This is a genomic window from Tychonema sp. LEGE 07196, assembly GCF_963890365.1.
In the GTDB taxonomy this organism is placed as follows: Bacteria; Cyanobacteriota; Cyanobacteriia; order Cyanobacteriales; family Microcoleaceae; genus Microcoleus.
Genome location: NZ_CAWPRX010000070.1, coordinates 1 through 105,133, shown reverse-complemented (window position 1 = coordinate 105,133; position 105,133 = coordinate 1). Strand labels below are relative to the sequence as shown.

General features: G+C 45.0%; 98 protein-coding genes and 10 pseudogenes. 60 read left to right on the top strand and 48 right to left on the bottom strand.

The annotated features are described in order from the left end of the window. The first annotated feature begins 126 nt into the window (after positions 1-126). Positions 127-1,665 (top strand): PAS domain S-box protein, encoded by a 1,539-nt coding sequence (locus tag AACV78_RS09300; RefSeq protein ID WP_194011336.1) that lies wholly within the window; start codon positions 127-129, stop codon positions 1,663-1,665. A gap of 375 nt (positions 1,666-2,040) precedes the next feature. On the opposite strand, the gene AACV78_RS09295 is transcribed toward AACV78_RS09300, so the two are convergent. After that, a complete protein-coding gene (locus AACV78_RS09295) occupies positions 2,041-2,853 on the bottom strand; it encodes a GAF domain-containing sensor histidine kinase (RefSeq protein WP_194011335.1) in 813 nt (270 codons plus the stop codon). Between the two features lie 212 nt (positions 2,854-3,065). On the opposite strand from AACV78_RS09295, the pseudogene AACV78_RS09290 reads away from it, so the two are divergent. Beyond that, a pseudogene (locus AACV78_RS09290) lies at positions 3,066-4,326 on the top strand (RNA-guided endonuclease InsQ/TnpB family protein). Between the two features lie 850 nt (positions 4,327-5,176). Here the strand turns inward: AACV78_RS09290 and AACV78_RS09285 are convergent. Continuing rightward, the gene (locus AACV78_RS09285; RefSeq protein WP_194011334.1) at positions 5,177-7,072 is read right to left on the bottom strand and encodes an ATP-binding protein; all 1,896 of its coding nucleotides are present in this window, start codon (positions 7,070-7,072) and stop codon (positions 5,177-5,179) included. Between the two features lie 109 nt (positions 7,073-7,181). On the opposite strand from AACV78_RS09285, the gene AACV78_RS09280 reads away from it, so the two are divergent. Beyond that, positions 7,182-7,448 (top strand): hypothetical protein, encoded by a 267-nt coding sequence (locus AACV78_RS09280; protein ID WP_194011333.1) that lies wholly within the window; start codon positions 7,182-7,184, stop codon positions 7,446-7,448. 573 nt (positions 7,449-8,021) lie between these two features. Here the strand turns inward: AACV78_RS09280 and AACV78_RS09275 are convergent. Both AACV78_RS09275 and AACV78_RS09270 read right to left on the bottom strand, forming a co-directional pair. Then, on the bottom strand, positions 8,022-8,249 hold the full coding sequence (locus tag AACV78_RS09275) for a hypothetical protein (RefSeq protein ID WP_194011332.1): 228 nt from the start codon (positions 8,247-8,249) through the stop codon (positions 8,022-8,024). A gap of 25 nt (positions 8,250-8,274) precedes the next feature. After that, entirely contained in the window at positions 8,275-8,592 is a 318-nt protein-coding gene (locus AACV78_RS09270) for a hypothetical protein (RefSeq protein ID WP_228042142.1), read from the bottom strand. A 19-nt stretch (positions 8,593-8,611) separates the two neighbouring features. Here AACV78_RS09270 and lepA point away from each other — a divergent pair, with 19 nt between their 5' ends. The 3 genes from lepA (at position 8,612) to AACV78_RS09260 (ending at position 11,315) form a co-directional block, all read left to right on the top strand. Further along, positions 8,612-10,426 (top strand): translation elongation factor 4, encoded by a 1,815-nt coding sequence (gene lepA / locus AACV78_RS09265; protein WP_194011330.1) that lies wholly within the window; start codon positions 8,612-8,614, stop codon positions 10,424-10,426. Between the two features lie 375 nt (positions 10,427-10,801). After that, positions 10,802-10,927, top strand: coding sequence for a type II toxin-antitoxin system HigB family toxin (locus tag AACV78_RS28705; RefSeq protein ID WP_368666964.1), 126 nt, complete (start codon positions 10,802-10,804; stop codon positions 10,925-10,927). After that, the gene (locus AACV78_RS09260; protein ID WP_194011329.1) at positions 10,911-11,315 is read left to right on the top strand and encodes a helix-turn-helix domain-containing protein; all 405 of its coding nucleotides are present in this window, start codon (positions 10,911-10,913) and stop codon (positions 11,313-11,315) included. The genes AACV78_RS28705 and AACV78_RS09260 overlap by 17 nt, the downstream gene beginning before the upstream one ends. 155 nt (positions 11,316-11,470) lie before the next feature. Here the strand turns inward: AACV78_RS09260 and AACV78_RS09255 are convergent, their stop codons facing one another. The 6 genes from AACV78_RS09255 to AACV78_RS09230 form a co-directional block, all read right to left on the bottom strand. Next, positions 11,471-12,052 carry an Imm30 family immunity protein gene (locus AACV78_RS09255; protein ID WP_194011328.1) on the bottom strand — a complete coding sequence of 194 codons (582 nt, stop codon included), beginning with the start codon at positions 12,050-12,052 and terminating at the stop codon, positions 11,471-11,473. Beyond that, entirely contained in the window at positions 12,049-12,465 is a 417-nt protein-coding gene (locus tag AACV78_RS09250) for a hypothetical protein (RefSeq protein ID WP_228042141.1), read from the bottom strand. Before AACV78_RS09250 ends, AACV78_RS09255 begins: the two co-directional genes overlap by 4 nt. Positions 12,466-12,592: 127 nt before the next feature. Beyond that, positions 12,593-14,905 (bottom strand): protein kinase family protein, encoded by a 2,313-nt coding sequence (locus AACV78_RS09245; RefSeq protein WP_194011327.1) that lies wholly within the window; start codon positions 14,903-14,905, stop codon positions 12,593-12,595. Beyond that, positions 14,889-15,938, bottom strand: a complete 1,050-nt coding sequence (locus AACV78_RS09240; protein WP_194011326.1) for a protein phosphatase 2C domain-containing protein — start codon at positions 15,936-15,938, stop codon at positions 14,889-14,891. The genes AACV78_RS09245 and AACV78_RS09240 overlap by 17 nt, the downstream gene beginning before the upstream one ends. 23 nt (positions 15,939-15,961) lie before the next feature. Continuing rightward, positions 15,962-16,819: a vWA domain-containing protein gene (locus AACV78_RS09235; RefSeq protein WP_194011325.1), complete on the bottom strand. Its 858-nt coding sequence runs from the start codon at positions 16,817-16,819 to the stop codon at positions 15,962-15,964. 75 nt (positions 16,820-16,894) lie between these two features. Further along, on the bottom strand, positions 16,895-17,122 hold the full coding sequence (locus AACV78_RS09230; protein WP_194011324.1) for a hypothetical protein: 228 nt from the start codon (positions 17,120-17,122) through the stop codon (positions 16,895-16,897). A gap of 202 nt (positions 17,123-17,324) precedes the next feature. Here AACV78_RS09230 and AACV78_RS09225 point away from each other — a divergent pair, with 202 nt between their 5' ends. The 5 genes and pseudogenes from AACV78_RS09225 to AACV78_RS09205 form a co-directional block, all read left to right on the top strand. Next, the gene (locus tag AACV78_RS09225) at positions 17,325-17,744 is read left to right on the top strand and encodes a helix-turn-helix domain-containing protein (RefSeq protein ID WP_228042140.1); all 420 of its coding nucleotides are present in this window, start codon (positions 17,325-17,327) and stop codon (positions 17,742-17,744) included. Between the two features lie 30 nt (positions 17,745-17,774). Further along, the gene (locus AACV78_RS09220) at positions 17,775-18,083 is read left to right on the top strand and encodes a hypothetical protein (RefSeq protein WP_194011338.1); all 309 of its coding nucleotides are present in this window, start codon (positions 17,775-17,777) and stop codon (positions 18,081-18,083) included. Between the two features lie 403 nt (positions 18,084-18,486). Beyond that, positions 18,487-18,933: pseudogene (locus tag AACV78_RS09215) on the top strand (GDP-mannose 4,6-dehydratase); the annotation flags it as partial. Positions 18,934-19,116: 183 nt separating this feature from the next. Further along, positions 19,117-19,779, top strand: a pseudogene (locus tag AACV78_RS09210) (LAGLIDADG family homing endonuclease); the annotation flags it as partial. 42 nt (positions 19,780-19,821) lie between these two features. Next, positions 19,822-20,421, top strand: a pseudogene (locus tag AACV78_RS09205) (NAD-dependent epimerase/dehydratase family protein); the annotation flags it as partial. 99 nt (positions 20,422-20,520) lie between these two features. Here AACV78_RS09205 and AACV78_RS09200 read toward each other — a convergent pair. Further along, positions 20,521-20,715 (bottom strand): hypothetical protein, encoded by a 195-nt coding sequence (locus AACV78_RS09200; RefSeq protein ID WP_194011322.1) that lies wholly within the window; start codon positions 20,713-20,715, stop codon positions 20,521-20,523. A gap of 32 nt (positions 20,716-20,747) precedes the next feature. Between AACV78_RS09200 and AACV78_RS09195 the strand changes: the two genes are divergently transcribed. After that, entirely contained in the window at positions 20,748-22,136 is a 1,389-nt protein-coding gene (locus AACV78_RS09195) for a UDP-glucose dehydrogenase family protein (RefSeq protein ID WP_194011321.1), read from the top strand. Between the two features lie 160 nt (positions 22,137-22,296). Here AACV78_RS09195 and AACV78_RS09190 read toward each other — a convergent pair whose 3' ends face one another. Continuing rightward, positions 22,297-22,767: a hypothetical protein gene (locus AACV78_RS09190; protein ID WP_194011320.1), complete on the bottom strand. Its 471-nt coding sequence runs from the start codon at positions 22,765-22,767 to the stop codon at positions 22,297-22,299. Positions 22,768-23,048: 281 nt separating this feature from the next. Here AACV78_RS09190 and AACV78_RS09185 point away from each other — a divergent pair, with 281 nt between their 5' ends. The 4 genes from AACV78_RS09185 to AACV78_RS09170 all read left to right on the top strand — a co-directional run bounded on the left by AACV78_RS09185 (position 23,049) and on the right by AACV78_RS09170 (position 28,341). Continuing rightward, entirely contained in the window at positions 23,049-23,267 is a 219-nt protein-coding gene (locus AACV78_RS09185) for a helix-turn-helix domain-containing protein (protein WP_194011319.1), read from the top strand. Positions 23,268-23,849: 582 nt separating this feature from the next. After that, complete coding sequence (locus AACV78_RS09180) at positions 23,850-26,054, top strand: NACHT domain-containing protein (protein WP_194074281.1); 2,205 nt, start codon at positions 23,850-23,852, stop codon at positions 26,052-26,054. Between the two features lie 82 nt (positions 26,055-26,136). Continuing rightward, on the top strand, positions 26,137-26,622 hold the full coding sequence (locus AACV78_RS09175; protein WP_194074280.1) for a HEAT repeat domain-containing protein: 486 nt from the start codon (positions 26,137-26,139) through the stop codon (positions 26,620-26,622). A gap of 15 nt (positions 26,623-26,637) precedes the next feature. Next, positions 26,638-28,341, top strand: a complete 1,704-nt coding sequence (locus tag AACV78_RS09170) for a HEAT repeat domain-containing protein (protein WP_194011538.1) — start codon at positions 26,638-26,640, stop codon at positions 28,339-28,341. 419 nt (positions 28,342-28,760) lie between these two features. Here AACV78_RS09170 and AACV78_RS09165 read toward each other — a convergent pair whose 3' ends face one another. After that, positions 28,761-28,925 carry a hypothetical protein gene (locus tag AACV78_RS09165; RefSeq protein WP_194011537.1) on the bottom strand — a complete coding sequence of 55 codons (165 nt, stop codon included), beginning with the start codon at positions 28,923-28,925 and terminating at the stop codon, positions 28,761-28,763. 259 nt (positions 28,926-29,184) lie between these two features. Beyond that, on the bottom strand, positions 29,185-31,953 hold the full coding sequence (locus AACV78_RS09160; RefSeq protein ID WP_228042147.1) for a diguanylate cyclase: 2,769 nt from the start codon (positions 31,951-31,953) through the stop codon (positions 29,185-29,187). A 503-nt stretch (positions 31,954-32,456) separates the two neighbouring features. Here AACV78_RS09160 and AACV78_RS09155 point away from each other — a divergent pair. The 4 genes from AACV78_RS09155 to AACV78_RS09140 all read left to right on the top strand — a co-directional run bounded on the left by AACV78_RS09155 (position 32,457) and on the right by AACV78_RS09140 (position 37,984). Continuing rightward, positions 32,457-33,140, top strand: coding sequence for a methyltransferase domain-containing protein (locus AACV78_RS09155; RefSeq protein WP_194011536.1), 684 nt, complete (start codon positions 32,457-32,459; stop codon positions 33,138-33,140). Between the two features lie 339 nt (positions 33,141-33,479). After that, positions 33,480-34,688 (top strand): AAA family ATPase, encoded by a 1,209-nt coding sequence (locus AACV78_RS09150; RefSeq protein ID WP_339383540.1) that lies wholly within the window; start codon positions 33,480-33,482, stop codon positions 34,686-34,688. Between the two features lie 396 nt (positions 34,689-35,084). Further along, complete coding sequence (locus AACV78_RS09145) at positions 35,085-37,295, top strand: PAS domain-containing sensor histidine kinase (protein ID WP_339383539.1); 2,211 nt, start codon at positions 35,085-35,087, stop codon at positions 37,293-37,295. 395 nt (positions 37,296-37,690) lie between these two features. Continuing rightward, positions 37,691-37,984 (top strand): TIGR03792 family protein, encoded by a 294-nt coding sequence (locus AACV78_RS09140; protein WP_194011535.1) that lies wholly within the window; start codon positions 37,691-37,693, stop codon positions 37,982-37,984. Positions 37,985-38,334: 350 nt separating this feature from the next. Here the strand turns inward: AACV78_RS09140 and AACV78_RS09135 are convergent, their stop codons facing one another. From AACV78_RS09135 to AACV78_RS09125, 3 genes are all read right to left on the bottom strand, one after another. Then, complete coding sequence (locus tag AACV78_RS09135) at positions 38,335-38,547, bottom strand: hypothetical protein (RefSeq protein ID WP_106147613.1); 213 nt, start codon at positions 38,545-38,547, stop codon at positions 38,335-38,337. Beyond that, positions 38,531-38,806, bottom strand: coding sequence for a BrnT family toxin (locus AACV78_RS09130; protein ID WP_194011534.1), 276 nt, complete (start codon positions 38,804-38,806; stop codon positions 38,531-38,533). Before AACV78_RS09130 ends, AACV78_RS09135 begins: the two co-directional genes overlap by 17 nt. A gap of 122 nt (positions 38,807-38,928) precedes the next feature. After that, entirely contained in the window at positions 38,929-39,195 is a 267-nt protein-coding gene (locus AACV78_RS09125) for a prevent-host-death family protein (RefSeq protein WP_194011533.1), read from the bottom strand. A gap of 47 nt (positions 39,196-39,242) precedes the next feature. Between AACV78_RS09125 and AACV78_RS09120 the strand changes: the two genes are divergently transcribed. Then, positions 39,243-39,812 (top strand): papain fold toxin domain-containing protein, encoded by a 570-nt coding sequence (locus AACV78_RS09120; RefSeq protein ID WP_194011532.1) that lies wholly within the window; start codon positions 39,243-39,245, stop codon positions 39,810-39,812. Between the two features lie 42 nt (positions 39,813-39,854). Next, positions 39,855-40,223 carry a hypothetical protein gene (locus tag AACV78_RS09115; protein ID WP_194011531.1) on the top strand — a complete coding sequence of 123 codons (369 nt, stop codon included), beginning with the start codon at positions 39,855-39,857 and terminating at the stop codon, positions 40,221-40,223. Positions 40,224-40,369: 146 nt separating this feature from the next. On the opposite strand, the gene AACV78_RS09110 is transcribed toward AACV78_RS09115, so the two are convergent. The 4 genes from AACV78_RS09110 to AACV78_RS09095 form a co-directional block, all read right to left on the bottom strand. Next, on the bottom strand, positions 40,370-40,828 hold the full coding sequence (locus AACV78_RS09110; protein WP_194011530.1) for a type II toxin-antitoxin system VapC family toxin: 459 nt from the start codon (positions 40,826-40,828) through the stop codon (positions 40,370-40,372). Next, positions 40,828-41,115: a hypothetical protein gene (locus AACV78_RS09105; RefSeq protein ID WP_228042137.1), complete on the bottom strand. Its 288-nt coding sequence runs from the start codon at positions 41,113-41,115 to the stop codon at positions 40,828-40,830. Before AACV78_RS09105 ends, AACV78_RS09110 begins: the two co-directional genes overlap by 1 nt. A 79-nt stretch (positions 41,116-41,194) precedes the next feature. Continuing rightward, positions 41,195-41,881 carry a restriction endonuclease subunit S gene (locus AACV78_RS09100; protein WP_194011529.1) on the bottom strand — a complete coding sequence of 229 codons (687 nt, stop codon included), beginning with the start codon at positions 41,879-41,881 and terminating at the stop codon, positions 41,195-41,197. Then, positions 41,878-43,536 carry an HsdM family class I SAM-dependent methyltransferase gene (locus AACV78_RS09095; protein WP_194011528.1) on the bottom strand — a complete coding sequence of 553 codons (1,659 nt, stop codon included), beginning with the start codon at positions 43,534-43,536 and terminating at the stop codon, positions 41,878-41,880. The genes AACV78_RS09100 and AACV78_RS09095 overlap by 4 nt, the downstream gene beginning before the upstream one ends. A gap of 277 nt (positions 43,537-43,813) precedes the next feature. On the opposite strand from AACV78_RS09095, the gene AACV78_RS09090 reads away from it, so the two are divergent. The 3 genes from AACV78_RS09090 to AACV78_RS09080 all read left to right on the top strand — a co-directional run bounded on the left by AACV78_RS09090 (position 43,814) and on the right by AACV78_RS09080 (position 46,241). Next, positions 43,814-45,193, top strand: a complete 1,380-nt coding sequence (locus AACV78_RS09090) for a helix-turn-helix domain-containing protein (RefSeq protein ID WP_194011527.1) — start codon at positions 43,814-43,816, stop codon at positions 45,191-45,193. A gap of 147 nt (positions 45,194-45,340) precedes the next feature. Then, positions 45,341-45,817 (top strand): Panacea domain-containing protein, encoded by a 477-nt coding sequence (locus AACV78_RS09085; RefSeq protein WP_194011526.1) that lies wholly within the window; start codon positions 45,341-45,343, stop codon positions 45,815-45,817. Further along, positions 45,798-46,241 (top strand): hypothetical protein, encoded by a 444-nt coding sequence (locus tag AACV78_RS09080; protein WP_194011525.1) that lies wholly within the window; start codon positions 45,798-45,800, stop codon positions 46,239-46,241. The genes AACV78_RS09085 and AACV78_RS09080 overlap by 20 nt, the downstream gene beginning before the upstream one ends. A gap of 202 nt (positions 46,242-46,443) precedes the next feature. Here the strand turns inward: AACV78_RS09080 and AACV78_RS09075 are convergent, their stop codons facing one another. Then, the gene (locus AACV78_RS09075; RefSeq protein WP_255512998.1) at positions 46,444-46,578 is read right to left on the bottom strand and encodes a hypothetical protein; all 135 of its coding nucleotides are present in this window, start codon (positions 46,576-46,578) and stop codon (positions 46,444-46,446) included. A 376-nt stretch (positions 46,579-46,954) separates the two neighbouring features. On the opposite strand from AACV78_RS09075, the gene AACV78_RS09070 reads away from it, so the two are divergent. From AACV78_RS09070 to gmk, 4 genes are all read left to right on the top strand, one after another. Next, positions 46,955-47,830: a hypothetical protein gene (locus AACV78_RS09070; RefSeq protein ID WP_194011524.1), complete on the top strand. Its 876-nt coding sequence runs from the start codon at positions 46,955-46,957 to the stop codon at positions 47,828-47,830. Between the two features lie 289 nt (positions 47,831-48,119). Beyond that, positions 48,120-50,222 carry a M3 family metallopeptidase gene (locus tag AACV78_RS09065; RefSeq protein ID WP_194011292.1) on the top strand — a complete coding sequence of 701 codons (2,103 nt, stop codon included), beginning with the start codon at positions 48,120-48,122 and terminating at the stop codon, positions 50,220-50,222. Between the two features lie 880 nt (positions 50,223-51,102). Beyond that, entirely contained in the window at positions 51,103-51,369 is a 267-nt protein-coding gene (gene remA, locus AACV78_RS09060) for an extracellular matrix/biofilm regulator RemA (protein ID WP_194011293.1), read from the top strand. A 78-nt stretch (positions 51,370-51,447) separates the two neighbouring features. After that, complete coding sequence (gene gmk / locus AACV78_RS09055; protein WP_194011294.1) at positions 51,448-52,011, top strand: guanylate kinase; 564 nt, start codon at positions 51,448-51,450, stop codon at positions 52,009-52,011. 103 nt (positions 52,012-52,114) lie between these two features. Here the strand turns inward: gmk and AACV78_RS09050 are convergent, their stop codons facing one another. Next, positions 52,115-52,849 (bottom strand): PIN domain-containing protein, encoded by a 735-nt coding sequence (locus tag AACV78_RS09050; protein ID WP_228042135.1) that lies wholly within the window; start codon positions 52,847-52,849, stop codon positions 52,115-52,117. Positions 52,850-52,955: 106 nt separating this feature from the next. On the opposite strand from AACV78_RS09050, the gene xseA reads away from it, so the two are divergent. Both xseA and xseB read left to right on the top strand, forming a co-directional pair. Then, positions 52,956-54,116 carry an exodeoxyribonuclease VII large subunit gene (xseA, locus tag AACV78_RS09045; RefSeq protein ID WP_194011295.1) on the top strand — a complete coding sequence of 387 codons (1,161 nt, stop codon included), beginning with the start codon at positions 52,956-52,958 and terminating at the stop codon, positions 54,114-54,116. Positions 54,117-54,121: 5 nt separating this feature from the next. Continuing rightward, on the top strand, positions 54,122-54,349 hold the full coding sequence (gene xseB / locus AACV78_RS09040) for an exodeoxyribonuclease VII small subunit (RefSeq protein ID WP_106149016.1): 228 nt from the start codon (positions 54,122-54,124) through the stop codon (positions 54,347-54,349). 427 nt (positions 54,350-54,776) lie between these two features. On the opposite strand, the gene AACV78_RS09035 is transcribed toward xseB, so the two are convergent. From AACV78_RS09035 to AACV78_RS09020, 4 genes are all read right to left on the bottom strand, one after another. Further along, positions 54,777-54,986, bottom strand: a complete 210-nt coding sequence (locus tag AACV78_RS09035) for a CsbD family protein (protein ID WP_194011296.1) — start codon at positions 54,984-54,986, stop codon at positions 54,777-54,779. A gap of 263 nt (positions 54,987-55,249) precedes the next feature. After that, on the bottom strand, positions 55,250-56,086 hold the full coding sequence (locus AACV78_RS09030) for a PHP domain-containing protein (RefSeq protein WP_194011297.1): 837 nt from the start codon (positions 56,084-56,086) through the stop codon (positions 55,250-55,252). Positions 56,087-56,393: 307 nt separating this feature from the next. Next, a complete protein-coding gene (locus AACV78_RS09025) occupies positions 56,394-56,675 on the bottom strand; it encodes a hypothetical protein (protein ID WP_194011298.1) in 282 nt (93 codons plus the stop codon). A gap of 77 nt (positions 56,676-56,752) precedes the next feature. After that, positions 56,753-57,004, bottom strand: coding sequence for a hypothetical protein (locus tag AACV78_RS09020; RefSeq protein WP_194011299.1), 252 nt, complete (start codon positions 57,002-57,004; stop codon positions 56,753-56,755). A gap of 154 nt (positions 57,005-57,158) precedes the next feature. On the opposite strand from AACV78_RS09020, the gene AACV78_RS09015 reads away from it, so the two are divergent. Continuing rightward, complete coding sequence (locus tag AACV78_RS09015; RefSeq protein WP_194011300.1) at positions 57,159-57,485, top strand: hypothetical protein; 327 nt, start codon at positions 57,159-57,161, stop codon at positions 57,483-57,485. A 319-nt stretch (positions 57,486-57,804) separates the two neighbouring features. On the opposite strand, the gene AACV78_RS09010 is transcribed toward AACV78_RS09015, so the two are convergent. After that, entirely contained in the window at positions 57,805-58,269 is a 465-nt protein-coding gene (locus AACV78_RS09010) for a tetratricopeptide repeat protein (protein WP_194011301.1), read from the bottom strand. Positions 58,270-58,324: 55 nt separating this feature from the next. On the opposite strand from AACV78_RS09010, the gene AACV78_RS09005 reads away from it, so the two are divergent. Together AACV78_RS09005 and AACV78_RS09000 are read left to right on the top strand one after the other, a co-directional pair. Further along, positions 58,325-58,945: a histidine phosphatase family protein gene (locus tag AACV78_RS09005; RefSeq protein WP_194011302.1), complete on the top strand. Its 621-nt coding sequence runs from the start codon at positions 58,325-58,327 to the stop codon at positions 58,943-58,945. Positions 58,946-58,998: 53 nt separating this feature from the next. Then, a complete protein-coding gene (locus AACV78_RS09000) occupies positions 58,999-59,370 on the top strand; it encodes a VOC family protein (RefSeq protein ID WP_194011303.1) in 372 nt (123 codons plus the stop codon). A gap of 107 nt (positions 59,371-59,477) precedes the next feature. Here AACV78_RS09000 and AACV78_RS08995 read toward each other — a convergent pair whose 3' ends face one another. Together AACV78_RS08995 and AACV78_RS08990 are read right to left on the bottom strand one after the other, a co-directional pair. Next, a complete protein-coding gene (locus tag AACV78_RS08995; protein WP_333117539.1) occupies positions 59,478-59,738 on the bottom strand; it encodes a hypothetical protein in 261 nt (86 codons plus the stop codon). 76 nt (positions 59,739-59,814) lie between these two features. After that, a complete protein-coding gene (locus AACV78_RS08990; protein WP_194011305.1) occupies positions 59,815-60,486 on the bottom strand; it encodes a phosphoribosyltransferase in 672 nt (223 codons plus the stop codon). Between the two features lie 260 nt (positions 60,487-60,746). Between AACV78_RS08990 and AACV78_RS08985 the strand changes: the two genes are divergently transcribed. Then, positions 60,747-61,424 (top strand): uracil-DNA glycosylase, encoded by a 678-nt coding sequence (locus tag AACV78_RS08985; protein ID WP_194011306.1) that lies wholly within the window; start codon positions 60,747-60,749, stop codon positions 61,422-61,424. 107 nt (positions 61,425-61,531) lie between these two features. On the opposite strand, the gene AACV78_RS08980 is transcribed toward AACV78_RS08985, so the two are convergent. The 3 genes from AACV78_RS08980 to tyrS form a co-directional block, all read right to left on the bottom strand. After that, positions 61,532-62,116 (bottom strand): hypothetical protein, encoded by a 585-nt coding sequence (locus AACV78_RS08980; protein ID WP_194011307.1) that lies wholly within the window; start codon positions 62,114-62,116, stop codon positions 61,532-61,534. A gap of 6 nt (positions 62,117-62,122) precedes the next feature. Next, a complete protein-coding gene (pyrF, locus tag AACV78_RS08975) occupies positions 62,123-62,830 on the bottom strand; it encodes an orotidine-5'-phosphate decarboxylase (RefSeq protein ID WP_194011308.1) in 708 nt (235 codons plus the stop codon). Between the two features lie 246 nt (positions 62,831-63,076). Then, positions 63,077-64,288: a tyrosine--tRNA ligase gene (gene tyrS, locus AACV78_RS08970; protein WP_228042134.1), complete on the bottom strand. Its 1,212-nt coding sequence runs from the start codon at positions 64,286-64,288 to the stop codon at positions 63,077-63,079. Between the two features lie 333 nt (positions 64,289-64,621). Between tyrS and AACV78_RS08965 the strand changes: the two genes are divergently transcribed. Then, the gene (locus AACV78_RS08965) at positions 64,622-66,541 is read left to right on the top strand and encodes a PBP1A family penicillin-binding protein (RefSeq protein ID WP_194011310.1); all 1,920 of its coding nucleotides are present in this window, start codon (positions 64,622-64,624) and stop codon (positions 66,539-66,541) included. A 98-nt stretch (positions 66,542-66,639) separates the two neighbouring features. Here the strand turns inward: AACV78_RS08965 and AACV78_RS08960 are convergent, their stop codons facing one another. Next, positions 66,640-66,963, bottom strand: a complete 324-nt coding sequence (locus tag AACV78_RS08960; RefSeq protein ID WP_006632589.1) for a DUF1825 family protein — start codon at positions 66,961-66,963, stop codon at positions 66,640-66,642. A 397-nt stretch (positions 66,964-67,360) separates the two neighbouring features. Then, positions 67,361-67,666: pseudogene (locus AACV78_RS28700) on the bottom strand (transposase); the annotation flags it as partial. An 889-nt stretch (positions 67,667-68,555) separates the two neighbouring features. Between AACV78_RS28700 and AACV78_RS08950 the strand changes: the two are divergent. Beyond that, complete coding sequence (locus AACV78_RS08950) at positions 68,556-69,035, top strand: DnaJ domain-containing protein (protein WP_194011311.1); 480 nt, start codon at positions 68,556-68,558, stop codon at positions 69,033-69,035. Between the two features lie 41 nt (positions 69,036-69,076). Next, entirely contained in the window at positions 69,077-69,349 is a 273-nt protein-coding gene (locus AACV78_RS08945; RefSeq protein WP_194011312.1) for a DUF3143 domain-containing protein, read from the top strand. Positions 69,350-69,363: 14 nt separating this feature from the next. Here AACV78_RS08945 and AACV78_RS08940 read toward each other — a convergent pair whose 3' ends face one another. The 3 genes from AACV78_RS08940 to lysA all read right to left on the bottom strand — a co-directional run bounded on the left by AACV78_RS08940 (position 69,364) and on the right by lysA (position 72,619). Continuing rightward, the gene (locus tag AACV78_RS08940) at positions 69,364-70,110 is read right to left on the bottom strand and encodes an undecaprenyl pyrophosphate synthase (protein WP_194011313.1); all 747 of its coding nucleotides are present in this window, start codon (positions 70,108-70,110) and stop codon (positions 69,364-69,366) included. Positions 70,111-70,130: 20 nt separating this feature from the next. Beyond that, complete coding sequence (gene cdaA, locus AACV78_RS08935; protein WP_194011314.1) at positions 70,131-71,024, bottom strand: diadenylate cyclase CdaA; 894 nt, start codon at positions 71,022-71,024, stop codon at positions 70,131-70,133. 176 nt (positions 71,025-71,200) lie between these two features. Next, the gene (gene lysA, locus AACV78_RS08930; RefSeq protein ID WP_194011317.1) at positions 71,201-72,619 is read right to left on the bottom strand and encodes a diaminopimelate decarboxylase; all 1,419 of its coding nucleotides are present in this window, start codon (positions 72,617-72,619) and stop codon (positions 71,201-71,203) included. A gap of 179 nt (positions 72,620-72,798) precedes the next feature. Here lysA and rimI point away from each other — a divergent pair, with 179 nt between their 5' ends. The 10 genes and pseudogenes from rimI to AACV78_RS08880 all read left to right on the top strand — a co-directional run bounded on the left by rimI (position 72,799) and on the right by AACV78_RS08880 (position 84,866). Further along, positions 72,799-73,410, top strand: a complete 612-nt coding sequence (rimI, locus tag AACV78_RS08925; RefSeq protein WP_194011315.1) for a ribosomal protein S18-alanine N-acetyltransferase — start codon at positions 72,799-72,801, stop codon at positions 73,408-73,410. A 535-nt stretch (positions 73,411-73,945) separates the two neighbouring features. Then, on the top strand, positions 73,946-74,497 hold the full coding sequence (locus tag AACV78_RS08920) for a hypothetical protein (RefSeq protein WP_194010833.1): 552 nt from the start codon (positions 73,946-73,948) through the stop codon (positions 74,495-74,497). 291 nt (positions 74,498-74,788) lie between these two features. Beyond that, positions 74,789-75,349, top strand: coding sequence for a hypothetical protein (locus tag AACV78_RS08915; protein ID WP_194010834.1), 561 nt, complete (start codon positions 74,789-74,791; stop codon positions 75,347-75,349). A 291-nt stretch (positions 75,350-75,640) separates the two neighbouring features. Continuing rightward, positions 75,641-76,186, top strand: a complete 546-nt coding sequence (locus AACV78_RS08910) for a hypothetical protein (protein WP_194010835.1) — start codon at positions 75,641-75,643, stop codon at positions 76,184-76,186. A 35-nt stretch (positions 76,187-76,221) separates the two neighbouring features. Continuing rightward, positions 76,222-77,973 carry an alpha/beta hydrolase family protein gene (locus AACV78_RS08905; protein WP_194010836.1) on the top strand — a complete coding sequence of 584 codons (1,752 nt, stop codon included), beginning with the start codon at positions 76,222-76,224 and terminating at the stop codon, positions 77,971-77,973. Between the two features lie 731 nt (positions 77,974-78,704). Next, positions 78,705-81,182 (top strand): ATP-dependent Clp protease ATP-binding subunit, encoded by a 2,478-nt coding sequence (locus AACV78_RS08900; protein WP_194010837.1) that lies wholly within the window; start codon positions 78,705-78,707, stop codon positions 81,180-81,182. 813 nt (positions 81,183-81,995) lie between these two features. Then, positions 81,996-82,589 carry a signal peptidase I gene (lepB, locus tag AACV78_RS08895; RefSeq protein WP_194010838.1) on the top strand — a complete coding sequence of 198 codons (594 nt, stop codon included), beginning with the start codon at positions 81,996-81,998 and terminating at the stop codon, positions 82,587-82,589. 395 nt (positions 82,590-82,984) lie between these two features. Continuing rightward, a pseudogene (locus tag AACV78_RS08890) lies at positions 82,985-83,339 on the top strand (transposase); the annotation flags it as partial. A 656-nt stretch (positions 83,340-83,995) separates the two neighbouring features. Beyond that, positions 83,996-84,223, top strand: coding sequence for a transposase (locus AACV78_RS08885; protein WP_194010839.1), 228 nt, complete (start codon positions 83,996-83,998; stop codon positions 84,221-84,223). Between the two features lie 397 nt (positions 84,224-84,620). Next, positions 84,621-84,866 carry a transposase gene (locus AACV78_RS08880; RefSeq protein WP_194010853.1) on the top strand — a complete coding sequence of 82 codons (246 nt, stop codon included), beginning with the start codon at positions 84,621-84,623 and terminating at the stop codon, positions 84,864-84,866. Between the two features lie 681 nt (positions 84,867-85,547). Here AACV78_RS08880 and AACV78_RS08875 read toward each other — a convergent pair. The 5 genes from AACV78_RS08875 to AACV78_RS08855 all read right to left on the bottom strand — a co-directional run bounded on the left by AACV78_RS08875 (position 85,548) and on the right by AACV78_RS08855 (position 89,203). Beyond that, positions 85,548-85,853, bottom strand: coding sequence for a (2Fe-2S) ferredoxin domain-containing protein (locus AACV78_RS08875; protein WP_194010840.1), 306 nt, complete (start codon positions 85,851-85,853; stop codon positions 85,548-85,550). Positions 85,854-86,076: 223 nt separating this feature from the next. Next, entirely contained in the window at positions 86,077-87,051 is a 975-nt protein-coding gene (locus AACV78_RS08870) for a cysteine synthase A (protein ID WP_194010841.1), read from the bottom strand. 60 nt (positions 87,052-87,111) lie between these two features. Further along, the gene (locus AACV78_RS08865; RefSeq protein ID WP_194010842.1) at positions 87,112-87,696 is read right to left on the bottom strand and encodes a Uma2 family endonuclease; all 585 of its coding nucleotides are present in this window, start codon (positions 87,694-87,696) and stop codon (positions 87,112-87,114) included. A 36-nt stretch (positions 87,697-87,732) separates the two neighbouring features. After that, entirely contained in the window at positions 87,733-88,317 is a 585-nt protein-coding gene (locus tag AACV78_RS08860; protein WP_194010843.1) for a Uma2 family endonuclease, read from the bottom strand. Between the two features lie 247 nt (positions 88,318-88,564). After that, the gene (locus AACV78_RS08855) at positions 88,565-89,203 is read right to left on the bottom strand and encodes a peroxiredoxin (protein WP_194010844.1); all 639 of its coding nucleotides are present in this window, start codon (positions 89,201-89,203) and stop codon (positions 88,565-88,567) included. Between the two features lie 161 nt (positions 89,204-89,364). Between AACV78_RS08855 and AACV78_RS08850 the strand changes: the two genes are divergently transcribed. The 4 genes from AACV78_RS08850 (at position 89,365) to AACV78_RS08835 (ending at position 92,169) form a co-directional block, all read left to right on the top strand. Further along, complete coding sequence (locus AACV78_RS08850) at positions 89,365-89,640, top strand: hypothetical protein (RefSeq protein WP_194010845.1); 276 nt, start codon at positions 89,365-89,367, stop codon at positions 89,638-89,640. A gap of 95 nt (positions 89,641-89,735) precedes the next feature. Then, positions 89,736-90,098 (top strand): cupin domain-containing protein, encoded by a 363-nt coding sequence (locus AACV78_RS08845; RefSeq protein ID WP_194010846.1) that lies wholly within the window; start codon positions 89,736-89,738, stop codon positions 90,096-90,098. A 567-nt stretch (positions 90,099-90,665) separates the two neighbouring features. After that, positions 90,666-91,550, top strand: a complete 885-nt coding sequence (locus AACV78_RS08840; RefSeq protein WP_194010847.1) for a ChaN family lipoprotein — start codon at positions 90,666-90,668, stop codon at positions 91,548-91,550. 37 nt (positions 91,551-91,587) lie between these two features. After that, a complete protein-coding gene (locus AACV78_RS08835; protein WP_194010848.1) occupies positions 91,588-92,169 on the top strand; it encodes an NADPH-dependent FMN reductase in 582 nt (193 codons plus the stop codon). A gap of 656 nt (positions 92,170-92,825) precedes the next feature. Here AACV78_RS08835 and AACV78_RS08830 read toward each other — a convergent pair. After that, a complete protein-coding gene (locus tag AACV78_RS08830; RefSeq protein ID WP_194010849.1) occupies positions 92,826-93,659 on the bottom strand; it encodes an inositol monophosphatase family protein in 834 nt (277 codons plus the stop codon). 72 nt (positions 93,660-93,731) lie between these two features. Further along, complete coding sequence (locus AACV78_RS08825; protein ID WP_194010854.1) at positions 93,732-95,165, bottom strand: BCD family MFS transporter; 1,434 nt, start codon at positions 95,163-95,165, stop codon at positions 93,732-93,734. A 144-nt stretch (positions 95,166-95,309) separates the two neighbouring features. On the opposite strand from AACV78_RS08825, the gene AACV78_RS08820 reads away from it, so the two are divergent. The 5 genes from AACV78_RS08820 (at position 95,310) to AACV78_RS08800 (ending at position 100,684) form a co-directional block, all read left to right on the top strand. Continuing rightward, the gene (locus AACV78_RS08820) at positions 95,310-96,254 is read left to right on the top strand and encodes an aldo/keto reductase (protein ID WP_194010855.1); all 945 of its coding nucleotides are present in this window, start codon (positions 95,310-95,312) and stop codon (positions 96,252-96,254) included. A 433-nt stretch (positions 96,255-96,687) separates the two neighbouring features. Next, positions 96,688-97,203 (top strand): methyltransferase family protein, encoded by a 516-nt coding sequence (locus tag AACV78_RS08815; RefSeq protein ID WP_194010850.1) that lies wholly within the window; start codon positions 96,688-96,690, stop codon positions 97,201-97,203. Between the two features lie 61 nt (positions 97,204-97,264). Further along, positions 97,265-98,710, top strand: coding sequence for a hypothetical protein (locus tag AACV78_RS08810; protein WP_228042132.1), 1,446 nt, complete (start codon positions 97,265-97,267; stop codon positions 98,708-98,710). 159 nt (positions 98,711-98,869) lie between these two features. Next, positions 98,870-98,995, top strand: coding sequence for a hypothetical protein (locus tag AACV78_RS08805; protein ID WP_255512977.1), 126 nt, complete (start codon positions 98,870-98,872; stop codon positions 98,993-98,995). Positions 98,996-99,100: 105 nt separating this feature from the next. Then, positions 99,101-100,684 (top strand): chloride channel protein, encoded by a 1,584-nt coding sequence (locus AACV78_RS08800; protein WP_194010851.1) that lies wholly within the window; start codon positions 99,101-99,103, stop codon positions 100,682-100,684. Positions 100,685-100,886: 202 nt separating this feature from the next. Here the strand turns inward: AACV78_RS08800 and AACV78_RS08795 are convergent. Next, positions 100,887-101,427: pseudogene (locus AACV78_RS08795) on the bottom strand (transposase); the annotation flags it as partial. A gap of 143 nt (positions 101,428-101,570) precedes the next feature. On the opposite strand from AACV78_RS08795, the pseudogene AACV78_RS08790 reads away from it, so the two are divergent. From AACV78_RS08790 to AACV78_RS08780, 3 pseudogenes are all read left to right on the top strand, one after another. Further along, positions 101,571-103,170, top strand: a pseudogene (locus AACV78_RS08790) (transposase). A gap of 47 nt (positions 103,171-103,217) precedes the next feature. After that, positions 103,218-103,340: pseudogene (locus AACV78_RS08785) on the top strand (IS1 family transposase); the annotation flags it as partial. A gap of 1 nt (position 103,341) precedes the next feature. Then, a pseudogene (locus tag AACV78_RS08780) lies at positions 103,342-103,674 on the top strand (transposase); the annotation flags it as partial. 91 nt (positions 103,675-103,765) lie between these two features. On the opposite strand, the gene AACV78_RS08775 reads toward AACV78_RS08780, so the two are convergent. Together AACV78_RS08775 and AACV78_RS08770 are read right to left on the bottom strand one after the other, a co-directional pair. Further along, entirely contained in the window at positions 103,766-104,059 is a 294-nt protein-coding gene (locus AACV78_RS08775) for an HNH endonuclease (RefSeq protein WP_194010852.1), read from the bottom strand. A 199-nt stretch (positions 104,060-104,258) separates the two neighbouring features. Further along, on the bottom strand, positions 104,259-104,831 hold the full coding sequence (locus tag AACV78_RS08770) for an ISAs1 family transposase (protein ID WP_339383543.1): 573 nt from the start codon (positions 104,829-104,831) through the stop codon (positions 104,259-104,261). Positions 104,832-105,133: the final 302 nt, after the last annotated feature.

The following is a 105,133-nucleotide window of genomic DNA, read 5'->3' as shown; positions in this document are numbered from 1 at the left end:
GACTAAGACTTCATCTATACCACATCTTTAGAAAAATGGTATTAGTTATAGATCGTATTAAAAAAAAATGTCTTTTTTTGAGACAATTTGCGCCTGTGGAAACTATTAGATTACCCCATTAATAAAATGTTAGAAACAGTTTACAAATACTTAAAAAAGTTGCAGGAACAAGCTAGCGAATTGCCGCCCCCACAACAGGCTATTTTCACAAAAACCGTAGAAAATTTATCCAATTGTTTGCAGGAAGTGGCAGCCAGCAGCCAGTTAGAAAACGCGAGCGATAACGAGGCAAAGCTGATTGAACTAGAAAAAAACAATCGCCTCTTGGAACGCACAGTCGCGCAGCAAGCAACGCAAATCAGACAGCTAAAGGAGGAGTTAGAAAAAGAAATTAGACAGCACCGCAGGGACAATCAAGCATTAACTAAAAGCGAAGCCAAAGTGCAAGCTATTCTGCGGAATTCTCCCGATATCATTAGTATTATCGGCTCCGACGGGGGAGTGCGATACCACAGCGGAGCTCTGCAGCGGGTTTTGGGTTACAACTCAGAAGAAAGAATTGGTAAGTTTCACGGCGAGTTAATCCATCCAGACGATTTACTGGCTTGGCAGACCTATTTTGGCAAATTGCTACAAGAGCCGGGAATTGCCGGGGCGATCGAATATCGGAAACGCCACGCTGACGGTTCTTGGATCTGCATGGAGGCGACAGGTAATAGTTTGGTTCACGATTCTAGCGTGCAGGGAATTATAATTAACTCGCGGGAAATCCGAGAGCGCAAGCAAGCAGAAATCGCACTCCGAGAGTCGGAAGCGCACTACATAGTTATGTCGAAAATCACTTCGGATTTTGCCTATTCTTTTAAGGCACTCCCAGACGGCAAGTTTGTGGGCGAGTGGGCTACAGAAGCTTTTGAACGCTTCACGGGCGTGCTTCCTGAAGAATTAGAATCGTTTGGTTGGTGGAATTCCCAACTCGTTCATCCCGATGACAAGGAAAGGTTAATTAAACAGTTAGAAGGTTGTAGTTTCAGCCGCACGGGAGCAAACGAGTACCGAATTGTTAATAAAAAAGGGGAGGTACACTGGGTGCGCGATTGCTGGCAAGCGGTTTGGGACAAAGCTGAAGGGCGGGTTGTTCGTTTGTGGGGCGCTTGTCAGGAAATTACCGATCGCAAGCAAGTAGAATTGAAACTGCAACTCGCGAACGAATTAATGATAGCACAGGTAGCGTCAGCACCGCTAGCGATTAATTGTACCGGCAATGATGGCCGTACTATTATCTGGAACCGTGCCGCCGAAAAACTTTTTGGCTGGACTGCAGCGGAGGCTTTGGGGCAACCTTTACCGAATATTCTTCAAGCACAAAAGCAGAATTTTTCCGCGCTACTGACATCGGCGCGTAATGGCTTACTGCAAAAGGGTTTGGAAGTGTGTTTGTTGAAAAAGGACGGTAGTTCGATCGATGTTTGGCTTTGGGCGGCACCGGTGCGAGGTGCGGTTGGCGAAACCATTGGCATTATCAACATATTTTCTGACTTTTCAGAACGCAACCACATAAAGGAGGAACGCCAAAAACTAGCAGCGATCAAAAATATGAAAGAACCTTTTTGGGCACGCTATGTCAGCCCTCCCGAAACTACAAAGAAAAAGGGCGATTCTTAGTTCCATCAAGCAGAGTTTAAAGATATTAAAGGTGCGAAATTACCATCTTCGCCTAGCAATATCATTGGGATAAAATAATGCTTACAAGTTTGTAGTGAGGACTTTATTCCTCTGGGCTTTGTGAACACTAAAATCCTCACTACAAACTTATTTTATGGATTAATTCGACCGCACATACTATGATAAATAAATCGGGATGTTATGTTTAGTAGCTGCTGCTATCCTATTTTTATAAAACCCTAATTACCTACAAATAATTGAGTCGCCAGAAACCGATTTTATTGAAGGAATCTATAGATGCCAGTGTCATTCTTTTGAGACCGAATACTTGTAGGCACGGTAAATAGTCTACTTTTTTAATGTGCGGTCGAATTTTTACTGGTGTTGAGATTCCTCCTTGTTTCTGAAAGCGGCTAACTCTGAGGGAGTCTGGGAAACTTCACTTAACTGAATGTAATCTAAGATATTTGAAATTACCTTAGAAAGGTGGATCGCCGAACGGTGAGCTTCTTGGATAAAATCTCTCTCCTCTATCGGATCTTCAGCTTGATCGTCTAGGGTTAGTTGAAGATAGCCGATGATGTGATTTAGGGGAGTTCGCAGCTCGTGGGAGGCGCTAAACAAAAATTGCTTTTTGAGCTGGGATATTCCTTGTGCTCGCTGGTTGCTCTCTTGGTAGAGGGTGGCGAGGGCGATCGCGCTTCCTACTTGATCGGCAAGTTCTTGCACGAATTCGATCTGACCACTCGTCCAAGGTCGATCGGCCTTACCACCCTTCTTCGACGATCCGCCCTCGCACCGGTGCAAGCTAATTATGCCATTAGGTTGCTCTTGATAAGCCGTAACTACCACTAGCAACGACTGTCTCTGAAAAATATCGTCGGCTTTAAAGGACTCTATTACCACCGGTTCGAGGGTGGCTAGAGCTTGAATGAAATGAGGTGCTGACGTCAGCGAGATTTCCATTCCCAGCATGGGTAGAAATGGTTCTTGACAGTATTCAGCAGCTACTTTGACTTGCAGGCTAGAATTTGGATAGGGACACATGATGCAACGGCTGACGCCTAGTGTTTGTCCCAGACTGTTAACTGTTTGCTGCCAAATAGTATCGAGATCCAAGCTTCGACGAATCTTTCTGCCAATTTGGAGTAAAAGTTTTTGCGATTGAGCTGATATTTGCTGATTCATAGCAACCCTTTTTGTACCAGACTAGCAACCAGTTTACCACTGCACCAATAGAGCAGGAATTTACTGAATTTGCCCGACTCCGGCTGTCCGACTTGGGACTTACCTTCAACCGGAAGAAGGCTCCCGCCATAACGGTACGACCTTTGGCGGTGAGATGAATTGCGGGCAGGATCTATGCTAGAATACATTACGTCAGATGTAACGACGTAACTATGTTGGTGTTTGAGGCAAAACTTCAGGGACAAAACGAGCAGTACGAAAAGCTGGATGAGGCAATTCGTACTGCCCGTTTTGTCCGTAATTCTTGCCTGAGATACTGGATGGATAACCGATCCATCGGACGATATCATTTGAGTGCATATTGTGCTGTCGTGGCGAAAGAATTTGCTTGGGCAAGCCAACTCAATTCTTTCGCCCGACAAGCATCGGCCGAAAGAGCTTGGTCGGCAATTGCTCGATTTCTTGAGAACTGCAAGAAAAATCAACCCGGTAAAAAAGGATATCCACGGTTCAAGAAAGAACAAACTCATGGTTCTGTCGAGTACAAAACTACGGGTTGGAAACTTTCTGAATGTCGCAGATACATCAGTTTCACTGATGGTTTTGGTGCAGGTATTTTTAAGTTGTGGGGGATTCGCGATTTGCATTTCTATCAATTGAAGCAAATCAAACGAGTCAGGGTAGTTCGTCGTGCCGATGGCTATTACGCACAGTTTTGCATCGACCAAGAAAGACTTGAGAAAAAAGAACCCACATTTAAAACTATTGGTCTTGATGTTGGTCTGACTCATTTTTATACTGATAGCGACGGGCTCGCCTGTTGAAAACCCAAGACATCTGAGAAAGAGTGAAAAGTCTTTAAAACGTCTTTCTCGTCGTCTGTCTAAGACCCAAAAAGGGTCGAAAAATCGAGCTAAGTTGAGAAACAAACTGGCAAGAAAGCACCTCAAAGTAAGTAGGCAACGTAAAGATTTCGCCGTGAAGTTGGCGAGATGCGTAGTCCGCTCTAACGACCTGGTAGCTTATGAGGATTTGAGGGTGCGGAACATGATAAGAAATAGATATCTCGCCAAATCGATTAGTGATGCAGCTTGGACAACTTTTCGTACATGGGTTGAGTATTTTGGCAAGGTTTTTGGTGTGGTCACAATTGCTGTGCCACCGCACTACACCAGTCAAAATTGCTCTAACTGCGGCAAAGTTGTCAAAAAAGCTCTGAGTGTCAGGACTCACATTTGTCATCATTGTGGGCATACGCAAGATAGAGACTGGAATGCGGCGAGAAATATATTAGAGAAAGGTTTGCGTACTGTAGGGCATACAGGAACGTCTAGTCTAGAACTAGAAAACGCTTCTGGAGACATCGACCACTGCTTGGGTGAGGAAACTCCTTCAAGTAAGTCGGGTCGTAGAAAGAGGAAGTCCAAAGAGCAATCTTGGGAATCCCCCGCTATATTCGGTACTCCGAATTAGCGGTGGGAGGATGTCAAATGGTCTTTATGATTCTCAGATACAATTTGGAGTGCCAAGTTTTCTCGATCGTCGTTTGCATTAGAGGATTGGCAACCTTAGTCAGTCCTATAGGTTGACATTAAGTTTTTGTAAGGTGGGCTATTTGAGGGGTATATTCGGGTGTGTAAATCCTCATGGAGACCGACACAGAGGAGCTTTGAGCCGTACCCATCGGATTCGACCGATGCGAATTCTGGGTGAGACCCCTCATCGACGGGGGCGATCGATCTGAGTCCAAAACACCAAATGATATCAATTCCGGTTGCACTCATACATGATGTTAACTGTTAACAGTTAATTTACTATTCCGATGAAAAGAGGATTTGATATGAGGGAGTTTGACTGCGGATAAAGTAAAAATTAATACTGCTGTCGGTCATATAATTTGTGTGCAATAAAATAGCCCAATATCGATAAATTTTATTGACGAAACGGAAGAAATATTAATTCCGGTTGCACTCATACATGATGTGAACAGTCAACAGTTAACAGTTAACAGTTAACAGTTAACAGTTAACAGTTAATTTACTATTCCGATGAAGAGATGATTTGATATAAGTCATGCACGGATCGCTATATTTTGCTTGTTGCCTATTCCTGATTCCTGATTCCTAATTGCCTTAAGATCCATCCTTAAAATTTGTTAAATAGCAGTAAGGTTGGCATTGCTTACACTACAGATAAAGGTTTTGTATCCCAGACTATAAATCCTTCTTGCTTATTCCTGATTTTTCCTATCGATTACCTCAGTTAAATCTTGTATACTTCGAGTACGCTGAACTTCCTTCTTCAATGTGCCGATTGCCGATCGTTAATTTTTCAAGAGTGGTTCTTGATAAAGCGGCACAGTAAAAGTAACAGTCGAACCTAGTCCTTCCCCCATACTGTAAAAATTTACTGTACCCCCCATTGCTTCTATTAGTCTTTGAGAAATAGCTAATCCTAAACCAGTGCCGCCGTATTGCCTGGTGCGAGCGCCGTCCACTTGAAAAAACGACTCAAATAATTTATCTTGTTTGTCGAGAGAAACCCCAATGCCAGTATCAGCAACTCGGATTTTCACCATTCCGGGAAACTGCTGGTTGTAAAAAGTTACCTTTTTTTTGATAACTTCGACACTGATGCGAATTCCTCCTTCTCGGGTAAATTTAATTGCGTTGCCGCTGAGGTTCAATATTACCTGAAGCAGGCGTTGGTAGTTGCCGTATACCACAATTTCGTCCTCGGCTGCGGGGATTTGAATTTGAAATTGCAATCGCTTTTGCTGCACTTGAACTTGTGTAAAATTCTCAACTTGCTGCAACAGTTCGCCGAGTTTGACGGGAGCGAAGTCTAACTCCATTTTGCCGGCTTCGATTTTAGCGATATCCAAAATATCGTTAATCACATTGAATAAGTGTAAGGCCGATCGATAAGCTTCTTCGATAAATTGGTGCGCTTCTTCGGGGTCATCGGCCATGCCGTCTAGAAGCAGTTTCAGGAAGCCGAGGATGCCGTTGAGGGGGGTGCGGAGTTCGTGGGAAGTATTGGCAAGAAATTGACTTTTAAGTTGAGAAAGAGCGACGGCTTCGGCGCGGGCTTGTTCTAATTCTTGGTAAAGTGTAGCGTGGGCGATCGCGCTGCCGACTTGAGCGACTAACTCGCGGGCGAATTCGAGCTCGATTGGACTCCAGGAAGGGGAACTGCCACAGCGGTGCAAACATATCAGGGCATTGGGTTGTTCTTCATAGGAAGTAGCTGCTACGAGCGCGGAATGGCGATCGAACGGATCGGCGACGGGGGAGGCGTAATCGACTGCTACGGGTTTTAAAGTGGCTAAAGTTTGAATCCATCCAGGCTGTTCGGCGGCGCGGAGTTCTAATCCGAGCATCGAAGAGTAAGGTTCTTGCCGGTACTCAGCTACTACTTTAAAAGTTTTCGATTGGAGACTGTCGATTTGATTTCTCGAAAGCGGGGGCGAGCAATCGCTGGCAATTAATTCTTGTAATTCGGGGGTACAGACTGGAAAATTGTGTTGATTTTCTGAGGCTATGTATGGCGAAAATTCGATTATTTCACTTTGTTTGTGGGAGGAACAGATGATGCAGCGACTTGCATTTAAAATTTGACCAAAACTGTTAGCTATTTGCTGCAAAATTGTATCTAGATCGAGGGTTTTATGCAGATTTTTAGCGATTTCGGAGATGATTTTGCGGTCGATTTCCGAGTAGGAAGGGAGGCTGATACCGATGCGATTCGCTGAATACAGCATTTGTTCGCGATCGTCCGGGGTAGATGGCAATGCTGGATCTGGGATGAATTCTGGGGCATCTGCCGACGATTCTGCGGGTTTGTCAGACAGCAGCCTTCCCATAACTAAGACTTTTGCAGCTTTACCGTTTGAGTCGATCGCCGGAGTGACTGTCAAATCGAACATAAAATATTGTCCGGCGTGACAAAATGGATAGCTGAACCGTTGCGGTACGAGGGTTTCGATCGCCCGCTGCAGCAGATCGAGATAAGGTGCGGGGGTGATTGGTTGCAGGGTTTCGCTGAGGGGGCGATCGACAATTTGTTCTGCACTGAGGTTGTACTGTTCGGCTTTTTGCCAGTAAAAAGATAGATATCGACCCGTTGCGTCTTGGGTAAATACTAATTCTGCCCCTAACTCTTCAAAAAAGGCTGTAGAGGCGAGGCTCGATCGCCGGAAATCCGTGTTAGAGTCCATCAGATTAGGGATAAAAGTAATTCGGATTTTTGAGTGTTGAGTTTTTATAGCAAGAAGCAGAAGGCAGAAGTCAGACTTCTGTTGCAATCGATCGCATGGGGAAAGTGCAATGCGAGAATGTCCTAACCGTCAGGGCGGTGGCGATCGTTTAAAACTCAAGACTCAAAATTGTTTTGGGCTTCGATCGTTAAGTTGTGAGTTATGGAAGAAGGAAGAAGGAAGATGGAAGATGAATTCGCTTGTTTTGGATTTAACGGATGTAACGGATAGGAAGAATGAAAAAGCAATCTTCCTATCGTGTTTTAGTAATGGCAGAACCTCCTATTTTTCGAGCGCGTTTGCTATATCGAGCCAATACAAAAATGTTGGTTGTTAAATTAATGATTCATAGCTGGCAACTCACAATTTACAAATATTTTAGGCTGATTCCATTGCGTTTTGAGTTATATCGTGTCCTGTCGATTGACCGAGCTAAAATGGGTTCATAGTGCGGACGACCGTCCCTTTTTTGGTTGCGGAGTCCCAGACGTACTACGAACCATTTTTGTTGCGATCGTAGACCTGACATGATATTATTAATGAGTTTACCAATAATATTTTTTTATTCCTAACTCAACTCAAAACTCAAAATTATTTGCGATCGGCAGTTTTGGGTAATTCAACTATAAAAATTAAGATTTAGGAATTAGTAGCGCGCACGGATTAACGATATAGTTGGAAAATTACGCCAAAATTTGAGGGTACGAACAAATCAAGCCGGGGAATGGAGCGCGCATTTTTTGCTTCATAAAAAAGAAAAGTTCCGAGGTTGTGAGTTGACCGGCGCGAGTTCGGAAAAACCTCTAGCTTTCGCGGCAAAATCTGCCGGTTCTCGAAGCCTTATTTTGGGCGGGCGAGATCTAATTTCACAGCCAGCAGATTTGCGGGCGCTGTCTGGGGCGAGAGAAACTCAGTCGTTCCACTCACCGCGGGGTGGGATTGGGGGGTTGCGGCGCAAGCTCATAGCGCGATCGTCTTCGCGGCGTTCGCCTCTGAGCCACTGCTTGATTGCTGTTTCAATTACTTTGTTGGGGTCATTGGTCAAGTGCTTAATTTGGTCTAGCAGTTCAGGATCGATATGGATGGACAGTTCCACTTTTTCTGATGAACTGTGGGAGGATATACTTGACTCGCTCATAGTTAAAAAATCCTAGTTTTAATTCTTAAGTTTCAATTCCTTCTAGGAATTTACGCTTTTTTGTTGTGAAGGAAGTGTTTTGAAGGAAGTGATGCGTTACTCCTAGTAGAGATTCGCAGCGGATCAAAACCTGTATTTTGTACACCCTGACCGTCCCGCTTCCATAATTTGACCAAATTATCTGGTTGTTGTCAACCGCCAGCTTGTTCTCACCAATATTTTTGAGGTGGCGAAGGCCCGGGAGTAGAGCAACCTGACTGGATTGGAGGTTTGAGAGGGGATGTTGGCGTTCGGCTTTTCCCCAACCGTTCAACAGCTTTCTGTACAATACAACAAAAGTCAATATTTTGCCGATAGGTTTTATGACTAACGTTCCTGTATCTCGCATTCGTAATTTTTCGATTATTGCTCACATCGACCACGGAAAATCCACTTTGGCCGATCGCCTGTTGCAGCAAACTGGGACTGTGCAAGCACGGCAGATGAAAGAGCAGTTTTTAGACAATATGGATCTCGAACGCGAACGCGGCATTACGATCAAGCTGCAAGCGGCTCGGATGAATTATACTGCCAAGGACGGTCAGGAGTACGTGCTCAATCTGATCGACACTCCCGGACACGTAGACTTCTCTTACGAGGTTTCGCGATCGCTCGCTGCTTGCGAAGGGGCGCTGCTGGTGGTAGACGCATCTCAAGGCGTAGAAGCACAAACCTTGGCAAATGTCTACCTTGCCTTGGGAAATAATTTGGAAATTATTCCGGTTTTAAATAAAATTGACCTGCCGGGGGCGGAACCGGAACGGGTGAAAGGAGAAATTGAAGAAATTATCGGTCTGGACTGTAGCGAGGCGATTGAGGCTTCTGCTAAGGAAGGAATTGGTATTGATGAGATTTTGGAGGCGATCGTCGAAAAAGTGCCGCCGCCGCAGGATACTGTTGACAAACCGCTGAGGGCGCTAATTTTTGACAGTTATTACGATGCTTATCGCGGGGTAATTGTGTATTTCCGGGTAATGGACGGAAGTGTCAAAAAGGGCGATCGGGTTTTGTTGATGGTTTCGGGTAAGGAATATGTCATCGATGAATTGGGCGTGCTTTCACCGACTCAAGTTCAAGTAGACGAACTGCACGCGGGGGAAGTTGGTTATCTCGGCGCGGCAATTAAGGCCGTAGCTGATGCTCGCGTCGGGGATACGATTACTTTGGTCAAGAAGCCTGCACCGGAGCCTTGGCCCGGTTATACGGAGGCTAAGCCGATGGTTTTTTGCGGCTTGTTCCCGATCGATGCTGACCAATTTCCCGACTTGCGGGAAGCTTTGGAAAAATTGGAACTCAACGATGCGGCGCTTTCCTACGAACCGGAAACTTCAAGTGCGATGGGATTTGGTTTTCGCTGCGGTTTCTTGGGTTTGCTGCACATGGAAATTGTGCAGGAAAGACTGGAGAGAGAATACAATTTGGATTTGATTGTTACGGCTCCTTCTGTGGTTTATCAAGTCACAACAATTAAAGGAGAAGTGTTAACAATTGACAATCCGAGTCACTTGCCAGATCCTCAGTATCGGGAGAAGATTGAGGAACCTTATGTGCGGGTAGAAATGCTGTCGCCGGAAAACTATGTGGGGACGCTGATGGAGTTGTCTCAAAATCGGCGGGGCATTTTTATGGATATGAAGTATCTGAGTCAGGGGCGGACTACGCTGGTTTATGAGTTGCCTTTGGCGGAGGTGGTGACTGACTTTTTCGATCAGATGAAATCGCGATCGCGCGGTTATGCGAGTATGGAGTATCACCTGATCGGTTATCGCGAAAATCCGTTGGTGAAATTGGACATTTTAATTAATGGCGATCCGGTTGATGCTTTGGCGATGATTGTGCACCGAGATAAGGCTTACAATGTGGGCCGCGGTTTGACGGAAAAACTCAAGGAGTTGATTCCGCGCCATCAGTTTAAGGTGCCGATTCAAGCGACTATTGGTGCGAAGGTGATTGCTTCGGAACATATTCCGGCTTTGCGGAAGGATGTGTTGGCGAAGTGTTACGGCGGTGATATTTCGCGGAAGAAGAAGTTGCTGCAAAAGCAGGCGAAGGGTAAGAAGCGGATGAAGTCTGTTGGTACTGTGGATGTGCCGCAGGAGGCTTTTATGGCTGTGCTGAAGCTCGATCGCGATTCGTAGTTTGTGTGGCTTTTTGTCAGGAACAGGCTTTCGGGCCTGTTCCCAACAAAGAGTCTGTTTTCTTTCTAGGAACAGGCCCGACGGCCTATTCTACCTTTTGCAGATTAAGGGCGATTCCCTACGGGATAGCTGGGCACGCGCGTACTTGACGAAAGAAATTGGTTGAACTAAACTGAATTTTAGTTTAAATTGCTTATAGTAAATGCACATAATCAGCTACCGACGGGTGCGTGAATACAGCGAAACTCATGCTGATTGCGGGGAAGCTTTGGATAACTAATTTAAAATTGCTAGCAAGGCTAAATGGTCTAACTTAATTGAGGTACAATCTGTTTTTCCTAAAGCCGAAGCTGTTGGGGGGTTACAGTTTTTAATATCAAAGGTAATAATTATCGATTAATAGTTAGCATTGATTATGAAACCCAATTAATTTATATCAAATACATTCTCACCCATGCTGAGTATGATAAGGAGAAATGGAAAAATGACCCTTACTTTTAATGCAGATAAATACAAAGAGTTATTGTCTCAGTATCAGCCGAAAATAATTAGAAATGAAGCGGATAATGAGCAGGCTCTGGCTGTGGTGGAAGAGTTGATGCACCAGTGCGATCGCACTCCTGAAGAAAATGAGTTATATGAATTGCTGATTGCATTGATTGAAAAATTTGAGCAAGAATACTATGCACCAGCAGCCACAGCAACGCCTCGTTCAATACTGGTGTTTTTGATGGAACAAAGAGAGTTACAACCTGCGGATTTGGTGGAAGTTATGGGATCTGAAACAAGAGTGTCTGAAGTCGTTAATGGCGATCGAGATATTGGTAAGGAGTTGGCATTGATTCTGGGGAGTTTTTTTCATGTAGAGCCGAGTTTGTTTTTTAATTGAGGGAATTGAAATCATTTCGATTTAATTCAAAATTGTATGTGATGAAGTTCTGTAGGGGCGGGTTTACCAACAATATATAACAAGTACCAACAATCTTAATAAACCCGCCTCCACCCAACAGTAAATGGCAATCTACTGTACTTGCGCCACACGCTTTATTTGATTGGTTTAATTTCGGCTATTGGCCGATCGTCTTGCAAGAGTACCAAGATATTGCCATCTTGGATGAGTTTAATAAAGCTCGACAAATCCCTCTGAATTTCATCAATATTAATGTCGATCGCAGTTGCGCCGGAAATAACTGACTCAGCATGGGAAGATAAAGGAGGGGATTGATTTGCAACTATTTCGCGCAGCAAATGCGTACATAAATCCTGATTTTGAGAATGGTTAGAATGTAACATCTGGCTATATAAATTCCGGGCTAAATCCTGATTGAGAATTCCATAAAGTAGTATCATTGTCCATTCTTTAGCATTCACAATCATTCTGTCTATGCTATCAATAAACGCTTGCAACTGGTCTTTTAGCTCAAAAGACTCCAGAAAATGAATGAGACCATACATGACTTCATGTTGTTCGCATCTGTCATCGAAAACCAGATAAAGTGCTGGCAAATATTCGCTATTAGGATGTAGGGCAAGTTCGGCTAAAGTGTATTCAAAACTCATTACTTCCTCATCTGATCGCATAAATTTATTAGTATTTAATGTTTCTATTAATTGAGTAACGTTCATCTTATCTCTCCCACTTTATCAAAAGTACCCGACCATGCCAGCTTGTTTTGTTTGATGACTTGTTGTAAATTCCGCCTAATTTGTGGTGTATACAGTCTATCTTGGCGATAAATCGATCGCACATCCCACACCGCACTAGCTAGAGCTTGCCGGGGTGATAGACTAAAGTCTGGTCTTTGTCCATAGGATTGTGTGCGCCGATGACGACCACCCGTTCCTGGATATGGCTGTTCCATCAAGATAGCAATACCCTTGTTTCTAGTGTAACCAGAGATTCCTATTTGTTTCATATAAGCATCGGATGGAATATGGTGGGGTGTAAGGTTGTCCCCGGTGCGGCGGATTTTGTTCAAGTCGCCAAATTGTCCGACTGTGCTTTCGCCTGGAAGTAATCTAGGTATGTTATTTGCCACTTTTGTTTTTGAGGATGCCTTTTATTTTATAGTGAAAAATGGTTCGCTATTTTAATTAAATCCTGGAAGATTACTTTTGGTGAATGGGAGGCGATCGCGTTATCATTAATAAAATTAATTTGGCTTTTTATTGTGTCCCAACTTTTCCACTTCCTACTTTTGTTTTCATAAAATTAGCAAATTCTTGAGCAGTTGAGCGGTTGAGAAACGAAGCAACTAAAATTGAAGTCGTACCTTGATAGTTTCTATACACAGGTATAGCATCTCTGCAATAATTAGCACGAATTATTGCTAAATTTCTCTCGCTGTAATTGATATATACAGGATACCAATTAGTGACGTAGCCAGGGTCGCTATCACCACATGAACTCATGGGAAAGTTGTATAAACGAGTAGAATTTGATGTATTTGTATCCGGCAATTTTGTCTCTTGAGAAGTGGCTCTATTGTCATTGTATAATGAATTTTTTGGAGGATCTAGTTTCTGGTTTTTTTCTGGTTTGAGCCGATTGTCTGGTGGTCGATAATTCATCATAAATGCTATACCGATCGAAATTAGTATGAGTATGAGTGAAATGACTGCACAACCCCCATTAGACTGATTCTCTGGGGGAGTTTGGGATGTAGTTAGTTTTGTAGTTGGCGGTGTAGTTAGCGGTGGAGTTTGCAATGATGTTTGGGAACTGGTTTGTGCTGAAGGTAGCGGTACAGGTCGGGAGGGAACTGACCCAGATGAGCTCGAAGAAGACCCAGTTGTTGGTGCTATTGATGTCGGTGTTGGGGAGGGAGAAGATGCCGATGGCGGTGCAGGTCTGGAGGGAACTGACCCAGATGAGCCCGAAGAAGACCCAGTTGGTGGTGCTATTGATGTCGGTGTTGGGGAGGGAGAAGATGCCGATGGCGGTACAGGTTTGGGTGGAATTGACCCAGATGAGCCCGAAGAAGGCCCAGTTGATGTTGCTATCGGTGTCGGTGTTAGCGAGGGAGAGGATGCCGATGGCGGTACAGGTCTGGGTGGAATTGACCCAGATGAGGCAGAAAAAGACCCAGTTGATATTGTTGGAGTGGGGCTGACTGGTGTTTGAGGGGGTGGAACCAGCAATTTGTCAGCCTCAGCCTTGCTAATTATTCTTACTTGATAAGGGTCTTCCCAAATGATTTGAGGAACTTTGTAGTCTTGTCTAAATCTTTTTTGGTAAATAGCAAGTAGTCCCGTAATTTCAACATATTGTCCTGTCAGGCTTTCTAGTTTTGTCGAATCCCATCCTTTGACCTTTCTAATTTTTGCTAATCCTTGAGAAAAAACTACAATGGTAAATGGCTTATACGAGCCTTGTGAAGAACGAAAGTCTCCAAAATTTATAAAAGTAATAGAGCCAAAGTCATCAGTCCCAACCCTTACGACCCTACCCACTATCGTTATGGTTTCTCCCTCTTGGCGAACCAGTTTTAGGATATCATTAGCAGCAAAAATTTTAAAGGGCGTTTGTATGATTGCTGGGCTGCTCGTAGAACCTGTAATATTAGCTGAAGACGCAGGATTCCGCTGCTGTGGCAGAGTAATACTGGGGTTTAAAAAATCCTCAAGAGTAGGAATATCCTCAACAGCGCAATGGCATAAATTCTTAATGCCGCTAACCAGTGAGTCAATTTGAGATATATTTTTTAAATCGGAAAATAGTGATGAATTATTAGGGTCTTGATAATCCTTGCGGCTAAAGATTAGATTTGTACCTGTATGATACTTTTGCCATAGTTTAGAATCTGATGCTAAAGCTTGAAGACTCACATACAAAATAATCAGGGAAAAGCGATCAACTTGAGCATTAAAAAAAGAGCCGGTTCGACTAGGATGTTGAAAATTGATGTGCCCTATCTCATTACTATTTTTATAGGGCATCGTTGGTACATACATCCCGTCATAATCAATTAAAATAGGATGACCATTACTGCCAACCAGTATGTTTCCATGTTGAAGATCACCATGACCCATATTTAGTTCATGGAGTCGCTGGCTAATTAACTTAAATTTCTCGGCAAGATTGCGAAGGTGTTGCGGGTTATTGAGGTTATCTTCGATGTATTCATTTAAGGAATCCCCGTCAACCCAAGCCATTTTTACAATGGGATACCAAGTTCCTCGAACAAGAATACTCTCTGGTTCATATTGGAACTTAACAAAAAAATTATCAGTTTGTTTTTGGAGAAAATCGCTGATATGCTGATATCGTTCCTGAAGGTCTGGCGCTTCTTTATGAAAGCAGCGAATAGCCCATTTATTGCTATGACCAGTTGTTTGTGTCGCACAAGCTGTCAGAGCAAAGCCACCAGAAACTAAACGAGGAAGCCCCAGTGGTGTTTGCTCAATATTCGCACTTTGAAGTTCAGGACTTTTAAAAGCTACTTTGGGGTTTTGAAGAACCTCATTGTAGTCGGTCATTGAGGGGTATGGCATCGATCAGCACCAAAGTTACATCATCATTTCGGATCTCTTTGCGCTCCCGTAGGGTCGCGATAAAGTCTGTAAAATAGATAGCATCAGGAATATGAAATAGTTGTTCCCATGTAGCAAAATCATTACCTAACTCTTTCACGAGCCAGCAAGCTAAAGCATCTGTACAAAGAACTATCTGAAAGGCATCTTTTAGGTGAACTTCTTTTCTAATTATTTTTTGATTGAGGGTTTGCCAGGTTCTAGGTAGGTGACAGATAGATGTAGGGAAAGCACCAAAATCTTCGGGGGATAGTTCTGGCAGCATCCCTACCTCTTCATTCTCTCCATTGCGCCAGAAAATACAACTATCTCCGACGGCTAAAGCTTGTATTTTCTCTGGACTGAAAAACTCAACAGCAGCAAAAGTTACATGACTTCCCCGCTCTAGCTTTTCATACATGAACCAATGTTGTGTATCGGGCATCTGTAATATTTGCTGGCTACTTTTCTGCACAAATTCTTGATGTGGAGACTCTAAACCAGAGGCAGTGAGGAGTTCATCACCTTTTTCGACATAGCTATTCACTACAAGATCCGCCCAGATACCGCTGAATAGGCTCTCGGTTGCACCGTCGGCGACTGCTACGCGGAGAGCCGAAGCTGTAGAAGAACTCAAAGCACTTTTATCTTCACATTCGGCTTTGCTCAATCCCTGCTTTTGAATTTGAAATCTGCGAACTCTGAAGACGCGATCGCCTAAATTTCTAAATTCTTCCTCCGTTGATGTTTCCTCTTTTGCTATGGTGTCTTGAATCTCTCCGGGTGAATAGTTTTCTACAGGAAAGTTAGGCTCAGGAGTGCTATCATCTCTAACGGAAGATGCCGAGTGATCTGATGTACCATCTGGTTGAGGGTCTTGATTATCTTTATTCACGTTTTTTTTCTGCTGATTTTGACAAATATTTGCCATAATAAACAGCAGGAAGCCTACTAAGAGCATGAGTGCTACCCATTCGAGCGAGATGTTTTGTCTTGCCATGACTATATTTTAATAATGTACACCTAGCGATCCATTCCCACAGCATCCGTTGCCGCCCTTGTACCGATATCCAAGAGTTCAACCAGTTGAGTTATTTCCTGAACATTGTAGGCAAAACATCGTGATTCTGATGAAACATTCTTTATTCCTGCTTGCTGAGCAAAAGCTACCATTTTTTCTGGCATATAGCTTGACATCCGAAATAGTTTTTCTGCGTAATTATCAGGTAAACCGTACACTGAGGATGGCAGCATTGCCGTCTCACTCCCTTGGCTAGAAAGGTGAATGTTGAATACTAAGACATTTCCATCATTCGTAGATAGCTGTTGGATCTTCTTAGCAAGTTCTTCGGGATCGCCGTCTGTACTCTGCCCATCTGTAATATGAATAAAGAGAGGAGGGTAGGCATTTGGATGAGTTGCACACCAGTGATTAAGAATATCATAAGCTGTTTGCAAAGCAGCGCACATCGGCGTTCCTCCCTTGGCAATTGGGTCAAACCAAACTTGAAACTTAACATTAGTTTCAATAACGCCGCCAGCCCCATCAGGTATTTTTTTCTGTCGAACTTCAACTCGCAGCGGATTCGTTGCAAAAAGGCTGATGGAATTTACCCATTCTTTAGCTAAATCGCCTGTAAGGGGATTAGCAACTCCTAGTGTAGTATCATAGCCAATCACCCCCAGGTCAAAGTATTGACGAATTCCCTCTGACCCAGTGCATTTAAGAATCAATTCAGTAAAGATTCGGTTCATCACGTCGCTCACACATTGAGCTTTAGACTGACCGTGAGGCATTAACTCACCCATTGAGCCAGAGCGATCAATAGCAAATAGGAATGCAGTAGGGTTTACTCGGTTAATTTCTTCACTGTAAGGCATGGTTTCCTCTCAAAATTTTCTGAACTGTACTAAAATTAATTGAGCTTTACTTTCTCATTTCTAGGGCTTTAGCGACTATGGAAGACGACGCAGCAATTTATCCAACCATTCATCTGTTTCTGGTTTGGACAATGTATCGAAGTCGGTATTGTTTAGCTCTTGCCACCAATGCTCAACATCATCCACAAGCTGTTGCTGCTCTCCATACTGTGTGGCAACGCTTTGTAACTTTATCATTGAGTCAGCAGAAAGCCTTTGAGCGATTGCCTCACGAGCAACTTGTATTACTATTTCACGGTTCATAACTACCTGATTATAACAGCGCTGTATTTTTTGATAATATTACTTTATAATAACCTAACCAATCACAGCATTTATCTGACATACATCAGGAATTATGTTAGACTTCCATCAGGAAATTTACACACACCTATTTATGGCATCCACAAACGATCGCTTCGTCGAAGCAGAAAGCCGCTGGGACTGAAAAACTCTGTACTCCGACTTGGCCGCCGTTAAGGGAAAGCCTCTCACCCCCGTTGAAAAGCTGCACCTGCGGGGGTTGCTTTGTGGCAACAGTCCCGCTGAAATCGCCGAAAAGCTGCAAAAGAATCCCAAGGGTGTGGAAACTGACCTGTGTGCCACTATTTATAAATACGTTAAAGTCTTTGTGGGTAAAGGCATTGAAAAGATAGAAAACTGGAGAAATATTGCTGAATGGCTTGAGGATGCTGGATATAAAACTCAGTCGTCTGCTAAATTCCCGGTCAAAGATTTATTACCAGAAAATTGTATTGTTAATGTAACGAATATAAATATCGATAACAATCAAATAGTATTTTTTCTAAACCTGCGAATACCGACCTCACAAGATTCAGAATTGTCAATAGAAAATCTAGACATCAACGATAACAACGCTAACTAAAATTTTGCCACAACTCAACTAATTGGTAGGGTGAAGCGACTACAATCAGGAAGCGCGATCGCCCTTACCCACTCAAGCAACAACCTCAGCAATAAAATTGATATTACTATTCTACCAAACATTTACATTATTGGCGGCCCTAACGGTTCAGGTAAAACGACAGTTTCCCTGAGATTATTGCCCGATCGCATTGACGCAGGTGTCAAAGCAGCCATCGCTCAAGCAATTGAAAAACATCCCAGACTAGGACAATCAATTAGAATCTGGCGTGACGGTAAAATCGTTACTTTAACTGCTGCTGAGATTCCACCAAGAGCCGACAGCGACACTGCTTTTTAGTCTTGAGAAAGCGGGTTGTTTACGGAAATACTTCATTTGACCCTTTAACAGTCGTCAAAAAGCAGGTTTTTTAGGTATTTATGCGTAACTCCTTAGATAACTACACACAGAAGCGATCGCATAACAAACAACCAATAATCCATAACTTAAAACTGAATTATTGTCAACAGTATTTTCCCGGAAATATTGAAGCTTTAATAAAAATTGCTAGCTGACATTTGCGAATTATAGCACTTTGTTCAATATATTTGAAAATGCTAAGTTAATTAAAGATTTGATGAAAGAGACGCATAAGTGTTTACACAGGCGATCGCAATTTTGTTATTCTATTATTTAAGTTTCATTCGATCGACTGAATTTTTGTACCACAGTCCTACCCCTAAACAGAACGGCAGTTTCCCCCATGAGAATTTTAGTCACAGGCGGTGCGGGTTTCCTCGGTTCCCACCTAATCGATCGCTTAATGGCCCAAGGACACGAAGTAGTCTGCCTGGATAACTTTTACACCGGGACTAAACGCAATATCCTCAAATGGCTGGACAACCCCTACTTTGAGCTGATCCGCCACGACATCACCGAACCGATTCGGTTAGAGGTAGATCAGATTTACCATCTTGCCTGTCCAGCTTCCCCCATACACTATCAGTACAATCCTGTCAAGACAATTAAAACAAACGTCATCGGCACGATGAATATGTTGGGATTGGCCAAACGGGTAAAAGCAAGATTCTTTCTCGCTTCCACATCCGAAGTGTACGGAGATCCTGACGTACATCCCCAAACAGAAGATTATCGCGGCAACGTTAATTGTATCGGAATTCGCAGTTGTTACGACCAAAATACTGAAATTTTGACAGAAAACGGCTGGATACCTTTTCCCAAATTACAGCCGGGAGTCCCCGTAGCAACCCTCAATCCAGAGAATCAGATTGAATATCACGTTCCCGATGAGTTAATCGTACAACCCTATGTGGGTAACTTGCTCCGGTTTGCCAACACTAAATTTGATTTTTGCGTGACTCCCAATCACTCGATGTATGTCAAAAACAGAACAGGAAAATTGAAATTTATTCGAGCCGATACAGATTTATATTGGCATCATCAAAGAGCCATCACAGGAGCAGAGTTTTTAGGATCAGAAAAAGAATGGTTTGAATTAGGAGAACCCCCGCGCAATGCTAAAGTAAACGTCGAACGGGTGCGGATGGATGATTGGCTAGAATTCCTGGGCTACTACATTTCTGAAGGTTGCGTCCATGTCCGTAGACGAGCGCGAGTAGTGAATGGCTCCAATTATGATGTTGCTGATTACAACATATTGATTGCTCAACAAAATCCAGAAGGACGGACAGCTATAGCAGAGTGTCTAAAGCGGACTCCCTTTAAGTTTTTCGACTCGGACGACCACCAATTTCGGATTTGTAGCAAACAGTTAGCAGAAATTCTGCTGCCACTGGGCAAGTCGGGCGACAAATACATACCGCGAGAATATCTGAATCTTTCTCAGCGACAGTCATTAATTTTGTTGAAAGCTTTGATTTTGGGAGATGGCTCTGAAAGAGGAAATGCCTGCGCTTATTACACTAAGTCAAAACAATTAGCTGACGATGTACAAGAGTTGGCTATGCGCTGTGGCTATGCCGCAACGGTGGTAAATCATGCAGTTGGTCGCGACCTTTATCGAGTTAATATTCGGCCTGCAAAAGATGCAAATCTGGTGAATCCCGAACCAGTTCGCTATGCTGGCAATGTTTACTGCGTCAATGTTCGCAATCACGTTATCTGCGTCCGCCGGAACGGCCGGGCTGCTTTTTGTGGCAATTGTTACGACGAAGGCAAGCGAGTAGCTGAAACCTTATCTTTTGATTACCACCGTCAAAATGGGGTAGACATTCGAGTTGTGCGAATCTTCAATACCTACGGCCCCCGGATGTTGGAAAATGACGGCAGAGTTGTCAGCAATTTTATTGCTCAAGCTTTACGAAATCAGCCGCTGACTGTTTATGGCGACGGTTCCCAAACCCGGAGTTTTTGCTACGTTTCTGATTTGGTAGAAGGATTCATTCGCTTGATGAATAGCGACAAAATTGGGCCGATGAATTTGGGGAATCCAGGCGAATACACTATCTTGGAGTTGGCACAAAAAATTCAAAACATGATTAATCCAGGGGCAGAAATTATCTTCAAACCTCTGCCGGAAGACGATCCAAAACAGCGACAACCGGATATTACTCGTGCTAAAACTTGGTTGGGATGGGAGCCAACCGTGCCGCTGGATCGAGGTTTAGAATTGACTGTGAAAGATTTTCGCGATCGCATCGAGGGAAACCAACAGTAGAGATAGGGAGAGGGGAAGAGGGGAAGATAGGGAGAGGGGAAGATAGGGAGAGGGGGAGATAGGGAGAGGGGGAGATGAAAAATAGGGTACAAGAATTTTCTACTTATCTCTTCCTTCTTCCTTCGTCCTTCTTCCTTCTTCCTTCGTCCTTCTTCCTTCGTCCTTCTTCCTTCTTCCGACGGACTTACATCCGTTACATCCCGTACATTGCTCGTTGCCGAACTTCCATCTTCCTTCTTCCATCTTCCATCTTCCATCTTCCATCTTCCTTCTTCCTTCTTCCTTCATTTCCATCTGATTAATTCACCAACTTTGAGGACATTTATATGCGTGTTTGCGTCATCGGTACAGGATACGTCGGCTTAGTTACCGGCACTTGCTTAGCACACATCGGACATCACGTTATTTGCGTAGACAACAACGAAGAAAAAGTCAAATTAATGAAGTCGGGACAGTCGCCAATTTTTGAACCCGGACTGTCTGAATTAATGTCCTCTGCTTCTCAATGGGGAAATCTAGAATTTACTTCAGATTTAGCAGCAGGAGTCGCTCACGGGGACATTTTATTCATTGCCGTGGGAACCCCTCCTTTGCCTACGGGGGAAAGCGATACTCGCTACGTAGAAGCTGTTGCGCGCGGCATTGGAGCTCACCTCGACGGCGATTACAAAGTGCTTGTCAACAAATCCACGGTGCCCATCGGTTCGGGGGATTGGGTGCGGAGGATTGTATTAGATGGTTTGGCTGAACGTCAAAAACCTCAAAGCGGTGATGGGGCTACTGGTGAGGAAGTAGCAGCAAAAACTGGCGTGCAATTTGATGTGGTTAGCAATCCAGAGTTTTTGCGGGAGGGCTGCGCTGTTTTCGATACGTTTAATCCCGATCGCATTGTTCTCGGCAGCAACTCTCAGCGAGCTATTGATATGATGCTAGAGTTGTACAAGCCGATTGTCGATCGCAAGTTTGCCGAAAATCAGTCATTGGCGGCAGTACCTGTCGTGACGACAGATATCAGTTCGGCGGAGATGATTAAGTATGCAGCTAATGCTTTTTTGGCGACGAAGATTAGCTTTATTAATGAAGTAGCTAATATTTGCGATCGCGTTGGTGCAGATGTTACCCAAGTAGCCAAAGGTATCGGTTTAGATTCGCGGATTGGCGGCAAATTTCTGCAAGCCGGCATCGGTTGGGGCGGTTCTTGTTTCCCCAAAGATGTTTCAGCTTTAGTTCACACTGCTGAGGATTACGGCTATGAGGCGCATTTGCTCAGGGCGGCGGTGGAAGTTAACGAACGCCAGCGCTTGATTGCTATTGAGAAATTGCAGCAAGTTTTGAAGATTCTTAAAGGTAAAACAGTCGGACTTTTGGGTTTGACTTTTAAGCCGGATACTGACGATTTGCGGGATGCTCCTTCGCTGAATTTAATCGACAATTTGAACCGATTGGGAGCGAAAGTTAAAGCTTACGATCCGATTGTTTCTCAAACTGGGATGCGTCACGGTTTGTCGGGAGTTTTGGTAGAAACAGATCCTGAAAGATTGGCTGACGGTTGCGATGCTTTGGTGTTGGTGACTGATTGGGAACAGTTTCGCAGTTTAGATTATGAAAAAATGGCGAAGTTGATGGATCATGCGGTGATGATTGACGGCCGCAATTTCTTAGATAAGAAGGTTTTAGAAGCGGCTGGTTTCCAATATGTGGGAATTGGAAGATAAGAAAGAGTTTTGAGGATAATCTCTATCCTGTAGGGTGCGCCGCAGCGCACCTTACATTTACTCGAAGATCCGAAAGAGAACAATAGGGCGGGCACTGGAACACCGCCCCTACAGAAATCAAAGGTGGCGAACAATCGCGGGTTTACTCGACGCGCCTGCTTTAGAAACTTTCCATTAATGTTTTTTCTTGAGCGTAAACATCGCGTAGTTGTTGCAGTGCTGAGGCTGAAATTACCGATTTAACTGTAGCGACTAATTTACCCCATTCCAGCAAGCTGTCAACTGAAACAGCGGCTTTGAAGTTGTACGTATAAAATTTAGTCCAAAATTCTGGTGCTTGGGTGCGTTTCCAGCGTTTGTACCATCCGAGAAAATCTTGAGCGCAGGCTGGTTTTACTTCTAAGATTGGGGGGAAATCGGCGTAGCTGACGAATCTACTGAGGCCTTTGGCGTGTACGTACACCATGTTGTGACAGCATTCGATTCGGTAAATTTGGTCTGGTGTGATGTTGAATAAAAGCGCTACTGTTTCTTCGGTGACAAATCTCGATCGCGGATTGACGACTGACGATTTGTGAATAATTTTTGATGTGCCGATCGCTAACGATCTTAACTGATTGTCTGATATCATTGTAGCTGCATATCCTAGTGGTAGGTAAATCTATCTGTTAGGTGCGAGTGACAGAAATTATCTGTCGGAATTAATTTTAACTGGCGATCGACTTTAGTTTCGCTGACTCAGCCACAAAACGGATACAAGCCCCGACTCCCGCAGCTAACAGCCCCAAATTTTAGATGCTTGTTCCCGATCGTAGATTCCTGTGTGAAATCAATCTAAAATCTAAAATCGACTGACTGACCGATCGCCTTTTGATACAATATACTAAATCCAAAATTTTGTAAATACTGAATATGAGCAAAGGCTTAGTCAGGTTGCGGGTTAGAGAGTTGGCGGCCCAGAAGGGATGGACGCTCAAGGAGGTTGCCGAGCGATCGGGCGTGGGCTACAGTACGATTAGCAATTATGCCCGATCTCAGGGCATGGCGATGGTTGATTTTGCGGCAGTGTACAAGTTGGCTCGCACCTTTGATGTGATGATTGAAGATTTTGTGGAAATCATGGAAAAATAGGTGCTGTTGGGCGATCGAGCATTTGGTAGAGATTGTAGCAGTTTTAAATCGGATAAACAACAGTCCCCAAATTAAGAATCTACAGTGCCGTTTCCCTATCATAAAAACATCCCAAAAACTTGTCGGGGCTGGCTCGGCGACATCTCACAAATCCACGTAAAATACCAAAAAGTTGCCCCCACCACACGATCAATTCATAAGTAGTAAGACACAATTAATTACACAAAACTCTGGGCTGCAAGCCTTGTCTAGTAAAGAATCAGCAAAAAATCAGTGTGTAATTAATTGTGTCCAATTACTTATCAACATCTTACCCAATTAATTAATCGTACATTTTAATTACTTGTGGTTGGTGCGGGTTTTTGAGATGATTCATTTTCACCATAAATTGTTGGTTAGGGAAACTCCTAAAAACCGTGAATTTCTATGAATATTTAGTCCTAGGGTGCGTCGGCGAGCGAAAATCCCTAACCAAACATGGAAAATCTCAAATATCCGCACCTGTGGCATCAATCGATCGCAACCAAAGTCGCCTACAATCAAACTAACCCGCTCCAAACCGGAAATTAGGAGAACCGTCAAATGATAGATGCAGCGGTACTACTGGGAGGGCTTTTCACAGTTGTTTGGCAAGCCATCCTGGGGACTCAAGCCAACGATGCAGCAAAGCACCTCTGTTTGACCGGGATAAAAAAGATATCACGAAACGGTAAAATTGTCAATCACGATTTAGAAAAATCCCTAAAAACATCTTTCCTGAAAGCTCAGCAACAAATCGCCTCAGAATGCAAACAGGAAATCGATCCGAAAAATAGCGTTAACCGAGAAAGTTTTAGCTATTCGCTGCAAGAGAGGCGTAGGGATTGTGATTGGTTGAAACGAAAGCTAGAACAGCTAAAATTAGATTTAGCCAATGTTGAGAAAGAAACAGTCCCGTCTGGGATTCCCATCGCAAGTTTAGATGAAATAGAATTGCTGCTGACTGCGACAGACGAGTTAAAGCAGAATCGGGTAGCAGAAGTCAAGCAAAAACTGCTGGAAGTTGCCCTAGAACATTGCGATGTCGCACCATACAAAATTAAGTTAGAGCAAGATTTATTTGCCTTGGTTTCAGCATACTTTGCTCAGGAAATCAAGGAAAATGAAAAGGTTTTTCAGATTTTTACAGGGCAAACTTTGACGCGGATTGATCGCACAACCCAAGAGATGTATGCTTGGCTTGAGGAGATTGTGGAAAAAAGCCGGATTGTTTACCAGCCGATTGACTGGCGGGCTATTTGCCAGGAGATTTTAGACGAGAAAGAACAGCAGCGACTCAGCAGCAATCGGCTAACTTTTGGAAACCATCAAATAGATGATGTTTACCTGCCGCTGGGATTGGTGGAACGGCACAAAGTGACTCAGCGAAGCGAGGATTTGGCGGCTGAGGAAAATTTAAATTTTTACAGGATAAAACAAATTACTCAAGGGTTTGAACACAGGGAGTTTCTTGAGCAAGTAATCCAGCAAGGAAGCAGCCCGAAAAGCAATGGGAAGCGATTAGGAATTATCGGGGAAGCGGGGGCGGGTAAAACTACGCTGTTGCGGCGGATTGCGAATTGGGTTGCTGCTGAAATTTCCGAGGCGATTGTGATTTGGGTGTCTTTAGCAGATTTGCAGGGGAAGGATTTAGAAACCTATTTATTTGATAGTTGGCTGCTGGCGGCAATTAAGAGGGTTGGGAAGGCTGAGGCGACGGCGGATATTAAGGATGATTTTGTAGCTGTGTTTAATGCCGAGGGGGTTTGGTTGGTGTTGGATGGGGCGGATGAGATGGCTGCGGGTGATGGTAATCCTTTGGCGGAAATTGAGCGGCAAATTAGGACGGGCGGCTGTGTTCAAAGGGCGCGGATCGTGCTAAGTTGTCGGCAGAATGTCTGGGATGCGATCGGCTCTGCGTTGGATACTTTTGACACTTATCGTACTCTGGAATTTTCCTATCCCGAACAAGTGGAAATGTTTATCGATAAGTGGTTTGGAACCCCCCCTAGCCCCCCCTTGGTAAGGGGGGGGACAAGAGTGGAAGAAGAGGTGACAGGAGAAGTAGAACCTCTTGCTCCCCCCTTAGCAAGGGGGGCTGGGGGGGTGCTTTCTCAACAAGTAGGAGAAGAATTAGAAGAACCTCTTGCTCCCCCCTTAGCAAGAGAAGAAGGGGATACTCTTCCTCCATCATTCCCAACCCAAAATACAGAAGAAACTCTTGCTCCCCCCTTAGCAAGGGGGGCTGGGGGGGTGCTTTCTCAACAGCTACGGGAAGCATTAGCAGCATCGGGAAAAGAGCGAATTCGAGACTTAGTAAAAAATCCCCTGAGATGTTCGCTGCTGTGCGGCACTTGGCAATCCTTAGATGGGGATTTGCCGGATACTAAGGCTAAGCTTTATCAGCGATTTGTGACTACTTTGTATCAGTGGAAAAAACCGCACTTGAATTGGAGTCAGCAGCAGGATTTGAATGCGGCTTTGGGGAAATTGGCACTGGCTGGGATGTTAAATGAAACGGAGCGCTTTCAGTTGCGAGAAAGTGTGGGATATCGGGTGATGGGTGCATCGCAGTTTGAGTTGGCTTGTCGTTTGGGTTGGCTGAATTTAGTGGCGAGGGATGCGGAGACGCTGGAGGGGATTTATGCTTTTTACCATCCGACTTTTCAGGAATATTTTGCGGCGTTGGCGGTTGAGGATTGGCACTTTTTCTTGAATCATACCCCCCCAACCCCCCCTTACCAAGGGGGGGGCTTATCGCATTTTTGAGAAGCAGTGGAAGGAGGTTATTTTGCTGTGGTTGGGGCGTGAGGAGGTAGGGAAGGAGAAGAAGGAAGCGTTTATTAAGGCTTTGGTTGAGTTTGATGATGGGTGCGGGAATTTGTATAAATTACGGGCGTTTTTTTTAGCGGCTGCGGGGATTGCTGAGTTTAAGGATTGCAGTCTTGCTGATGAGATTGTTCGGCAGATTGTTAAGGTGGGGTTTGGTTATTTTGATGACCTAAAATCGCATAGTTGGACAATTACTACTCCAATGGCCGAGAGAATAAGGGAAACACTAAAAGAGACGGATAGGGGAAGGGCTATCTTTCAGTTGATCGAGTTAATCCGTATTTCTCAGTATGAAGATACTCGGAGACAAGCCGCATATTGCTTAGGACAAATAGACAAAACTAATCCAGTTGCGATTGATACTTTGGTCGAGTTAATCCGCAATTCTGGTTCTGAGTATACACGGTGGCAAGCAGCGTATAGTTTAGGTACAATAGATAGATATAACCCTGTTGCAATTTCGACTTTAGTCGAATTAAGCTGTGTTGATATCAGAAATTATTAGATATGAGGTATATTGATGGCAGAACTAAGTCATAGTTTAGAAAATTTAGAAAAAATAGGCAAAGACAACCGAGTAGCTATCTCTGCTGTAGTCAAGTTAATCGCTTCCTCTCAGCAGGAACGTACCCATTGGATGCTAGCAGATTACTTAGGAAAAATAGCAACCAATAACTCAGAAGCTATTTCTGCTTTAGTCAACTTGATCGGGAGTTATCCAAATGAAACTACTCAGTTAAAAGCGGCAACTAGCTTAGGAAAAATAGAAAAAAATAACCCAGTTGCGATCGATACTTTAGTCAATTTAATCCGTAATTCTCAGGATGGATATACTCGGCAAAAAGCCGTACATAGCTTAGGTGATATAGGTAAAGATAACCCTGTTGCTATCGAAACTTTAGTAGAGTTAATAGGTACTGAGCCGGATCAACTACTCTTGTTGAAAGCAGCAGATATACTAGGACAAACAGACGAGTATAACCAAATTGCAAGCGAATTATTAGTTAAAATAATAAAAGTTGTTGACGAAAAAAAGATCCTGATACCTGCAACTGTAATATTAAATAAAATAGGTAAAGACAGCGCAAATGGGATGGTCGAAGCTTTAGTCGAAATAATGGAAAATACTCAGAATGATTTCAAGTGGGATAGAGTAGTATGGTGCTTAGGAAACATAGCTAAAGATAAGCAAGTTGCCATCGAAGCTTTAGTCAATCTAATAAATAAGTGCGATGATGAAAATATCCTGTTGAGAGCGGCAGGTAGATTAGGGGACATACAAAAAAATCACCCAGTTGCTATAGGTACTTTAGTCAAGCTGATATCTAGTTCTCAAAATAAAGATATCCTGTGGGGAGCGACAGGTAGGTTAGGAGAGATATCCAAAAGTAACCCATTTTCTATCTCGGTTTTAGTTGAGTTGATCCGCAATTCATGTGATGAACATATTCGTTGTCAAGCTGCAGAAAGTTTAGAAAAAATAGACAAAGACAACCCACTTGTCGTCGCCACTTTAGTTGAGTTAATCCGCAATTCAGGTGATGAAGGTACGCGGAGTGAAGCGCCATATAGATTACCGGAAATTATGAAAGGTAAACACTTCGCCACCGCAGTCTCAGGATTGAAAGATTGCCTAACTTCCGAAATCTCCGAAAACGATTTTAAGCGCTATGAAATCTGCTACAAAGTCATCTGGCACTGCGCCGAAAATATGACTTACCCAGACTTTTATCAAGCATGGCACACTCAACTCACCAATTCCCCAATACCGGCAGACAACCACCCACACAATACAGATATCCCCACACTCCTCAAACAACTCCAGCCCACCGATAAAACCTTCCCGGTGTCCCTCAACATTCGCGCCTTAGAAGGCGAAACCGATGCAAGCGCGATCGCCCAAGAACTCTGTACCCAACTATATCAAACAATCTTCCCCGCAGATACAGACATCCCCGCCATTCGCAACGCCCCGGAATTCAAGCGATTAATCCCCCAACTCAAAAACCGCCTGCAAAAACAGCACATCGCCTTAATTTTGCACTCGTGCCCCTGCGAAAATGCGCTTTCGTCTTTCACCCGCAAACTCGCCGACACTCACATGGGAATTCATATCGCCTGGATTACCGATACACCGCTGGAATTGCCGCTAACAAATTTGGCTGCGGATGGAGAGAATTTGTTGGAGGCGGTGCAGAATTGGATTGCGGGGATTGGTGCGTGATATTGGGCCTTTCGGGTTAACCGTAGTTTAGACTAAAAAATTAGTGCAGCTAAAAGTAGTGGCCTTTAAAGAGTAGCCAAGCTGTTACTCAAAAATTCAAAAGGTAGAAGATTAAATAGCTAATATTGAACACTTTTTGCGCCCTTGAAACCCGTTTGTTCACAGTGGAATAGCACGGTGCTTTATTCCGTACCTTCCCCTTTTCCCAGCCGGGGAACTTTCCCCTTTGTTTAGGCATTTTCGCGGCAGTACCAATATCAACTAAAAGCCACAAAACAGGTTAGTCGAGTTAAATTGATAAGCTTCAGATTGCTCTGGTGAGTCGATTCTCGATCGCTAAATCCCTAGCCAGCCAGACTTGCCAACTCATCAATGGCATTAAATCGCTCCACCGCTCAGACTGTTCGGAAGTTCTCAAGTTAGGTAATTTCTAATGTAATTGTTGCTTGACAAATCGATACCAACGATCGACTCCAAAACGCCGTAAATACTTCAACCAAACAATTTCGCTTGGGTAGAGTTCGCTCTCTCACCACAGCCAACCATAAGGGTGGAAACGGCTGACTGTTTGACATCGGCTTCATTCTTTCGGCGAGGATTCAATTGACTCTCTGTCGAGCGGCACGATTCCTATTGCTTCTTAACTCTGCTTTAAAGATAGAAGTCTTGACTGCGAACCAGGATTTAAGGACTTCTCTGATGGCTGCAAACCTTTTTTTATAATAAACTAGCAATTGCACTCAATCGCAGATAAAATTGAATTATCTGCGTCCATCCGTGTTAATCCGCTGGAAATCTGCAGTTAAAAAAGCGAATATTTATGCAGCCGAACTCTAATAACTATTATGCTTCAAATGCCGCAACCGAAACCCGATCGCGCCCTGCAGCTTTCGCCCGATAAAGCGCCTCATCCGCGATCGCAATTAACGCCCCCGGCTGCGACATCGGTGCTGGAATGCAGCAAGCCACACCCAAACTCAGCGTCACGTATTCGCTGACACTAGACTTGGCGTGAAGTATCTCTAAATCCCTCACCTGTTGGTTGATAATTTCAGCTACGCAAGCGGCACCATCAATATCCGTATTCGGCAAAACTATGGTAAATTCTTCTCCACCGTAACGCGCAACTAAATCAGCCGATCGCTTTACCGAACGCTGGAGAACCGCAGCCACCTGTCGCAAACATTCGTCCCCCGCTTGGTGCCCGTAAGTATCGTTATAAAGTTTGAAATAATCGATATCGCACATAATCAAAGACAGCGGTGCTTCTTCCCTCGCCAAACGTCGCCATTCCGTATCGAGATAGTCATTAAAAAAGCGACGGTTTCTTACCTCAGTCAAACTGTCGTAAGTTGCCAAATATTGCAAAGATCTATTCACAGTTTCTAACTGCCGTTTTTGCTGCAGCAACTGACGGTTGAGCACGGTCAATTGCTGTTCGGCTGTGTGGGTTCTGAGCAAATTTCTTACCCTCGCCAGCAATTCCCTCTCGTCAAAGGGCTTTGCAATATAATCGTCAGCACCCGCATCCAAACTTTCGATCCGAGCTTCCATCCCCGATCGCGCTGTCAAAAAGATTACCGGAGTCGAATTCAATTCCGGCGTATTCCGAATCTCCTTGAGCAAATCAAGTCCATTTTGTCGGGGCATAATTTGGTCGCTCAAAATCAAATTTGGGCGTAATTGTTTAGCTTTCTCTAAACCTTCAATCCCGTCTATAGCCACGGCAACTCGATAGTACGGAGTTAATAAATTTTGAAGGTAATCTAGTAAAAAATTGTTATCTTCTACTACCAGCAACAAAGGTAATTCTTGTCTATTCTTTGTTGATTTATTTGGAGCAATTGTGCGGTCAAAATTCTTAGAATCCGGCGAGGATGGAGGCGCGATCGCCCGGACATTTCCCGCGCCGCAATCTTGGCAGCTAAATCCATTCTGTCCAGCCAATTGGACGATCGCGCTCACCAACTGATGCGGGGACACAGGCTTCGACAAATATCTCTGAAACCCCGCAGAGAGCGCCGATCCATCGTCATCCCCCAGGTCTTCCGTGAGCGCCAACGCCGGCAGCAGTTCCCTGTCCTGGGACATTTCCATTGCTCTGACGCGACGGATCAAATCGCAGCCGTCGGCTTCCGACACCGCCATATCGCTCACCAACACGTCTGGCCGCGACTGTTCCAACTCGGCGATCGCTTCGCCGGCGCTAGACACCGCCGTTACCTTAGCTCCAAATGCTTCCAGACCAGTTTTCATACATTCGCGGATCTCGGCGCTGCTTTCAACCACCAACACTTGCTTTCCCGCTAAGGGTTTGGAAACCTGTCCTGATATACTTTCCATTGCGCCCAGCGCAGCATTGTGAGCGATCGCATTTTTGCTGTTCGCCACCGGTAGCTGCACCTCAAACGTAGCCCCCTGTCCGATTCCGGGACTCTTGCCCCAAACATTTCCCCCGTGCAGTTCCACCAACTGCCGCACAATGGAGAGTCCCAAGCCGAGCCGGTTTTGTTCCTTGGTTTGGAAGCTATCTGTGGGGCGGAAGTAGTCAAAGATGTACGGCAGATATTTGGGGTCAATCCCGCAACCGCTGTCGCTGACGCGAATCAGCGCGCCCGACACAGTAGACTCGATCTGTATTTCGACTAGACCGGGGGCGGAATCCGGGGTAAATTTGATGGCGTTAGCAAGTAAATTCCAGACTACTTGCTGCAAGCGTTCTGCATCTCCCAAAATGTAGGTGACAGCGGGGTCAAAATCTGTTTCTATGCGGATGTTTTTGGCTTGGGCGGCGGGGCTGAGGGTGTCGATCGCCGATTCGACGACAGACGGGAGGTGAACCCGCCCGATGTTGAGCTGCATTTTTCCGCGCAGCAGCCGCGAAAGATCCAGGAGATTATCTATTTGCTGGTTCTGCAGTCTGGCGTTGCGCTCGATGATTTCCAAAGCGCGGCTGGTAGTGGCTTCGTTTAACTTGCGCGATCGGGCTAGCTGTACCCATCCCAAAATCGCGCTCAGGGGCGATCGGAGTTCGTGGGAGGCGACCGCCAAAAATTCGTCTTTTGCCTGGTGGGCTTGAGCTTGGGCTGCTTCAACGGCTTTGCGATCGGTGATGTCGAATCCGATCGCCAAATACTGACAGGGTTTTCCCTGAAAATCCAACAGCGGAACTACTGCTGCATAAACCCAATAATCGCTGCCATTCTTAGCTTGGTTCTTAATTTCTCCTTGCCAAACTTCACTTTTGGCAACAGTTGACCGCAAATTTTTGATCAATTCCGAAGACTTATATTCCGAGTAGAGAATTCCGAAATGGCGACCGATCAGCTCGGCGCGCGAATAGTTAGATATGCTACAAACTCGATCGCTGACGTAGTTGATAATTCCTCGGGCGTTTGTCCTCACCGCCAGTGCTGCTCGGTCGATCGCTCCTTTAAAATCTAAACATTCTTGTAGCGATAATTCTACTTCTTTTGTCATATAATTTTGGTTTGGGCGATCGGGCGCGTTTGGTTGCTGGCGATCGGTCTTATTCTTGCTCCGCTGTTGGATTTCCATTGCTTCTATTTTACCCTGACGACTGACAGCTAATCTACTCACATCCTGATTCATTATCACTGTTTTTTTTCCCGCAAATGGGTGCAATATTTTGTATCTGTTCATGATTAAAATTCGGCCGTCCGCACATCCACCAATAAGGAGTCACTTCAGATTTTATTGATTGTTGGGCAAAATTTTGTCAATCTGAGGGCATATTTTCTCGAATTTTACCGAATCGGGCGATTTGTAACAATTCTCAACTTTTTTCTCACAATTTGCCTGTCGCATCTACCTTAAAATTTCTTCTTCCCGATGCTCGTGGGTTTCCCGCATTCTGCCTCACTTTTACTCAAGCATATCGATGTCGGAGCTTAACATTTCTCAAATAACTGGCAGGGGAATGGCCAACAAAGTCCGTGTCTGGCGATCGTTGGGAACTTCTGTTAAATTATTTTCTTCTACATCTTGACAGTCCTGTAAATATTATGTATTATCAATTGTAGTATATTTTGAACAAGAGACCCGACCAACTGCATTAACGCACTCAAGTATTAACAGGTAGAGAAAAATTGTCTGTGAATTTAAACTATGTACGCGAGGAATTTGAACAAAGAGCATTTGATTATGACGGTTTAATTCCCCGCCTCATTCCGCACTATCGCGAGCAACACGATTTAATACTGCAGTTAATACCTTTTGAAACCAATGCTAACATACAAGTTCTGGATTTAGGCGCGGGGACTGGCATACTGTCGGCTCTGATTTTGCAAGAATTTCCTCAAGCGAAAGTCCTAGCCTTTGACATGGCGGAAAATATGCTAAAAATTTGTCAAACTAACTTGTCAGCTTTCGGAAAACGCCTGACATTGCAGCAGGGAAATTTCGCAGAAGATGATTTCGGCAGCGGTTACGATTTGGTAGTTTCAGGGTTAGCAATCCACCACCTAGACAGCGCCGGGAAACAACAGCTATTTCACCAGCTTTTTCAGTCAATGAATCCAGAGGGAATCTTGCTAATTCGAGACATTGTGACAGGTGCTACTCCCAAGCTGACCGAGCAATACGAAAACTTGTGGCGGCAGTACATGAAAGCCAGCGGAGAAGATGATGCAGCCTGGTTTCAAAACTATTTAAAAGAAGATATTCCTTCCTCTGTGGAAGAGCAAACAAAGTGGCTTGCAGAAGCAGGTTTTGCCGACGCAGCCTGTCACTGGCGCTATCTAAATTTTGCTATTTTTGGCGGAGTTGTCCGAAAGTAGTTTTTGTAGGGCGCACCGGTTGACGAGTACGAGTAACTTTTGTTACTAATTTTGAGTATGGTAATTTTGAAACCAAGCTGCGTCAAAGAATTTTGTTTGCTTGAACTTTGAAAAATTGGAATGTTAATCGGAAGCTTTGGTTCAGAATTCAAACACTCTTTGCTGTGGATGCCGCAGCAATACAGCTTGACGGCTGTACATTTTACTGCTCGGACAACCAAGTTTGGTTAGTAGATTTTGTGCCTCCGAATTATTTCAAAGTCAATTGATAAATCTAGTATTTTTGTGGAAGATGTGCGCGGAAGCTTTTAAAATAAAAGTAAGTAGGAGTTGCAATAAGTGAGTGCTGAAGATATGAGCGATCGCCAAAACAATTTTACTCAAAATAATCCTCAAAATCGAGGGTTGCTCGGCTCTGGCTGGCGACCTCTCTACCGTCAATTTGATTTGGAACACTTGCTGCATTTAGCATCGAGCGATCCGGTTGAATTAGCTCAAAAAACTTTAGATGCAGCTAGCGATATTGCCGACGCAATGGGGCGACATCAATATACCTGGTGGGCAAATATCTTAAATGTATTCTCGGAAAATACTCGCTACGAAATTGATGAGTTTTGGGATTACATTACTCCGCAGCCAGTTTACCCGGATTACCGTTCCAAAGACGTTTTAGTTACTGAAACGCCGGTGGTGCAGTTTGTCAGCCGCGCTAGCATTCCCATTGACTACGTTCTCAACAAACTGCAAGAGATTACTGTTTTTAAAGTTCTGAATTTGTTGGGGAAACCGGATGCGATTACTCAGTCTTGTATGGAGCGGCATTTTTCTTATCCGCCGGAGCGGTTTGTGAGCTGGGAAGGCTTGGAAGTTTTGGGTACTGTTTATGCTTATTGGGAGCGATGGGGCTGTTGGCTGCAAATTGACAGCTACGATAGGGGAAGACGCTGCTACACTCTGATTTGTAAAGATATTGCGCCGCTCGTTAGCAAGGCTACTTACAATTTGGCGGTGATTTTGAGCGGGTACAAAAGCCGCGTGGGACAGGTTCACAGTCAGTTCCCTATTCGGACGTTTTCTGCGGATGTTCAAAGTTTTACGGATACGGTTCAGCAGGCAATTCTCGACCAAAATCAGTTGGCTGTTTTGGTTAGCGGTGAACCGGGGACTGGCAAAACTGCTTGGACGCAAGCGGTAGCAAAGGAGATTTTGGTGCCGCTGGGTTATGTGATTTTTATTTTAGACCACGATGCTGTGGAAAATTTTGTGCCGCCGAGTTATTTGGAGCGGATTTGTATCATTATTAACGAGGCTGATAATTTGGCTCAAGATCGATCGACCGATGCGGCCCAACGCACTAACAAAACTGAACATATTTTGAGTTTGCTGGATGGAACTTTGTATCAAAGTGTTATGGATGAACACGGCATTCAATTTCAGCAAAAACTCGTAGTGTTGATGACTTGCAATACAACTGAAAGATTTGATCCTGCAATGTTGCGGAAGGGGAGAGTGGATTTTACCAGTGAATTTACGCAAAAATTTGTGTAATTTAATACAAAATACTGATAAAAGATTTAAATAATTTCACGAGCTGGACTTATTACCAAACCTCACAATTCTGAAGATATCTTCAGAATTGAAAATTTAAGGTAAAATTTTTTTGAGTACCTATAGACACATTTCGTGAAAAATGATATGAATGATGGGTGAGACCCTCTAAGGGTATCACCCGAGAGAGCAAATCAGGGAAACAGCATTTTTAATCAGAAACAGAATTTTTCTAACTTGACCGTCCTAAAAACGATACAGGCTGCGGCAGGGCTGTCGCGGCATCCCAAATTTTAGAAGCAAGTTCAAGCTCCAGTGATTCATCTGTGGAGTTTATCCAAAATCTCAAAATTCAAAACTCAAATTGACTGACAGTTATGGAGGAAATCCGAAACCGTGCAAACACTCGCCAGTTCAGCAACAAAGTCGGAGGCTGGGAAGGTCTGCCGACGGGAAAATTTCGATCGCCCACCAGCAACCCCAGAGGCAGACGTGTTGGAGAGTAAAGAGCGATTTCGGCGGTTGGTGGAGCGCTCCGCCGACTCCGTAGCAATGGTAGATTGTGAAATGCGCTACCTGTCGGTTTCTAGTCGCTGGGAAACAGATGGCGCGCTCGGCTGCGGTGAGGCGATCGGCCGCTCTCATTGGGAACTGTTCCCGAATCTCCCGGAATATTGGCAACAAAATGCTCGCGCTTGTTTGACTGGAGTGTTGGAATACAGCGAGTTTGTGACAGGACGATCGCCCGTATGTGAAGCAGAACAAATCGAAGGCTGTGGCAGCGGGCGGGTAAAATGGGTATTTTTGCCTTGGAAAAATTGCTCTGGTGCGATCGGCGGTTTGATCCTGTTTGCCGAAAAGATAGCTGAGGAACTCGCCCCAAAAACTTGCTACCATAAATTAACCTCAAATGTCAAAACCCCGCAGTTAGAAATTAAACGCAAACTAACTCCAATTGCCCTCGAAAATGCTGCGGATACAGTTTTTTTCACAAGTGCCGAAGGTCAAATTTGCTACGCTAACAAAGCCGCTTGTAATCTGTTCGGTTACTCGGAATCGGAACTGCTAAACCTAACAGTTAGCGACATCGATTCGCAGTTTTCAGTATCGGATTGGCCGGAACTCTGGGAGAAACTCAAACAGCAAAGCAACTTCACTTTTAAAGCCACTTACAAAACCCGAAACGGTGCTTGTTTTCCCGTCGAAGTTAAAGTCAATTATTTAGAATACGGCGGTTGTGAATACTGCTGCGCGATCGCCAGAGACATTTCGGCTCGTATCGCAGCCGAATCAGCGCTTTTAGAAGCCAAAGAGCAACTTCAAGCTGTCTTGGATGCCGTACCCGGATTAGTTTCTTGGGTAAGTTCCGATTTGCGTTACTTGGGAGTAAACCGACATTTAGCTACTGCTTACCAAATGCCGGCGGAAATATTTTCTGGTCAGAAAGTTGGTTTTTTAGATACAAGCCCTAAATTTAACGATTTAGTATACGATTTTTTTGCCAGTCCCCAAAAAAAGACATCTCAAGAAGTAATAACAAACATCAGAGGAGAAGATAAAACTTATTTAATAGTCGCTCAAAAATATCATAAAAATACGGCGGCGGTATTTGTGGGATTAGACATTACAGAAAGCAAACAATCTCTATTCGCTTTGCAAGAGTCGGAAGAACGCCTGCGGCAGCAAGCGGCGAAATTAGAGCAAACTTTGTTAGTTTTGCAGCGAACTCAAACTCAACTAATCCAAACTGAAAAGATGTCTAGTCTGGGGCAGTTGGTAGCAGGAATAGCGCACGAAATAAACAATCCAGTGAGTTTTATTTCCGGGAATGTCAGCCACGCCACGGGCTACATTCAAGAACTTTTGAAGTCGATCGAGCTTTACCAAAAGCATTATCCCGATCCGGTGGCAGAAATTCAAGATTGGATGGAAGACTTAGATTTAGATTTCATCAAAAAAGACTTGCCAAAACTGCTAAATTCAATGAAAGTAGGTTCCCAAAGGATTCGGGATGTTGTGCGATCGCTCCGGTTGTTCTCGCGTACTGACGCAGCCCAAATGAAGCCTGTAGATATCCACGAAGGTTTGGACAGCACTGTACTAATTTTGCAAAATCGTCTGCAAGCTAAAGGCGGACGACCTGGAATTTCTCTAGTTAAGGAATACGCGGATTTGCCGCGAATCCGCTGCTATCCGGGACAGTTAAATCAAGTGTTCATGCACTTGTTGACAAATGCGATCGACGCTTTGGAAGAAGGAGGAAGAAATCCCCAAAGGTGTGGTACAGTGCAAAGTCAGTCTTTGTTGTCTGCAGGCGGTTCGGAAACTGAAATATTCAATCCCGAAATTCGGATTCGGACGTTTTTGGTAAGTTCAAGCGAAGTTGCGATCGCAATTAGCGACAACGGCCCGGGGATGACGGAAGAAGTTCTCGACTGCATCTTTGACCCTTTATTTACCACTAAATGTCCAGAGACGAGCACAGGTTTGGGTCTGGCAATATCGCAGCATTTAGTAGTAGAAAAGCATGGCGGCCAGTTGCAGTGTGTTTCTCGTCCGGGACAGGGAACTGAGTTAATCGTTAAAATTGCGATCGGTAACGATTAATTTGCCTCACCCAAAGCTGGACTTATTGTACCGGTTATAAATAGTGCGTCAAAGATTTCTGGGCGTAACTCATATTTAACCATTGGGAGAATCTCGGTTTTGCATTTAATAGTGCTGTTCCCCAATTTTTGGCAATAGACTAGCAATTGCATAAATCAGAAAATACCCTAAAATCATCTGCGTCAATCAGTGTTGCATCTGCCCGATATCTGCGGTTAAAAGATCGAGAGAAGACTTTTGCAACTCAAGTCTATTGCACCGCTGACTAACTCCATAAAACATCTTTTTCTCCCAAGCCGGAGATGCTCCATAAGCGCCCCGTGCGACGGTAGAATCCATGCTAAGATCTAAAACCTAAAATCTAAAATCGGTTGATTGATAAAGGAAAAATTAATATGGTAATTGAGTGGCTGAAATTTAAAGTACCTCCCGAAAAGTGGGAGCAGTTTATCCTGCGAGATGCAGAAGTTTGGACAGCAGGACTCAAAAATTTCCCCGGTTTTTTGGGTAAGGAAATTTGGGTAGATGCGGTGGAAAATGAGGTGGTGATGTTGATCCGCTGGGAAACTAGGGAGAAGTGGAAGTCGGTGCCACAAAGCACAATCGAGGAGTTGGATGCCCAAATGGGCGATTTGCAAATTGCGATCGCCGAAAGTCGCGAATATCAAGTTCCCCACTTCTTGGCTTAGTTAGTCATTAGTCATTAGTGATTAGTGATTAATCATTAGTCATTAGTGATTAGTATGGTTGGTGGGTGAGCGCTGTGACTTGCGGATGATTGTAGAGAATCAGTGAAATACAATCGGTATCCACAATATATCGACACACAAAAATCTACCTCTACAGATAATAGGAACCGCCTTTTATTTTGGTGGGGATCTCGCTCTTAATGCGTGAAGGGCGATCGCACTTCCGTCCTATCATCGCAGTGTTTGGTATTTGGTGCCAAGGGCGATCGGGCTACCCCTTGCTTTCCACCTATGCAAGCACAGATAACCTGGAAACTTTCGGTTCTGATTTGTTGTGCTGTGTGCGCTACCTAGACAGTGACAGACTTGGCAATTTTTGCCAGCAATCGCAACGCTTCATTGACAGAAGCTGAGTCTCGAAATATTTCTGCTACGTCTGGATCGAGAATCACAACATTACTTGATTTCATATAGGCTTCATAGTATTTGCCACGGACACCACCTGAAAAATCGTATTCAGGTCTCATCTCGTCATTAATTGTTACTTCAGGTTCCTGACTCATAGCTTTTTCTCTCTTGTCGGGTGGCTAAACGGGCACTGATTAAACGCACTTCACCTTCTCGTTCTGTATGGGACACAACAAAAAGGCGCTGTAAATTTGATTGACCGATCGTTAAAAGACGGAACTCACCTACAGAGTGGTTAGGGTCAGAAATTGTAATAGCCAGTGGATCTCCGAAGACAGTGACAGCTTCTTCAAAAGACACACCATGCTTTTTGGCATTACTAATCGCTTTGTTTGAGTCCCACTGAAACTTCATAGATCTATTGTACTCTCAAGCAGAAGAGGGAGGTTGGCAATTGCCTAGCTTACTTCTGTATTTTACTATTTAGGGCAAAATGGCGAAAATCAAAAATGTCAATGTGACTGACTTCTAGGAACTCATAGACTCTGAGGAATGTTGAACTGCTGCTGTAGCGCTGTCATGGCTTTCTCGACTGGGATTCCTTCACCTCGATCGAAGCTTTCGAGTCCTTTGCGAATGCCGATGATAGCTTCGAGGTAGTCGATTCGTTCTAGCAGTTGTTCGTAGGTATTAAGTTGGGGGTTTGGAGTGGATTTTAGCGATCGTACCAAACTGAGAAGATCCGCAAGCAGTTCGTCAGGGGTGCTATCTATTTCTTGGATGAGGAGTTCTTTGATGGTCATCGCGGCATCTCACGAGGATTGATACTTTGATTGTAACGGCGATCGCTATGAGTTTTGATGGGCGATCGCACTTGGTAGAATCATCGCAGTGTTGGGTATTTGGTGTGAAGGGATCTCGCGATCCCTTGGACAAGCCTTGCAAGAGCGCGATCGCACGCTACGCAATCTGCCCGCTCAATGGCAATGATTTTGAGATATACTTGTACCTAAATATAGGAGGTAAACTTTACACTTTGAGTTTAGATCCGAGTAGTTTAGATGAAATTCGAGAAGATATCGCTAAAATTGCCAGTCGCTATGGGGTCTTTCAATGTGTTGAATGCAGTCAGGCTATCAAAGAGTTCTTGACCATCAGAAACCTAAATGGTAAGCAGATTAAACTGGATTTAGAAAGGCAAGACCTACCTTGGTCAGTGATTTATGATTTACGACGACAGCAGCAAATTGCTACTAATGGCTACCATCAAGGGATATCAATTACAATCGACGAACAGGAAATTGTGTTTGATAATATAGATTGTAGTGGCGTGAATCGGCAGGAATGGCTACAAAATTTAACATCACCTACTCTGGAACTGGGTATGGGAAGTTTTAAGATTATAGAAGAGGAATTTTGAGCAGCAAAACTTACAGTTATTTTCAAAAAAATGAGGTGAAAAATGCACGATTTATATACGCTAATTGAGAAAATTAAGAAAGCTCCTTCAATGTACTTGGGACGACATTCAATTATTTGTCTTCAGGCTTTTTTATCGGGTTACAGCGTTGCTAAATATGAGTTAGGAGAACAGCCAACGAAACAAGATAGCGATTTTATGCAGTTTCCTGAATGGATACGAAAAAGATTCAACCTGCAGACTAGCCAATCTTGGGCTAACGTCATTCTGTTTTATTCAGAGGATGAAAGCAAAGCACTCGATCGGTTTTTTGAGCTGTTAGATGAGTTTATCGCTCGGAAGTCTTCTGCTGACATTTTAGACGAAGGGGGATTGGATATGGAGGAAAAAGTGCAAGTTTTCAGGAGTTGATAGAAAGGGCGATCGCACTCCGTAGAATCATCCTACTGTTTGGTATTTGGTGTGAAGGGCGATCGCTCTTTCATTTTAGGCGATCGGTCATCAGAAACAAGAAAGGGCGATCGCTGTTTGTTTTGATGGGGCGAGATCCTTCCTCCTTACTCTGGCGATGTTAAGATCCAGGATTCCAACTCAAATGGCTGAACTGCTTGAATCCGTTGGAAGTCTCGATCGGCCGTCACTAGGGTGAGTTGATGCTGGATTGCAACGGCGGCAATCCACAGGTCATTTTCGCCGATGCCCAATTGAGTCATGTTGGTTCTACGGCGTTGGGCTTTGTCTTTTGGGGCGTAGCGATCGAAAACTGCCGCTTTAAGATTGCCGTAAATTTCGGCGGTGGTTTCGTCGATGGGGTAGATGTATAGCCCAAGCAGGAAGCGTTGAACTAGGGCAAGATTTACCTGTCGTTGTTGCGATCGCGCCGCCATGTCAATCAGTTCACCCTTGACGATGGTGCAGGTGGCGATCGGCTCATCCCCAAGGTTAGCGAGGCGATCGAGTATTTGAGTGTTGCCTAGTAGGGCATAACTACAATGGTTGGTGTCGAGAAGAAACATTATTCAAAGGGATTGGGGCTGTAGTCAAATTCGGTTTCGCCGCGTGAGTTTTGGACGGCTTCTAGACATTCTTGGAAGTCGTCACCTGACCAAGTGCCGATTGTCTTGAGGTGAGCGAGGAAGGATTTAGCAGATGCAATCGAAGGTTTGGTGGAGAGAGATGTCACGAAGGTGAGGGCTTCAGCAAGCCTTGTGCTGGGCAAAGCTTCGATTGCTTGGAGGAGTTGTTCTTTGATGGTCATAATGGTGTGCGGGGGTTCTTGACTTATGGGCGATCGCTCTTTCATTTTAGGCGATCGGTCATCAGAAACAAGAAAGGGCGATCGGTCTTGATGCGCTATCGGGCGATCGCACTTCCACGTTGATCTAAACTGGAAGCTTGGTCTTGAGGTGTACAAGGTCTTCAAGCTGTTCACGAAAGACTCTAACTCGCTCAAACAAGGTTTTTCCAGTGTCTACTAAAGCTTTGGGAGGAGCACTGACTTCTAGATTGGCGATACGCCCCTTAATTGCCATCCGAGCATAGAAAAAACGCCATCTTTGCCTGTTAATCTGCACCACAAACCAGAGCAAATCGTTGAGGCTCATCTTGTACTTGGGCAACAAAACCCGAACTGAACTGCCACCGTTGCCCCTTGCCATAAATGACCAGGGCTGTAACGCTGCTTTGCCAAAAGCAGTAATCGTGATGCCGCCTTGCTCAAACACCTCCTCTGGAACAGGATCAATCAAGCTGATAATGCTGTTGGTCGAGTCACCACTACTTATATAGGGAATCGCGCCTTCAATGTAATTTTTTTCACCTATCGAGCGTCCATTCTTAATGTCGAAGTATTTGGAAAGTGTTCCATGAGTTCCATAAGGTAATTCATTACCGTCATCCTCTTCATCTGCAACCCCAAAATCTTCAAGAACAACATCAGCCAAGTCTGGCATCAAAGTCACCGCTTCAAAGATGCCGCGCATAGCTTCACTTCGTAAACGTTCAAATTCGCGTTCTGAGAGTTTAGGTTGAGGTAGCCATTGTTGTGGACTCCACTCGATATTGCTCATGGGAGAATGTCACATCCTTCTACGACTGTGACTAATTCAGAAATCACCGTTTGACCTTTCATAAAAACATGAAATTGGTTGACAATCTCATCAATCTGATTGCCTGCTCGTTCCACACGCTTACCCTTAAGCTTTTCATATCCATCATTCCAAATTCGCGCCATGAATATTTTGTCAGTTGAGGCAAGAGGTACATGAGCTTCAGCAACCATGATCGAGGTTGGTGCAGCAGTCGGGTAAAATAAGTCTTCAGGAAGGCTAATCATGGCGAGGAGTTTATGTTTGAGTAGAAAACGTTGTCGCCATGCGTTGTGATCCATATCGGCGAAAATTCCAGCATATACAACTACAGTCAATAATCCACCTGGTTCTAGTGCATCCATTGCTCGGTCAACAAATAGATACTCCGGCTCCTCGTCTTGGGAAAACGGCGGGTTTAGAAACGCTCTAGTGCATCTACGATTTACAATCGAGAATATATTTTCGTCAAAGCAGCTTTCGTTATAAATATGACTTTTACCATCTCCTCGAAAGAACATATTGAGCATCGAAAGCGCCCAAACAGTCGGATTAGTATCAAAACCAATAATTGAATCTTTGACCTTCTCAATTTCAGCAGCACTACGAGCTTGTTGCATCATGGCATCAAATGCAGCAACGAGAAAACCGCCTGTACCCGCAGCAATATCAATAATCCGATCTCGTACACTAACTCCAACTAATTCGGCACACATCCGCGTAATATGTCGTGGTGTGAAAACAATTCCCAGGGCATTGTTATCATAGCCATAACGCAAAAATGCTTCATAGAACATTCCCAAAAAATCAGCATCCGTTTGTATGACTGAGCGAACATTGAGGCGTTTTAGTGTATTGACTACTCGACCAATATAAGGAGAAAGGCGATTAAAATCTGCCCCGGATAAACGAAGAGCATCTTTGAGTCGTTGTTTATTTTTATCTGGTAATTTGTGGGCGCCATTAATAGCACTTTCAGCTAGTGTATTAACTGAGGATAACGCATTAGTAGGAGTTGTATCAATTTGTCCCTGGTACATAGCCAAAACTAAAGCACCAATCACTTTAGGACGAAGTGGAGCTTCTATTTTCGCAGTGCGTAGAATACGACTTGTTTCAATTGCGGCATCAACAAACTCAGCTTGTGATGGTACACTAACTTTTGTTGAGCCATTATCGGTTTTCAGCGCAATTTCAATTTCTGCTTTGGTTGGAAAAGTAGTTAGGGCGAAGCCATGTGAAGTGAGAGAAATCCATCCCTGATGAGTCAAAAAAGAAACACTGATCTCAAACCCTTTATCTTCTTCTCCCGCAGCACCAACCGCTACTTTGATACTGTATTTACCTGTTGCATTGATTTTTTCAGCGTAATCCTCTGCTTCCTTTTGTGCTTGTTTTAGTTTACCTGCTTCGTTTTTTGCCTCGACAATAATCGTGGGATCACTTACCAAACAGAAAAGAAAGTCCGGGCGTTCGCCTTGAAGACCAATATTATGGAAATAAGCCTCAATTTCTTGCTCCTCTAAAACATCTCCTCCGCTACTAACGTGACGCAGATCCCAACCACGACGTTCAGCTTCACGCCGAACATAATAACGACAACGATTTTCCGATCTTCGATTTTGTTTTGGAGCCATGCACTGTTAACAAGCTAACTATTAATGAGAACGCAACTGCGCTCTAACACACTGTTACAAGGTATAAAACTGCAAGCGTTAAATATCTCAATTTACGCTTTAATACTTCTCCTATTTTCCTTGGCAATCAAAGCTTTGTCTAGCCAAAAATGCTGGATTTTGTTGGCAATTTTGTTGGCTACTCCAACTCGCCTTATGTAAAAAATGTTTGTAAATGCCAGAAAATGTTGGAAAATGTTAGGTATAATACGGAAAATCACAACATCCACCATACTGCATGAATCTTAAGGAAGTGTTAAAAATGGCTGACGAGATGGTGTTTGCCAAAACCGGTCAGCACCTCGATAACTTACAAGAGGCAATTCTGCGAGGTACCATGCAAGGTGAAAAATACACCAAAATTGCCGATGATATTCACTGTAACGAAAGTTATGTGAGGGATGTTGGCTCAAAGTTATGGCCGATACTTTCAGAAGAGTTGGGAGAAGATGTTAATAAAAAGAATTTCCGATCGGCAATAGAGAGATTGCAATTCTCCTTATTCTCATCAAATGTTGCACAAGACTCTGTGCAAATTAGGAATATTAGTTTTTGTGGAGAAGGTAGACACCCGCCAGATATACCAAACTCACACCCACCAAATCAGGAAACAGCTAACGCAAAACCAACCAAAACTTTACATCAAGATTTAAGCGAGATGCCGGAGTTGGGTAATTTCTACGATCGCACCCACGAACTCCAAACCCTCACAACCTGGATTCTACAACAAAACTGCCGCCTCATCACCCTCACCGGTATCAGCGGCATCGGCAAAACATCCCTAGCAGTACAACTCGTACAACAAATCAAAAACGAGTTTGAGTACGCAGTTTGGTACACACTAGACGAATTCCCCACCATAGATAAATTGCAATCCAACCTAACACAGCTTTTTTCCCAGTCAGAAAACCCTGATTCATCCGCAACAAACCAGAAACCCTTACCGCTGATTAAATATTTACAAAACCATCGCTGTTTAATAGTCTTAGATGACATTCACAACCTTTTCTGTAGTGGCGAATTGGCAGGAAAATATAAACCAAAATACGAAGAATATCGCTCCCTATTCAAACAAATAGAAAAATTATCCCATCAAAGTTGCTTTCTGCTAGTCGGTTGGGAACCGCCGAAAGAAGTTCCTCAACTCACCAGCGAAAATACTCCCATTCGTACCTTACAACTCACTGGCTTAGACACCGCAGCCGCAGGAGAAATTCTCAGAGATAAAGGATTAGTAGAAATCGATAACTGCGAAGCACTCATTCACCGCTACCAAGGCAACCCCTTCTGGTTAAAAAGCGTGGCGACTTTGATTCAAGAGTTGGGAATCGGCGCGACTGAGGTATTAATAGATGATACCATATTGTTACCCGAAGATTTGAAAGATGTTTTACAACAGCAGTACGATCGCACTTCCGAACTAGAAAAACAAGTTATGTCATTGTTTGCGACAGAAAACCAGCCAGTCAACTTCGCCAAATTGCTACAAAACCGACAAATACCACCATCAGATTTGCTAAACGCCTTGCAATCTCTATCGCGGCGCTGCTTTATCGAAAAACAGGAAAATCTTTATACTTTGTCACCTGTAATGAAGCAGTATATCAAAGGATTGTAACGGAGATTTTGCACCATTGTTAATAAACCTTTTATTTCTTAGTCTGCGGAGGCAGACTTTGTTTGACAAGAAGCGGTTTCAACCGCCCCATCATTAAGAGTGGTGACTGTGCTATCATAGAATACAAAACTTATTGATTCGAGTTGTATGACCACAATAACTACAGTCACAACAGCCTCCCAACTCGCAGATTACTACATCTGGTTTGCCAATGATGTCGGCTCCTATCTCAGCAACCACAAGCTACAAAAACTATTGTACTACGCTCAAGCATGGTATCTAGCATTTGAGGATACACCGCTGTTTGATGAAGATTTTGAAGCTTGGGTGCACGGGCCGACTATTCCGGCTTTATTTTACGAATACAAAGAACAATTTGACTGGAAGCCAATTCTGAAAGAAGTCGAAAAACCAGAGTTTTCAGAAGAAGTACAAGAGTTTTTAGACGAGTTATCCGATGATTATTTCTTTCGGGATGCTTATGAGTTAGAATTGATGGTGCGACGCGAAGATCCTTGGATTAATGCTAGAGGTGAGTTGCCAAAAGATGAACCTTCTCATGCTATTATTACGAAGGAATCAATGAGAAAATTTTACAAAACCCGTGTCATCGAAGAAGCATAAAAAAAGACAAGATACAGAGATTCGCAGTCAACCATCTTCACCAAGGAGAGAGGTTGTCACTATCCAAATTCCCGAAGGAATTAGTTTTTCCTTCCGGTACTATCAGGATGATAAAGATAAATTCTCCATTGGCGGTAGAGATGCTAAGTATCTAGCATCTTTACTGAAAAGGCTGCGCGATTTGTCACAATTGAAAGCTCAAGAAATTATTAATAATCAGAGTAAAAGTCTGCGCTGTCATGGAATTGTCTGGCTAGATACAACTGAGCCTAATGGCTTCGGGATGCCCAATGAAGCTGCGCTAGTAAATGTTCCCTACCAGTTTCAAATATCTGCTAATGAATACGGTAGGGTGCATGGATTTTTTAGTGAAAATGTTTTTTATATTGTCTGGTTAGACCCAGACCACAATCTTTACAGTTGAAATTATGATAAATTACCCAAATTCAGGACACGGCAGTGCCGTTTCCCTACAATTAATTGGGTAGGGAAACGGCATTGCCGTGTCCTTCTCGGTGGCGGGGTTCCCTCAGACTAAAGAAACTGGGTTTTTTATCGAATCTGTGGTTGTAACGAAATATTCTAGAAAAAAAACGGTTTATGGCACCCGTGGGTAAGTCCTAATTTTAAGCAAATTTTGCATAGAGAGCTAAAATAAAATTCACGCTTAAAAAGCCGACTGCGAGTACGAGAATGATAAAGATTGCGATACTGAAAATAGACTTTAGCCGATCGCCAATTTCGGGTTTTTCTGAGTTCATCGGTCAATTTTTTCTGTAAATTGGTTCCGGCAAATTGAGCAAGAATAGATTATACCAATGCAGGAACAAAAATGCAACTCCCGAACGGCTCAAAACTCCGATCGCCCTCATGAGGTGGCATTTTTAATCTAAAATCTAACAATCGATAGGCTTTTGTCGCGATGGTCGATCGCCCAAACCCGATCGCACCCGCCTCCTGTAAAATAGAGGGCGCGCTGGGTTTTACCGTTTAACAGCCCCAATGGCGGGCGATCGCGCCTAGGTATCCCAAATACATAATAATATACCAGTTATCCTTAACCTACTTAATAAGGTAAAAATAGAAGAGTGTCACGAAATAATCTAAAACATATAACTGAAAAAAGGATATAAATCAATGCTTCACCCAGTCTCGCAACCTTACCAACAACGAGAAAATACTATGACCCAAAGAGCCGTGCGGAAGCCAAACCCCTCTGCTAGAAACCACTTAAGGCCAAGCTTTCCTCAAAGACACTGGCTGGAACTAGCAGAATACGCCTCTCTGGCGGCCTCTGGAGTCGGTTCCCTGGCGGTAGCACTGTCGGGTCAAGCTTTTTACGGAGTAGCGCCCCTCACTTTGGCTTTGTCGCTGAATGTTGCTAACCGATATCGATTCGAGCAACAAGTGCGGGTTCACCAAAATTCCGAACTAGCCAGCGTCCAAAACTCGGTAAATAAAGTCGAAAAAACGGCAGTGACGGTAATTGTAAAATTGCGGAAGCAGTTGTCAGGAGATATTGCAACGCTGCGCCAGCAAATGGCTGCATTACCTAGAACAGAAGGCTTTGACGAGTCTCTAGATATTGAGCGGCAGTTGCTGAGTTTGGGAGAATCGGTAGCTTCTTTGCAAGAAATCGTAGCATCTGCCGTACTCAATGTCCGCGAGCAAGTGAGCCAACAACTGCAAGATTTATCCGTCGGCCAACCTGCAAATCTCGAAGCCGTGGAAGACGCGATAGAGAAACTGCAAACCGCGACAAAATGCTTGACAGAAACTGCTATCACCCAAGACGAATGGGAAGCAGTAAATAGTCGATTCTTGGAAATCCAGAAAGTCATGGCAAATCAGCAAAGCCAACTGCAAGCTATCCCGCACCAATCGACTCCCGATTTGTCTGCAGTCCAAGCTCAAATCTACCGTTTGGAACACGAGCAACAAGAAGTTGTGAAACCTCACCTCAAGCGTTTAATCTCGGTAGTAAAGCAGTTGCAGCATACGCAAGAAAGTTAGTTGGCAGTTGACTGTTGACAGGAAAGCAGTTGTTAGGAAAGCAGTTGTTAGGAAAGCAGTTGTTAGTTGTTAGTTGACAGGAAAGCAGTTGTTAGTTGTCGGGAGTCGGGAGAATATAAGGAAGATTTTCCTAATTCTCCCCCTCTCCCCCTCTCCCCCTCTCCCACTCTCCCACTCTCTTCTTCTCCCCATCTCCCGGCGGTCGTCCAAATTTTTCGACAATTGTGTTACAAAATTAAAAGCTAATCTGTCTAGTTCACCTGTTTTCAGCCTCTTACAATAAAATTAAATGACTGCAACCGTAAATATTCCTGATAACCCATTACTAATTGGCCAAGGATTGCCGACCTTTGACGCGATCGCCCCAGAGCACGTAGTCCCCGCTATTACCCAACTGCTGACCGAGCTAGAAGGCTCGCTAGCTGCCTTAGAAGCCTCTGTAGAGCCGACTTGGAGCGGTTTAGTAGAACCCTTGCAACAGCTCGGAGAGCGTTTAAATTGGAGCTGGAGCATTGTCGGACATTTGATGGGGGTGAAAAATAGCCCGGAATTGCGATCGGCCCACGAAACAGTGCAGCCGGAAGTAGTAAAATTTTGGAGCAAAGTCAGTCAAAGCAAACCGCTTTACGAAGCTTTTAAAGCGCTGCGGGCCAACAAAAATTGGGACAGCTTAGAGTCAGCTCAACAGCGAATTGTCGAAGCCGCTCTCCGAGACGCACAACTCTCCGGCGTGGGTTTAGAAGGCGAACAAAAAGAGCGTTTTAATGCCATTCAATTAGAATTGGCCGAAATTACTACTCAATTTTCCAATCACGTCCTCGACGCTACCAAAGCTTTCAGCATCACCCTCACAAACAAAGAGGAAATTGACGGTTTACCGCCGAGTTTGTTGAGTTTGGCAGCCCAAGCCGCTCGCAGTGCCGGCGCAGAAAATGCCGATGCCGAAAACGGCCCTTGGCGGATTACTTTAGACTTCCCCAGTTACGGCCCTTTCATGCAGCACAGCACTCGCCGCGAGTTGCGCGAAAAGTTGTATAAAGCTTTTATCAGCAGAGCCAGCAGTGGAGAGTTGAATAACTGGCCTTTGACCGATCGCATTTTAGCACTGCGCCAGGAAAAAGCAGCCTTGCTCGGCTTTAACAGTTATGCCGAATTGAGTCTGGCGACCAAAATGGCTCCCGACGTTGCAGCAGTCGAAGCTTTGTTAGAAGAATTGCGCCAAGCTAGTTACAGTGCTGCTGTCAAAGATTTAGAAGAGTTAAAAGCGTTTGCGGCGGCCAAAGGTGCGCCGGAATCCGGGGATTTGAAGCACTGGGATATGGGTTTTTGGTCGGAACGGCAGCGGGAAGAAAAGTTTGCTTTTAGTGCAGAAGAATTGCGCCCTTATTTTGCTCTGCCGCAGGTATTGGATGGCTTATTTGGATTAGTAAAGCGGCTGTTTGGCGTGACAGTAACGGCGGCGGACGGTCAAGCTCCTGTGTGGCACAAAGATGTGCGCTATTTCCAAATAGATGATGAAGCCGGAAATACGATCGCCAATTTCTATTTAGACCCCTACAGTCGCCCAGAAGAAAAGCGCGGCGGTGCTTGGATGAACGATTGCGTGGTGCGCGCTAAATTTGTGGAAGCGGGAAAAACCATCACGCGGTTGCCGGTGGCTTATTTGGTGTGCAACCAAAGTCCTCCGGTGGACGGAAAACCGAGTTTAATGACTTTTTTGGAAGTCGAAACTTTGTTTCACGAATTCGGTCACGGTTTGCAGCATATGCTTACAACGGTAGACTATCCGGGGGCTTCTGGTATCAATAATGTTGAGTGGGATGCGGTGGAATTGCCCAGTCAATTTATGGAAAATTGGTGTTACGATCGGGCTACTTTGTTCGGGATGGCAAAGCATTACGAAACCGGGGAAACTTTGCCGGAACACTATTACCAAAAATTGCTAGCAGCGCGCCACTACATGAGCGGCAGTGTCATGCTCAGACAAGTACATTTTAGCAGTATCGATATCGAATTGCACCACCGCTACCAGTCGGGCGGTAGCGAAACTGTGGCGGATGTCCGCAATCGCATCGCTAAAACTACGACTGTTTTACCTCCTCTGAAAGAAGACGCATTTTTGTGCGCTTTCGGACACATTTTTGCGGGCGGTTATGCGGCGGGCTATTACAGTTATAAATGGGCGGAAGTTCTCAGCGCTGATGCTTTTGCGGCGTTTGAGGAGGCTGGTTTGGAAGATGAAGATGCGATCGCCTCTACGGGTAAACGCTTCCGCGAGACTGTGTTGGGATTGGGCGGCAGTTTGCACCCGATGGAAGTGTTTAAAACTTTCCGGGGACGCGAACCTAGCACTAAGGCTTTGTTAAGACACAGCGGTTTAGTTGCGGCTTAATCGACTGTGGAATATCAATCCTGGTTGTACCGTCAGGTGATTGTTGACTGTTGATTGTTGACTGTTGACTCGCGGTCGAAAAACTGAATGGTTGAGTGTTAACTGCTGACTCGATTTTATTATTCCGATGCAGCCGGAAACGATATAAAAACCGGGATTAATACGGGTGAATGTATCTGGATTAATCCCGGTTTTTTCCTGAATTCAAAGGTTTGTAGTCAGGACTTCATCAGCTAACCGGCATTTAATTTACACGCTCCGAAAGCTCCAACGCTACACCCGACACCCCACACTCCTTTCGACAATTTCAATATGCAATTTATACCATTTCTCTAAAATCATGCAATACTCTCCGACCCCCCCTAGCCCCCCCGAGCTCGCGGGGGGGGACAAGAATACTGTTGCATTATTTTTTGAAATTGGTATTAGAGGCGCAGCTATCCCTCTTCAGAAATCGCCAGCCGGTTTTAGCTTAGGTTGAAGGCTCATCAAAGCAGTATCAGTGTTAATACTTTCAGTATAAACTGCCCTTTGCAAATATTTGCTGTAATCTATCAGTGATTCTACTTAATTTTTCCTCAACTAGAAGTTAGCTTTATATTTTGCAATATTTACGGGCTGTTTTTTCGATACAGCTAAGGCTTTTATTGGCAACTAAAAAACCTGGATTTTACCAAATCTTTAATATAAGCGGTTAACAGCGCTAGTTTTTTAAAGTTTTGATAAAGACGGTGGGACGGCGACTCAAAAAACAGAAAAAAAGCAGGTAAAAATTCAAAACTTGAGTTATGAATCTTTTTTGTATTGTCAAAAAACTTTGATATATATGATAATAAGTAAGGATTGATAGTTACTCGTTCACCCAAAATTTAAGATTTTCATGGATATTCAATTAATTAATATCGGTTTTGGTAATATTGTGTCGGCTAACCGAGTGATTGCCATTGTCAGTCCTGAGTCAGCGCCAATTAAGCGTATAATTACTGATGCGCGGGAGCGCGGACAATTGGTTGATGCTACCTACGGCCGCCGCACGAGGGCGGTAATTATTACAGATTCGAGTCATGTCATCCTCTCGGCGATTCAGCCGGAAACGGTGGCTAATCGTTTTGCGATCGGTAAAGACAGTCAAGTTCGGGATGATTGATGTTTGTCAGTTGCAATTTGAGCACTTACAGTATAAAGTAACCGAAAGCTTAAATTGTTACGAGTTTCTATTCTAAAAATGAAATCCGGTAAATTAATTGTTCTGACTGGGCCTAGCGGTGTGGGGAAAGGCACCTTAGTCCGATCGCTCCTCAATCGCCATCCCGAATTATGTCTTTCGGTATCCGTCACAACTCGTACACCGCGCGAGGGAGAAATTGAGGGAAAACACTACTATTTTGTCAGCCGCAGCCGTTTTGAACAAATGGTTGAGGCTGACGAGTTAGCAGAATGGGCCGAGTTTGCCGGCAATCTTTACGGTACTCCCTATTTTGCTCTCACACAGGGCATTGGTGAGGGAAAATGGGTAATCTTGGAAATTGAACTCGAAGGAGCAAGGCAAATTAGAAATAAGTTTCCAGAGGCTTTGCGACTTTTTATTTTACCTCCTTCTTGGGAAGAATTGGAACGGCGGCTGCGGAGTCGGGGTCAAGATTCCGAAAGTGCGATCGCCCGGAGATTGCTGCGGGCCAAGGAGGAAATTGAAGCGGCGGGAGAATTCGATTTTCAGGTTGTCAATGACGATTTAGAATTTGCTTTAAAAGGACTAGAATCCGTATTGTTTGTCAGCGATAGGAAATGATTTGATGATAATTTGATATAGCGGTTCTCAAAAAAGTGAGGTATGCCCTATGCCCGGTTTGGTCTAGGCCGCATAGTACCTCATCTTTATAAAAAAGGCTATATTACCAATTACCAATTACCCATTTTTCTGTACGCGCTAAAACTTCGGTACTTTTTTTGACAGCAACACAAATTTTTAAATTAATTTCCAGGATATTAAACGAAGAGGAAAAGTTTCGCAGGGGTTCTATTTCGCGAGCAGAACAGCCCAACATTTCCATATAAGCTAGTGTCCAGCCAATAGCTGCAATGTCGCTTATATAGCCTTCTCCGGCGCACAGGTGACAACCCGATTCAACCTCTGGATAGCACTCAGGACAAACCCAATTGCTGACTTGTGAATTGATCTGAATTGTGCGGGATGTTGAGGCAATTGTTAAGGCTTTAATGTGGTTTTGAACTACTTGTTTAAAGCCTCGGTTTTGGTGGCTGAGGCGGTCGGAATTGTTGGGCTGTCCGATCGCGCTTCCTGACTGTGGTGGCGAAGCCAGAGGTGATGTGCGGTTCTCAATTTTGAATGGAGATTCGCCCAGATTCGCCGTTAGCTGAATACCGCAGTCTTTGAACTCAAGGGGCTGAGAGTCTTTGATGGCGCGGGAAGAATCGGATTCTGCGCGATCCTCTTCGAGGGCTTCGCCAACGGCAAAATCTTGCATCGAGAGATGATGTTCGATCGCCAAAGACCAAGTTCTTTTATGGCGGAGGTCGCCATATTTTCTCGCTTCGGCATCAGTAATGCCGATCGCCGCAGCCTCTTGGCGCAGCACATTCATCGAAGTCATGACATCTGATATCATTAATTTATTTACAACTAATATACGATCGCCAAATCAACCCGCACAAATTCCCTTAAATATAGTAGCCTAAATCTAAAATCTAGAATCTAAAATCTCAAATTGTTAGATGAATGCAATTTTTCCTGAGACAACGTTGTCGGTGGGCGGACTAACATCATACCTGCAAGAGTTGCTGGAGGGCGATCGCTACTTGCGATCGGTTTGGCTGATTGGCGAGGTGTCCAACGTTTCGCAGCACGCCAGCGGCTGCTTTTTCACTCTCTGCGACAGTGACAAAAGCGCTGCGATTCGCTGCGTGGCGTGGAATTCTCAGCGGCAAAAATTATTGAAGTTACCCGTAAAAGGTGAGCAATTGCTGGTTTTTGGAAGCATCCGGGTTTACAAAAATCGCGGCGAGTATCAGTTGACAGTTGTGCAATCGCTACCGGCTGGGGAAGGATTGGATGCTTTGCGGTTGCAGCAATTGCGATCGCGCTTGGAAGCTGAGGGCTTCTTCGATCCCGCCAGAAAGCGCCCGATTCCCGCACACCCGCAAATTGTGGCGGTGGTGACATCGGATAGCGCTGCTGCGTGGGGGGACATTCAGCGCACTCTAGCGCAGAGATATCCGGGTTTGCGGGTGTTGCTGTCGCCGACTTTGGTGCAGGGAGATTTGGCTCCGGCTGCGATTGCTAGGGCGATCGCGCTGGTAGAATTGGATGGTAGGGCCGAGGCGATCATTTTAGCGCGGGGCGGTGGTTCTGCGGAGGATTTGGCTTGTTTTAATGATGAAAGAGTTGTCAGGGCGATCGCCAATTGTGCAATTCCAATTATTACAGGAATCGGACACGAAAGAGACGAATCTCTCGCCGATTTAGTAGCAGATAAACGAGCCCACACTCCGACAGCGGCAGCGGCCCAAGCCGTACCAATTTTAGCAGATATTTACTCGGAACACCAGCAAAGAATGCTGAATTTAGCAAGTGTTGTCAAAGCCAGATTTCAGACAGAATCAGAACATTTGCAACAGTTACAAAACCGACTAAAACGGTTGCCTGCGACATCGCGAACTTTGCGGCAAGCAACTGGTAAACTGGAAATATTGCAAGAAAAGTTAGCAGCCCTAAATCCGGCGGCGGTTTTGGAAAGGGGTTATGCGGCGGTAATGCAAGCTGACGGTAGGATTGTCCGCGAAACTGACGGTTTAGAATTGGGAGACGAGTTAACCGTGAGGTTGAGTCGGGGCGTGCTGAAAGTTAAGATTGTAGAAGTGTTGGATGCAGAATAAATGCTATGGTTAAGTCGAAGTTGCGCCAGTCTGACTGGAATTATGAGGAAACGGTCGATCGCATAGAAGCAATTATCGATCGGGTGGAATCTGGAGAATTGCCACTAGAAGAGGTTTTCGAGCAGTTTGCGGTGGCTGTGGAGTGTTTGCAGGAGTGCGAAGGTTTTCTGGCGCGGGGGAAGGATCGGATGGAATTGGCGATCGAGCTTTTAGCCAAAGAACCAGACTTTTAAGCGCAGGCGAAGGCCGATCAATGTGGATGAAATATGTTGATTCGTTATTGGGTAAGTAATATCAAATCCTCTCTTCATCGGAATGATTCAGATATATATTCTCGGACTCTGTGTACTCTGTGTTCTAGCGCCGGTTAAATCACCTGACGATGCCAGCGGCAGCGATATAATTACTATAAGATTTTGTAGTTTTATAACACCCTGTTTGCGATACTGAGATAGCGGTTCTCACAAAAGTCAGGTATGCCCTATCCCGGATAGTACCTTATATGAGAGCACAGAAAGGCTATACCTAAGTTCGGAAAACTTGTTAGCACACGATCTTACGGTTACTGAACGGAGTCGAAGGACATTCAAGTTTGATAAAAATTCTTGTGGGGTAGACCAGAAAGCCTGCCCCAAAAATACAATCTAGATGCCCGACAGCTTACAATTTGTCGATCGCTCTTTTAGCTTTATCTGCGATATTTTTCACAGCATCTTTAGCATCTTCTGCTGCGTGGCGGGCGGCGGATTCTGCTTGTTTCGCTTTGCCTTCAGCCTGATCTTTTTTGTTGCCGGTGATGTTACCGAAAATTTCCTGAGCTTTGCCTTCTACGTTTTTGCCGATCGCCTTTGCCCTGTCTTCTACACTCATAATCAGCTCCGCTGGGTAGTTAAACGTTATTGCTATCCTAACATTAGCTCAACTGAAATTCCTCGCTAACTTCACATTAATTTATGTTTGGTTTGATTGCCCGTGGTTTTTAGTAGGGTGCGTCATAATGACTTAATTATTTCGATTGACTCGCTATATAAACTGACGCACCCTAAAGAACGATCGCGAGGTCTTATAAGGTGCGTTAGAATGACTTGATTATTCCCATCTGCTCCGGTTTCAACTGACGCAGCCTACAGTTATTACTTCAAACTCGCCGCAGCAACCTTAATCGGTTCCAGCAAGTCTAACGGTATGTGTAGCATATTCAATTGGGTAGTTTCAACACCTTTTCTTTCATTTCTTTCGGGTTCGGGGCCGTGATAATCGCTGCCACCAGTTACCAGCAAACCGTATTCAAGACACAAATCTTTTAATTTTTTTATTTGGCTGGAACTGTGGCTGGGATGGTATACTTCGACTCCCATTAAACCCGCATCTACTAATTCTTTCAACACTTCTTCAACAGCGCCGCCGCGAAATAAATAAGGGTGCGCCCACACCGGTACTGCGCCGCAACTCTTGAGTAAATCTATGCCTTCGGCGATCGAGAATTTCTCGTAATGCACGTAGGCGGGGCCGTCGTCTCGCAGCCAGCGATCGAAGGCTTCCCGCGATGATTTGGCGTGACCAGCTTTTACCAGCGCAGAGGCAATGTGAGGCCTTCCCGGTGCCATTCCTGGGGATGTTGTTGGTAGTTCGATCGCATATCCCAGTGCTGCTAATTTTTCTACCATTTCTTGCGATCGCCTCAATCTTCCTTTTATGCGATCGTTCAAAGGAACGCGCAACTTATTTGCATCGGGATAAAAACCTAGAATGTGCAGCGATCGACCGTTGTGCACTGTACTGAGTTCGAGTCCGGGGACTATTTCGATACCGTGCAAAGCAGCGGCGGCGAAGGCTTCATCCCAACCCGACATCGTATCGTGATCGGTGACAGCCAAGGCGCGAACCCCCGAAGAAGCGGCGGCGGCTACGAGTTCGGCTGGGGTGAGAGTACCGTCGGAATAAGTTGTGTGACAGTGGAGTTCTAGCATTTTTTTAGGGTATGTTAAAGTCTGCAAAACCTGCAATTATTCTCATCATTCATCGAACATATATCCTCACTTCAAACAATACAATAAATTATTTTTAATTTAAATTGGGCTAGTTGTAATAAATTTCTGCCTCTTTAAGATTGTATCCAGTCGATCGCCCTAACAAAAACGGATCGCGCGTGCGAAGTAATATTAGGTTAATCGATCGAACATCATCTAACTGGGATATTTCTGTTGATTAAAACTCTACTCTATGTAAGTGGGTAAGCCCGCCTTAAAATTTAAATTTGCAGGCTCAACAGCTTAACTATTTCTGGATTTCTCGCATTGAGTGAAAGACACCATCTGGCAATTTGGAAGGAATCGGCGATATTTCAAGACTTTCTATGTTGTGAATAGGGATAACTACAAGTTTATCTGCTAATTCGATAATTATTGGATCTGCAGTCAAGAATTTGTGCAGGCGAGTGCCTAAATTTGCTTGCTCTCCTACCCTTTCTGCTGACGAAATGAACTCGAACTCTTGCTGTTTGCCGTTGGTATAGTTGAGTGTCAGAGTGATAATTCTGTCTTGGTTGGTTGCTTCCATAATTTTTTCCCCTAACGGTCGATCGGGCTTCTCGTCAAATTAACAATAAATCAAAAGTTGCGATCGCACCACCGTCCTTAGCTTTTGAGAACGCCGCGCTGTGGTTGCGAAAGTCTGGTAACAGCTAATTTTACCACAAAAACTGTACGGAAACTCCCCAACCTACCAAGTATACAGTTAGCAATCGTGCTGTCTGCGCTTCGGGTCGGGCGATCGCCTTTGCCAGAAATCTTCGGGCGATTCCCCACGGGATAGCTTCGCAGCGCGTGCTTTGTGCTGTACCAGTTAGCAAATTGGCTCAAATTAGCCTCTGCAGCCGCTTCACCCAAAGCGCCCTAAAGTCATACACCATCAACACTTGAGCGTTTGGGCGATCGAGATTTTTTGAGGTACAAACTGTGGAGGTTCCGATAGTGGCATTGTGCGATCCCTACCGTTAAGGATTTTTTTATAAATTAATAACATAACATTCAGGTACAGCGTATGAAATCCACACTTTGCTATCCCGAAACCTCTGTTCAATCTCCGGCAGTTACTTTTGATAATAGTGCTATAGAATCTTGTATCGTAGCGGCTTGGATTGACTTAGTAGGAGGAGATTTTGAGAGTCTGGGAGGAGATGATTGGCTTAATTTGTGCGGCGACATTGACGACGGCGAAATTTACCGGGAATGGTTTTTGTGGCAAGATAGCGAAGTCACTCAAGAGTGGGAAGCTTACGATCCAATTACTAATTATCGAGTTGTGTCATCTAGCCGAGAAATGCTAATTTCTCAAATCGACCAAATTGAAGATACCAGAAAAATTTAGCCTTTCGCGAGAATGTTACATCTTGATGTTAGAATTTAAGAATTCTGTTAAACTCGGTTTATTCTCAACATTTTGGATCGAACGCGATACATCGCGAAACCGGGTTTAACAGACGTAAAAAATATGTTTGGTTTCATTGGAATGAATCCACCCACTAATTTGAAACTTGCGCGTCAATACCGAAGGAACCAGATTTATTACCGAGAGTTAAAGCCACAATTGAATATTTTGTTACTCGTTACCAGGTTCTTCCTAGTAACGAGCAAAGCACAATTGAATATTTTCGTAAAAAACCCGGTTTCTGCGTAAATCCCGCAATTTATGTCGCTACAGCTTTTTGTTTTTCTCGTTCTAATTTGCGCTGCTTCAAAGCTGCAAGATTTTGTTTAATCGTCTCGATCGCGGGGATATTCCCCTGCTGTTGATATAATTCGCTGGCACGGATCAAATCTGCCACCGCCTCGCCGTCCGATCGCAAATTCGCAAAAATCAAACCGCGATTGTGGTAAACTTCTGCCGTTGCCACCTGTTGTATGGCGCTAGTAAATTTATCTTCAGCTTTGCGATAATTTCCCAATTGATAAGCCTCAATTCCTGCTTGAAAATAAACCGCAGCTTTGCTACCTGCGTCAGTATCTGGAAATTCTGGCGAGTTTAAAATTGGTTCTTTAAACAGTACAGAAATGCTGCCCTTACCGAAGTAAGCCCAAGTCATTGTTCCTATGCCAATCCCCAGCGCAGCGACAACAATGACAGACAGAGCAATAAAATTTGTGAGTTCCATAGAGAAATATTTGTTGTATTACAATATGATAAGATAATTTCTAAGTTCTGGAACAATGGCAGCACAGATTTACCTCAACGGTCAATGGTTTTTCGGTTTGCTAGCTTTAGTATTATCGATCGGCATAACGACTCAAACTGCCACTTCTGACGCAGCAACCAAAGCCCAAACTCAAGCGGGATGGCAATTGTTGCAGCGGGGAGATACAGGGTTGGTGGTGGTAATGCGACACGCGATCGCCCCTGGCACCGGAGATCCTGCTAACTTTAAGTTAGGCGACTGTTCCAGCCAGCGCAATTTATCAGTACAAGGAAGAACCCAAGCCCAGCAAATTGGGGCAGAATTTCGCAACCGCAACATCAAAATTGTTAGAGTTGTATCGAGTCAGTGGTGCCGGTGTTTGGAAACAGCAAAACTGATAAATTTAGGCAAAGTCGAGCCGTTTCCGGCGCTGAACTCGTTCTTTAGCAACAGCAGCAAAGAATCGGGACAAACAGCGACAATCCGCAAATTAATTATTGACAATCGCAACACAAAAGGTGCTATTATTATGGTAACGCATCAAGTCAATATTACAGCAATTACAGATATTATTCCCCAAAGCGGCGAAGCTGTGATTCTCAAAGGCAATGCACGAGGCAAAATTCAAATAGTGGGACGAATTGGAGGATTTTAGATTTTTTTGTTGCAAATTTTACTTGTTAATTACCAGTTATCCATCTAATTTACATGACTTTCCAATACAGCGCCGCCCTAGTAACTTTAGCAGACCTCGACAACGAAGTTCTGGTCAAATTCTACACCAAATTTCTCGACATAGAACCAAATCCTTACACTCCCAATATTTATGCCGAATTTCAACTTCCCGGCTTACGACTCGGCATATTCAAACCCAAAGATTCCCACAAATCCGAATTTGCAAATCGAGCAAAAACAGGCATGAGTTTGTGTTTGGAAGTCAGCGATATCGAAACTGCGATCGCCCGAATTTGGGCATTAGGATATCCGCCCGCCGGAGAAATTATCAAAGCCTCACACGGTTTAGAAATTTATGCCTTCGATCCCGCCGGCAACCGCATAATTTTGCATCAACCGCATTAGAATATAGGATAATCGCGAATAATTACTGAACTCTCGATCATCTCTCCTCTTCCTTTGCATCCTAGCGCTGACGCGCGGCTTCGCGGTTCGTTCAAAAAAAATATCAACTATCTAATCATTTCAGCAAAGCTATAAAAACTGATAATTAATAATAGCAAAGCAGTCAAATGAGTCAATTGAAATTGAGGTTGCGGGCCCATATATTCCCGCACCAAAATTGAAAAAGACGAACCAATTATATAACTTAAAGACAGCGTTAAATACTGCCACTGCAACGTTACACTCCACAGCCCCAACAAAATCATCGCCAAAGTCAACATCACCAACTCAACAAACCGAGGCGGATTGTGCTGAGTAGAGAGAATCACAGTGTTCAACCAATATTCCCAAGGTCTCATGTGTTAGCTAGCGATCGAGCTTTTAGATTTAGCCTTCTAGCTTAACCTACGATCGCCACTCAATCTGTCTCTGCAAACAGCCCAAAGCCTCCGCCGTCTCCACCTGCGGAAACTGCGCGTAAAAGCGACTGACACTGTAAAAAGGGTGAGGAGTCTCCAGAATAATCGACTTATCGCCTATTTGCGCCAAAAATCTCATCAAATCATGGGGGGCCACGGGCGAACAAATCCACAAAGCAGCCGGTTGCTGCGACTGCAAAGCCTGCGCCGCCACAGCCACCGTCATCCCCGTGGCAATGCCATCGTCCACCAAAATCGCCAAAGCCCCCGCCGCGCTGACATTTGGTCGTCCAGCAGCCAAATCTGCCAGCAGAGATTGAGCGCTATTTTCAGCCTGCTGGAGTGCTGATTTTTGCCAGCGTAAACTTGGGTGTTTTTGATTTTGCCAGAGAACATGGCCGTCAGCAGTTGCCGCCCCGATCGCCAATTCCAAATTATCCGGGCGAGTAATTTTCTTGGCGACAACCACGTCCAAAGCACAACCCAAGCGGCGCGCGATCGGCACAGCAACGGGCAAACCCCCGCGCGGCAAGGCATAAACAATCGGTTTCACAGCATTTTGTGCCGTTAAATTCAACTTGCCGAGCTCGTTTTCAACAGCAGCAGCCAGTTTTTCGCCTGCATCGGCGCGATCGTCAAAAAACGGGTTAGACAACATATTTCTGCCTGTACGAACTCAACAAAAAATGTGAAATTTGAGAGTCAGAAACTCGGTTTATTCGCAGATACTTCGCGGCTAAACCAATATTTTTCCGAAAAACCGGGTTTCTGTGTCGCTAGTCCTGTGAGATTTGCGAGTGTTAAATTGAAATTGTGCCCGATCGCATGGCATAAAAGCATCTAGCCAATCTCAAATCACAAAACCCGATCTAAACTATAAACTCTAGACTCAACAAAATCTCTCTAATTGTAAAATATATGTCCAGCGACTTGCAACTCAGTCTTTTTGACAGCAATCAAAGTGCCGCCTTCCAAAACGACTCAATCCCAGTAAATGCCAAAATTCCCATTCCTCCGGGCACTTATCAAAATATGGAACAAATCGGCGAGCACTGCAACCGCTGTCACCGCTGCGAATTGGGCAACACCCGCACTCACGCCGTCATCGGGCGCGGCAATCCTCAAGCCTCAATTTTGATTGTGGGAGAAGCGCCCGGACAAAACGAAGATGAAACCGGATTACCCTTCGTCGGGCGATCGGGCAAACTACTAGATAAGATTTTAGAATCCGTAGAATTGAGTGCAGAAACCGACGTTTTCATAGCCAACGTCATCAAATGTCGCCCACCCAAAAACCGCCCTCCCACAGCCAAAGAAATCGAAGCTTGCAAACCATACTTACTGGAACAAATTCGCATTTTAGATCCCAAAATTATTTTATTAACCGGTGCAACAGCCCTCAAAGGATTGTTAAGCGACAAGCGGCCAATTAGTAAAATCCGAGGTCAATGGATTGAATGGGAAGGACGGCTGTGTATGCCAATTTTCCACCCCTCATACTTGTTACGAAATCCTTCCCGAGAACCGGAAAGTCCGAAATGGTTTATGTGGCAAGATATGCAGGCTATAAAGGCTAAATTGGATGAATTAAAATAGCAATAGCAATAAATTTTTGTTGTTGATTGATCGGGGCGGGTTTCACCAACAATCTCTGATATTTACCCACAATCTCAAAAACCCGCCCCCTTTGCTTGAAACTCAAGTTATGGCTTTGCAGGACAATCTCGCAACCACAAACGAATCGCCTCAGCAATTGCGCTTGTCTCCCCCTCTGGCGCTAACAACGGGCTAACATCCGCCGCCGTACCAAACCGAGAAACAATTTTTACTAATTCCCAACCCTTCGGGGTTTTAGCTAAAAACAGCCAGTGATATTGCTGAATTTCGACTCGCTTTCCCCCCAGATACTGCGTTTCTAAAGTAGTAATAAAAGCTTGATTGGTATTTTCAGGAAGCGCATCTTCAAAATTTAAAGGTAGCGGTTGAAACTCCGGGCGACCTGCTACAATTATTTGACGGGACACGTAACCGGGCGGTGTAGAATTGTTAGGAGAAAAGTGCGATCGCGCAATTACCCGATTAGCATAACTCGGCAAATCTGGCAACAGGCGATCGACTAAAGCTTCTAAATCTACCGGACAGGGCGATCGCCCTAACAAACCATTCCCCCTTGCACTTATACTCTTAGCATAATTTGTCGCAACATTAACCGCCAAAGTCGGACTTACAACCGCAGATGTTAGCAGATAAACACAGATGAGCGCTGATGGGATTTGATCTGCGATCATCTGTGTTTATCCAATCTCATCACAAATGCGCGCAAAAGCCGCCACCGGATCGTCGGAAGCTGTAATCGGCCGCCCAATTACCAGATAATCCGCACCTGCTTTAAATGCCGCTTTTGGAGTCATCGAGCGTTTTTGATCGCCCCCATCGGCCCATTTCGGACGCACCCCCGGACAAACTAACAGAAAATCATCCCCGCAACTCATTCTTAACTGTTCTGCTTCCTGCGGAGAACAAACAGCACCAGCTAAACCTGTTTCCTTGGCTAACAATGCCATGTGCAAAGCATATTCTGGCAACTCTAAAGGTATTTTTAATTCAAAAGCCAACTGTCGGGAATTCAAACTCGTTAACAGAGTAATTGCAATCAATTTAGGACTCGGTTTATCGACAGCCGCCGCCCCTTCGTCCAAAGCCAATTGTGCGGCTTTCAAAGCATCTTTACCACAGGTAGAATGGATTGTCAATAAATCTACATTGTACTTGGCTGCAGCCCGACAAGCACCAGCTACAGTATTCGGGATGTCGTGGAATTTCAAGTCGAGAAAAATCCGTTTTTCCCGCTGTTTTAAAATTTCCAAAATCCCAGGCCAGGAGCTCACAAATAGCTCTAAACCGACTTTCCAGAAAGATACATCGGGGAGTTTGTCAATCAGGGCGATCGCACTTTCTTGACTGGCCACATCCAAAGGAACAATAATTTTATCTGTGAGCATAGTAACTTTCGTAGTAATAACTTCATACCGATTTGTGTTAACAAACACGTCCACCGCAGTACCTATCTACGGTTGGATTATTAGGCTTTCGATCCCCCCTAACCACCCTTAAAAAGGGGGAGACCAGAAACATTCAAAGTGGGTCTTCTCAAGGGGATTTAGGGGGATATTGCCTCGGAGCAAAGCGAGATTTATCCAGGCTTATAGACTTAAGTTAACAGGCCTTGGCGCTTCACAAATCCCTACTCAATCCACTAAGCGGACAAATTTATTTTTGCCAACTTGCAAAACTTTACCGCATAATTCTGCAGGTGATTCAAAGGTAAAGTTAACATCCGAAACTTTGTCGCCCTCTAACTTCACTCCACCGCCCTGCATCAACTTCCGCGCCTCACCGCTGCTCTTGCAAAGCCCGCTAGCACTAAGGATATAAAACAACTTAGCCGGAAACTGCACGTTTGCCAAGGAAAACTCGGCCACAGCATCAGCTTGTCCCGCCGCACCTTTGATTAGCGCGATCGCATCTTGTTGGGCCCGATCGCCCGCTGCTTTCCCCCAATACTGACTTACCACATCCACAGCTAAAAGTTTCTGTTTTTCGCGCGGATTTTCTGGCAACTCATCAAGCGGCAAATTTGTCAAGAGTTCAAAATACTGGGCGATCGAACTATCCGCAATTTTCTCCAACTTAGAATACATCGTCAGCGGGTCTTCAGACAAACCTACATAATTATGCAAAGACTTCGACATCTTCTGCACCCCGTCAGTCCCCAGCAAAATCGGCATCAGCAAACCAAACTGCGGTTTCATCCCAAAATGCCGCTGCAAATCTCTCCCCACAGCAATATTAAATTTTTGGTCAGTTCCCCCTAACTCCACATCCGCTTCCAAAGCCACTGAATCGTAACCCTGCATTAGCGGATACAGAAACTCGTGCAGGTAAATCGCATTTTCCTGCTGTATCCTGTTGTCAAATCCCTCTTTAGCGAGCATCTGCTGCACTGTCATCGTCCCCAGCAGTTCCAAAATCTTCGCCAAGTCCAATTTGGACAACCACTCGGAGTTATAGCGAATTTCCAAGCGTCCGGGCGTGTCAAAATCGAGAATCGGACGCACTTGGTCTAAATAAGTCTTGGCATTTTCCGCCACTTGTTCCTCTGTCAACTGCGATCGAACTTCAGATTTCCCTGTCGGATCGCCAATTCTTGCGGTAAAATCTCCGATGAGCAGTACCGCTGTATGTCCTGCGTCCTGAAAAGCTCTCAGCTTGCGGACGCAAATGCTGTGTCCCAGGTGAATTTCGCTCCCTGTGGGGTCAATTCCGAGTTTGACTCGCAACGGGCGATCGACTTTTGCCAGCAATTGGGCCAGATTTTCGTCAGGGTTGCTAGAATCAGGTCGATCGGGAAAAATCTCGCTGATGCCGCGGTAAAGCGCTGAAAGGTTAGGAGTTATCATAGGGGAGCGATCGGAAACCATAATATTTTGCCGGTCTTAGCGGAATCAGTTAAACTCACTGATTCACGCATACAAACACACTTATCAAGCTACCATAATCCCAAAGCGACCCAGCTTTTCTTGCCTAACCCCGACCAAAAACACCTACCAAGCCCCCGACAACAGTCGCGGCGAACCCCAAATTTTAGACTCCAGTTCAAACCCCCAAATTCATCCGCAGCAAGTAAATCTAAAATCTAAAATCTAAAATCTAAAATCGACTGACAGCCTCCAGAGTTCGCATCTAAAATTACAAATCTTAAGCCCAAAATCGAGTGAGGAAGTGAAATCCACGTGTCAACTAACGCAGTCCGCAAACATACGGAAAACTCAGCCCCTGTATTCGAGTTTGTTCAGTCAGTCAGCAAAGTGACCGCCGGAACCATACTCAGCATCACAATGCTAGCCAGTTCCGTAGTCGCTGGCGGACTGGTTGGCCTAGCGATCAGTTTCCGCAATTTGCCAGATGTTCGCATCTTGCAAACCTACTCTCCTACAGAAACTACCCACATTTACGACATCAACGGTAAGCCCCTAGCCAGCATCCACGACGAAGCTAACCGGGATGTCGTACCCCTCGACCAAATCTCTCCGAACCTGAAACGAGCTGTAATGGCGATCGAAGATAGCAACTTCTTCACCCACAAAGGCATCAACCCCGGCGGGATAGCCCGAGCTCTCATAGTCAACCTAGAGAAAGGTAGAACCGTTGAAGGCGGCTCGACTATGACAATGCAGCTAGTCAAAAACTTGTTTCTCTCTCCCCAGTCAAAATTTAGTCGCAAGATAGCTGAAGCGGTAATGTCTATCCGCTTGGAGCAAATTCTCAACAAAGACCAAATTCTGCAACTATACCTGAATCAAATCTACTTAGGTCACAACTTGTACGGCGTAGAGACAGCCTCTCGAAGCTATTTCAACAAGTCAGCCAATAATTTGACCCTTGCAGAAGCAGCCATGCTCGCCGGCTTAATTTCCGCCCCAGAAGAATACAGTCCTTTTGTCAATTACAAGTTGTCAAAAGAACGGCAGGAAACGGTTTTAAACCGGATGAAAGAGCTCAAATGGATTACGGCGGCGGAAGCCGATGCCGCCCGAGCGCAAAAAATTAAGCTCGGCAAAATTACCTCCTTTGGCGGCTCTAAAGTTCCTTACGTCACGCAAGCCGTAGTACAGGAACTGACTAGGCGTTTCGGGCGAGATGCAGTAGTCAAGGGAGGAATGCGCGTTCAAACCACGATCGACCTCAAAATGCAGCGCATAGCCGAAGAAACCGTCAAAGCGTGGCACGATCGACTTTCTTACCAAGGACTTTTTTACAGCCGCGAGGAAGGTCAAATTGCCCTAGCCGCCGTCGATCCCCGCACCCACTTCGTCAAAGCAATGGTTGGCGGCGTCGATTACGAAAAGAGTCAGTTCAACCGCGCCATTCAAGCACGCCGCCAGCCCGGATCTTCTTTTAAACCTTTTGTCTACTACGCAGCCTTTGCTAGTGGCAAATACACCCCCGACTCAATTGTCTACGACTCCCCTGTCGGCTACCGCGACGGCGACGGCTACTACTACCCTCAAAACTACGGCGGCGGCTTCTCCGGTGCCGTCAGCATCCGCAGAGCTTTGGAATCATCGCTCAACGTTCCCGCCGTCAAGCTCGGCCAAGAAGTAGGATTGAATAAAGTAATTGAGGTTTGCCGCACTCTCGGCATCAGAAGTCCGATGGAACCGGTAATTTCTTTACCATTAGGTGCCGTTGACTTGACTCCCTTAGAAATGGCAGGAGCTTTTGCTACCTTCGCCAACAACGGCTGGCATTCTGACACCACATTTATCGTCCAAGTCACTGACAGCAGCGGCAACGTCTTGCTCGACAATACGCCCAAACCAAAACCAGTTCTCAACGCCTGGGCCGCAGCATCTGTCAACAGCGCCCTGCAAGGGGTGATTAACAACGGAACCGCAAGGGCTGCCCAACTCGGGCGGCCCGCAGCAGGGAAAACTGGTACAACTTCCTCAGAACGGGATATCTGGTTTGTGGGTTACGTGCCTCAATTGTCTGTTGCTGTCTGGATGGGTAACGACAATTACGCACCGATGAGCTACGGTGCTACTGGCGGTGGAATTGTGGCCCCTGTTTGGCGCGATTTTATGAGCCAAGCTTTGCAAGGCGTGCCTGCAGAAAGTTTCAAACCTGCTTCAGCTTTTGAGCGGCCTTAACTATTAGTCATTAGTCATTAGTCAACAGTCATTAGTCAACAGTCCACAGTCCACAATCATAAGGTCAACAGTCCACAGTCCACAGTCCACAGTTGACCTTATGATTGTTTTTCCAGCTCAGATTTCATCCGCTCCAGCGTTGAGTTCATTTGCTCAAACATCTGCTGGGGCGTGATGCCAAATTGATTGAGCTGTGTTTTTAACTGCTCTACAGTCATCTGAGCCATAAAGTCCTCAGACAGCTCGAAGCGCTTCATAAAAATCCGGTAGCGCTCCATCATTGATTCCATCTGCGCGATAAACATTTTCTTGCCTTCGCGATCGAATTTGCCGTAATTGCCGCCTAGTTTGATGAGAGATTGATAGTCCTCAAACAACAGCTTGGCTTCTTGCTGAACAATTTCTGAATCAAAAAATCCCATAGCTTTCCTAATTTTTTTATATTGAACTAATTTTGATCGAGGCGGGAAGTCTCGCTGCTTATTACATTATTTTATCAGTTGGCGGAGGAAGTCCCTACCCCTCAAGGCACAAGAATCAGTAGCAATTTCCGTACAGCAGACGGGGAGAGTGGGAGAGTGGGAGAGTGGGAGAGGGGGAGATGGGAGAATTACCAATTTCCAATTAGGGCTTGCTGAATAATCGATCGCAAACTAAGAACAGGAGCGATCGATATATTCAAGCAGAGTTAAATATAAGTTATTTCTGTATCTATATCCCCAAGTATAACTGTAGATTATCTCCAACCCAAAAATAGGCGTTCTTTTTCCAAATAGACATAAAAACACACAAAAAACCCGGTGCCACCAGGAAGCATCGGTTTATTACCAAAAAAGTAATTGCAATAACTGTACCAGATGTATTATCAAGTTTTGCCATCACAAGGGTTCAGACCGAATCTTCGTTTCCGCAAGTCTGAACTTTCCCTCGATCGCATTTCTAACTCTTTCATCATAAGCGGCTGGCTTCTTTTTTGATTTACTGACGTTTGCTGGTGGTCTTCCTAGGGGCGGCCCACTGATTCTAATTCCTTTTTCTTTGCACCATGCTCGGTTTTCACGCTTTACGGTAAATGCGATCCTCTTCGAGGGCTTCGCTAACGGCATGAACGGACTCTGGATAATACTCTCTGCACCTATGATCTGCTTCTAAAGAGTGCTTTTAAGTCCCATGATTCGTTAAAATTATCCCAGCTCATCCGGTCTAAAAACACATATGCTTCAAAGCATCTCGCTGATAGTTTAGCTCCAAAATGTACGCTTTAAGATGCTTTACCTCTGAGAATGGGACGAATATCGTGTTGGCTTAAACTTAGTATTCTCTCCTCATTCCTCTGTTTATCATTATTAAATTACCAGTGTTGTTAGCGATATAATTCTGTGAAAACTAGCCAGGTTTTATATTGTTTATTTCAGATATTCTCGGCTCGTATCCCCATCAATTAGCTGTTCAATACGATCTAAATTTATTTTGATATATTGGAGTTATTTTTTCAGTGCCTGTCTTTATTTTTTCGGTGGACTGTCTCTTTTTTTCGCTTTAGTAGTGCTTGTACCGTACTTTTACGCTCCTTGAAATCTTTCTGCTACTTTCCGAATAGAGGTGTTACCTGCTTCGTAAGTGTTAATAATCTTTTGACGTATATCTAGGGAGTAGGGTTTCATTTTTCTCTTTCTTACCACCTCTAATATTGTACCTAATGGTTAAGCAAAGTGCTGTATTGTTTTCTCACTTTTTCAGCAGGCCATAAATAAAACCCTAATTATTCTGACTATACATGACTACCAGATGATGAATTGAAGTATTTGCAACTTTATTGAGAACGACTCAGATATGAAGAAAATATCCGCAATGTCGAGAAAAGATTCTGGCGGAATCAGCTTGACAGATCGATCGGCGAGTCAGAAATATCAAACCCACAGCAAGTGACATCCCCAATCGATGAAGTTGATTAACCCCCAACTTTAGGCTAAAATGATTGAAAAGTATTCATAACAAGCCTAGAGGCGCTGAGGTGAATCCTAACCAGGCAACTGCTAAAAACAAAAGTCAGAAAACACCAGGCAAAACCCCCTTGGGTTCCAGTCATTACGGCTTGTTAGGACTCCATCCTTCAGCCTCCGCGATCGAAATTCGGCGATCGTACCGGGAACTTAGCAAACTCTACCATCCCGATACCACCGACCTGCCACCCTCCGTCGCCACCGCCAAATTTCAGCAGCTAAACAACGCCTACGCCACTCTCAGCAACCCAGAACGCCGCCTCGCCTACGACCTCAAAATAGGCTACTCTCGCGTGAACGTGATTCAGTCGCCCCCAGGCTTCAACAGTCCGGTTTCTCGATCGCGTGAAAAAACTTCTAACTCGGCTTATCTAGACCCCACGGATCGCCCTCTTTCCCCAGGAGAAATATTCGCCCTGTTTATCATGGGAACTACTTTAATCGGATGTTTGGTAGTGGCGATCGCGATCGGCTTAATTCGCGGCAATTAAACGCTCAAATCCCCAATCTAAAATCTAAAATCTAAAATCCCATGACTCTTCCTTCCGCTGATACTCCTTTGTACAACCATCCGCTGCCAGAAATCGAGCAGTGGCTAAAAAGCCGCGGCTGCCAGCAAGACCGGGGAGAACTCCACTGCTGGCAGATCGATCGACCTACCTGGAAAGCAGAACTCTCCCTCGATATCGACCAAATCACCGTCCGCTACATTGACGCAGGGGCAGACGGTAAAGACATTCAGCGCTCCTTCAAATACTCTCTCTCGCGTTACGACATCGAAGATGCCGTTTTCTCGGGCCCCTAATTGGATTTTAGATTTTACACTTTACCAAATCGGCGGCTGCGCTGCTGATAATCAGACAAAGCGCGGTGAAACTCCGATCGGTCAAAATCCGGCCACAACGTCTTAGTAATGTAAATTTCCGAATAAGCCATTTGCCACAGCAGAAAATTGCTCAACCGCATTTCCCCGCTCGTCCGGATCAGCAAATCCGGATCGCAAACATCAGCAGTATACAAATAGCGTTTAAATAAAACCTCATCAATCTCCTCCGGCTGCAACTTACCTTCCTGCACCTGAGTGGCGATCGCCCGACAAGCCTGTACAATCTCCTGGCGGCCTCCATAATTCGTCGCCACCCGAAACAAAATCCCCCGATTGTGCTCCGTTGCCGTCACAGAACGCTCGATTTCGGCCTGCAAAGACTTCGGTAAAGCCTGCAAATTCCCCATAAATTGAATTTGCACGTCCTCGTCCACCATCTCCCGCAATTCTTGTCGCAGCTTGCCCTCGAACAAACTCATCAAAAAATCCACCTCCCCGGCCGGCCGCCCCCAATTCTCCGTCGAAAAAGCATAGGCCGTTAAAGCCAGAATCCCCCAATCTTTGCAGCAGCGCAACAATTCCTTCAAAGCGCTAGCTCCCCGGCGGTGGCCCGCAATCCGCGGCAACCCCTTATTCTTAGCCCAGCGCCCGTTGCCATCCATAATCACTGCTATGTGCTTAGGCAGTAGTTCTTTTTGTAGATCCTCCGGCAACTTTTCCAAGCAAATTCCTTGATTCATGGTTTCTCCCGATTACCCAACTAACGGCGCAGTATCCGCTTTAACAGTGTCACTCCCTTCAATCCTATCTGCCGTCCGAAATTGCCGATCGGAATTGGAGCCACAACTCTTTCTCCCTCCGACGGAAACAGTTTTGCTTCCAGCAATTCCTTAAGTTTGCTGCTAGTCAAAGGTCGATTTAACATTCCCATCTGCGCTAGAGAAATCGAACCCGTTTCCTCAGACACCACCACGCACACACAAGCTTGCACCCGTTCGGTAATCCCCATCGCCGCCCGGTGGCGGGTTCCCAACTGTCGCGACGCGCTGCGATCGGACAAAGGCAAAATTACCCCCGCCGACACAATCCGCGAAGCTCGAATCAACACCGCACCATCGTGCAGCAAAGTTTGCGGCTGAAAGATTGTCTGTAACAATTCTTTAGAGACTTCAGCATTTAGCTTGACTCCCGGCACTGAAAAATCCCGATCGTCGATCGGAGAATCTGTTTCTACAATTAATAAAGCGCCCGTGCGGTTTTGCGAAAGTTCTTTTACTGCGTCCACAATTTCATCTATTACGCTGTCCGGTGCGGGAGTTGGTCGGCGATCGCGTCCAAACAATTGTACAATTTCCCCCCGCCCTAATTGTTCCAGAAATCGCCGAAATTCCGACTGCAATATTACCGCCATTGCCACAGCAGAACCTGTCACCAAGCTGTTAAGCGCAACGTGCAACAGTCTCAATCCAGCCCAGTTGCTCAGTGCCGTCGCCAGCATCAAAATAATAAATCCCCGTACCATCCACAGCGTCCGGCGCTCCCCGACAATGACGAGCACCAAATACGCCAGCGTAAATACCAGTCCAATATCGATCGCCTGAACCAATAAGGACTCAACGAGGCCAAAGTTATAGCCAGATTGTTGATTGTTCATGGTTCATCGAACGCTACCGCCTGTGAACCGCGAACCGTGATGCACTCGAACCCGTGAACCATGAACAGTTGTTATTCCAATCGCGTGACTAAACAAGCCAAAAGTAAAAAGTTAAAAGACAACCATTAAGAAATCCAAATGAATTATCTTACCTTTTACTTTTTATTTTTTACTTCTTACTTTTGAGTTCCGAGTCGTGCCGGAAGGCGATCGAGCCTCAGCAAATCCTGGTAAGTTTCCCGCTGTAAAATCGTGTTAACTTCCCCATTTTTCACTAAAACCGCTGCCGGTCGGGGTACTCGGTTGTAGTTAGAAGACATACTGTAATTGTATGCTCCTGTCGCCGTAACGGCGAGAATATCTCCGGCCTGACACTCTGGCAATTTAGCATCTTTAATCAGAACATCGCCTGACTCGCAGTGTTTTCCAGCAATTGTCACTGTTTCCGTTAAGGGATCGCGCATTTTGCCGGCTGCGAGGATTCGATACACTGATTGATAGGTAATAGGACGCGGATTGTCCGACATTCCCCCATCCACAGCTAAATACGTCCGCATTCCCGGAATAACTTTTTGAGAACCTACTGTGTAAGCGGTGACACAGGCTGTACCGACGAGCGATCGACCAGGTTCGCAAAGCAATTTCGGTAATGGCAATTGGTGCCGCTCGCAAGCTGCTACCACTGCGGTGCAAATTGTCCGAGCCCAATCGTCAATGCTAGGAGGATCGTCCGTTTCAGTATAGCGAATGCCCAACCCACCGCCAATATTAATTTCTGTCGCAGGCAAATCATAACTTTGTGCTTTTGTCAAGGCCTGAATTATGACCCCGGCTAAGTCGTCGTGGGGTTGCAGTTCAAAAATCTGAGAGCCGATGTGAGCGTGCACTCCCACACAATATAAGGACGGCTGTTTGCTGATGAACTTAAATACTCGATCGAGCGAATTGGGATCGAAGCCAAATTTACTGTCGATTTGACCAGTCTGAATGTACTCGTGGGTGTGACACTCAATTCCAGGAGTAAACCGCACCATAACTCGTGTCGGCCCGCCTGTTTTACTGGTGACACCCAATTTTCCCAACTCAGAAAGAGTTTCTAAATCCTGCCAATTGTCGGCTACGGTAATGCAGCCGCTTTCGACAGCTAGCTGTAGTTCCTCGCGGGACTTGTTGTTACCGTGGAAATAGATTTTGTCATGGCTAACGCCAGCTTGTAGTGCAGTGTAAATTTCCCCTGCAGATACTACATCTATTCCTAAACCTTCGGAAGCTGCGATCGCGCAAACCGCCAAACAACTCCAAGCCTTAGAAGCATAGAGCACTTGAGTTTCGCCCGGATAGTAACGTGCAAAAGCATCCCGGTACTGCGTGCAAGCCGCCCGCAGCGTTTCTTCGTCTAAAATGTACAGTGGCGAGCCAAATTGCTCCACCAAAGCTGTCACTTCGCAGCCTCCGATTTCCAGCCGATCTCGGCTGTTAACGCGGGCTGTCAGCGGTAAAAGTTCTTGATTGGGCGATCGACTTGAGAGAGCCTCTTGAGACTCAGACAGATACTTAAGTCCCGATTCCACCCCGAAAGATTGAGTTGATACCATCGCGCAATAACTATCCTTACGGTCTTTTCCAGTGTACAATTGACGGCAAGCAATTGGGTCAGTTGCCCCCAGATTCATTCCGCAAGCAGGCTGACTGACGGAGACTCGATCGAACTCCGCATCCTTGCAGTGAGTAACGATCAAATCTAAAATCTAAAATCTAAAATTTAAAATCGGCTGTGCGTTTTCTAGAAATTAAACATCTCGCCCCAGAACACCTCAACAGTGCAGTCGAGCTCGATCGCCTTTGTTTTGACGGACTTTGGACGCTCGAAGGCTACAGGCGCGAATTAGACAGTCCTAACAGCGATTTATTGGGTTTGTGGACATGGGAAATTGAGGACTCTGAATCAAGTCAAAACCGGGCGGGCACGCACCATCCACCGCCCCTACAGATTCCCCCAACTCTCATCGGTATCGGTTGTTTGTGGGCAATTTTAGAAGAAGCTCACATTATCATGCTGGCAATTCATCCTGAGTTTCAAGGTCGGGGTTTCGGGCAAGCTCTGCTTTGGGCGCTGCTAAAATCCGCGTGTGACAGACAATTAGAGCGATCGACTTTAGAAGTGCGGGAATCTAATTTAGCAGCAGTGGCGCTATACAACAAATTTGGATTTAAAGAAGCAGGAAGGCGGAAACGATACTACGAAGACACTGGAGAAGATGCTCTGGTGATGTGGCGCAGCGGCATGGAAAAACCGGAATTTAAGGAATATTTGGCGGTTGAAAAAGTGCAAATTAGCGATCGGTTGCAGAGAGAAAACTTCACATTGGGCGATCGATACTTTTGAATTTTGAGTGTTATACCATTTTTCTAAAGATTTGCTATAGATGAAGTTCTAGCCCCCCCTTACCAAGGGGGGGTTGGGGGGGTGATATCTAGCGCTACTTTATGAAAATGGTATTAGATCCCCAGAAACCCAGTTTTTTACGACAATACTTGATTGCCGCCCACAAATTCGATAAAAACCCGGTTTCTTTTGTTGGTAGTCACGGACGCATGAGGCTCCAGAAACCGGGTTCTTTACAACAATACTTCATTTTCGCCCACAAATTCGATAAAAACCCGGTTTCTTTTGACTAATCTTTTCACAATATTTCCTAATTCTTTTCTCATGAACTCTAGTAAATTCACGGGTTTACAATACCGCAAAAAAGCTTTATTTTTTGTCTCAAGATGTTGTTCTCGTTAATTGCTACAGACGAAAACAAAATCACTGCAGTGGGTGAAGCCTTTCAAATCAGGAATATCTAATGAACATAAAATATGGACTGACCCCTATCCTTAGTACATACTTAATATCCACATTTGGAGGCTCAACCGTTATGGCAGCTACAATCGCAGGCACAATCAAAGTCAACGTCAACGCCACCGATCCGAAATTCGCGGGTGTCTACACAGGTGACTTTTCCTACGACGATACCCATCTGACCAAAGTCGGCCAGGAGTTCCTCGTCATGAATGATGGTGACTATCAAGCTCGACCGGGACTGCTATCTCTGAACTTTAGATTTCTGGACTTTGCTACAGGATTAACTCCTGTCACCTATACTGCTAGTGATGATTTCAACTTCCCAGATAATCCTGTTTTGGCTTTCTTGAACGGAGTTCCCAGTCAATTTGGGATGCAAGTTATGCCGGCAGATGATGGCGGAGTTTGGGGTGGAAATAACGGATTTATGTTTGTCGATCCTGGGACATTTTTTTTCATCTTGCGAGATGGAGCTATTTCAGGTAATGGAACTGTGACCTTAGAAATTAACGAATCTCCTCCTACTTCCGTACCGGAGAACGCCTCCCCCTTCGCCTCATTGTTGGCTTTTTTGGGCTTGGGTGCAGCTCACTTGTGGAGAAAGTCGAGAAAGCAAAACAAATAATCATCTTTACCAACCTAACTTGAAGCGGGGCGTAGATAGAATTACTGATATTTTCACAATCTATCCTAATTTTGGCTCAAAAACTCTAGTAATTTTACGGTTTACAGTACCGCTAGCAAGCTTTAATCTGTATGTCAAGATGTTGTTTTTGTTAATTGCTGCTACAAACGAAAACAAACTCACTGCAGTGGGTGAAGCCTTTCAAATCAGGAATATCTAATGAACATAAAATATGGACTGACCGCTATCCTGGGAACATATTTGATATCCACATTCGGAGGAGCGAGCGCTATGGCAGCCACAATAGGAGGCACAATCAAAGTCAAGGTCGATGTCGCCTACGTCACCGATCCCAAATTCGCGGGGGTATACACTGGTGACTTTTCCTACGACGATACCCATCTGACCAAAGTCGGCACAGAGTTCCTGGTCATGAATGATGGTGACTATCAAGCTCGACCAGGATTGCTATCCCTGAACTTTAGATTTCTGGACTTTGCGGAAAGTTTAACTCCTGTGACCTATACGGCCAGTGATGATTTAAACTTCCCAGATAACCCTGTTTTGGCTTTTGAGAACGGAGTTCCCACTCAATTTGGCTTCAACGTTTTTGGGGTAAATAAGAGTGGAGTTTTGGATGGAAATAACAGATTTATGTTTGGAGATCCGGGGATATTTCAGTTCTTCTTGCGAGATGGAGCTGTTACAGGTGGGGGGCTTGTGACCTTAGAAATTAATGAATCTCCTCCTACTGCTGTACCGGAGAACGCCTCCCCCCTCGCCTCATTGTTTGCCTTTTTGGGCTTGGGTGCAGCTCACTTGTGGAGAAAGTCGAGAAAGGGAAACAATTAATCATCTTTACCAACCTAACTTGAAGCGGGGCGTAGATAGAATTACTGATATTTTCACAATCTATCCTAATTTTGGCTCAAAAACTCTAGTAAATTTACGGTTTACAGTACCCCTAGAAAGCTTTAGTCTGTATCTCAAGATGTTGTTTTTGTTAATTGCTGCTACAAACGAAAACAAACTCACTGCAGTGGGTGAAGCCTTTCAAATCAGGAATATTTAATGAACATAAAATATGGACTGACCGCTATCCTGGGAACATATTTAATATCCACATTTGGAGGAGATCCCGCTATGGCAGCCATAATAGGAGGCACAATCAAAGTCAACGTCACTGGTGGGGACTTAGGCGGTGTTTACACGGGTGACTTTGCTTACGACGATACTCATCTGACCAAAGTTGGCTCGGAATCCATGACCATCAATGGTCGTGGAAGCCGAACTCGATCGGGACTGCTATCTCTTAACTTTAGATTTCTGGACTTTGCTGATGGCATAACTCCTGTTACCTATACGGTCAGAGATGTTGATGGATTTCCCGACTATCCACTTTTGTATTTCTTGAACGGACTTCCAACTCAATTTGGCTTCCAAGTCGATCCGGGAAATGATGGCGGAGTTTGGGGTGGAAATAACGGATTTATGTTTGGAGATCCTGGGAGATTTGATTTCGTTTTACGAAATGGAGCCAGTGGAGGTAATGGGATTGTGACCTTAGAAATTAACGAATCTCCTGCTACTGCTGTACCGGAGAACGCCTCCCCTTTGGCCTCATTGTTGGCTTTTTTGGGCTTGGGTGGAATTCACTTGTGGAGAAAGCCTAAAAAGGCAAACAAGTAATAATCTTTACCAACCTAACTTTAGAGGAATAGACAATGGCAGTAATAGATATTCCGTTTTTGGTCACAGGTGGCGAAACTAACAGACCACCTAGCAATGCTTTTAGTCCAAGTCAGCGTCAAATAAATATTCGCGCGCCCTTGGGTATTCCCTCTGCCGAGCAATGGAGCGGTCAAAAAGTATGGCTGCTGATTCCTGGTTTCACAGATCCCTACAATTATTATGATGCCACTTTGGCGACGGTCATTAAGAATGCCAATCCAAATGATACGGTTTTAGCCCTTGACTGGACTCAAGTCAGCGGCTCTCTAACAAATAATGGACCAGCAGGGATCGGTAGAGGAGACCTTTACAGGTCTGGTTCGTGGATTACCCCGGTGGCGACAGCAGTTCGAGACAAACTTGTTCTTGAGTGGGGAATACCAGCCACAGAACTCAATATTGTTGGTAATAGTCTGGGTTCTCACCTTGCCAGCGATCTTGCGGCCAGTTTCACTACCTACGGGAGTCAAGTGGGTTCGGTTACAGTCCTTGACCCAGCATCCAATACTGCAAAATTCCTGAGTCCATACGATACAGATAATGGCTACGATACTGACCTATCAAATGGATACTTAGAAAACGGAGGAACTCCCGATCCAATCAAACGCTTAGATTTTGGTGGTGCTGCGGTTTCAAGAAGTTTTAATGGCATCAGCAGTTTAGCAGGAAATGAAGCTCAAGCTGGAACTGCCAAGGAATCATTCCTGTTTGACTTCGGCACCGATCCAAATAATTTCGCCGATCAAATTGCTCAACACAGTCGTGTCGTGACCGCCTACATAAATTTGGTGACAACGGATGCCTCTGACAATTCTCGTTTAGCGACCAATATTCTCGGCCTGAATGACATGCAGGCCGACCATCAGTTTCGACCAAACTTCTATAAAGGGGATTTTGATGTCTCTCCTCAAGTGCATGAAGGAGTGATTCCCGTTGATGCTCAAAATAATCCTTTGTTTCTCGTTGCTGCTAACGCTGCTGGCGGGATAGATGACCGAATCATCTATGGGAGTAACCAAGGGAGCCTATTACTAGGAAGTGGGAATTTTCAAAAATATTACAACAACAACGGCAACAATACTTATTATCTTGGTAATCAGAAAGATATTGTCTCTGCTGGCATAGGTAATGACACGCTTTTCGGTGGAAATGGAAATGACAATATCTCGGGAGCAGATGGAAATGACCAGCTCTTAGGCGAGGCTGGAGATGACATCCTTGATGGTGCCAATGGGAACGATCTTATCTTTGGTGGCACCGGTAATGACGCCATCTACGGGGGTTTGGGAAATGACACCCTTGATGGCGGGGATGGGAATAATAGCATCTTAGGTGGAGATGGTAATGACGATCTCATAGGTGGGAACGGTATTAATAGGTTATTTGGTGGTTTGGGAAACGACACTCTCACAGGTGGTGCGGGTCAAAACTTATTAAGAGGTTCAGAAGACAACAGCCTGTCTAGTGTTGAGGTAGATAATTTAATTGGCAACAGCAGTAGCTCTCTTAACGCATTTTATATTGGCGATGCCACAACAAATTGGTACTCAGCCGCTGGTGGGAATGATTACGCCAATATTGTTGGCTTCAATCCGGCAAATGGCGTAATTATCGGTGGGGTGAATATTGAGGCGCAAAACCTCATCACTAAAACGTTTCTCTGGTCTGGAGGTGAATTGATTGCCAAGATTGAGGGTTTGTGGGCTTCGCAATTAGAGTCGCAGTTCCCTACAAGAATATTTTAGAATAGACTCCTCGGAAATTGGCGACACTGCAAATAATCGGTTTGTAGTTGCGCTGTCTTCGCCGCATCCAAGCGCAACTGCAAATTTTCGGTAGGTTGGGTTGAGTTCGCGAAACCCAACCCTGTCTGTGGTGGTGACAAAGGAACTCAAACACCTTCTATTTGTTTGCTGCCGTTAGCGCAGCTTGCAGCTATTGGATCGCTGTTGGGTAATGCTTGCGCTCGTACCCAACTTACTTCTAAAGGAACCGGGTTTTCGATCGAAATCTATGCGCTGCGACAAAATATTTTCGCAACAAAACTCGGTTTCTGGCCCGGTGCGTCCCGGACAAATCTTTGCTCCCTGCTTGAGATCGATCGCACCTCTAAGAAATAAGTTTTGTGAAGAAAAAGCCCGACACTTCGAGAAATATCAATTTTGCGCCTGCGCGAGACCAAAAAAGATTGTGCTAGAATCCTCAATACATAGTCAGTCGTAGGTTGGGCACGGGCCGAGGAGAGCAATCTTCTTGCAGTCTAGGGGAGGTTGTAGGTCAGCCACCATTTGGGTCTTCCCAGTTGAAAGCCACCCTGCAACATGAGCCTGGAATCTGCAACCGCAGCCGAATGCGGCCGAGCAGTTGGGAGAGTCGCGCTAGAATAAGCAGTACGAGTTAACACTCGACTAAAAACGCTCGTTGTGCGAGCGTGACCTCGAAACGGGCACATAGCAGCAGGTGATGGGAATAAATCATGTTTGAACGCTTCACAGAAAAAGCAATAAAAGTAATCATGTTGGCCCAGGAAGAAGCTCGCCGCCTGGGTCACAACTTCGTAGGCACAGAACAGATCCTCCTGGGTCTGATCGGTGAAGGAACCGGGGTAGCAGCTAAAGTCCTCAAGTCAATGGGAGTCAATCTCAAAGATGCTCGGATTGAAGTTGAGAAAATTATCGGCCGGGGTTCGGGCTTCGTAGCAGTCGAAATTCCGTTTACCCCACGGGCCAAGCGGGTTCTGGAACTGTCCCTCGAAGAAGCCCGCCAACTCGGACACAACTACATCGGCACCGAACACCTGCTGCTGGGTCTGATCCGCGAAGGTGAAGGAGTGGCGGCCAGAGTCCTGGAAAATCTGGGAGTAGACTTGTCGAAAGTCCGCACCCAAGTGATTCGGATGTTGGGCGAAACCGCAGAAGTCGCAGCGACGGGCGGCGGCGCGCGCACCAAAACTCCAACCCTCGACGAGTTCGGCGCTAACTTAACTCAAATGGCTGTCGATGGCAAGCTCGATCCGGTAGTGGGACGGCAAAAAGAAATCGAACGGGTAATTCAAATCCTCGGCCGCCGCACCAAAAATAATCCGGTGCTGATTGGCGAACCCGGAGTCGGTAAAACTGCGATCGCCGAAGGTCTGGCCCAGCGCATCGCTAACAACGATATTCCGGACATCCTGGAAGAAAAGCGGGTTGTAACTCTGGATATCGGTTTGTTGGTGGCGGGTACGAAATACCGGGGCGAATTTGAGGAACGCCTCAAAAAAATCATGGACGAAATCCGCACCGCAGGCAATGTCATTCTAGTGATTGACGAAGTGCACACTTTGATCGGTGCGGGTGCTGCTGAAGGGGCGATCGACGCAGCGAACATTCTCAAGCCGGCTTTGGCTAGAGGCGAACTTCAGTGTATCGGCGCTACCACCCTCGACGAGTACCGCAAGCACATCGAGCGCGACGCAGCCCTAGAACGGCGCTTCCAACCGGTGATGGTCGGCGAACCTACTGTTGACGAGACGATCGAGATTCTCTTCGGCCTGCGGGAACGCTACGAACAGCACCACAAGCTGAAAATCTTGGACACCGCCCTAGAAGCCGCAGCCAAACTCTCTCACCGTTACATCTCCGACCGCTTCCTCCCAGACAAAGCAATTGACTTGGTAGACGAAGCAGGTTCGAGAGTCCGCCTGATCAATTCTCAACTTCCCCCCGCAGCTAAAGAACTTGACAAGGAACTCCGCCAAGTCCTGAAAGATAAAGACGAAGCGGTGCGTTCTCAAGACTTTGACAAAGCTGGCGAATTGCGCGATCGAGAAATGACCATCAAAGCCGAAATTCGCGCTATTTCCCAAGCCAAAAAAACCGACTCGGCGGCCCGTGGCGACACCGACCCATCGCCAGTAGTTACCGAAGAAGATATCGCTCAAATCGTCGCAAGCTGGACGGGCGTACCGGTTAACAAACTGACTGAATCCGAATCCGAAAAGCTGCTGCACATGGAAGATACCTTGCACCAGCGTTTAATCGGTCAGGAAGAAGCAGTAAAAGCTGTTTCCCGCGCCATTCGCCGCGCTCGCGTCGGGTTGAAAAATCCCAATCGCCCGATCGCCAGTTTCATCTTCTCCGGGCCCACAGGCGTCGGCAAAACCGAACTCACCAAAGCCCTTGCTTCCTATTTCTTCGGTTCCGAAGAAGCCATGATCCGGCTGGATATGTCCGAATACATGGAACGTCACACCGTCTCCAAACTCATCGGTTCTCCGCCGGGGTACGTCGGCTACAACGAAGGGGGCCAACTCACAGAAGCAGTCCGCCGCCGTCCTTACACCGTCGTGCTGTTCGACGAAATCGAAAAAGCCCACCCCGATGTCTTCAATATGCTCCTGCAAATATTGGAAGACGGCCGCTTAACCGATGCCAAAGGTCGCACCGTGGACTTCAAAAACACGCTGCTGATCATGACTTCTAACATCGGTTCTAAGGTCATCGAAAAAGGCGGCGGCGGCCTCGGTTTCGAGTTCAGCGACAACCAAGCCGATGCTAATTACAACCGCATCCGTTCTTTGGTAAACGAAGAACTCAAGAACTACTTCCGCCCAGAATTCCTCAACCGACTAGACGAAATTATCGTCTTCCGTCAGTTGAACAGGGAAGAAGTCAAGGAAATCGCCGTCATCATGCTCAAAGAAGTGTTCGGCCGCTTGACAGAACAAGGAATCACGATGGAAGTGACCGAGAAATTCAAAGAACGGCTGATAGAAGAAGGCTACAACCCCAGCTACGGAGCCCGACCCCTGCGCCGCGCCATCATGCGGTTGTTGGAAGACAGCTTGGCCGAGGAAATTCTTTCCGGTCGCATCAAAGACGGCGACATCGCCCTTGTGGATGTGGGCGATGACGGGATTGTCAAGGTGCTGCCAGGTCAAAAGCGGGAATTGCTGCCCCAAGGCGCTGAGTAAGATTGAGTTGGGCGCGGCGAGTAAAGTTGTGAAATAACCAATCTCGCAGTTGCAAATAACTCGAAATCTTCACGTAAAAAAAAGGTAGAGAATTTTAATTCTCTACCTTTTTTATCAGAAAATTGGGTTGAAAACCCTGTCCCTTCGGCAAGCTCAGGGCAAGCCTTATAGGACGGCTTTTTGCCATTGTTAAGTAAAATAAAAAATCCATCTTCACAAATGAATATGGTAGAGTAAACACATCAGACAAGATTTAAAAACCTACCCCCGGACTGGGGGAAAGTCTACGCCCAAAACATTTTTGAGGAGATATGACTACGCACTTTTTAGTGCAAACGTAGTCAGCCTGGGAACCCACGCTTGCGCGGGATATTTCGACAGAAATGTCTTAAGAATCCCCGTACTTTGATAGTCGGGGAGTGTCAAGAGTTAATATCAAGAGGATACTTATTATATTGGGTACGGTCGATTGACAACGATAAAATTGGTTCGTAGTGCGGAATGCGAGTCCGGCTCGGTTGCGGAATGCGAGTCCGCACTACGAACCGTTTTTGTTATGCTAATCGACCGGACACGATATTACGTCAATATTTGATGGATAGGGAAACCGCAGACAAACGCAAATAAACGCAGATAATTGTAAGATAGTTTGCATTTGTTGCAATTCCAGTCTAATAATTAACAGCGATATATTTCAAAGGTAAGCTGTAGAGCATTTAAAATGAATATTCGAGGTGATTGTTTCTTGAAATACAATTTGAAGGTCTCTACAACTTATTAGATAATTTGTGGCAATTATATAGCGAGGATTCAATGACATCGGAAAAAAAGAATTTAGCTACAGAAGTAGCAGAAGTGCAGGCTGAAACCTGGTGGCAAAAAGCCTGGAAGTCGCAGCGAGAAAATCTACAAATCGTAATTATTGCTTTGGGTTTAGCAATATTGATTCGAGCGCTGGTGGCGGAACCGCGCTTCATACCGTCAGATTCTATGATACCAACTCTGCACGTGGGCGATCGCGTCGTGGTCGAAAAAATCTCCTACTACCTCGAACCTCCAAAAACTGGCGACATCGTAGTATTTGTCCCGCCCCAAAAGTTGCAAGAACAAGGCTTTACCCAAGACCAAGCATTTATCAAACGGGTAATTGGTTTACCTGGTCAAACCGTCGCTGTTAAAAAAGGTTTAGTTTATCTCAACGACAAACCCCTCGTCGAAAAATATATTGCCGAACCTCCTAAATACCAGTGGGGGCCTTATCGCGTCCCTGAAAATCAATACTTTGTGATGGGAGATAACCGCAACAACAGCAACGACTCTAGCCGATGGGGATTTTTACCTCAGCAGAATATCATCGGCCGCGCTGTAGTGCGGTTTTGGCCGCTAGAACGTATCGGACAAGTTTGAAGTCATTAGTCACGAGTCATTAGTCATTAGTCAGTAGGGGCGGTGGATGGTGGGTGCGGGCCCTCCTGCCGTCATTAGTCATTGGTCATTAGTTATTGGTCATTGGTCATCTTGCCCTCAGCGAAGCCGAAGGGTAATCCTTGGTCATTAGTCATGAGGAAGATGGAAGATGGAAGATGGAACCTCGGCCAACGAACAAGGTGCGGGATTCGGATGAATGTTGGGGGAATTGGCCAAACAGGGAATTGGGAATCGGTAATTCGGAATTGGTAATTGGGGCTCGCGGAATATATTGATCGCACTTGACGTGGGCTAGGTTATGCGAGCGCGAAATCGAGGGTAAAGTGCAAAATAAACAGGTAGAATAGGTCAAAACCCGTGCATCACCACCTGCGATCGCGTACAGAAAAGCTGAGCTTGCCCCAAGCCCCCCCATCCGAGTTTGAACGGCCCTTTGGAGGCAGCTTGTCACTCCTTAACCGTTGGATAAAAATGGCCATAATAATCCCGTGGTCTGAATTTGAATCAGAATATGCGGCCAACTTCCCTGCAGACTCATGGTGCACCACCCAAATCCTTTGGGATGGCATTGGGGGCATTAATTATTAAATACAAACTCTTAATTAGCGCTCGGAAAACAGTAAAACAGAACCGTGAAGACCCCTATTTACAATACTTTATCGGTAGATTGAGCTACAGTAATAAACTACCATTTGACCCCTCACTCTTAGTACACTTTCGACGGGCGTATCAGTCGCAACCTAATTAATCAAGCAGGGCGAACGAATGGTTGAAAAAATGCGAGAAATCACTAAGCGTCAAACCCGAAAAAAAAAGGATTCGGACGCAAAAAATGAGTCATCCAATCGTGGTGTCGAGCATAAATGCAAGCTGCGCTGAGCGTCGATATTACCTATCCGACCGACTTAGGACTATTAAACAAAGCGAGAGTCCCTACAGAAAAAATCATAGACATCCTGTATAAACAGATCAAAGATTAAACCAATAAAAAACCAACAACCTACCGTAATCTCGCAAAAAAAGACTATTTAACAGTAGAAAAAAAAACACAGTTCACCCGAAAACCAAGAAGACAGGCACTAAAAAAACAACTCCAATATATCAAAAGAAACGCTTCTCATATTGAACAGCTAATTGATGCGTGTGCGTGCCTAGAAGGTCTGAACAAAAGCAATATATAGTCTTTCTCAGAAATATGAGGTATCATGTCACTGACACTCACTCGTGAGGATCCAACAGAGAAAATCAGATCAAATCAACTAGAATTACATGGTTACGCACAAGCCACAGGAAAGCGATACCACACATGATAGCATTTGTTTGACAGCACGAAGAAGTTGACTCATAACAGGTTTACTTATACTCTTCTTCATACATTGGTAAAAATGAAAGCTTATTCGATTGATTGTAGGCAAAAAATCCTTGATACTTATCAGACTGAACCGATTTCACAAAAAGCAATAGCTCAGCGTTTTTCTGTAGCCCTCAGCTTGGTACAAAAATTGATTAAACAATATCGTGAAACAAAAAACATTACTCCCCGAACTGACCGATGTGGAGCCAAAGGCAAACTGAATGCAGAGCAACTACTCATCGAGTGCCCTATTGATTGAAGAAAATAATGATGCAACTCTTGAAGAACTTCGTCCCAAACTTTATAGGAAAATTTGATTTTCCCTCCTTTATATCGACAAGAGCAAGAATGATAAAACTCTTAGATATTACTGTCAAAAAAGAACTCTCTTCCCTTCGGGCAAAGACACCGACCGATTTCAACTCCTGCGATGTGAGTTCTGGCAAAAAATTAAAAAATAAGCTTTGAAAGACTTAATATTCATTGACGAATCAGGAGTTAATTGGGCAATGGTTAGGTTGTATGCTAGAGCTCTGAAAGGTCAAATAGACCAGGGCCCAAGACCAACGAAACGTGGCAAAAATGGATTAATAATTGGAGCAATCTCAGTCAAGGAAATATTGACATAGGTTAATCGAAGAGACCCAACTGATGCAATTACATTTGAAGCTTTTCTTATCAGGAAGCTTGTACAAAAACTATGGAAATGGGCTTGTGTAGTCATGGATAATTGTTCCATTCACTTGGGAGAAGAAGCGGAAAAAGCTATCAAAAAAAGGGCAAAATTAATATACTTATCGACCTATTTACCAGATTTTATGACGGGGCGACAGGTAGCCCCGTCAGGCTGGGCAGATATACAAGCCGCAGTTGATGATAAGTGCAAAAAGATTTGGAATTAAAGAGATGTTCAGAGACTTTAAGGATGGAGGATATAACTTAGAAAGGACTAATCTCACAGGTGAGCGACTGAGTTAATTATTAATTTTGCGATCGCTATAGCATACTTGAAGAGTATAATTAAAGGGATATAAATTAAGTCAAACCAAGTTTAATAATATCTAAGTATACAAACACAAAATTAGAGAAGATATGCAAATGATAGCACTTTTTATAGGGGAATTTGGGGTTAATCATGGGTCGATTCGATATTTAGTAATTAGCAGGTTATTGTTGAATTAATGTCTTTGTCTCCACATAAACTACCTAATTATCAACAAGGGATAAGAGCTATGAGGCTTATTTTATCAGCGTTATAATCGACTTGTCGCCCGACGGCCAGATTTTTTACCAATTGAAAATCTGTGGTCAAAACTTAAAATTATTCTCCGTTCTATCAAGACTACTAATTATCAAAAATTAGCCAAAGCAGTCTTAGTTGGCGATCGCGTCAAGTTACATCATCAAATATTTTTAACTGGTTTACACAATGCTGTTATCGTACCTCATCTTTGTGATAAAGGCTATAGATACAGAAAGAACTTATATTTAACCGATCTTGAATATATCGATCGCTCCAGCTCTTCGTTTGCGTGCGATCGATTATTCAGCAAGCCATACATAGCAATTGCTTAAACACCGGGTTAGGGCTGCTGAGAAAGCCCGTGAAACTTGCGGTAAAGCATCCTCTCTACCCGCTTTCCTCCCCGCAAATGTTGCTCGGTAATTGCCGCAACTTCCTCAGCACAAACCCCACTGTACCAAACCTCTTCCGGCAGCACCAACACCATCGGCCCGTTGCCGCACTGTCCCAAACAACTGCTAGCAACAACTTCAACTTCTGAGGGGGACAATTTCTCAAATGCTGCTAGTACCTCTGCTGCACCTTGCTTGCGACAAGTGCGGTTTTGGCAAACAAGAACTCGCCTAGAAGATTCTGTGATTTTCATGTTTTTTTACTTGACATTCGACTACATATATGCTATTTTTTTATCATGGGAATAGGTGCGGCCATATATAACCAAATCTGACGATCGACCTTTTGAGGCTAACCATTGGCTCGCCTGACATAAATTTTTGATAAATCGGTTAACCGCAGATTTCAGGCAGATGCAACACCGATTGACGGGGATAATTTCCCGACAATCTCGATACACCCGTGCCATGCGGAGGCTAATCTGATGATAAACCTTTGGAGGCCAACCATTGGCGATCGAACAAACGCGACTGATACCTCGCCCCGCCGTCGCAGAGTACCGTAACAATCGTATGTCCCGGCCCCATTTGCTTCGCCAAAGCCACCGCCGCCCCCACATTAATCCCCACAGAACCGCCCATAAACAGCCCTTCTTTCCTCAACAATTGGTAAATCACGCGGACAGCTTCAGCATCATCAATTTGAATAGCATCATCTACCGGCGCATTCTCCATATTTCCAGTGATGCGGCTGGTACCAATACCCTCAGTAATCGAACTACCTTCAGTCTTAATTTCTCCAGTTTTGAAATAACTGTAAAGCCCGCTGCCCATCGGATCCGCCAAAACAGTTTTAATCGCCGGATTTTTTGATTTCAAAAACATTGCTACACCCGCAAAAGTCCCGCCCGTACCAGTCGCAGCCACCCAAGCATCAATTTTTCCCTCGGTTTGTTCCCAGATTTCCGGGCCGGTTGTATCGAAATGAGCTTGGCGATTGGCTAAATTGTCAAATTGATTTGCCCAAACGGCATTCTCCATTTCCTCCGCCAATCTTCCAGACAATTTGACATAATTATTCGGGTCTTTGTAAGGAACAGCAGGAACAGTCCGAACTTCCGCGCCCAAGGTTTTCAAAGCATCGATTTTTTCTTGGGATTGAGTATCGGGAATCACAATCAAACATTTGTAACCTTTGGCGTTGCAAATGTGTGCCAAACCGATGCCCGTATTGCCCGCAGTGCCTTCTACAACGGTGCCGCCCGGTTTCAACAAGCCTTTTTCTTCGGCATCTTGGATGATGTAAAGTGCGGCCCTATCTTTAACGGAACCGCCGGGATTTAGAAACTCTGCTTTGCCGAGAATTTCGCAGCCTGTTTCATCGCTGAAGCTGTTTAACCGAATTAACGGCGTGTTGCCGATAGTGCCTACAAAGCCGTTTTTGATATCCATATTTTTTGCCTGCTGCATTCTATTATTAAGTCTGACAATAAGTTGATATTTATTGCTGTGCTACCAAATTTTGCTCATATTGAGTACAAATCCCGGCAAAACTGGGTCGCCGCTGACTGTAGCGGGATTCTCCAAACATTCCTCTGGCAAATCGGGACGGTAAATGTAAACTCGGCGATTTTTGCGGTCTATTAACCAGCCCAACTGCACTCCTGGTTCTCTCATGTATTCTTGCATTTTTTCTTGCAGCGGCTTGAGATTGTCAGAAGCAGACCTGAGTTCTACTACAAAATCCGGGCAAATAGGAGCAAATTTTTGCTTTTGTTCTGGTGACAAAGCATTCCACCTTTCCAGTTTAATCCAAGCAGCATCTGGAGACTTTTCTGCATTAGTTGATAAAGTAAATCCTGTACTGGAAGTAAATGCTAAACCTGTACCGTCTTGTTCTGACCAAACCCACAGAGGCCCAAATATATTGCCTTCTCGGTTTCCCGTCTCCGAACCGGTAGGGGGCATAATTAGCAATTCTCCCGATTTGTTCCGTTCAATGCGTAATTCACTATTGATTTGACAGAACTCGAAAAAATCTTCGTCTGTCATTTGCAATTTGGGCGGTATTCGCAACAGGATTTTTGATGACAGCATAATTGAGTTTTTAGGTTGGTTTCTCCTGTGCTAAGCTTACCAAATTTTGCTCATATTGAGTACGAATCCCGGCAAAACTGGGTCGCCGCTGACTGTTGCGGGATTGTCCAAACATTCCTCTGGCAAATCGGGACGGTAAATGTAAACTCGGCGATTTTTGCGGTCTATTAACCAGCCCAACTGCACTCCTGGTTCTCTCATGTATTCTTGCATTTTTTCTTGCAGCGGCTCTAAGTCCTCAAAGTCGGGTCTGAGTTCAACTACAAAGTCAGGGCAAATCGGCGCAAATTTTTCTTGCTGTGCTTTTGATAAAGCATTCCACCTTTTCAGTTTAATCCAGGAAGCGTCGGGCGATCGCACGGAGCCGATCGATAAAGTAAATCCCGTACAAGAAGCAAAGCCAACGCCTGTTCCGTCTTCCTGTGTCCAAATGCCCAGTTCTCCAGTTAAAATAGCATTGCGGTTGCTGCTGATTCCGCCAACAAGAGTCAACAATAGTATTTCTCCCTGCTGGGTGCGTTCAATGCGTAAATTGCGATTTAATTGACAGAAGTCAAAAAATTCGTCCTCTGTCATTTGCAATTCTGGCAACATTCGCAATACGATCGGAGATGACAGCATTTTGCCTTTCCTCAAATCTCAATTGTTCAGACAATAGGGCAATTTCTTTGTTCCCAGCATCGGAGTTCAGTCCTCAAAAACCAGGATTAATGACTGAAGTCCTGACGCACGGGTACTCAGAAACCGGGTTTTTTTACGAAAATATTTCGCACTCGCCCACAAATTCGGTAAAAAACCCGGTTTCTTTGTCCTTAATGCGTAAGTCCTGGACTCAAGTCCTGACTACAAACTTGTTTGTAAATCAAACTTATTTATTCGGTTGAGGAGTCATCCGCAAATAAGGCTTGACTGGCGTGTAGCCTTTAGGAAATTTCTCTGCCAACTCTTTCGGGTCGGTAATTGAAGGTACAATTACGCAGTCGTCGCCGTCTTTCCAATCAACTGGAGTCGCAACGCTGTATTTGTCCGTAAGTTGCAAGGAGTCAATTACTCGCAGAATTTCACCAAAATTCCGACCGGTGCTCGCCGGATAGGTAATGCTCAAACGCAGTTTCTTTTCCGGGTCAATTACAAAAACGGTGCGGATTGTTAAGTTGTTGAGGGAGTTGGGATGGATCATGTCGTAAATGTCGGAAACTTTACGATCGCCATCTGCTAAAATCGGATAATTGAGGGTGACATTTTGAGTTTCCTCAATATCTTTGATCCAACCCATGTGAGAATCTACATCATCGACGCTGAGGGCGATGGTTTTCACGCCGCGCTTGTCAAATTCCGACTTGAGACGGGCGACTGCGCCGAGTTCGGTGGTGCACACTGGGGTGTAGTCTTTCGGGTGTGAAAACAACACCACCCAACTATCGCCGGCCCAGTCGTAGAAATTGATTTCCCCTTCAGACGAGGCTTGGGTAAAGTTGGGAACTGTATCGCCTAATCGCAGTGACATAACTGATTTCCTCTAATTTTATTTAACGGCGGTTCTCTATCATCCCATAATTGCTGGGTTTCTCGATCGCACTGTAAATGATTCTAAACTTTTTGGTCGATCGGCGGTTAATTCCATTACTGTAATCTATAGCCCGCTTTGTACTGCTAAATTTTCTGGCTATGCTTTACTTTTTGCTTCAGGCAATACAGCCTGTTTTAGTTCCGCTGTGTTTTGTCTCCGCTTGGGGTTTAGTTTTTTTGCTGTGTTCGAGTATCGGGGGCGCTGTCGCCGACTCTGTGCGCCGAGCTGGGCGGATGCACCAAATTCCTTGCGCTAACTGCGTATTTTTTACCGGCGACTACCACCTCAAGTGTCCCGTTCAGCCTACCATAGCTTTATCTGAAGATGCGATCGACTGTCCTGATTATCGATCGCATTCGGGAACTTACGGTTAAAAAACCCGGCCGCCGCTTTACATATTTCTTAACATCTCTCGCTTTTTCAATTAAACTTAACTTGTGGTAAAGAAATTTTCAGGAGTGTGGAAAGAATGCTAATTCAAAAGCTAAATGACTGTGACGAGTTTATTGCTGGCGACGGTACTCAACTGCGAGAATTACTGCATCCAGACAAACAAGCTGTGGATTTGCGTTACAGTTTAGCCCACGCCGTTTTGCCGCCGGGACAAACTTCTGCGCTGCACTCCCTGACAACTTCTGAAGTTTACTACATCCTCAGCGGCGTTGGGGAAATGCACATCGATGATGAGACTCAATTGGTGCAAGTCGGAGATGCAGTTTACATTCCGCCAAACGCCAAGCAGTTTATTTACAACTGCGGCCAAGAACCGCTAATATTTATTTGTATCGTAGATCCTGCGTGGCGAAAGGAAGACGAGACAATTTTTCAGTAAGTGTCGAAAATTCTGTTTTAACAACTTTAACAACAACAGCACCCAGCCATACATACCGAGTGATTTCCTCTTTTTCAACTTTGATTCGGAGCTGCAATAATCCTCGGATTAACTTGCATTTCTCCCTTCTAATTAGTTGAGGAAGTATCAGCTTTGTTGGTGGGTGCTGCTATTGGTTTTTAATGAGACAGATGTGAGATTAAACAGCGTTTTACTCCTTAGATTCTATTGTGAACTTCGCTGCGGTATCTGGATGTGGTATCTGTCAGAGAAGCTTTTTGTTCGCTTCATATTTTTAATTTACCACCTTTTTTGAGAAGCGCAAGCACCTGCAACTAAACTTTACAAAAGAAGTCATTAGTCATTAGTCGTTAGTCATTAGTCGTTAGTCGTTAGTCATTAGTCGTTAGTCATCAGTCATCAGGAAGAGGGAAGACAACCCTCTAGGGGCGTAGATAATTGCGGATAATTGTGAAGTTAAATTAAGCATTGAGCTTTCTAGCTGCTCATCTAAAATCCTAGAGTTCGGCTGTGGTTGCTGCTGCGAGAAACAGGCATAATATTTCTATGAAAACAACCAAACTCATCAAACTGTGCGCCTTATCGCTGAGCATTTTCCTGCTGTGCAGCAATGTGATAGCGACAGCAGAACCGACTGTGAAGCCTCAACCTCCGCAAACTTACACTAACCAAGAGATTCTGCAACAGTTGGTGAAGGCGAAAATTGTGTATCTGGGAGAAACCCACGATAGCGAGGCAGACCACCAAGCTCAACTGAAAATTATTCGAGAAATGCAGCGGCAAAATCGGAAAATTGCCATAGCCCTTGAAATGTTTCAGCGTCCGTTCCAAAGTGCGATCGACAACTACTTAGCTGGTAAAATCACAGAAGAGCAATTAGTCGAGCAAACAGAGTACGATCGCAGGTGGCGTTTTCCCTGGGAATATTACGCCCCAATTTTACGGTTTGCCAAAGAAAATCAACTACCTGTGCTCGCCTTAAATACACCCTCGGAAGTCACGAGAAAAGTTGCCAGTCAAGGTTTAGAAAGCCTCACAGCAGAAGACAAAAAATACATTCCGCCAACATCCGAAATTCGCACCGACAACGCCGAATACCGGCAAATGCTGCTAGAAGTTTTCCAACAGCATCAAAAAGCTGGAAAGGGAAATAGTACGGCTTTTGAAAGATTTTTGCAAGCCCAAGTTTTGTGGGATGAAACTATGGCCGAAAGTATAGCTAACTTTGTCAAAGCTAACCCCGACTATCAAGTTGTAGTGTTGGCGGGGAAAGGGCATATTATTTACGGTTACGGCATTCCCAGCCGTGTCGAGAGGCGTTTGGGAGTCGGGAAGGTAAAAACGCGATCCGTTGTATTCAATTCCAGTGAAAATCCTACTTTGTCGGCAGAAAAATCCATTGCTGACTTTGTTTGGCAGCACCAAGAGTAGTAAAATTTGACTCGGAAGCAATTATCCCTAAAAATCAATGACAAACAGACCAAAAATACTGGCATTTGCCGGAAGTACCCGCGAAGCATCCTACAACAAACTGCTGGTAAAAGTTGCTGCGGCTGGGGCTAGGGCGGCGGGTGCAGAAGTTACTTATGTAGATTTGCGCGATTTGCCGATGCCGATATTTGATGAAGATTTGGAAGCAAAAGAGGGAATGCCAGAAAATGCCCTGAAGTTGAAGGAATTGATGATAGCACATCACGGGTTTTTGATAGCTTCCCCTGAGTATAACAGTTCGGTTACGCCTGTGTTGAAAAATGCGATCGACTGGGTGTCGCGCCCAGCAACGGGCGAACCGGGATTGGTGGCATTTACTGACAAAGTAGCGGTGATTATGAGTGCTTCTACTGGCGGATTGGGCGGTTTGCGGGGATTGGTTCATTTGCGCTCTATCCTGGGGAATATTGGCGTGTTTGTCCTCCCGGATCAGAAAGCAATTCCCAAAGCTTTTGAAGCGTTTAATGATGACGGTACGATGAAAGATGCCCAACAGCAGGAATCTGTGGAAAATCTCGGTGCTAAATTGTCGAATATCCTGTCTAAATTAATCGCATAAGGCGATAAATTGATTTGGCGGTAGGGACATAACAATGTTGTGTCCCAATCCTAATCTTTGTTATTTTACTTGCTGTATAAAGTACGTGCATCTGGGCTATCCCGATCGCGAATCGCGTCCTAAAAATTGCTACAATTATATAGCGGTTATCAAAAAAGTGAGGAGAGCCTCATGCCCTATTCCCTATGCCCTATCGTATCCCGGATAGTACCTCATCTTTCGCTTGAAAGGCTATAGTTGATTGCTGGTGATTATCACCCCAAAATTAACATGACATTCACCGGAAATCCAAACTCAGCACCTGTATTACTGACAATTGAATAAGCAGCGCTAGCAAAAACCAGCAGCCGCGCTTTAGCATCGCACTTAGAAAATCATCCGTCTGACGAATCCCTGAACTCGCAGAAAGATTACCACAAATTTTACCACTACCGCATCACCCGATCGACCTAAAGAAAACCACCCGATCGCACATTGGCAGAAATGCACAAAAGCAAGCATAATTTAACCATCGGTCATCGGTCGGTTATACTTGTTACAAACCGCACGGCAGGCGTGGGAGACTCCTCCGTCACACCTGCCATGCAGTTTTATTTAAAATTGTCCGATTGGGCATCCCTACACTAGGATAAAACAGGTTCGAGGCTACATTAATATCAGCCCATTTTCTTTTTCTTCCAAGCTTCCACAAACGGCAAAAATACCGACACTAACTCCTGCCGGTTCATTACCAAAGTCGGATAAGAAACCCTCCCGTAATTCTTCCCCACTTCCAACGGAAAAATCGCCTGGGACTCCAGCGGCAACCAAACCGCACCCGCAGCCTTCACAATTACCCAACTCCCGGCAATATCCCAAATTTTCGGAGTCGCTTCTACGCCTCCCATAGCCACACCCGAAGCCACCATCAAAAAATTGTAACTAGCCATCCCCAACATCCGAATTTTACTCGGAAGATGAGGCCCAATTCCCACACTGCGAGAACACAAATTAAAAATATGATTTCCGCTCATTTTATCAGGACTAGGGTGAATTGGGCGATCGTTTAAAAACGCACCTTGAGGCATATTTGTCAATATATCATTGCCCGCCAAATCCTCTGCATAAAAACCGTGAAAAGTTTGATTCAGCGGCGGCAAATGCACGCAGCCAAAAACCGGAGTTCCGCGATACAATAAACCTAAAGAAATCCCCCAAATTGGAATTCCGCGAGCAAAATTAGTCGTAGCATCCAAAGGATCGACAACCCAACACCATTCAGTATCGGGGAAAACGTGTTCCCCTTCCTCGCTCAAAATCCCGTGGCTGGGAAACGCAATTGCGATCGCCCTTCTAATTTCCGCATCCGCCCAATTGTCAGATTGCGTAACCAAAGTGCCATCATCTTTCTCATCCGCTTGTGCATAGCCGAAATCTTTCAAAAACTGCTGTCCGATTGTCCTGACAGTAGTTTGAGAAAAAGTTAAAATAGAGTTCCAAAAATCATTCATTAGTTATTGGTTATTGGTTATTGGTTATTGGTTATTTCAACTAACAACGGGCAACTGCCAACTGACAAAATATCAGTCTAATTCATTTTCAAGAATAGTGGCGATCGCACTTTTAGCATTATCCTGAAACTCCCGCACATCCACCCTACCCAACAGCCAAACAGCCAGAATCATACCCACCGCCGGCACAGCAAACACTAACCCGTAAGCCAACATCGGCACCCCAAACAAACTCCTGCCAAAATCCAAAATAGCACCGCCGCTAACAGTCGCCACACCCCGCGCCATCGCCTGCGACAAACCCCAAGCGCCAATAAAAGTCCCCGCCGTTTCTGCAGCAGTCAAATCCAACATCAAACTTAGCGCACCAGTCGTCGTAACTCCCGAAGCTAAACCGAAGCACATCAAAGCCGACTTAAACACAATTGGATTACCAGTAAATCCCGATAAAATAATCAAGCAAAAACAAGCAGCCACCGACAAACAACCCAACCTAATCGTATTTTGCTTGCCGATGCGCGGCACAATTAAAAAACCAGTAGCACTCAAACCAAAAAGCACACCAGTACCATAAATAGCATTCAACCGCGTAGTTTCCGAAATCGGCATCTTAAAAATTTCCCCGCCGTAAGGTTCCAAAACCGCATCCTGCATAAACAAGCAAATTGTCATAATCAGCAGGAAAGTAAAAAACAAACCGGTTTGACGGCTAGCAGTCAAAATCCGCAGCGCACTTCCCAGAGTAATTTTATCTTCTCGATTCACTGCGCTCGATCGCACCCCGTACCGCGAATACTTTTTCTCAACCCCAAAAGTTGCAACCGCCACCAACAGCAAAACAACTGCCGGCACTTTCACAAACAAACCGTTAATCGAAGCCTGCAACACTTCCCGCGGCACATCCCCATCAATTTGCTTCAGCAAACCGCTGCTGACAATCGCCCCGATAATGATACCAACCATCAGCATCGACCATACAACACCAATCAACTTCGATCGGTCTTCCTCATCGGAAACATCCACCAACAAAGCAGCAAAAGGAGTCGAACTCGAACAAATCGCGATACCGTAAACTGCAAAAACCAAACCCAACAAACCCACCCAACCGTAAGTCGGAGTCGTCCATCCCACAGCCTCCAAACTGTCGCCCAAGCACCACATCACCTGCACCGCCAAAAAAGCCGAAATTACAAACAACAGCCCTCCCAGCCACACGTAACCCGTGCGGTGATGCCCGAACAAAGGCTTAGCATCAGACATTTGCCCGAACCACACCCTAGCCGGAGCGACAAACTGGTGCATCGCCAGAGTACCCGCCACCACAGTAGCCGGAATCGCCAACTCCTTAATCATCACGCGATTGAGCACCCCCAGCGTCAAAATCGACATCATGCCCAGCCCCATCTGAAACAAACCCAGCCGGAACATAGTCAGCAAATTAACCCGCTTTGGGGTAACAGTCGCGGAATCTGTTAATCTAGAATCTGGCAAACGGTCGATCGACATAACTATTAAAATAAATACAGCATGACTCATTTATAGTAACTGAGATACAGCCGCCTTTCCTCCCAAAGCCCGAAGCTCAAATGCGATTATTCGTATAAATTCATATAAAAATAAAGAGAATCAATAACTGTGGATTTACCAACCGTGACAACCATTACCCTAGGACAAAACGGCCCAGCCGTCATTCCCCTGTGCGTCGGAACTTGGGCTTGGGGCGACAAACTATTTTGGAACTACGGTAGCAACTACGGCGCCACCGAAGTAGAAGCAGCATTCAAAACAGCCCTAGACGCAGGAGTCAACTTTTTCGACACAGCCGAAGTCTACGGTAACGGCTTGTCAGAAGAATTGCTGGGGCAGTTTATCAAAAAAACCAGCCAACCCGTCCAAATAGCCACCAAATTCGGCCCCGTACCTTGGCGGATTACCGGAAAATCCGTTTCCGACGCTTTGAGTGCCAGCTTAAAACGCTTGCAAGTAGAACAAATAACCCTCTACCAAGTCCACTGGCCCTTCACTTTTTTACTCAGTCAAGAAAGCCTAATGAACGCCTTAGCAGACGAAGTAAAAAAAGGCAGAATTCAAGCAGTAGGAGTCAGCAACTATTCAGCAGAACAAATGCGAGAAGCCCACAAAATACTCGCAGCAAGAGGCGTACCCCTAGCAACAAATCAAGTCCGTTATTCATTGCTGTCGCGGCAAGTAGAAAAACAAAAAATTGTCAGTACCGCCTCGGAATTGGGAGTAACAATTTTAGCCTACAGCCCCTTAGCCCAAGGATTGCTCACCGGCAAATACACCGCCGAAGAACAACCGGCAGGAGCCCGCAAACTGGATTCCCGCTTCAGCAAAACAGGCATCGAAAAAATCGAATTAGTCATGTCCACCCTGCGGAAAATGGGCAAAAAGCGCTCTCGAACCCCCGCCCAAGTAGCCCTAAACTGGTTGATATGCCAAAACGGAGTCATCCCCATTCCCGGCGCTAAAACCGCAAAACAAGCCGAAGAAAACGCAGGCGCATTAGGTTGGACTTTAAGCCAAGATGAAGTCAACCAACTAGAGCTAATGACACGTCCTTGGCTAGAATAAATTTGTTAATTGTTGACTGTTAATTGTTAATTGTTAATTGTTGACTGTTGACTGTTAATTGTTAATTGTTGACTGTTGACTGTTGACTGTTGACTTTTCGCCGTAGGTTGGGTTTTAAGCTGTAGCGCATTTTGATTGCATATTCAGGGCGGGCTCTCGTGCCCAACCCCTACTCCCCACGCATTGTGAAGATTGTTTTTTGACATACAGTTTAAATGCCGCAACAGCTTACTTCCCTCGGACTTCTTCCTTCTTCCTGATGACGTTGTCAGTTGTCAGTTGTCAGTTGTTACCAATAACCAATAACAAACAACAAATAACCAACAACCAACAACCAACAACCAATAACTGATGACTGATGACTAATGACTAATGACTAATGACTAATGACTAATGACTAATGACTAATGACTAATGACTAAGGACTTCAACTATGAAAATTTTAACTGACTGGGGTTTCACCCGCGAAAGCTTGCGTCACAACAGCCGCGGCGAATATTTAGTATTACTGCAAGGAGCATTACTAGCAGGATTTGCCATTTTACCAGTTTATCAACTGCCGGGATTCAAAATTGCATCAACTCAATTACTTTATTTTACCTGGATTCTAGCAAGTATTCTAGGTTTAGGTGCATTAATTTTAATCGTCAAAGGATTGATAGACTTGGGAAAAAACCTCACACCTTTACCCTATCCCAGAGAAGATGGAGAATTAGTCCAAACAGGAATTTACGGAATTGTGCGGCATCCGTTATACAGCGGTTTAATTTTAGCAGCTTTCGGCTGGACAATCTTTCAAATCAGCTTATCTCATTTAATAGCCACCGCAATTTTCCTCATATTTTTTGATATCAAAGCCAACCGCGAAGAAACTTGGTTGAGTGAAAAATATCCCGACTATTCAGAATACCGCCAGCGAGTCAAAAAACTAATTCCGGGCATTTATTAACAGAACCCATCGACCTCTGCGTCGATCCGCTTCAATCTGCTTCAATCTGCGGTAAAAAAACATGAAAAATCGCAAAAAGTTACACATTAAAATGCTAGCATTAATCCTATTTATATGCTCGTTTTTAACAACAATTAATGGATGTAGCTTTTTTAGTGCAACAAAATCCTTTAAACTTCCCGACTCAGCCAAACAAGAACCCTGGCCAGTCCAAACAGGCCTCCGAGTCAACATCCTCCGCGAAAACATCCCAACAGTTAATCGCATAGTTTTAGTACCAGACGAAGCCACATTCTTAGCAGCAATCCAAAAGTGGAATCTCAAAGGAAACTGGCCCATTCTCATCGAAGACAAAAAATACGCGCCGATGTTTGTACAGCGCTTCCAACCCGAAGAAATCATCCGTTTGCCGAGCATCAAACAGCAACTCCCAAAAAATCAAAAACTCCAACAATTAATGCTCAACAGCGCAGCAGCAGCCTGGAATGCCACGGATACTCAAACCTTAAAAGCAAAATGGACTGAGCTGGGCTGGGAACCTCCAGGAGTAGTAATCACATCAGAAAACGACCCCGCACGTACAGCAGCAGTTGCCTTAGCAGCAGCCCGCGGCGAACCTTTAGTATTTCTCGAAGGTAACTTCGGAAAACCCAACGATAACCTCAATGATACACAGTGGAAAAATCTGCAAGCAGCGGTTACAAAAGCCGTCGAATCCACTGGATATTTTTACTCTCAACTCGGAGATCCGATCGACACAATTACCATTGTACGCCAACTAGCAGTAAAATATCAATCCCCCAAAAACAAAGACGAACAATGGGCTGTTACCGACGGTTTAGGAAGGCATCCCAACGGCGAACGGTGGGCCGCTGCAGGCTGGATTTACGGCTCCGAAGTACGATCGATCTATCAAGCCATGTGTGCCATATTTCTTGATAGTCAAACAGCTATGCTTTATAATAGCTACCCCACAGAAGGAAACTGGGGAAAATATGGAATGGAAGAAGCATCTAACAAACTAAACAGCATAGGCATTAACGTAGAATTAGTGCAACAACCAGAAGCGAGCTTGGAAAAGTGGCGGAGTTTAGCAGCAATACCGTGGGCCTTTGACTTAATATTGATGAATTCCAAAGGCTATCCAAAATCATTTCAAGTCGGTAACGGCGACGCGGCAGTTGACGACATACCAAAGCTGCAATTTCCCGCAGCAATCCACATGATTCACAGTTGGTCAGCATCAGCTCCAGATGATGTAAATACCGTTGCTGGTAGGTGGTTGCAAAATGGCGCTTACGCCTATATTGGTAGCGTCAACGAACCTTTTTTGGCTGCATTTCTTCCACCTAAAATAATGGTCGATCGCCTAACACGAGGTGCACCCTTTTTAATGGCAGCCCGCCAGCTAGAATCCCCTCCCTGGAAAGTCGCCACCATTGGCGATCCGTTAATGTCGATCGCCAAAGCTAGACCAAGAATTCCGCCGGATAAACAACAGATATGATGTGGCGCGCGATCGATTTGAGCTTTGAGATTTATGGTTTTAAGGTAGAATCTCGCACCGCCAATTCTTCAATCGGAATGTTGTATTTCACTGAATTATACGATTTTACAAGTTCATGGATGCGATCGCCCGATCGCGCCAACACTGTAAATATAGTTAATGAGCATTATTATCGCCAGAATCTATCTAAGTTTTAATGTAACTGAGAATTCGATCGCGCCCAATTTGCTGACTCTCAGAATCGGTCGTTCCACCCCAGCCACTGGCCGCCAAAATCTACCGTAAAATACGCCTTAATTAAGTTGTCAATTCCCCTAAAATCACTCAAAATGAAAATAAGAAATAAAATGTAATATTTATCTAACTTCTCACAGAAGAATTAACCGTTCAATGACAGCCACCCCCCCTGTGGATCTGCCGCCACCTGAGCCAACCGCAGAAACTCCCGAAGCCTCCCGCCTCAGCCCGTTGTTCACCCGCCTGCACCCCAGCCCCGAAACCCTCCTGCTGATCCTCTCCCTAGTCATCGGAGGAGTTACGGGCGCGGGCGTTGTCACCTTTCACTATCTCATCCACTTCATCCACAGCGTGATGCTGGAAGACTTCATGGGGGCGATCGCCTCGAAAGGCCCTTGGACGCTAGCCTGCATTCCCACCCTAGGCGGAGTCGTCATCGGGCTGATGCGCTGGCGGTTTCGGGATTTTGGCCCGAATATGTCATCGTTAATTGCAGCCACCCGCGGGCTGCAAGAACTCTCCCCCCTCAAACCCATCACCAAAATGGTGGCCGCCTCAGTATCCCTCGGCACCGGCGCATCCCTCGGCCCGGAAGCCCCCAGCGTCGAAATCGGCGCCAACTTCGGAATGCTGCTAGCTCAAGCCTTGCAGCTATCCCCAGAACGGCAGCGCTTGCTCCTCGGCGCGGGAGCAGCAGCAGGTTTATCCGCCGGGTTTAACTCTCCCATCGCCGGAGTCTTTTTTGCCCTAGAAGTCGTGCTCGGCAGTACCTTCGCAACTTCGTCAGTCAGCGTTGTCTTGCTCTCCGCCGTTGTTTCGGCGCTGATCGCTCAAATTTGTTTGGGAGCTCAGCCGGCCTTTGCTTTGCCTGTCTACGATGTCCGCAGCCCCCTAGAACTGCCGCTATACATGGGATTGGGGCTTTTGGCGAGCTGTGTGTCCCTAGCTTATACAGAAGCAATTCAATTGACCGATCGCTGTTTTCAAGGAAAAATCCGAGGATTTGGTTGGCTCGGACGACTGCCCCGCCCGTTTCATCCGATCCTCGGCGGTGCGATTGTTGGTTTAGTCGCCCTGCAATTTCCTCAAGTTTTGGGCGTAGGCTACGAAACAGTTGAAGCCATGCTGCAAGATGTGAAATTTTCCTTACCTTTGTTGTTGTTGCTGCTATTCGTCAAACTGGGGGTGACAGCAATCAGCCTCGGCAGCGGTTTGGTAGGGGGGATATTCGCTCCGGCGATGTTTTTGGGAGCTTGTCTGGGTTCGGCTTACGGCATCTTTTTGGAAATGATCCCGGCCTTGAGCGATCGAGTTGCAGGCCCTGCTGCCTATGCAATGGTGGGCATGGCCGCGATCCTTGCCGGCAGCGCCAAAGCACCTCTGACAGCCATTTTGTTGATGTTTGAATTAACCCGCGATTACCGCATTGTCTTGCCTTTGATGGCTGCAGTCGGGTTGAGCGTTTGGTTGGTGGAGTTTGTCAACCGCCGATCGACCACTCACAGCCTTAACCTGCACCAAATGGGCGTAGATGTTGCTGTCAATTCCCCGATCGCAGCCAGAGAGCAGTTGCAGGATTGGGAAGATGCTCTGGGCGATCGGATTGTCACAGAACTAATTTCTTGCCAGCTTCCCATTGACGGCGAACAAAGGGACGATGAGTCTGTGCTGGCGATCGCTAATGCACATTTACCCGAAGATGTCAAGTCTTTGCCTGAAACAAAATCAGCAGCTTGACTGCTCTCAAATCCCCTACTCCGTCACAAAACTAATAACCAAAAACCTAAATATTAAAGCCATGATATGTAGGTCTTGCTGAAAAACTCAGAAAACAGCCTTTAGAAAGATGACTGAATTCCTGAGCGCCTTAACTTAATAGATTGTATTTAATTATTTTGAATATTGTAGAGTTTTATTTTATATTCAAAGGCAGAAAATATTACAAAAGGTTTTTGTTGTGAAATAGACATAAAAATAGCCACAAAGCCTGCCTTCTTCAGGGCAGAAAGATTCATCACCATAAAAGTTATAGCGATGCTTGTTTCAGAAGTATTAGAAAGTTTAGCCCTGACTCTACCGAGGCTAAATCTTTTTTTCGCTTCTCCAAATTTTCTGAGAAATTGAGTTACGAATTCTCTCCTCTTCTAAAGCTTGTTTTTTCTTTGACTTGCTAAAATTTTGTGGGTAGTCCTAGAGAAACCCCACTCATTCTAATCCCTTTTTCTTGGCATCAAGCTCGATTTGACTGCTTTCGATATATCCGATATACATGAATTGATTCGGGATAGCATCCCGTGAACCGTTTAAACTCTTCTAAAGAGTGTTTTTAAGTCTCCAGATTCGTTAAGATTATCCCAACTAATCCGGTCTAAAAATACGTAGCCGTTACGACAACTAGCTGACAGTTTTGCCCCAAATTCAACGGATTTCCCGGCTTTGCCTCTGACGATGGGGCGGATGTGTGGTTGTGTTAAACTTACCCAAGCTGTCCTGAATACTCTGTTCTGGCGTTGCTGAACTAGGGCATCGGTACAGTATTAGACATTGACAAAACCGGGCCGATATGATATGTCAATTGAGGAGCCTGTTAAATTCTCACCATCAGGAAGAAAGAAAAAAACCTATGCGTCCTCCCTTATGGCATCCTCCAATTGAACTATCAGACCATGAAGCGTTGATTATCAAACGCATTAAACGAGCCAAGCTATTCACCTTTCTGCGACTTAACCGTTTATTCATCTTTAATGATGAGTTCCAAGAAGAACTCGCTACCATCTTTAAAGACAGCACCGTGGGTAATAGCCCAGTTCCTCCGGCACAAATTGACGCGAGCAATTATTCTGCAAGCCTATCTAGGGATTTCTGATGATGAAGTGATTGAAGAAATGCTGATGGATCAACGTTGGCAGTTAGTTCTCGATTGCCTTAATTGTGAAACTCCCCCTTTCAGCAAACCGACTTTAATTAGATTCAGAAATGGCTTAATTAAAAAAGAATTAGACCAACGTTTAATTGACCGCACCGTAGAAATTGCCAACCAAAAAGGTGGGTTTGGCTCATCTCAACTCAAAGCGGCCGATAATTCTTCCCCGTTATGGGGAGCTGGTAAAGTCGAAGATACATATAATCTATTGGGTCATGATGAGCGTAAAGCAGTGAGTGTGATAGCTGCTGGACAGGGGCGGGAGCCAGCAGAAATTGCCGAGTTAGCTGGTGCGACAATTCTCAATAGTTCCAGCTTAAAAACAGCCTTAGACTTAAACTGGGATGACCCAGGAGAGCGTAAAAACGCACTACTAATCATTCTAAACAGCTTATGTTCTGTAGAGGAATGGATGCAAAACCAGCCTGGTTGTGATGAGTTTGAAGTCGCTAAAGAGACTATGGATGTTGCCCGATTGATTGAATCTCAAAATGTAACTTTCGACTCTCAAGGCGTTCCGAGTTTAAGTAAAGGAGTGGCCGCATATCGTCGCATTTCTATTGAAGACCCAGATCTGCGACATGGACCCAAAAGCAAGTCTAAGAAAATAGATGGCTATAAACGCCACGTCCTCAAAGATTTAGAGAGTGGTGTGGTTCGTGCTGTGGCATTGACTCGTGCCAATACCCCCGAGTCTGTCGCGCGACGCTTGACCTCGAACGGGACTTAAAATTTCAAAATATTTATTTAGCTGAGTTACATATTGATCGGGCTTATTTATCCAGTCATTGGGTGACACAACGGTATGATAAATTACAGATATTTTGCAAGGCGTGGCCGGTCAGAAATTCTGGACGGTTTGATAAAAATTCTTTTTTCCTTGACTGGGATACGCACTTAATTAGCTGTCCCAATCAGGTAAGTATCCCATTTGAACCGGGGAAAACTGTTCATTTTCCTCAGAATGAATGTGCAATTTGTCCTCTGAGAGCTGGTTGCACAAATAGTAAAAGAGGACGGACTGTATCAATTCATCCTGATGAAGCCTTAATGCAAGAGTTGCGAGCGCGTCAATCTACTGCCTCTGGTCGTCTCGACTTGAGAAGGCGTACTACTGTTGAACATTCGTTAGCGCATATTGGTCATTGGCAGGGTGATCGTCCTCGGTATCTTGGACAACGGAAAAATCTCTTCGATCTCACAGAGAGTCGCTGTTGTCCATAACCTTCACGTCATTGCTCGAATCTCTAAGGTGGCGTCAATTCAACCTGGCATAGAGTCGAACTCATTGATCGGGTAACTGCATACCTCTCTTTTTTTGTCAACTCCTAATACTGAACCGACGCCCTAGGACATTCAATTAAATTACTAATTCATTATCTGAAATTTGGAGATGTGCCAATTCCCCATCAAAATCCAAGAAATCATTTTCGGCTCCAATCTCGCATTTTTTCTCGTCTCATACCCTGATTCAGCAACGCCAAAGAAGCAAGCCGCTTATGATGAAAGAATTAGAAATGCGAGCGAGGGAAAGTTCGGACTTGCGGAAACGAAGATTCGGTCTGAACCCTTGTGATGGCAAAACTTGATAATACATCTGGTACAGTTATTGCAATTACTTTTAGGTAATGAACCGATGCTTCCTGGTGGAACCGGGTTATTTGTGTGTTTTTATGTCTATTTGGAAAAAGAGGCAACGCCTGTTTTTGGGTCGAAGATAATCTACCATTATACTTGGGGGTATAAATACAGAAATAACTTATATTTAACTCTGCTTGAATATATCGATCGCTCCTGTTCTTAGTTTGCGATCGATTATTCAGCAAGCCCCATTTAGTCCTTCATCAAGGACTCACATTCCGAACGATCGAACCTTGGGACTAGATATCTGAGTGCTAGTTTTGCAGTCGCGCTTTTTTGCCATGTACTTGAATGCGTTTGTCGGTTTTTTGCTTCTTCACCCAAGAGAGAAATTTCTGGAATTGGGGGTCATTTTTGAGCTTTTCTAGGGTGTTGAGCTCTTGGGCGAGATGTTTGTTGTCGAAGAGAGTGTGAATCTGGCGGTGACAAGCGGAGCAAATGTCGATCGTCGGGCTGGGATCTTCGTTTTTCCGCTTGGTGTTTTGTTTGGGGATGAGGTGGTGGGCGGTTAATGCTGCCATTTGTCGATCGCACAATTCGCACTGCATAATTTTCTCAATGCTGTTTGATAGGCAATTGCTTCTTTTAATTTAGCGTAGTTTAGGGCGATCGGCTTTCAGAAAGTGAGCAATACCATTTTTCTAAAATCGTGCAACACTCTTCGACCCCCCTAGCCCCCCCTTGTAAAGCAGGGTGGATTAATTGTCGAGAGGCCTTCATCAAGGCTATGAAGGCTATTGACCAACTTTATGCGAGGCATTTAACAGGTTTATCTTGACCAGATAAATCAAAAAGCAACTCACTCAAATCTTCTATTTGATTAGCCATTAATCTTAAAGCTTCAGGAAAAGTATGAGTACCTTTCATTCGAGCCAATGACACTAAAAATTGCCTGACCATTGCCCAATTAGCAGGTGCATTGCCACCACGACGAATATCGTTATCCTCGTTTAACGTCACATCTTTAACCCAATGCAACCTATTTTCAATCAACCAGTGACCACGAATAGCCTCGGCAAATTGACTGGCTGACCAATCCATACTACTTAAATAATAGTGTACTTCATCGAAATTAACGAGATGACGACGACTTTTTTTTCCCTCCCATCGAGTTCCATATCTCCTGACCACAATTATATGTTTTGCACCCGCCCAAAGGGGCAAGAATTCAGGTGGAATTGGATCAATTTTGGTGTGGCGAGTTATGGTTCGTCCATGTACCGATTCAGAAACTTCATTTTCGTCAGATGCCATAGTAGAACTGACTAATTTATTGGCTGCTTTAAACAGATTTAATTGATTCTTTTTGAGCGTAACTATATAGTCATTACCACTCTTAATAATTAAGGCTAGCGTTTTTTTTGACAGTGTAGTGCATCGAGGGTAATTACTACTTTTTTACCGGAGAGTTCTTGAACTAGCTCTTGGACGACTTCGACTTCACTTTTGAGTTTGTTTTCCATGACTTGATGTCTCACTACCCATCCATGATGATGGGGAGCATCCCACTTTGGCAATCAGTATAAATACTCAGACAATTGTCTGGCTAAGTTGATGGCATAATAGAAAGCAAATAAATTACCATAATCCAAGGAAAGCATGACCCCAGAAGAACAGCAGAA

What these genes read in the sequence shown, in the direction of transcription:
- AACV78_RS09300 (WP_194011336.1), top strand. Translation starts at nt 127, where the DNA reads ATGTTAGAAACAGTTTACAAATACTTAAAAAAGTTGCAGGAACAAGCT.
- AACV78_RS09295 (WP_194011335.1), bottom strand. Translation starts at nt 2,853, where the DNA reads ATGAATCAGCAAATATCAGCTCAATCGCAAAAACTTTTACTCCAAATT.
- AACV78_RS09285 (WP_194011334.1), bottom strand. Translation starts at nt 7,072, where the DNA reads ATGGACTCTAACACGGATTTCCGGCGATCGAGCCTCGCCTCTACAGCC.
- AACV78_RS09280 (WP_194011333.1), top strand. Translation starts at nt 7,182, where the DNA reads ATGCGAGAATGTCCTAACCGTCAGGGCGGTGGCGATCGTTTAAAACTC.
- AACV78_RS09275 (WP_194011332.1), bottom strand. Translation starts at nt 8,249, where the DNA reads ATGAGCGAGTCAAGTATATCCTCCCACAGTTCATCAGAAAAAGTGGAA.
- lepA (WP_194011330.1), top strand. Translation starts at nt 8,612, where the DNA reads ATGACTAACGTTCCTGTATCTCGCATTCGTAATTTTTCGATTATTGCT.
- AACV78_RS09260 (WP_194011329.1), top strand. Translation starts at nt 10,911, where the DNA reads ATGACCCTTACTTTTAATGCAGATAAATACAAAGAGTTATTGTCTCAG.
- AACV78_RS09255 (WP_194011328.1), bottom strand. Translation starts at nt 12,052, where the DNA reads ATGAACGTTACTCAATTAATAGAAACATTAAATACTAATAAATTTATG.
- AACV78_RS09245 (WP_194011327.1), bottom strand. Translation starts at nt 14,905, where the DNA reads ATGACCGACTACAATGAGGTTCTTCAAAACCCCAAAGTAGCTTTTAAA.
- AACV78_RS09240 (WP_194011326.1), bottom strand. Translation starts at nt 15,938, where the DNA reads ATGGCAAGACAAAACATCTCGCTCGAATGGGTAGCACTCATGCTCTTA.
- AACV78_RS09235 (WP_194011325.1), bottom strand. Translation starts at nt 16,819, where the DNA reads ATGCCTTACAGTGAAGAAATTAACCGAGTAAACCCTACTGCATTCCTA.
- AACV78_RS09230 (WP_194011324.1), bottom strand. Translation starts at nt 17,122, where the DNA reads ATGAACCGTGAAATAGTAATACAAGTTGCTCGTGAGGCAATCGCTCAA.
- AACV78_RS09200 (WP_194011322.1), bottom strand. Translation starts at nt 20,715, where the DNA reads ATGGAAATGAAGGAAGAAGGAAGAAGGAAGATGGAAGATGGAAGATGG.
- AACV78_RS09195 (WP_194011321.1), top strand. Translation starts at nt 20,748, where the DNA reads ATGCGTGTTTGCGTCATCGGTACAGGATACGTCGGCTTAGTTACCGGC.
- AACV78_RS09190 (WP_194011320.1), bottom strand. Translation starts at nt 22,767, where the DNA reads ATGATATCAGACAATCAGTTAAGATCGTTAGCGATCGGCACATCAAAA.
- AACV78_RS09185 (WP_194011319.1), top strand. Translation starts at nt 23,049, where the DNA reads ATGAGCAAAGGCTTAGTCAGGTTGCGGGTTAGAGAGTTGGCGGCCCAG.
- AACV78_RS09180 (WP_194074281.1), top strand. Translation starts at nt 23,850, where the DNA reads ATGATAGATGCAGCGGTACTACTGGGAGGGCTTTTCACAGTTGTTTGG.
- AACV78_RS09170 (WP_194011538.1), top strand. Translation starts at nt 26,638, where the DNA reads ATGGCAGAACTAAGTCATAGTTTAGAAAATTTAGAAAAAATAGGCAAA.
- AACV78_RS09165 (WP_194011537.1), bottom strand. Translation starts at nt 28,925, where the DNA reads ATGAAGCCGATGTCAAACAGTCAGCCGTTTCCACCCTTATGGTTGGCT.
- AACV78_RS09160 (WP_228042147.1), bottom strand. Translation starts at nt 31,953, where the DNA reads ATGAATCAGGATGTGAGTAGATTAGCTGTCAGTCGTCAGGGTAAAATA.
- AACV78_RS09140 (WP_194011535.1), top strand. Translation starts at nt 37,691, where the DNA reads ATGGTAATTGAGTGGCTGAAATTTAAAGTACCTCCCGAAAAGTGGGAG.
- AACV78_RS09135 (WP_106147613.1), bottom strand. Translation starts at nt 38,547, where the DNA reads ATGAGTCAGGAACCTGAAGTAACAATTAATGACGAGATGAGACCTGAA.
- AACV78_RS09130 (WP_194011534.1), bottom strand. Translation starts at nt 38,806, where the DNA reads ATGAAGTTTCAGTGGGACTCAAACAAAGCGATTAGTAATGCCAAAAAG.
- AACV78_RS09125 (WP_194011533.1), bottom strand. Translation starts at nt 39,195, where the DNA reads ATGACCATCAAAGAACTCCTCATCCAAGAAATAGATAGCACCCCTGAC.
- AACV78_RS09120 (WP_194011532.1), top strand. Translation starts at nt 39,243, where the DNA reads ATGAGTTTTGATGGGCGATCGCACTTGGTAGAATCATCGCAGTGTTGG.
- AACV78_RS09115 (WP_194011531.1), top strand. Translation starts at nt 39,855, where the DNA reads ATGCACGATTTATATACGCTAATTGAGAAAATTAAGAAAGCTCCTTCA.
- AACV78_RS09110 (WP_194011530.1), bottom strand. Translation starts at nt 40,828, where the DNA reads ATGTTTCTTCTCGACACCAACCATTGTAGTTATGCCCTACTAGGCAAC.
- AACV78_RS09105 (WP_228042137.1), bottom strand. Translation starts at nt 41,115, where the DNA reads ATGAAAGAGCGATCGCCCATAAGTCAAGAACCCCCGCACACCATTATG.
- AACV78_RS09100 (WP_194011529.1), bottom strand. Translation starts at nt 41,881, where the DNA reads ATGAGCAATATCGAGTGGAGTCCACAACAATGGCTACCTCAACCTAAA.
- AACV78_RS09095 (WP_194011528.1), bottom strand. Translation starts at nt 43,536, where the DNA reads ATGGCTCCAAAACAAAATCGAAGATCGGAAAATCGTTGTCGTTATTAT.
- AACV78_RS09090 (WP_194011527.1), top strand. Translation starts at nt 43,814, where the DNA reads ATGAATCTTAAGGAAGTGTTAAAAATGGCTGACGAGATGGTGTTTGCC.
- AACV78_RS09085 (WP_194011526.1), top strand. Translation starts at nt 45,341, where the DNA reads ATGACCACAATAACTACAGTCACAACAGCCTCCCAACTCGCAGATTAC.
- AACV78_RS09075 (WP_255512998.1), bottom strand. Translation starts at nt 46,578, where the DNA reads ATGAACTCAGAAAAACCCGAAATTGGCGATCGGCTAAAGTCTATTTTC.
- AACV78_RS09070 (WP_194011524.1), top strand. Translation starts at nt 46,955, where the DNA reads ATGCTTCACCCAGTCTCGCAACCTTACCAACAACGAGAAAATACTATG.
- AACV78_RS09065 (WP_194011292.1), top strand. Translation starts at nt 48,120, where the DNA reads ATGACTGCAACCGTAAATATTCCTGATAACCCATTACTAATTGGCCAA.
- remA (WP_194011293.1), top strand. Translation starts at nt 51,103, where the DNA reads ATGGATATTCAATTAATTAATATCGGTTTTGGTAATATTGTGTCGGCT.
- gmk (WP_194011294.1), top strand. Translation starts at nt 51,448, where the DNA reads ATGAAATCCGGTAAATTAATTGTTCTGACTGGGCCTAGCGGTGTGGGG.
- AACV78_RS09050 (WP_228042135.1), bottom strand. Translation starts at nt 52,849, where the DNA reads ATGATATCAGATGTCATGACTTCGATGAATGTGCTGCGCCAAGAGGCT.
- xseA (WP_194011295.1), top strand. Translation starts at nt 52,956, where the DNA reads ATGAATGCAATTTTTCCTGAGACAACGTTGTCGGTGGGCGGACTAACA.
- xseB (WP_106149016.1), top strand. Translation starts at nt 54,122, where the DNA reads ATGGTTAAGTCGAAGTTGCGCCAGTCTGACTGGAATTATGAGGAAACG.
- AACV78_RS09035 (WP_194011296.1), bottom strand. Translation starts at nt 54,986, where the DNA reads ATGAGTGTAGAAGACAGGGCAAAGGCGATCGGCAAAAACGTAGAAGGC.
- AACV78_RS09030 (WP_194011297.1), bottom strand. Translation starts at nt 56,086, where the DNA reads ATGCTAGAACTCCACTGTCACACAACTTATTCCGACGGTACTCTCACC.
- AACV78_RS09025 (WP_194011298.1), bottom strand. Translation starts at nt 56,675, where the DNA reads ATGGAAGCAACCAACCAAGACAGAATTATCACTCTGACACTCAACTAT.
- AACV78_RS09015 (WP_194011300.1), top strand. Translation starts at nt 57,159, where the DNA reads ATGAAATCCACACTTTGCTATCCCGAAACCTCTGTTCAATCTCCGGCA.
- AACV78_RS09010 (WP_194011301.1), bottom strand. Translation starts at nt 58,269, where the DNA reads ATGGAACTCACAAATTTTATTGCTCTGTCTGTCATTGTTGTCGCTGCG.
- AACV78_RS09005 (WP_194011302.1), top strand. Translation starts at nt 58,325, where the DNA reads ATGGCAGCACAGATTTACCTCAACGGTCAATGGTTTTTCGGTTTGCTA.
- AACV78_RS09000 (WP_194011303.1), top strand. Translation starts at nt 58,999, where the DNA reads ATGACTTTCCAATACAGCGCCGCCCTAGTAACTTTAGCAGACCTCGAC.
- AACV78_RS08990 (WP_194011305.1), bottom strand. Translation starts at nt 60,486, where the DNA reads ATGTTGTCTAACCCGTTTTTTGACGATCGCGCCGATGCAGGCGAAAAA.
- AACV78_RS08985 (WP_194011306.1), top strand. Translation starts at nt 60,747, where the DNA reads ATGTCCAGCGACTTGCAACTCAGTCTTTTTGACAGCAATCAAAGTGCC.
- AACV78_RS08980 (WP_194011307.1), bottom strand. Translation starts at nt 62,116, where the DNA reads ATGATCGCAGATCAAATCCCATCAGCGCTCATCTGTGTTTATCTGCTA.
- pyrF (WP_194011308.1), bottom strand. Translation starts at nt 62,830, where the DNA reads ATGCTCACAGATAAAATTATTGTTCCTTTGGATGTGGCCAGTCAAGAA.
- tyrS (WP_228042134.1), bottom strand. Translation starts at nt 64,288, where the DNA reads ATGATAACTCCTAACCTTTCAGCGCTTTACCGCGGCATCAGCGAGATT.
- AACV78_RS08960 (WP_006632589.1), bottom strand. Translation starts at nt 66,963, where the DNA reads ATGGGATTTTTTGATTCAGAAATTGTTCAGCAAGAAGCCAAGCTGTTG.
- AACV78_RS08945 (WP_194011312.1), top strand. Translation starts at nt 69,077, where the DNA reads ATGACTCTTCCTTCCGCTGATACTCCTTTGTACAACCATCCGCTGCCA.
- AACV78_RS08940 (WP_194011313.1), bottom strand. Translation starts at nt 70,110, where the DNA reads ATGAATCAAGGAATTTGCTTGGAAAAGTTGCCGGAGGATCTACAAAAA.
- cdaA (WP_194011314.1), bottom strand. Translation starts at nt 71,024, where the DNA reads ATGAACAATCAACAATCTGGCTATAACTTTGGCCTCGTTGAGTCCTTA.
- lysA (WP_194011317.1), bottom strand. Translation starts at nt 72,619, where the DNA reads ATGGTATCAACTCAATCTTTCGGGGTGGAATCGGGACTTAAGTATCTG.
- AACV78_RS08920 (WP_194010833.1), top strand. Translation starts at nt 73,946, where the DNA reads ATGGCAGCTACAATCGCAGGCACAATCAAAGTCAACGTCAACGCCACC.
- AACV78_RS08915 (WP_194010834.1), top strand. Translation starts at nt 74,789, where the DNA reads ATGGCAGCCACAATAGGAGGCACAATCAAAGTCAAGGTCGATGTCGCC.
- AACV78_RS08910 (WP_194010835.1), top strand. Translation starts at nt 75,641, where the DNA reads ATGGCAGCCATAATAGGAGGCACAATCAAAGTCAACGTCACTGGTGGG.
- AACV78_RS08905 (WP_194010836.1), top strand. Translation starts at nt 76,222, where the DNA reads ATGGCAGTAATAGATATTCCGTTTTTGGTCACAGGTGGCGAAACTAAC.
- AACV78_RS08900 (WP_194010837.1), top strand. Translation starts at nt 78,705, where the DNA reads ATGTTTGAACGCTTCACAGAAAAAGCAATAAAAGTAATCATGTTGGCC.
- lepB (WP_194010838.1), top strand. Translation starts at nt 81,996, where the DNA reads ATGACATCGGAAAAAAAGAATTTAGCTACAGAAGTAGCAGAAGTGCAG.
- AACV78_RS08885 (WP_194010839.1), top strand. Translation starts at nt 83,996, where the DNA reads ATGAAAGCTTATTCGATTGATTGTAGGCAAAAAATCCTTGATACTTAT.
- AACV78_RS08875 (WP_194010840.1), bottom strand. Translation starts at nt 85,853, where the DNA reads ATGAAAATCACAGAATCTTCTAGGCGAGTTCTTGTTTGCCAAAACCGC.
- AACV78_RS08870 (WP_194010841.1), bottom strand. Translation starts at nt 87,051, where the DNA reads ATGGATATCAAAAACGGCTTTGTAGGCACTATCGGCAACACGCCGTTA.
- AACV78_RS08865 (WP_194010842.1), bottom strand. Translation starts at nt 87,696, where the DNA reads ATGCTGTCATCAAAAATCCTGTTGCGAATACCGCCCAAATTGCAAATG.
- AACV78_RS08860 (WP_194010843.1), bottom strand. Translation starts at nt 88,317, where the DNA reads ATGCTGTCATCTCCGATCGTATTGCGAATGTTGCCAGAATTGCAAATG.
- AACV78_RS08855 (WP_194010844.1), bottom strand. Translation starts at nt 89,203, where the DNA reads ATGTCACTGCGATTAGGCGATACAGTTCCCAACTTTACCCAAGCCTCG.
- AACV78_RS08850 (WP_194010845.1), top strand. Translation starts at nt 89,365, where the DNA reads ATGCTTTACTTTTTGCTTCAGGCAATACAGCCTGTTTTAGTTCCGCTG.
- AACV78_RS08845 (WP_194010846.1), top strand. Translation starts at nt 89,736, where the DNA reads ATGCTAATTCAAAAGCTAAATGACTGTGACGAGTTTATTGCTGGCGAC.
- AACV78_RS08840 (WP_194010847.1), top strand. Translation starts at nt 90,666, where the DNA reads ATGAAAACAACCAAACTCATCAAACTGTGCGCCTTATCGCTGAGCATT.
- AACV78_RS08835 (WP_194010848.1), top strand. Translation starts at nt 91,588, where the DNA reads ATGACAAACAGACCAAAAATACTGGCATTTGCCGGAAGTACCCGCGAA.
- AACV78_RS08830 (WP_194010849.1), bottom strand. Translation starts at nt 93,659, where the DNA reads ATGAATGATTTTTGGAACTCTATTTTAACTTTTTCTCAAACTACTGTC.
- AACV78_RS08825 (WP_194010854.1), bottom strand. Translation starts at nt 95,165, where the DNA reads ATGTCGATCGACCGTTTGCCAGATTCTAGATTAACAGATTCCGCGACT.
- AACV78_RS08815 (WP_194010850.1), top strand. Translation starts at nt 96,688, where the DNA reads ATGAAAATTTTAACTGACTGGGGTTTCACCCGCGAAAGCTTGCGTCAC.
- AACV78_RS08810 (WP_228042132.1), top strand. Translation starts at nt 97,265, where the DNA reads ATGAAAAATCGCAAAAAGTTACACATTAAAATGCTAGCATTAATCCTA.
- AACV78_RS08805 (WP_255512977.1), top strand. Translation starts at nt 98,870, where the DNA reads ATGAGCATTATTATCGCCAGAATCTATCTAAGTTTTAATGTAACTGAG.
- AACV78_RS08800 (WP_194010851.1), top strand. Translation starts at nt 99,101, where the DNA reads ATGACAGCCACCCCCCCTGTGGATCTGCCGCCACCTGAGCCAACCGCA.
- AACV78_RS08775 (WP_194010852.1), bottom strand. Translation starts at nt 104,059, where the DNA reads ATGCAGTGCGAATTGTGCGATCGACAAATGGCAGCATTAACCGCCCAC.